At 73.2% G+C, this 108924-nt stretch carries 120 protein-coding genes, 1 tRNA gene and 1 riboswitch (2 of these 122 cut by a window edge); of the genes, 91 read left to right on the top strand and 30 right to left on the bottom strand.

All coding sequences use genetic code 11. The annotated features are described in order from the left end of the window. From AB0N29_RS12015 to AB0N29_RS12040, 6 genes are all read left to right on the top strand, one after another. A protein-coding gene (locus AB0N29_RS12015) for an ABC transporter substrate-binding protein (protein WP_364866986.1) crosses the window boundary here: on the top strand, positions 1 to 277 show its final stretch. Its footprint begins 1211 nt before the window's first position; 277 of the gene's 1488 nt are visible here — the last part of the coding sequence; the start codon falls outside the window, past its left edge; it ends in the stop codon at positions 275 to 277. Positions 278 to 480: 203 nt separating this feature from the next. After that, entirely contained in the window at positions 481 to 2451 is a 1971-nt protein-coding gene (locus AB0N29_RS12020; protein WP_364866988.1) for an ABC transporter permease, read from the top strand. Beyond that, positions 2444 to 3364 (top strand): ABC transporter ATP-binding protein, encoded by a 921-nt coding sequence (locus AB0N29_RS12025; RefSeq protein ID WP_364866990.1) that lies wholly within the window; start codon positions 2444 to 2446, stop codon positions 3362 to 3364. Before AB0N29_RS12020 ends, AB0N29_RS12025 begins: the two co-directional genes overlap by 8 nt. Then, positions 3361 to 4068, top strand: a complete 708-nt coding sequence (locus tag AB0N29_RS12030; RefSeq protein ID WP_302268194.1) for an ABC transporter ATP-binding protein — start codon at positions 3361 to 3363, stop codon at positions 4066 to 4068. Before AB0N29_RS12025 ends, AB0N29_RS12030 begins: the two co-directional genes overlap by 4 nt. Next, entirely contained in the window at positions 4065 to 5870 is a 1806-nt protein-coding gene (locus tag AB0N29_RS12035; protein WP_364866993.1) for a choice-of-anchor P family protein, read from the top strand. Before AB0N29_RS12030 ends, AB0N29_RS12035 begins: the two co-directional genes overlap by 4 nt. Before the next feature lie 91 nt (positions 5871 to 5961). Further along, positions 5962 to 6555, top strand: a complete 594-nt coding sequence (locus tag AB0N29_RS12040; protein ID WP_364866995.1) for a hypothetical protein — start codon at positions 5962 to 5964, stop codon at positions 6553 to 6555. Positions 6556 to 6595: 40 nt separating this feature from the next. On the opposite strand, the gene AB0N29_RS12045 is transcribed toward AB0N29_RS12040, so the two are convergent. Together AB0N29_RS12045 and AB0N29_RS12050 are read right to left on the bottom strand one after the other, a co-directional pair. Then, positions 6596 to 7813, bottom strand: coding sequence for a DUF4032 domain-containing protein (locus tag AB0N29_RS12045; RefSeq protein ID WP_302268190.1), 1218 nt, complete (start codon positions 7811 to 7813; stop codon positions 6596 to 6598). Positions 7814 to 7823: 10 nt separating this feature from the next. Further along, on the bottom strand, positions 7824 to 9674 hold the full coding sequence (locus tag AB0N29_RS12050; RefSeq protein ID WP_364866997.1) for a glycoside hydrolase family 13 protein: 1851 nt from the start codon (positions 9672 to 9674) through the stop codon (positions 7824 to 7826). A gap of 89 nt (positions 9675 to 9763) precedes the next feature. On the opposite strand from AB0N29_RS12050, the gene AB0N29_RS12055 reads away from it, so the two are divergent. The 3 genes from AB0N29_RS12055 (at position 9764) to AB0N29_RS12065 (ending at position 10965) form a co-directional block, all read left to right on the top strand. Further along, a complete protein-coding gene (locus AB0N29_RS12055; protein ID WP_364866999.1) occupies positions 9764 to 10516 on the top strand; it encodes an SDR family oxidoreductase in 753 nt (250 codons plus the stop codon). 67 nt (positions 10517 to 10583) lie between these two features. Further along, positions 10584 to 10656 (top strand) — tRNA-Thr (locus AB0N29_RS12060). Positions 10657 to 10836: 180 nt separating this feature from the next. Further along, positions 10837 to 10965: a hypothetical protein gene (locus tag AB0N29_RS12065; RefSeq protein WP_302268187.1), complete on the top strand. Its 129-nt coding sequence runs from the start codon at positions 10837 to 10839 to the stop codon at positions 10963 to 10965. 33 nt (positions 10966 to 10998) lie between these two features. Here AB0N29_RS12065 and pdxY read toward each other — a convergent pair whose 3' ends face one another. After that, positions 10999 to 11850 carry a pyridoxal kinase PdxY gene (pdxY, locus tag AB0N29_RS12070; RefSeq protein WP_364867001.1) on the bottom strand — a complete coding sequence of 284 codons (852 nt, stop codon included), beginning with the start codon at positions 11848 to 11850 and terminating at the stop codon, positions 10999 to 11001. A gap of 142 nt (positions 11851 to 11992) precedes the next feature. Here pdxY and AB0N29_RS12075 point away from each other — a divergent pair, with 142 nt between their 5' ends. Both AB0N29_RS12075 and AB0N29_RS12080 read left to right on the top strand, forming a co-directional pair. Further along, the gene (locus tag AB0N29_RS12075; RefSeq protein WP_364867003.1) at positions 11993 to 13618 is read left to right on the top strand and encodes a GMC family oxidoreductase N-terminal domain-containing protein; all 1626 of its coding nucleotides are present in this window, start codon (positions 11993 to 11995) and stop codon (positions 13616 to 13618) included. A 3-nt stretch (positions 13619 to 13621) separates the two neighbouring features. Then, the gene (locus AB0N29_RS12080) at positions 13622 to 15226 is read left to right on the top strand and encodes a succinic semialdehyde dehydrogenase (RefSeq protein ID WP_364867005.1); all 1605 of its coding nucleotides are present in this window, start codon (positions 13622 to 13624) and stop codon (positions 15224 to 15226) included. A 123-nt stretch (positions 15227 to 15349) separates the two neighbouring features. Here AB0N29_RS12080 and AB0N29_RS12085 read toward each other — a convergent pair whose 3' ends face one another. Genes AB0N29_RS12085 through AB0N29_RS12095 form a run of 3 tightly spaced genes read right to left on the bottom strand, consistent with a single transcriptional unit; the run spans position 15350 to position 17370 of the window. Next, positions 15350 to 16141 (bottom strand): class III extradiol ring-cleavage dioxygenase, encoded by a 792-nt coding sequence (locus AB0N29_RS12085; RefSeq protein ID WP_302268182.1) that lies wholly within the window; start codon positions 16139 to 16141, stop codon positions 15350 to 15352. A gap of 28 nt (positions 16142 to 16169) precedes the next feature. After that, positions 16170 to 16862, bottom strand: a complete 693-nt coding sequence (locus AB0N29_RS12090; RefSeq protein WP_364867008.1) for a uracil-DNA glycosylase — start codon at positions 16860 to 16862, stop codon at positions 16170 to 16172. Positions 16863 to 16881: 19 nt separating this feature from the next. Then, a complete protein-coding gene (locus tag AB0N29_RS12095; protein ID WP_364867010.1) occupies positions 16882 to 17370 on the bottom strand; it encodes a PaaI family thioesterase in 489 nt (162 codons plus the stop codon). 65 nt (positions 17371 to 17435) lie between these two features. On the opposite strand from AB0N29_RS12095, the gene AB0N29_RS12100 reads away from it, so the two are divergent. Next, complete coding sequence (locus tag AB0N29_RS12100; RefSeq protein WP_364867012.1) at positions 17436 to 17921, top strand: helix-turn-helix domain-containing protein; 486 nt, start codon at positions 17436 to 17438, stop codon at positions 17919 to 17921. A gap of 8 nt (positions 17922 to 17929) precedes the next feature. Here AB0N29_RS12100 and AB0N29_RS12105 read toward each other — a convergent pair whose 3' ends face one another. The 3 genes from AB0N29_RS12105 to AB0N29_RS12115 are packed head-to-tail and all read right to left on the bottom strand — an operon-like array spanning position 17930 to position 22015. Then, positions 17930 to 19387, bottom strand: coding sequence for an aminotransferase class V-fold PLP-dependent enzyme (locus AB0N29_RS12105; protein ID WP_364867014.1), 1458 nt, complete (start codon positions 19385 to 19387; stop codon positions 17930 to 17932). Continuing rightward, positions 19384 to 20742 (bottom strand): MFS transporter, encoded by a 1359-nt coding sequence (locus AB0N29_RS12110; RefSeq protein WP_364867016.1) that lies wholly within the window; start codon positions 20740 to 20742, stop codon positions 19384 to 19386. The genes AB0N29_RS12105 and AB0N29_RS12110 overlap by 4 nt, the downstream gene beginning before the upstream one ends. Position 20743: 1 nt before the next feature. Beyond that, entirely contained in the window at positions 20744 to 22015 is a 1272-nt protein-coding gene (locus AB0N29_RS12115; RefSeq protein WP_364867018.1) for an alpha/beta fold hydrolase, read from the bottom strand. A gap of 40 nt (positions 22016 to 22055) precedes the next feature. Between AB0N29_RS12115 and AB0N29_RS12120 the strand changes: the two genes are divergently transcribed. Then, positions 22056 to 23612: an FMN-binding glutamate synthase family protein gene (locus AB0N29_RS12120; RefSeq protein ID WP_364867020.1), complete on the top strand. Its 1557-nt coding sequence runs from the start codon at positions 22056 to 22058 to the stop codon at positions 23610 to 23612. An 18-nt stretch (positions 23613 to 23630) separates the two neighbouring features. Next, positions 23631 to 24431 (top strand): LLM class flavin-dependent oxidoreductase, encoded by an 801-nt coding sequence (locus AB0N29_RS12125; protein WP_364867022.1) that lies wholly within the window; start codon positions 23631 to 23633, stop codon positions 24429 to 24431. A gap of 165 nt (positions 24432 to 24596) precedes the next feature. On the opposite strand, the gene AB0N29_RS12130 is transcribed toward AB0N29_RS12125, so the two are convergent. Then, positions 24597 to 26033, bottom strand: a complete 1437-nt coding sequence (locus tag AB0N29_RS12130) for a trehalose-6-phosphate synthase (RefSeq protein ID WP_302268172.1) — start codon at positions 26031 to 26033, stop codon at positions 24597 to 24599. 138 nt (positions 26034 to 26171) lie between these two features. On the opposite strand from AB0N29_RS12130, the gene AB0N29_RS12135 reads away from it, so the two are divergent. Together AB0N29_RS12135 and AB0N29_RS12140 are read left to right on the top strand one after the other, a co-directional pair. Next, complete coding sequence (locus tag AB0N29_RS12135; RefSeq protein ID WP_364867025.1) at positions 26172 to 27461, top strand: sensor domain-containing protein; 1290 nt, start codon at positions 26172 to 26174, stop codon at positions 27459 to 27461. A 34-nt stretch (positions 27462 to 27495) separates the two neighbouring features. Next, positions 27496 to 28143, top strand: a complete 648-nt coding sequence (locus tag AB0N29_RS12140; RefSeq protein ID WP_302268170.1) for a response regulator transcription factor — start codon at positions 27496 to 27498, stop codon at positions 28141 to 28143. 12 nt (positions 28144 to 28155) lie between these two features. Here the strand turns inward: AB0N29_RS12140 and AB0N29_RS12145 are convergent, their stop codons facing one another. Next, positions 28156 to 29163, bottom strand: coding sequence for a Gfo/Idh/MocA family oxidoreductase (locus AB0N29_RS12145; protein ID WP_302268169.1), 1008 nt, complete (start codon positions 29161 to 29163; stop codon positions 28156 to 28158). A gap of 166 nt (positions 29164 to 29329) precedes the next feature. Between AB0N29_RS12145 and AB0N29_RS12150 the strand changes: the two genes are divergently transcribed. From AB0N29_RS12150 to AB0N29_RS12200, 11 genes are all read left to right on the top strand, one after another. Next, positions 29330 to 29626, top strand: coding sequence for a DUF3263 domain-containing protein (locus AB0N29_RS12150; RefSeq protein WP_166192651.1), 297 nt, complete (start codon positions 29330 to 29332; stop codon positions 29624 to 29626). Between the two features lie 5 nt (positions 29627 to 29631). Then, a complete protein-coding gene (locus AB0N29_RS12155) occupies positions 29632 to 30135 on the top strand; it encodes a LytR C-terminal domain-containing protein (RefSeq protein ID WP_302268168.1) in 504 nt (167 codons plus the stop codon). A gap of 84 nt (positions 30136 to 30219) precedes the next feature. Further along, positions 30220 to 31068, top strand: a complete 849-nt coding sequence (gene otsB / locus AB0N29_RS12160) for a trehalose-phosphatase (protein WP_364867029.1) — start codon at positions 30220 to 30222, stop codon at positions 31066 to 31068. A 113-nt stretch (positions 31069 to 31181) separates the two neighbouring features. Then, a riboswitch (SAM riboswitch) is annotated at positions 31182 to 31326 on the top strand. A 9-nt stretch (positions 31327 to 31335) separates the two neighbouring features. Continuing rightward, entirely contained in the window at positions 31336 to 32616 is a 1281-nt protein-coding gene (gene thrC / locus AB0N29_RS12165; RefSeq protein ID WP_364867031.1) for a threonine synthase, read from the top strand. A gap of 32 nt (positions 32617 to 32648) precedes the next feature. Further along, on the top strand, positions 32649 to 32927 hold the full coding sequence (locus AB0N29_RS12170; protein ID WP_302268165.1) for a MoaD/ThiS family protein: 279 nt from the start codon (positions 32649 to 32651) through the stop codon (positions 32925 to 32927). Positions 32928 to 33186: 259 nt separating this feature from the next. Continuing rightward, positions 33187 to 34584 (top strand): nucleobase:cation symporter-2 family protein, encoded by a 1398-nt coding sequence (locus AB0N29_RS12175; RefSeq protein WP_364867033.1) that lies wholly within the window; start codon positions 33187 to 33189, stop codon positions 34582 to 34584. A gap of 202 nt (positions 34585 to 34786) precedes the next feature. Then, the gene (locus tag AB0N29_RS12180; RefSeq protein ID WP_364867035.1) at positions 34787 to 35644 is read left to right on the top strand and encodes a hypothetical protein; all 858 of its coding nucleotides are present in this window, start codon (positions 34787 to 34789) and stop codon (positions 35642 to 35644) included. Positions 35645 to 35872: 228 nt separating this feature from the next. Beyond that, positions 35873 to 37504: a chaperonin GroEL gene (groL, locus tag AB0N29_RS12185; RefSeq protein WP_364867037.1), complete on the top strand. Its 1632-nt coding sequence runs from the start codon at positions 35873 to 35875 to the stop codon at positions 37502 to 37504. Positions 37505 to 37685: 181 nt separating this feature from the next. Beyond that, positions 37686 to 38222, top strand: coding sequence for a sigma-70 family RNA polymerase sigma factor (locus tag AB0N29_RS12190; protein WP_364867039.1), 537 nt, complete (start codon positions 37686 to 37688; stop codon positions 38220 to 38222). Continuing rightward, positions 38219 to 38920 carry a hypothetical protein gene (locus AB0N29_RS12195; RefSeq protein WP_364867041.1) on the top strand — a complete coding sequence of 234 codons (702 nt, stop codon included), beginning with the start codon at positions 38219 to 38221 and terminating at the stop codon, positions 38918 to 38920. Before AB0N29_RS12190 ends, AB0N29_RS12195 begins: the two co-directional genes overlap by 4 nt. Before the next feature lie 7 nt (positions 38921 to 38927). After that, complete coding sequence (locus AB0N29_RS12200) at positions 38928 to 39461, top strand: NTP transferase domain-containing protein (protein WP_364867043.1); 534 nt, start codon at positions 38928 to 38930, stop codon at positions 39459 to 39461. Here the strand turns inward: AB0N29_RS12200 and AB0N29_RS12205 are convergent. Continuing rightward, positions 39440 to 39766 carry a DUF3253 domain-containing protein gene (locus AB0N29_RS12205; protein ID WP_364867045.1) on the bottom strand — a complete coding sequence of 109 codons (327 nt, stop codon included), beginning with the start codon at positions 39764 to 39766 and terminating at the stop codon, positions 39440 to 39442. The genes AB0N29_RS12200 and AB0N29_RS12205 overlap by 22 nt on opposite strands. A 50-nt stretch (positions 39767 to 39816) precedes the next feature. Here AB0N29_RS12205 and AB0N29_RS12210 point away from each other — a divergent pair, with 50 nt between their 5' ends. From AB0N29_RS12210 to AB0N29_RS12235, 6 genes are read left to right on the top strand one after another with little or no spacing between them, the layout of a single operon-like run. Further along, complete coding sequence (locus AB0N29_RS12210; RefSeq protein ID WP_364867047.1) at positions 39817 to 40722, top strand: MoxR family ATPase; 906 nt, start codon at positions 39817 to 39819, stop codon at positions 40720 to 40722. After that, positions 40719 to 41846 carry a VWA domain-containing protein gene (locus AB0N29_RS12215; protein ID WP_364867050.1) on the top strand — a complete coding sequence of 376 codons (1128 nt, stop codon included), beginning with the start codon at positions 40719 to 40721 and terminating at the stop codon, positions 41844 to 41846. The genes AB0N29_RS12210 and AB0N29_RS12215 overlap by 4 nt, the downstream gene beginning before the upstream one ends. Continuing rightward, the gene (locus AB0N29_RS12220) at positions 41839 to 42957 is read left to right on the top strand and encodes an XdhC/CoxI family protein (RefSeq protein WP_364867052.1); all 1119 of its coding nucleotides are present in this window, start codon (positions 41839 to 41841) and stop codon (positions 42955 to 42957) included. The genes AB0N29_RS12215 and AB0N29_RS12220 overlap by 8 nt, the downstream gene beginning before the upstream one ends. Next, the gene (locus tag AB0N29_RS12225) at positions 42954 to 44057 is read left to right on the top strand and encodes an alpha/beta fold hydrolase (protein WP_364867054.1); all 1104 of its coding nucleotides are present in this window, start codon (positions 42954 to 42956) and stop codon (positions 44055 to 44057) included. Before AB0N29_RS12220 ends, AB0N29_RS12225 begins: the two co-directional genes overlap by 4 nt. A 33-nt stretch (positions 44058 to 44090) precedes the next feature. After that, on the top strand, positions 44091 to 45311 hold the full coding sequence (locus AB0N29_RS12230; RefSeq protein WP_364867057.1) for a transcriptional regulator: 1221 nt from the start codon (positions 44091 to 44093) through the stop codon (positions 45309 to 45311). Between the two features lie 44 nt (positions 45312 to 45355). Next, positions 45356 to 46360 (top strand): alpha/beta hydrolase, encoded by a 1005-nt coding sequence (locus AB0N29_RS12235; protein ID WP_364867059.1) that lies wholly within the window; start codon positions 45356 to 45358, stop codon positions 46358 to 46360. On the opposite strand, the gene AB0N29_RS12240 is transcribed toward AB0N29_RS12235, so the two are convergent. Together AB0N29_RS12240 and AB0N29_RS12245 are read right to left on the bottom strand one after the other, a co-directional pair. Further along, positions 46357 to 46875 carry a nuclear transport factor 2 family protein gene (locus AB0N29_RS12240; RefSeq protein ID WP_364867061.1) on the bottom strand — a complete coding sequence of 173 codons (519 nt, stop codon included), beginning with the start codon at positions 46873 to 46875 and terminating at the stop codon, positions 46357 to 46359. The two genes, AB0N29_RS12235 and AB0N29_RS12240, sit on opposite strands and share 4 nt — an antisense overlap. A 426-nt stretch (positions 46876 to 47301) precedes the next feature. Then, positions 47302 to 48564 (bottom strand): DUF222 domain-containing protein, encoded by a 1263-nt coding sequence (locus AB0N29_RS12245; RefSeq protein ID WP_364867063.1) that lies wholly within the window; start codon positions 48562 to 48564, stop codon positions 47302 to 47304. 439 nt (positions 48565 to 49003) lie between these two features. Here AB0N29_RS12245 and AB0N29_RS12250 point away from each other — a divergent pair, with 439 nt between their 5' ends. From AB0N29_RS12250 to AB0N29_RS12265, 4 genes are read left to right on the top strand one after another with little or no spacing between them, the layout of a single operon-like run. Further along, entirely contained in the window at positions 49004 to 49474 is a 471-nt protein-coding gene (locus AB0N29_RS12250) for a (2Fe-2S)-binding protein (RefSeq protein WP_302268145.1), read from the top strand. Next, positions 49471 to 51972 (top strand): xanthine dehydrogenase family protein molybdopterin-binding subunit, encoded by a 2502-nt coding sequence (locus AB0N29_RS12255; RefSeq protein WP_364867066.1) that lies wholly within the window; start codon positions 49471 to 49473, stop codon positions 51970 to 51972. Before AB0N29_RS12250 ends, AB0N29_RS12255 begins: the two co-directional genes overlap by 4 nt. Then, positions 51969 to 52841: a xanthine dehydrogenase family protein subunit M gene (locus tag AB0N29_RS12260; protein ID WP_364867069.1), complete on the top strand. Its 873-nt coding sequence runs from the start codon at positions 51969 to 51971 to the stop codon at positions 52839 to 52841. The genes AB0N29_RS12255 and AB0N29_RS12260 overlap by 4 nt, the downstream gene beginning before the upstream one ends. Beyond that, positions 52841 to 53608 carry an SRPBCC family protein gene (locus AB0N29_RS12265; RefSeq protein WP_364867071.1) on the top strand — a complete coding sequence of 256 codons (768 nt, stop codon included), beginning with the start codon at positions 52841 to 52843 and terminating at the stop codon, positions 53606 to 53608. The genes AB0N29_RS12260 and AB0N29_RS12265 overlap by 1 nt, the downstream gene beginning before the upstream one ends. Here the strand turns inward: AB0N29_RS12265 and AB0N29_RS12270 are convergent. Together AB0N29_RS12270 and AB0N29_RS12275 are read right to left on the bottom strand one after the other, a co-directional pair. Next, positions 53586 to 54917: an MFS transporter gene (locus AB0N29_RS12270; protein ID WP_364867073.1), complete on the bottom strand. Its 1332-nt coding sequence runs from the start codon at positions 54915 to 54917 to the stop codon at positions 53586 to 53588. The genes AB0N29_RS12265 and AB0N29_RS12270 overlap by 23 nt on opposite strands. A 51-nt stretch (positions 54918 to 54968) precedes the next feature. Continuing rightward, positions 54969 to 55514 carry an alpha-ketoglutarate-dependent dioxygenase AlkB gene (locus tag AB0N29_RS12275; protein WP_364867481.1) on the bottom strand — a complete coding sequence of 182 codons (546 nt, stop codon included), beginning with the start codon at positions 55512 to 55514 and terminating at the stop codon, positions 54969 to 54971. Positions 55515 to 55727: 213 nt separating this feature from the next. Here AB0N29_RS12275 and AB0N29_RS12280 point away from each other — a divergent pair, with 213 nt between their 5' ends. From AB0N29_RS12280 to AB0N29_RS12295, 4 genes are all read left to right on the top strand, one after another. Continuing rightward, a complete protein-coding gene (locus tag AB0N29_RS12280; RefSeq protein ID WP_302268138.1) occupies positions 55728 to 56477 on the top strand; it encodes an ABC transporter ATP-binding protein in 750 nt (249 codons plus the stop codon). Next, positions 56474 to 59014, top strand: a complete 2541-nt coding sequence (locus tag AB0N29_RS12285) for an FtsX-like permease family protein (RefSeq protein ID WP_364867076.1) — start codon at positions 56474 to 56476, stop codon at positions 59012 to 59014. Before AB0N29_RS12280 ends, AB0N29_RS12285 begins: the two co-directional genes overlap by 4 nt. Positions 59015 to 59092: 78 nt before the next feature. Beyond that, entirely contained in the window at positions 59093 to 59797 is a 705-nt protein-coding gene (locus AB0N29_RS12290; RefSeq protein WP_302268136.1) for a GntR family transcriptional regulator, read from the top strand. Between the two features lie 171 nt (positions 59798 to 59968). Then, complete coding sequence (locus AB0N29_RS12295; protein WP_364867078.1) at positions 59969 to 60259, top strand: DUF4287 domain-containing protein; 291 nt, start codon at positions 59969 to 59971, stop codon at positions 60257 to 60259. A 124-nt stretch (positions 60260 to 60383) separates the two neighbouring features. Here the strand turns inward: AB0N29_RS12295 and AB0N29_RS12300 are convergent, their stop codons facing one another. After that, positions 60384 to 60728 carry a hypothetical protein gene (locus tag AB0N29_RS12300; RefSeq protein ID WP_302268134.1) on the bottom strand — a complete coding sequence of 115 codons (345 nt, stop codon included), beginning with the start codon at positions 60726 to 60728 and terminating at the stop codon, positions 60384 to 60386. A gap of 94 nt (positions 60729 to 60822) precedes the next feature. On the opposite strand from AB0N29_RS12300, the gene AB0N29_RS12305 reads away from it, so the two are divergent. Genes AB0N29_RS12305 through AB0N29_RS12325 form a run of 5 tightly spaced genes read left to right on the top strand, consistent with a single transcriptional unit; the run spans position 60823 to position 63119 of the window. Then, positions 60823 to 61170: a hypothetical protein gene (locus AB0N29_RS12305; RefSeq protein ID WP_364867081.1), complete on the top strand. Its 348-nt coding sequence runs from the start codon at positions 60823 to 60825 to the stop codon at positions 61168 to 61170. Then, positions 61170 to 61901: a hypothetical protein gene (locus tag AB0N29_RS12310; protein ID WP_302268132.1), complete on the top strand. Its 732-nt coding sequence runs from the start codon at positions 61170 to 61172 to the stop codon at positions 61899 to 61901. The genes AB0N29_RS12305 and AB0N29_RS12310 overlap by 1 nt, the downstream gene beginning before the upstream one ends. Continuing rightward, the gene (locus AB0N29_RS12315; RefSeq protein WP_364867083.1) at positions 61898 to 62116 is read left to right on the top strand and encodes a hypothetical protein; all 219 of its coding nucleotides are present in this window, start codon (positions 61898 to 61900) and stop codon (positions 62114 to 62116) included. Before AB0N29_RS12310 ends, AB0N29_RS12315 begins: the two co-directional genes overlap by 4 nt. Before the next feature lie 9 nt (positions 62117 to 62125). Beyond that, positions 62126 to 62821 (top strand): copper homeostasis protein CutC, encoded by a 696-nt coding sequence (locus AB0N29_RS12320; protein ID WP_364867085.1) that lies wholly within the window; start codon positions 62126 to 62128, stop codon positions 62819 to 62821. A gap of 7 nt (positions 62822 to 62828) precedes the next feature. Further along, a complete protein-coding gene (locus AB0N29_RS12325) occupies positions 62829 to 63119 on the top strand; it encodes a DUF4031 domain-containing protein (RefSeq protein ID WP_302268129.1) in 291 nt (96 codons plus the stop codon). On the opposite strand, the gene AB0N29_RS12330 is transcribed toward AB0N29_RS12325, so the two are convergent. After that, positions 63108 to 63773: a hypothetical protein gene (locus AB0N29_RS12330; RefSeq protein ID WP_364867088.1), complete on the bottom strand. Its 666-nt coding sequence runs from the start codon at positions 63771 to 63773 to the stop codon at positions 63108 to 63110. The two genes, AB0N29_RS12325 and AB0N29_RS12330, sit on opposite strands and share 12 nt — an antisense overlap. A gap of 34 nt (positions 63774 to 63807) precedes the next feature. Here AB0N29_RS12330 and AB0N29_RS12335 point away from each other — a divergent pair, with 34 nt between their 5' ends. Next, a complete protein-coding gene (locus AB0N29_RS12335) occupies positions 63808 to 64182 on the top strand; it encodes a nuclear transport factor 2 family protein (RefSeq protein ID WP_302268127.1) in 375 nt (124 codons plus the stop codon). A 12-nt stretch (positions 64183 to 64194) separates the two neighbouring features. Here the strand turns inward: AB0N29_RS12335 and AB0N29_RS12340 are convergent, their stop codons facing one another. Together AB0N29_RS12340 and AB0N29_RS12345 are read right to left on the bottom strand one after the other, a co-directional pair. Then, positions 64195 to 65445: a carboxypeptidase-like regulatory domain-containing protein gene (locus tag AB0N29_RS12340; RefSeq protein ID WP_364867090.1), complete on the bottom strand. Its 1251-nt coding sequence runs from the start codon at positions 65443 to 65445 to the stop codon at positions 64195 to 64197. 57 nt (positions 65446 to 65502) lie between these two features. After that, complete coding sequence (locus tag AB0N29_RS12345) at positions 65503 to 66381, bottom strand: oxygenase MpaB family protein (protein ID WP_302268125.1); 879 nt, start codon at positions 66379 to 66381, stop codon at positions 65503 to 65505. Positions 66382 to 66472: 91 nt separating this feature from the next. On the opposite strand from AB0N29_RS12345, the gene AB0N29_RS12350 reads away from it, so the two are divergent. Together AB0N29_RS12350 and AB0N29_RS12355 are read left to right on the top strand one after the other, a co-directional pair. After that, a complete protein-coding gene (locus tag AB0N29_RS12350) occupies positions 66473 to 66949 on the top strand; it encodes a sigma-70 family RNA polymerase sigma factor (RefSeq protein WP_364867094.1) in 477 nt (158 codons plus the stop codon). Further along, positions 66949 to 67704: a hypothetical protein gene (locus tag AB0N29_RS12355; protein WP_364867096.1), complete on the top strand. Its 756-nt coding sequence runs from the start codon at positions 66949 to 66951 to the stop codon at positions 67702 to 67704. Before AB0N29_RS12350 ends, AB0N29_RS12355 begins: the two co-directional genes overlap by 1 nt. A 57-nt stretch (positions 67705 to 67761) precedes the next feature. On the opposite strand, the gene AB0N29_RS12360 is transcribed toward AB0N29_RS12355, so the two are convergent. Further along, positions 67762 to 68931, bottom strand: coding sequence for an RtcB family protein (locus AB0N29_RS12360; RefSeq protein WP_364867098.1), 1170 nt, complete (start codon positions 68929 to 68931; stop codon positions 67762 to 67764). A gap of 74 nt (positions 68932 to 69005) precedes the next feature. Here AB0N29_RS12360 and AB0N29_RS12365 point away from each other — a divergent pair, with 74 nt between their 5' ends. The 3 genes from AB0N29_RS12365 to AB0N29_RS12375 are packed head-to-tail and all read left to right on the top strand — an operon-like array spanning position 69006 to position 70870. Beyond that, positions 69006 to 69890 carry an aldo/keto reductase gene (locus tag AB0N29_RS12365; protein ID WP_302268121.1) on the top strand — a complete coding sequence of 295 codons (885 nt, stop codon included), beginning with the start codon at positions 69006 to 69008 and terminating at the stop codon, positions 69888 to 69890. A 15-nt stretch (positions 69891 to 69905) separates the two neighbouring features. Then, positions 69906 to 70340: a rhodanese-like domain-containing protein gene (locus tag AB0N29_RS12370; protein ID WP_364867101.1), complete on the top strand. Its 435-nt coding sequence runs from the start codon at positions 69906 to 69908 to the stop codon at positions 70338 to 70340. After that, on the top strand, positions 70337 to 70870 hold the full coding sequence (locus tag AB0N29_RS12375; protein ID WP_364867103.1) for a hypothetical protein: 534 nt from the start codon (positions 70337 to 70339) through the stop codon (positions 70868 to 70870). The genes AB0N29_RS12370 and AB0N29_RS12375 overlap by 4 nt, the downstream gene beginning before the upstream one ends. Before the next feature lie 31 nt (positions 70871 to 70901). On the opposite strand, the gene serA is transcribed toward AB0N29_RS12375, so the two are convergent. From serA to AB0N29_RS12400, 5 genes are all read right to left on the bottom strand, one after another. Beyond that, positions 70902 to 72101 (bottom strand): phosphoglycerate dehydrogenase, encoded by a 1200-nt coding sequence (gene serA, locus AB0N29_RS12380; protein ID WP_364867106.1) that lies wholly within the window; start codon positions 72099 to 72101, stop codon positions 70902 to 70904. A gap of 264 nt (positions 72102 to 72365) precedes the next feature. Then, the gene (locus tag AB0N29_RS12385; RefSeq protein ID WP_302268117.1) at positions 72366 to 72635 is read right to left on the bottom strand and encodes a hypothetical protein; all 270 of its coding nucleotides are present in this window, start codon (positions 72633 to 72635) and stop codon (positions 72366 to 72368) included. A 112-nt stretch (positions 72636 to 72747) separates the two neighbouring features. Continuing rightward, positions 72748 to 74388 (bottom strand): DNA repair helicase XPB, encoded by a 1641-nt coding sequence (locus AB0N29_RS12390; RefSeq protein WP_364867108.1) that lies wholly within the window; start codon positions 74386 to 74388, stop codon positions 72748 to 72750. Positions 74389 to 74395: 7 nt separating this feature from the next. After that, complete coding sequence (locus AB0N29_RS12395; RefSeq protein ID WP_302268115.1) at positions 74396 to 74920, bottom strand: CGNR zinc finger domain-containing protein; 525 nt, start codon at positions 74918 to 74920, stop codon at positions 74396 to 74398. Positions 74921 to 74929: 9 nt separating this feature from the next. Continuing rightward, complete coding sequence (locus AB0N29_RS12400) at positions 74930 to 77194, bottom strand: helicase C-terminal domain-containing protein (RefSeq protein ID WP_364867111.1); 2265 nt, start codon at positions 77192 to 77194, stop codon at positions 74930 to 74932. 24 nt (positions 77195 to 77218) lie between these two features. Between AB0N29_RS12400 and AB0N29_RS12405 the strand changes: the two genes are divergently transcribed. Genes AB0N29_RS12405 through AB0N29_RS12425 form a run of 5 tightly spaced genes read left to right on the top strand, consistent with a single transcriptional unit; the run spans position 77219 to position 81687 of the window. Next, positions 77219 to 78040, top strand: a complete 822-nt coding sequence (locus AB0N29_RS12405; protein ID WP_302268113.1) for a protein phosphatase 2C domain-containing protein — start codon at positions 77219 to 77221, stop codon at positions 78038 to 78040. Continuing rightward, a complete protein-coding gene (locus AB0N29_RS12410) occupies positions 78037 to 79350 on the top strand; it encodes an FHA domain-containing protein (RefSeq protein ID WP_364867113.1) in 1314 nt (437 codons plus the stop codon). Before AB0N29_RS12405 ends, AB0N29_RS12410 begins: the two co-directional genes overlap by 4 nt. Continuing rightward, the gene (locus tag AB0N29_RS12415) at positions 79350 to 80648 is read left to right on the top strand and encodes an RDD family protein (RefSeq protein ID WP_364867115.1); all 1299 of its coding nucleotides are present in this window, start codon (positions 79350 to 79352) and stop codon (positions 80646 to 80648) included. Before AB0N29_RS12410 ends, AB0N29_RS12415 begins: the two co-directional genes overlap by 1 nt. Positions 80649 to 80651: 3 nt before the next feature. Beyond that, positions 80652 to 81257, top strand: a complete 606-nt coding sequence (locus tag AB0N29_RS12420; protein ID WP_302268109.1) for a histone deacetylase — start codon at positions 80652 to 80654, stop codon at positions 81255 to 81257. Between the two features lie 10 nt (positions 81258 to 81267). Next, entirely contained in the window at positions 81268 to 81687 is a 420-nt protein-coding gene (locus tag AB0N29_RS12425) for an SRPBCC family protein (protein WP_364867117.1), read from the top strand. On the opposite strand, the gene AB0N29_RS12430 is transcribed toward AB0N29_RS12425, so the two are convergent. Further along, entirely contained in the window at positions 81671 to 83818 is a 2148-nt protein-coding gene (locus AB0N29_RS12430) for a S8 family serine peptidase (protein ID WP_364867119.1), read from the bottom strand. The two genes, AB0N29_RS12425 and AB0N29_RS12430, sit on opposite strands and share 17 nt — an antisense overlap. Positions 83819 to 83916: 98 nt before the next feature. Between AB0N29_RS12430 and AB0N29_RS12435 the strand changes: the two genes are divergently transcribed. Both AB0N29_RS12435 and AB0N29_RS12440 read left to right on the top strand, forming a co-directional pair. Beyond that, positions 83917 to 84552 (top strand): HAD family hydrolase, encoded by a 636-nt coding sequence (locus tag AB0N29_RS12435; protein WP_302268105.1) that lies wholly within the window; start codon positions 83917 to 83919, stop codon positions 84550 to 84552. Positions 84553 to 84664: 112 nt separating this feature from the next. Next, positions 84665 to 85060 (top strand): cold-shock protein, encoded by a 396-nt coding sequence (locus AB0N29_RS12440; protein WP_302268104.1) that lies wholly within the window; start codon positions 84665 to 84667, stop codon positions 85058 to 85060. A gap of 13 nt (positions 85061 to 85073) precedes the next feature. Here the strand turns inward: AB0N29_RS12440 and AB0N29_RS12445 are convergent, their stop codons facing one another. Further along, positions 85074 to 86663, bottom strand: coding sequence for an MFS transporter (locus tag AB0N29_RS12445; protein ID WP_364867122.1), 1590 nt, complete (start codon positions 86661 to 86663; stop codon positions 85074 to 85076). 91 nt (positions 86664 to 86754) lie between these two features. Here AB0N29_RS12445 and AB0N29_RS12450 point away from each other — a divergent pair, with 91 nt between their 5' ends. Beyond that, complete coding sequence (locus AB0N29_RS12450) at positions 86755 to 87531, top strand: DUF3027 domain-containing protein (RefSeq protein WP_302268102.1); 777 nt, start codon at positions 86755 to 86757, stop codon at positions 87529 to 87531. A gap of 10 nt (positions 87532 to 87541) precedes the next feature. Here the strand turns inward: AB0N29_RS12450 and AB0N29_RS12455 are convergent, their stop codons facing one another. Together AB0N29_RS12455 and AB0N29_RS12460 are read right to left on the bottom strand one after the other, a co-directional pair. Further along, positions 87542 to 88174, bottom strand: coding sequence for a class I SAM-dependent methyltransferase (locus AB0N29_RS12455; RefSeq protein WP_302268101.1), 633 nt, complete (start codon positions 88172 to 88174; stop codon positions 87542 to 87544). Beyond that, on the bottom strand, positions 88167 to 88460 hold the full coding sequence (locus AB0N29_RS12460) for a DUF2530 domain-containing protein (RefSeq protein WP_302268100.1): 294 nt from the start codon (positions 88458 to 88460) through the stop codon (positions 88167 to 88169). Before AB0N29_RS12460 ends, AB0N29_RS12455 begins: the two co-directional genes overlap by 8 nt. A gap of 49 nt (positions 88461 to 88509) precedes the next feature. On the opposite strand from AB0N29_RS12460, the gene AB0N29_RS12465 reads away from it, so the two are divergent. From AB0N29_RS12465 to AB0N29_RS12615, 31 genes are all read left to right on the top strand, one after another. Then, positions 88510 to 89943, top strand: a complete 1434-nt coding sequence (locus AB0N29_RS12465) for an NCS2 family permease (RefSeq protein WP_302268098.1) — start codon at positions 88510 to 88512, stop codon at positions 89941 to 89943. Positions 89944 to 90053: 110 nt separating this feature from the next. Then, entirely contained in the window at positions 90054 to 90500 is a 447-nt protein-coding gene (locus tag AB0N29_RS12470; RefSeq protein ID WP_302268097.1) for a MarR family transcriptional regulator, read from the top strand. Then, the gene (locus AB0N29_RS12475; RefSeq protein WP_302268095.1) at positions 90497 to 91801 is read left to right on the top strand and encodes an MFS transporter; all 1305 of its coding nucleotides are present in this window, start codon (positions 90497 to 90499) and stop codon (positions 91799 to 91801) included. Before AB0N29_RS12470 ends, AB0N29_RS12475 begins: the two co-directional genes overlap by 4 nt. 193 nt (positions 91802 to 91994) lie before the next feature. Beyond that, positions 91995 to 92369 carry a 30S ribosomal protein S12 gene (gene rpsL / locus AB0N29_RS12480; RefSeq protein ID WP_011757353.1) on the top strand — a complete coding sequence of 125 codons (375 nt, stop codon included), beginning with the start codon at positions 91995 to 91997 and terminating at the stop codon, positions 92367 to 92369. A 1-nt stretch (position 92370) separates the two neighbouring features. Continuing rightward, positions 92371 to 92841 (top strand): 30S ribosomal protein S7, encoded by a 471-nt coding sequence (gene rpsG / locus AB0N29_RS12485; protein ID WP_300952935.1) that lies wholly within the window; start codon positions 92371 to 92373, stop codon positions 92839 to 92841. 75 nt (positions 92842 to 92916) lie between these two features. After that, the gene (gene fusA, locus AB0N29_RS12490; RefSeq protein ID WP_302268094.1) at positions 92917 to 95028 is read left to right on the top strand and encodes an elongation factor G; all 2112 of its coding nucleotides are present in this window, start codon (positions 92917 to 92919) and stop codon (positions 95026 to 95028) included. A 100-nt stretch (positions 95029 to 95128) separates the two neighbouring features. Further along, on the top strand, positions 95129 to 96322 hold the full coding sequence (tuf, locus tag AB0N29_RS12495; protein ID WP_300952933.1) for an elongation factor Tu: 1194 nt from the start codon (positions 95129 to 95131) through the stop codon (positions 96320 to 96322). 90 nt (positions 96323 to 96412) lie between these two features. Then, complete coding sequence (gene trmB / locus AB0N29_RS12500) at positions 96413 to 97135, top strand: tRNA (guanosine(46)-N7)-methyltransferase TrmB (protein ID WP_302268090.1); 723 nt, start codon at positions 96413 to 96415, stop codon at positions 97133 to 97135. Between the two features lie 410 nt (positions 97136 to 97545). Beyond that, the gene (gene rpsJ, locus AB0N29_RS12505; RefSeq protein ID WP_154615492.1) at positions 97546 to 97854 is read left to right on the top strand and encodes a 30S ribosomal protein S10; all 309 of its coding nucleotides are present in this window, start codon (positions 97546 to 97548) and stop codon (positions 97852 to 97854) included. A gap of 11 nt (positions 97855 to 97865) precedes the next feature. Then, positions 97866 to 98534: a 50S ribosomal protein L3 gene (gene rplC / locus AB0N29_RS12510; protein ID WP_302268089.1), complete on the top strand. Its 669-nt coding sequence runs from the start codon at positions 97866 to 97868 to the stop codon at positions 98532 to 98534. A gap of 2 nt (positions 98535 to 98536) precedes the next feature. Continuing rightward, on the top strand, positions 98537 to 99208 hold the full coding sequence (gene rplD / locus AB0N29_RS12515; protein ID WP_302268088.1) for a 50S ribosomal protein L4: 672 nt from the start codon (positions 98537 to 98539) through the stop codon (positions 99206 to 99208). Continuing rightward, the gene (gene rplW / locus AB0N29_RS12520) at positions 99205 to 99510 is read left to right on the top strand and encodes a 50S ribosomal protein L23 (protein ID WP_302268087.1); all 306 of its coding nucleotides are present in this window, start codon (positions 99205 to 99207) and stop codon (positions 99508 to 99510) included. Before rplD ends, rplW begins: the two co-directional genes overlap by 4 nt. A 31-nt stretch (positions 99511 to 99541) precedes the next feature. Then, positions 99542 to 100378 (top strand): 50S ribosomal protein L2, encoded by an 837-nt coding sequence (rplB, locus tag AB0N29_RS12525; RefSeq protein ID WP_302268086.1) that lies wholly within the window; start codon positions 99542 to 99544, stop codon positions 100376 to 100378. Positions 100379 to 100383: 5 nt separating this feature from the next. Further along, positions 100384 to 100665 carry a 30S ribosomal protein S19 gene (rpsS, locus tag AB0N29_RS12530; protein WP_110182960.1) on the top strand — a complete coding sequence of 94 codons (282 nt, stop codon included), beginning with the start codon at positions 100384 to 100386 and terminating at the stop codon, positions 100663 to 100665. Next, positions 100662 to 101102 (top strand): 50S ribosomal protein L22, encoded by a 441-nt coding sequence (rplV, locus tag AB0N29_RS12535; protein WP_302268084.1) that lies wholly within the window; start codon positions 100662 to 100664, stop codon positions 101100 to 101102. The genes rpsS and rplV overlap by 4 nt, the downstream gene beginning before the upstream one ends. Further along, positions 101102 to 101941: a 30S ribosomal protein S3 gene (gene rpsC / locus AB0N29_RS12540; protein WP_166195678.1), complete on the top strand. Its 840-nt coding sequence runs from the start codon at positions 101102 to 101104 to the stop codon at positions 101939 to 101941. Before rplV ends, rpsC begins: the two co-directional genes overlap by 1 nt. Positions 101942 to 101945: 4 nt before the next feature. Then, positions 101946 to 102365, top strand: a complete 420-nt coding sequence (gene rplP, locus AB0N29_RS12545; RefSeq protein ID WP_302268083.1) for a 50S ribosomal protein L16 — start codon at positions 101946 to 101948, stop codon at positions 102363 to 102365. Beyond that, positions 102365 to 102610: a 50S ribosomal protein L29 gene (gene rpmC / locus AB0N29_RS12550; RefSeq protein WP_302268082.1), complete on the top strand. Its 246-nt coding sequence runs from the start codon at positions 102365 to 102367 to the stop codon at positions 102608 to 102610. Before rplP ends, rpmC begins: the two co-directional genes overlap by 1 nt. Then, a complete protein-coding gene (gene rpsQ, locus AB0N29_RS12555) occupies positions 102607 to 102882 on the top strand; it encodes a 30S ribosomal protein S17 (RefSeq protein WP_166195674.1) in 276 nt (91 codons plus the stop codon). Before rpmC ends, rpsQ begins: the two co-directional genes overlap by 4 nt. A gap of 97 nt (positions 102883 to 102979) precedes the next feature. After that, positions 102980 to 103348: a 50S ribosomal protein L14 gene (rplN, locus tag AB0N29_RS12560; protein ID WP_116570784.1), complete on the top strand. Its 369-nt coding sequence runs from the start codon at positions 102980 to 102982 to the stop codon at positions 103346 to 103348. Positions 103349 to 103351: 3 nt separating this feature from the next. Further along, positions 103352 to 103711, top strand: coding sequence for a 50S ribosomal protein L24 (rplX, locus tag AB0N29_RS12565; protein ID WP_302268080.1), 360 nt, complete (start codon positions 103352 to 103354; stop codon positions 103709 to 103711). Continuing rightward, complete coding sequence (gene rplE, locus AB0N29_RS12570; protein ID WP_302268079.1) at positions 103711 to 104283, top strand: 50S ribosomal protein L5; 573 nt, start codon at positions 103711 to 103713, stop codon at positions 104281 to 104283. The genes rplX and rplE overlap by 1 nt, the downstream gene beginning before the upstream one ends. Before the next feature lies 1 nt (position 104284). After that, positions 104285 to 104470 carry a type Z 30S ribosomal protein S14 gene (locus AB0N29_RS12575; protein WP_011757321.1) on the top strand — a complete coding sequence of 62 codons (186 nt, stop codon included), beginning with the start codon at positions 104285 to 104287 and terminating at the stop codon, positions 104468 to 104470. A gap of 79 nt (positions 104471 to 104549) precedes the next feature. Further along, complete coding sequence (gene rpsH / locus AB0N29_RS12580; RefSeq protein ID WP_166195670.1) at positions 104550 to 104957, top strand: 30S ribosomal protein S8; 408 nt, start codon at positions 104550 to 104552, stop codon at positions 104955 to 104957. 30 nt (positions 104958 to 104987) lie between these two features. Further along, the gene (gene rplF, locus AB0N29_RS12585; RefSeq protein WP_302268077.1) at positions 104988 to 105527 is read left to right on the top strand and encodes a 50S ribosomal protein L6; all 540 of its coding nucleotides are present in this window, start codon (positions 104988 to 104990) and stop codon (positions 105525 to 105527) included. A 2-nt stretch (positions 105528 to 105529) separates the two neighbouring features. Continuing rightward, complete coding sequence (gene rplR / locus AB0N29_RS12590; protein WP_364867483.1) at positions 105530 to 105913, top strand: 50S ribosomal protein L18; 384 nt, start codon at positions 105530 to 105532, stop codon at positions 105911 to 105913. 37 nt (positions 105914 to 105950) lie between these two features. After that, entirely contained in the window at positions 105951 to 106571 is a 621-nt protein-coding gene (rpsE, locus tag AB0N29_RS12595; RefSeq protein WP_302268076.1) for a 30S ribosomal protein S5, read from the top strand. After that, a complete protein-coding gene (gene rpmD / locus AB0N29_RS12600) occupies positions 106571 to 106753 on the top strand; it encodes a 50S ribosomal protein L30 (protein WP_165228353.1) in 183 nt (60 codons plus the stop codon). Before rpsE ends, rpmD begins: the two co-directional genes overlap by 1 nt. A 1-nt stretch (position 106754) precedes the next feature. After that, positions 106755 to 107195: a 50S ribosomal protein L15 gene (rplO, locus tag AB0N29_RS12605; protein WP_302268075.1), complete on the top strand. Its 441-nt coding sequence runs from the start codon at positions 106755 to 106757 to the stop codon at positions 107193 to 107195. A 205-nt stretch (positions 107196 to 107400) separates the two neighbouring features. After that, entirely contained in the window at positions 107401 to 108696 is a 1296-nt protein-coding gene (gene secY / locus AB0N29_RS12610) for a preprotein translocase subunit SecY (protein ID WP_302268074.1), read from the top strand. Next, on the top strand, positions 108693 to 108924 hold the beginning of the coding sequence (locus AB0N29_RS12615; protein ID WP_302268073.1) for an adenylate kinase. It continues 344 nt past the right edge of the window; the window shows 232 of its 576 coding nt (coding positions 1-232); it begins with the start codon at positions 108693 to 108695; its stop codon lies off the right edge, out of view. The genes secY and AB0N29_RS12615 overlap by 4 nt, the downstream gene beginning before the upstream one ends.

The raw sequence follows: 108924 nt of genomic DNA on the forward strand, positions 1-108924 counted from the left end.
GCCCGGTGCGGAGCCGACGTTCTTCGGGGTCTTCTCCTGGTCCGCCGCGCGGCTCTTCGTCGAGCGGGCGGTCGCCCTCGGCGGCAAGCTCAGCCGCGAGGCCCTCGTCAGGGACCTGGCGGGCGTCAAGGACTGGACCGCCAACGGCATGCACGCCCCGCAGCAGACCGGCCCCCGGCAGACCGGTGAATGCTGGCGCTTCATCGAGCTCAACGGCTCGAAGTGGGCCCCCGTCGGCGGGACCAAGTACACCTGCGCCGGCCTCACCACCCTCTGAGGACGCCCTCGGGAGCCGGTCCACACCGGTCCCCAGAATCTGTGACCCCCATCACCCAGCCGCTCCTCCCTCGTTGACCGGTACGCGACCCACTCCTCCGGAGGAACCATGTCGACCCAGCTGACCCACCGGACGTGGACGAAGGTCTCGCCCGGCGAGCACCTCTGCGGCTCGCTGACCGACACCGGCCTCGGAGGCTGACCATGAGCTCACTGATCTCCTTCACGATCCTCGGCCTGTTCACCGGTGCGGCGTACGCGATCGCGGCGTCCGGGCTGGTGCTGACCTACACCACGACCCGCGTCTTCAACCTCGCGCACGGCGCGTTCGGCATGGTGCTGGCGTTCGTCTTCTGGGACTTCTCCCAGCGGCAGGGGCTCAACCTGTTCCTGTCGCTGTTCCTCGTGCTCGGCGTGATCGCGCCGGCGATCGGCTGGGGCATCCAGCGCTTCGTCACCCGCGGCCTCGGCGAGGGGCCCGTGTCGGTCGCGCTCGTCGTCACGGTGGGGCTCTTCGTCGGCCTGATCGGACTGGCCCAGCAGGTCTGGCCGCCCGAGCCCCGGACGGTCCCGCCGTTCATGGCCTCCTCGGGCGTCCAGCTAGGCGAGACCTACGTGACCGCGCACCAGATCATCACGATCGTCATCTCGATCGGCGTCGCGCTGGCCCTCTACGCGCTGCTCAACCGGACCCGCATCGGCACCGCGATGCGCGCGTCGGTCGACAACCCCGAGCTGCTCAGGCTCTTCGGCGGCAAGCCCGACACCGTCGCGGCCCTGTCCTGGGCGATCGGCACCAGCCTCGCCGCGCTCGGCGGCATCCTGCTCTCGAGCGTGATCGGCCTGTCCTACTACGACCTGACGCTGCTGGTGATCAACGCCTACGCCGCGGCGATGCTCGGTCGGCTGAAGTCGCTGCCGCTGACCTTCGTCGGCGCGATGGGCCTGGGCATCCTGCAGTCGTTCGCGGTCGCCTACCTGCCCAGCGACGGCTTCCTCGCCGGGACGCGGGCAGTCGTGCCGGCGCTGTTCCTCTTCGTCGTGATCGTCGCGATGCCGCAGGCGCAGCTGCGCATCGGCCAGGTCAAGGGCATCGTGTCCGCGCCGCTGCCCTCGCTCACCGCCTCGTTCGGCTGGGGCGGGGGCCTGGTCGTGCTGGTGGCGCTGCTCGTGGGCGGCGGGATGTCGACGGCCAACCTGCTGCTGGTCGGCACGGCCGCGACGTACGCCATGGTCATGCTCAGCCTGGTGCTGCTCACGGGGTACGGCGGGCACGTCTCGCTGGCGCAGCTCACCTTCGCCGGCGTCGGTGCCCTCGCCTACGCCAAGCTCGAGCAGCCCAACCTCGCGGGGCTGTTCCTGGCCGCCGCGATCGCCGCGGGCGTGGGCGCGCTGGTGGCCCTGCCCGTGCTCCGGCTGACCGGGCTCTACCTCGCGCTCTCCACGCTGGCCTTCGGCGTGCTGATGGACAAGATGATCTTCCAGGCGGAGTTCGCCTTCGGCTTCAACGGCACCCTCGAGGCGGGCCGGCTCTCCATCCTGGGCACGGCGATCGAGTCCACCGGCGGCTACGTCGTGGTGATGACGCTCTTCCTCGTCCTGATGGGGATCGCCCTGCTGCTCCTGCGCCGTGGGCCGCTGGGGCGGGTGCTGATCGCGATGCGCGACAGCCCGGCCGCGTGCGGGACGCTCGGCCTGGACATGCGGTGGTTCCGCGTCGGCCTGTTCGGCCTCTCCGCCGGAATGGCCGGGCTGGCCGGTGCGCTCTTCGCGGGGTTGCGGGGCACCATCGGCGCGGCCGACTTCCAGTTCTTCAACAGCCTCCCGCTGCTGCTGCTGGCCGTCGTCTTCGGCGTCACCTCGGTGACCGGCGCGACGCTCGGCGGGATCGGCCTGATGCTGCTGCCGGTCATGCAGTCCAACAACCCCGGCATCGCCGGGCTGATCTTCGCGATCCTCGGCTTCGGGGCCGTGGCCCTCGGCCGCGACCCCAACGGCCTGGCCAACCTGCTCTTCCGCCTCGGTCGCCGGCTGCAGGGCCAGCTCGGTCCCCAGCTCCGCGACCGGCTGCCCGCCCTGCCCGGGCGGCGCGACGCCGAGGCGGAGGACGTCGAGCTCGTCGACCTCCTGCCCGAGACGCCCGACTCCACCGGGAAGGTGCCCGCCCATGCCTGAGCCGCGCAACCACCACGACGCCCCGCTCCTCGAGGTCGACCACGTGGTCGTCCAGTTCGGCGGCGTCACCGCCGTCAACGAGGCGGCGTTCGTGACCGACGCCGGGCAGGTGACCGGGCTGATCGGTCCCAACGGCGCCGGCAAGACCACGTGCTTCAACGTCATCTCCGGGCTGCAGAGGCCGACCCGCGGGAAGGTGCGCTTCCAGGGCCGCAACGTCACCGGGGCGCCGGTGCACCGACGGTCCAAGCGGGGGATGGGTCGCACCTTCCAGCGGCTCGAGGCGTTCGGGTCGCTGTCGGTGCGCGACAACGTGCGGGTGGCCTACGACATCCACCGCGGCCTGGCCGGCCTGGTCCGACCGGGCGCCAAGGACATCGACGCCCTGCTCGAGCGGGTCGGCATCTCGGCGTACGCCGACGAGCGGGCCGACTCCATCCCCACCGGCACCGCCCGGCTGCTCGAGCTGGCCCGGTGCCTGGCCGGCGACCCGAAGCTGCTGCTGCTCGACGAGCCGTCCTCGGGGCTGGACGAGTCCGAGACCGACGACTTCGGCGACCTGCTGCGCAACCTGGCCGCGGAGGGTCGCGGGATCCTCATGGTCGAGCACGACATGGACCTGGTGATGGGCGTCTGCGACACCATCCACGTGCTCGACTTCGGCTCGGTGATCGCCTCCGGCACGCCCGCCGAGGTCCGTCGCGACCCCGCGGTCCAGCGGGCCTACCTGGGCTACTCCGACGACGCCGCCGACGACGGACCGGGTGACGCGCAGGCCGTCCCGGCCGTCGAGCAGACCCGCACCGACCTCGTCCCGGTCGGCGCGGCCACCGACGCCACCACCGTCCTGCCCGCCGTCACCGCGCCGACCACTGCCCCGACCACTGCCCCGACCACTGAAGGTGTCCGATGAGCATCCCCATCCTCGAGGTCGTCGGCCTCCACGCGGCCTACGGCCGGATCGAGGTGCTGCGCGGCGTCGACCTCGCCGTTCCCAAGGGGGCGGTGATGGCACTGCTCGGGCCGAACGGCGCGGGGAAGTCGACGCTGGTCAAGGTCATCTCCGGGCAGAAGAAGCCGACGTCGGGCGACGTCCACCTCGGCGGCGTCAACGTCAGGGGCGCCGGCTCGGAGGAGCTGGCCCGGCTGGGCCTGTGCACGGTGCCCGAGGGGCGCTCGGTCTTCCCCAACCTCACCGTCGAGGAGAACCTCCGCCTGATGTCGTACGCCGGCGTGCCGGCCGGCGCGGTGCTCGACACGGCGTACTCCTACTTCCCGCGGCTGGCCGAGCGGCGCCACCAGCTCGCCGGGACGATGTCCGGCGGGGAGCAGCAGATGCTGGCCATGTCGCGGGCGCTCGCGAGCGACCCGGCGCTGCTGCTGCTCGACGAGCTGTCGATGGGGCTCGCGCCGCTGATCGTCGACGAGCTCTACGACACCGTCGCGCAGATCGCCGCCTCCGGCGTCTCCATCCTGTGCATCGAGCAGTTCGCCCGCACCGCCCTGCGGGTCTCCGACTACGCCGCCGTCATGTCCGGCGGCCGCATCGTGGCCTCCGGCGAACCCGCCGAGGTCCTCGACACCATGTCCGACGTCATCCTCGGAGGTGCCGCGTGAAGCGGACCGTCATGCCCCTGCTCGCCGCCGGTCTCACCGCCGCCGTGCTCCCGCTCGGCACCCCCACGGCCAGCGCCGGCGCGCCGGCGGAGGGGGAGGCCCTCGACTACGGCTACAGCGCCGAGGGCTCGGCGACGCCGCTGAAGCTCGAGATCTTCGAGCCGGTCATCCCGGTCCCGGCGACCCCCCAGCTCGAGCTGGACCTCGGCTACAGCCGCGTGCTGGCCGACTCCAGCGGCGGCAAGGGCCGAGCCAGCTACCTGTGGCCCGGCGACTCGATCGGCGAGGGCGCGAAGACCGTCATCGAGAACCTCGGCCTGCCCCCGGAGATCTCCGGGCCGCTCGCGGCCCAGGGCTACCCCGTCCAGGTGAACTCCGACCACCCGGCCGGCCCTGCGAGCGCGGTCCAGGAGCCGTTCCCCGGTGCGGTCTCGCGCACGACCGCGAAGCAGGGCGACGTCAGCGCCGCCTCCGGCTTCGCCAGCGACTGCGACGTCTTCGAGGCCGAGGACGGCGGCAGCGGCGCCGGCGAGGGCCCGCTCCCGGGCCTGCCCGGCCTGCCCGGCCTGCCGACCGGCGGCCTCGGCGGCCTCGGCGGCCTGCTGGGTGGGCTCACCGGAGGCCTGACCGGGGGACTGACCGGAGGGTCGAGCGGTGCCGGCGGAGCGGCCAGGTCCTCCGGCGACTCCGGCCTGCTGAGCGACTTCGGCGCCGCGATCACCGGTCGGTCGGCCGCCCCGCGGGCCGAGGGCGACGAGCCGGCCGAGTCCGCGGAGGCCGCCGAGGCCGCGGAGGAGCCGGCCACCTGCCAGATCCCCTCACCGCTCAGCGCGCTCGTCGACATCGGCGGGATGGTCTCGGCCAGCCGGTCGAAGGTCGAGCGGGGCTCGGTCACCACCACCACCCGCTCGGCGCTCGGCGAGGTGCGGCTGCTGGGCGGCATCGTCACGCTGTCCGGCTTCACCGCGAAGGCGGAGACCAGCACCGACGGCGCGAAGGAGAAGGCGTCCGGCAAGGCGCGGTACGGGACGATCTCGATCGCCGGGCAGGAGTTCTCCGTCGGCCCCGAGGGCTACGAGGCGGTCGGTCAGGCCGGGGCCATCCCGGGCCTCTCGGACAACCCGGCCAAGGCCCTCGAGCAGCTCGGCGTCTCCTTCTCCCTGCCCGAGCCGGAGCTCACGACGAAGGGCAAGGAGGCGAGCGCGTCGGTCGAGGCGCTGCGCGTCCAGGTCGACCTGGGGATCCTCAAGCCGGTGCTCTCCCAGATCCCGCTCGGCGACCTGCTCGCCCCGATCCCGTTCCCCGAGGAGGCGGCGATCCTCAAGAGCCTCCTCGGTGCCCTCACCCAGCTCTCGCCGCGCATCGTGCTGCACCTCGGCGTGGCCGAGAGCGAGACGGCCCGGGCCCCGAAGCTCGACGTCCCCGACGCCGAGCCGCCCGCCACCGACGACGGAGCCGAGGACGGTGCCGAGGACAGCAGCGGCGGCGGCTCCGGCGGCGCCGGGGGCACGGCCGGAGGCAGCACCGGCTCCGGCGCGACGGCCCCCTCGACCCCGAGCGACGTCGGCACGGCGTCCGGCGGCGACTCCGCGCCGGCCGACGGCGACCTCGTCGACGCCGCGCCCGTGGGCTCCGGCCTGCCCCCGCTGAACTCGATCCCCGGGGCCCTGCTCTTCGGTGGCATCGCGCTGGCGGCCGCCGCCGGCAGCTACCTGCGCAAGATCGGTGCCCTCGCCCTCGGAGCCGGCGGCGCCTGCCCGCACGGGCTCGACAGCGGCCTGCCCGACCTCCGCAAGGCCTGACCGGGCTGCCATCCCCGCACCAGCCGACCCGCCCGACCCCGTCCGACCCCGCCCGACCCCGCCCGCCCCGCCTGACCTGAGAGGCACGCAGATGACCACCGTGCAGAACACCGGCTCGATCCCCGCCTCGGGCGCCCGCATGGGCGCCGGCACCGGGGCGCTTCCCCGCGCCGGCCGGGGCGGCAGCGCCACGGGCGCCGCCCCGATGAAGAACAACAACTACCAGCTGCTCCAGGTGGTGCTCTTCTGGGCCGGCGCGATCCTGCTGCCGCTCGGCCTGGTGGTCATCGTGCTCGGTTGGTACGGCGCGGCGAACACGCCCTACCAGTACGACCAGCTGTCCTACCTCGTCTCCGGTGGCCTGCTCGGCCTCGGCCTGACGTTCGTCGGCGGGTTCCTCTACTTCGGGGCGTGGCTGGCGCGGATCGCCGACGACGGGCGCGAGTCCTCCAAGCGGCTCGCCGACACCCTGCTGGTGCTGGCCGACGTGACCTCGCGCTCGGCCGCCGTCAACGACCACGGCGTCGACACCTCCGCGCTGCCCGTGACCGCCGGCGAGGGGACCACCATCCACCGGCGCGACTGCGCGCTGGTCGCCCACCGCACCGACCTGCACCCGATCGGGGAGGCCGAGGCGCAGGGCCGCGTCGCCCAGCTCACCACCTGCCGGGTCTGCAAGCCCTGACGGCCTCGCCCGGGAGGCCCCGGGCGGGCCCGGCCCGGGCTCAGAGGTCGCCGGGGAGCGGCAGGACGGCCTCCTCCGGCTTCTCGACCAGGACGTGGTCGATGTAGTCGCGCGCGGTCTCGAACAGGTCGACCTCGTGGCCGGCCCGCTCGGAGAGGTACCACCGGTGCACCAGCACCTCGTGGAAGAACTCGGCCGGCTCCAGCTTCCCGCGGTGGGCCGGCGGGATCATCGCGACCAGCGGCTCCCAGACCCGGGTCAGCCACCGGTTGGCCACCAGGCTCCGGTCCTCGCGGCCCAGGTCGTGGTGGGCGGTGAACGAGGCGATGTCGTTGAGCAGCCGCCTGGCCTGGGCGTCCTCGACGTTCAGGCCGGTCAGCGCCTGGAGCTCGCGGCAGTGGTGGCCCAGCTCGACCACCTTGGGCTGGATCCGCACCTGGTCGCCGTCGAAGTCGGTGATGATGTCGAGCTCGTCGACGTCGAAGCCGAGGTCGTTGAGCCGCTCGATGCGCTGCTCGATGCGCCACATCTCAGCGCCGGAGAACTCCTCGACGTCGGTCAGCTCGGTCCACAGCGCGTCGTACCGCTCGCGGATGGAGTGCGCGATGTCGGCGGCCTCCGCGGACGCCTCGAGCGAGCCGCTGGCCTGCAGGTCGAGCAGCTCGGCGAAGACGTTCTCGGTGGCGATGGTCAGGTCGTACTCCCGCATCCGGTCCGAGAGCGTGGACCGCAGCTCGCCGGTCTCGGCGTCGACGAGGTACGCCGCGAAGCCGCCGGCGTTGCGCCGGAACAGCACGTTGGAGAGCGACACGTCGCCCCAGTAGAAGTCGGCCAGGTGCAGCCGCACGAGCAGCACCACCAGCGCGTCGACGAGCGAGGGCACGTTGTCGGCGTTGGCCCCGTGGGCGAAGAGGCTGCGGTAGGGGAGCGAGAAGCGCAGGTGCTCGGTCAGCAGCGCGGCCGGCAGCTCCTCGCCGTCGGCGCCGACCCGGCCGGTGACCACGCCCTGGGGCACCACCGCGGGCAGGCCCAGCCGCTGGAGGTCGCGCAGCAGGCGGTACTCGCGGAAGGCGATCTCCGCGACCGTCTCCTTGACGGCGTACGTGCACGACCCCTGCCGCACGATCCGCACGACGTGGCGCGAGAGACCGCGGGGGAGGGGGACGACGTAGCGCTCGTCCCACTCCTCCAGCGGCAGCGACCACGGCAGCTCGAGGAGCGCCGGGTCGGGGCGGTGGGCGACGACGTGGAGGGCCACGACGACGAGCCTAGACCCGCCAGACCCAGAGCCCCGGCGCGTCGGCGGCCGGCACGGTGACCGTGCCGTCGACGGCGGTGAGCGGTGCCGCCTCGCCCTCGGTCGCGAGCACCGGCGTGCCGTCGCCGAAGCCCATCAGCCCCGCGTCGAGCCCGACCGCGGGGCCGGCGGCGCGGCGGGCGCAGACCAGGACCGACCCGGTCGGGTGCTCGCGCAGGAAGACGAACGCGTCGTCGTCGACGTGGGCCCACCGCAGGCCGCCGCGGCGCAGGGCGTCGTGGTCGCGGCGGGCGGCCGACAGGGCGGCGTACGTCGCGAGCGTGGCGTGGTCCCAGTCCTCGCGGCGGTGCCACGGCATCGGGCGGCGCGAGTCCTCGCCGAGCACGCCCTCCAGCCCGATCTCGTCGCCGGCGAAGAGCATCGGCACGCCGGGGAGGGTGAACTGCAGGCCGGCCGCCACGCGGTGGACGGCGGCGGAGCCGGCGACGGTGCGGATCCGAGCGCTGTCGTGGGAGCCGAGGATGTTCCACGACTGGCTCGCCGCGCGCCAGCCGAAGCGGGCCAGCCACTCCCGGAAGGACCGCAGCACCAGCGGGCCGGGGCGCCGCGGCACCGGCAGCGGGCGCCCGAACGCCCGGGCCGGCGAGGCGGGGTCCCGCACCCAGGACCAGACCGGCCAGGAGAAGCCCGAGTAGTTCATCGTGCCGTGCCAGCCGTCGCCGTCCACGTCGCCGGAGGCGTCGTGGTTGTGCTCGCCGATCACCAGCGGGTCCGGCCGCTCGGCCTCCGCGGTGCGGCGCACGGCGCGGGCCACGTCGTGGTTGACGTCGACCGCGCCGAGCCGCCCGGTCATGTTCGCGACGTCGATGCGCCAGCCGTCGACGTCGAACGGCGGGCGCAGCCAGCGCGCGACCACGGAGTCGGGGCCCTCCACCATCGCCGCGCGCAGGTCGGGGTCGGCGAGGTTGAGCTTGGGCAGCGTGCCGTGGCCCATCCAGCACTCGTAGGAGCCGTCGTGGTTGAAGTAGTACCAGCCGCGGGTCGGCGACGCCGGGTCGCGCGAGGCGTCCCGGAACCACTCGTGGGTGTCGCCGGTGTGGTTGGTCGTCAGGTCACCGAGCAGCCGCCAGCCGCGCTCGTGCACGGCGGTGGACAGGCGCGCGTACGCCTCGTCGCCGCCGAGGAGCGGGTCCACGCCGTCGAAGGTGGAGGCGTTGTAGCGGTGGTTGCTCTCGCCCGGGAAGACCGGGGTCGTGTAGACCACCGAGACGCCGACCTGCTCGAGGTGGTCGAGGTGCTCGACGACCCCGTCCAGGTCCCCGCCGAAGAACTGGGTCGGCGTGCGCGGGTCGGAGCCTTCGAAGACCACCTCGTCGTCCCACTCCGCTGGGACGGCCCAGGCGGGCACCGGCCGCTCGTCGGCCGCCGCGGAGCGGGCGAAGCGGTCGGGGAAGACCTGGTAGACCACGCCGTCGCGACCCCAGTCCGGTGCGGAGGGGTAGGTCGAGACCCGGAAGTCGAAGGCGTCCGGCACGTCGTGGCGGTGCACCCCGGCCGCGGTCAGCCAGCGCTGGTCCTCCTCGGGCGTGCCGGCGCCGGTGCTCACCAGGAACCGGTAGTGCGCCACCGGGTTGTGGACCGGCAGCTCGCCCTCCCACCACACGGTGTGCTCGTCGCGCTCGACCGGCCCGCACGCGTGGTAGACCGGCTCCGCGTCGTACGTCGTGCGCAGCCAGACCTGGTCGACCGGGTCGCCGGTCCAGGTGCGCACCCGCACCTTGACCGTCCAGCCCAGCGTCGGCGCCTCGTGCTCGAGGTAGAGCGGGGACCCGTCGTGGTGCGGTTCGTGCAGCAGGCTCACGCGCACCAGGGTCGCCCGCCAGGCCGGGCCGGACCAAGTCGCGCCCGAGGTGCTGGTCGAACTAGAACGTGTTCCAGTACGGTCCGCGCATGACCTCCGCTCCCGCCTCCTCCGCCGCCCCGACCTCGGGCGGGCCCCGCGTCGTCGTCGTCACCGGGGCCGCCTCCGGCATCGGCCGCGCCACCGCCGAGCTCTTCCGCGACCAGGGGGCGACCGTCTTTGGCCTCGACGTCCAGGCCGGCGCGCCCGACGGCGTGACGTACGTCGAGTGCAACGTCGCCTCCCGCGAGTCCGTCGACGCGGCGATCGCGCAGTGCGCCAGCAACGGGCGGATCGACGTGCTGGCCAACGTGGCGGGGGTCGTGCAGTTCGGCCACTTCGACCAGATCACCGACGCGGAGTGGGACCGCGTCCACGCGATCGACCTCAAGGGTCCCTTCATGACCATCCAGGCCGCGCTGCCGCACCTGCGCGCCTGCGGCGGCAACATCGTGAACGTCAGCTCGGTGGCCGGCCGCATCCCGCAGCCCTACGCCGTGGCTTACGCCGCCGCGAAGGGCGGGCTGACCCAGCTGACCCGGTCGCTGGCGCTCGAGCTCTCCCCGGAGGGCATCCGGGTCAACGCCGTGTGCCCGGGCACGGTCGACACCCCGATCGTGTCGCACGTCGCCGGGATCATGCCCTCGGACATGGACCCCCGCGTCGCCGACCGCCTGATGATGATGCTGCCCGGCCCCGCGATCTCCCCGGCCGAGATCGGGGAGTCGATCGTCTACCTCGCCTCGCCCGCCGCCCGGATGATCACCGGCGCCGTCCTCGCCTTCGACGGCGGCATGGGCTGATCCCGGCTCGCGGCCGGGCGGCAACTAGCATGTGCCCGGCTGCTACGACCGGGCGTCGGGCGGCCGCGCCGGTGTAGCTCAGTTGGTAGAGCGCCTCTCTTGTAAAGAGGATGTCGCGGGTTCGACTCCTGTCACCGGCTCCCTGTGACGCCGCCTCGTGATGCCCGGCGCGCGCCGGGGCGCGCGCTCGGCATCACGAGGCGGTGGGTGTGGCGCTCTCACTCCAACGGGTGTGATCCACGCCGATCCGGGACGGACCGGCATGGGTCGTGGGAGCGCCGGGTATCGGCTCCTCAATCGATCCGGGGAGTGATTCCTTCATGGCAGCGAACACGTCTGCACCGAGCACCGCCGCGGCCGCCGAGAGCCGCGACACGATGGTCGCTCTGGCGATGCTGTGGCTCATCCCGGCGCTGGCCTTCCTGGCCGCGCTGATGATGGTCGGCTGACGCCAGGACCGCCCGCACCAGACTCAGGCCGGGTCAGCGGACCCGGCGGACCTCGAACGACGCCGGCGGCGACGCGATCGCGTCCTGCGCGGCGACCAGCTGGATCTCGCGGGTGCCCGCGGCGATCGTCGCCTCGAGCACCGCGAACACCGACGAGGTGGTCCGCGACAGCGCCTCGGCCGGCGAGCCGGTCGCGCGCAGGTGGGCGAGGTAGAGCGCCGCGGTGACGTCGCCGCACCCGTTGGGTGCGATCGGCAGCAGCGGCGTGGTGACCACCCAGGCGCCCGCGTCGGAGACCGCGACCACGTCCAGCGACCCCTCGGGCACGTCGCCGTGGAGGACGCTGGTCACCAGCACGTCCCGCGGCCCACGCTCGCGCACGGTGTCGACCGCCTCGAGCACCTCGTCGAGCGTGGTGGTGGTGCGGCCGGCGAGGAAGTCGAGCTCGAAGTGGTTCGGCGTCACGATGTCGGCCTGCGGCACCACCGTGTCGCGCATGTACTCCGGGATGCCGGGCCGCACGAACATCCCGCGACCCACGTCGCCCATCACCGGGTCGCAGCAGTAGACCGCGTCGGGGTTGGCCGCCTTGACCTTGGCGACGGTGTCGAGGACGACCGCGCCGACCGCCGGGTCGCCCTGGTAGCCCGAGAGCACCGCGTCGGCCTCGCCGAGCACCCCGCGGTCCTCGATGCCCGCGATCACGTCGGCCACGTCGGCGGGCGCGAGCAGCGGTCCGCGCCACGCGCCGTACCCGGTGTGGTTGGAGAAGTGGACGGTCAGCACCGGCCACACCTCGTGACCCAGCCGCTGGAGGGGGAAGACGGCGGCGGAGTTGCCCACGTGGCCGTAGGCGACCGAGGACTGGATCGAGAGGATCTTCACGGTGCTGATCCTCCCCGTCCGATCCGTGGTCCAGCAAACTAGAACAAGTTACAGTCGTGCCCTACTGTGGTCGGCGACACATTCCGAGAGTATGCGAACTCGGGCCGCACGCCGCACGAGCGACGAACCACCAGGGGACGACATGGCCAAGACAGCCCTGAAGAACGAAGCCGACTACGTCGTGGTGGGTTCCGGCAGTGCCGGCGCTGCCATCGCGGGGCGGCTCGCCGAGTCCGGCGCGAGCGTGATCGTGCTCGAGGCAGGCAAGAGCGACAACCAGTTCCTGACCAAGAAGCCCGGGATGATCGGCCCGATGCACGCGGAGCCGAAGATCAAGCGGCTCAACGACTGGGGCTACTACTCGGTCCCGCAGAAGCACATCCTCGACCGCAAGATGCCGGTGCCGCGGGGCAAGGTGCTCGGCGGGTCGAGCTCGGTCAACGGCATGGTCTACGTGCGCGGCAACCGTGCCAACTACGACTCCTGGGCGGCCGAGGGCTGCACCGGCTGGGACGCCGACTCGGTCAACGCGGCGTACAAGCGCATGGAGGACTACGAGGGCGGCGAGAACGCCTTCCGCGGTGCGGGCGGCCCGATCCGCGTGACGCGCAACAAGACCCCGCAGGAGGGCTCGCTGCAGTTCCTCCAGGCGACCGCCGACGCGGTGGGGTGCGACATCCTCGAGGACTACAACGGGGAGTCGCAGGAGGGCGTCAGCCGGATGCAGCAGAACGCCGCCGACGGCCTGCGCTACAGCGCCTCGCGCGGCTACATCCACCACCTCGCGCCGCCGACGCTCGACGTCCAGACCCAGGTCCTGGTCACCAAGGTCGTCGTCGAGGGCGGTCGCGCCACCGGCGTGCAGGTCCGCGACAAGGACGGCAGCCAGCGCACGGTCCGGGCGGGCAAGGAGGTCATCCTGGCCGCCGGGTTCGTGGGCTCCCCGCAGATCCTGATGCTGTCGGGCATCGGCCACGCCCAGCACCTCAAGGACCACGGGATCGACGTGGTCGCGGACCTGCCGGTCGGCGACAACCTGCACGACCACATGTTCCACGCGATGACCTTCCACGCGACCTCCTCGAGGATGCGCGGCAACGCCTTCTTCTTCGCCAAGGGCGTGGCCAAGGAGGTCGTGCGGCCCGGCTCGACGTTCCTCGCCAACTCGGTCTTCGAGGTCCTGGCCTTCCTCAAGACCTCCCAGGCCACCGACGTGCCGGACCTGCAGCTGCACCTGCTGCCGTGGTCCTACGTGACGCCCAACCAGGACGAGCCGATCCGCCACGAGGTCTCGCCGCTGCCCGCGCTCACGGTGCTCACCACCCTGATCTACCCGCGCAGCCGCGGCACGCTTCGGCTGGCCTCGGCCGACCCGACGGCGGCGCCGCTCATCGACCCGCAGTACCTCGCCGAGTCCGCCGACCTCGACCTGCTCACCGAGGGCTCCGAGCTGGTCCGGGAGATCATGGGCGGCGCGGCGTTCGGCGGCGCCGTCAAGGACGAGATCCACCCCGGCCGCGGCGTGCGGGGCTCCGAGCTGCGCCAGGCGATCCTCAACCGGGCGACGTCGGTCTACCACGGCGTCGGCACCTGCCGGATGGGCGTGGACGAGCTGGCCGTCGTGACCCCGGACCTCAAGGTCCGCGGCGTCGAGGGGCTGCGGGTCGCCGACGCCTCGATCATGCCGTCGATCACCGGCGGCAACACCAACGCGCCGGCGATCATGATCGGCGAGCGCGGCGCGGACCTCGTCCTGGGAAGGGCCTGAGCCATGACCACCACCGCCGACCGGCCCACCACCGCTGCCGCCCCCGGCTCGCGGCTGCGCCGCCCCGCGACGCTGACCGACGCGTTCCTGGCGGACCTCGTCGCCCGGGTCCCCGGCTCGGGGGGAGCCACGTGGCCCCTCGCCGAGGTCTACACCGGCGAGACGCTCGTCGAGCTCCCGCAGTCCACGCCGGCCGACATCGAGGCGGCCTTCGCCGCCGCCCGCTCGGCCCAGCAGGAGTGGGCGTCCTGGCCGCTGCGCAAGCGGCTGAAGGTGTTCAAGAAGGCGCACTCGCTGCTCGTCGCGAACGCCCTCACCACCGCCGACCTGATCCAGGCCGAGAGCGGCAAGAACCGCAGGATGGCGGTCGAGGAGACCTGCGACCCGGTGATGGTGATCAGCCACTACCTCAAGCGCGCGCCGAGGCTGCTGGCCCCGGTCAAGCGCGGCGGCCCCGTCCCGCTGGTCTCCAGCTCCACCGAGATCCGCCAGCCCAAGGGCGTCGTCGGCATCATCGCGCCCTGGAACTTCCCCTTCGCCACCGGTCTCTCCGACGCCATCCCGGCGCTGATGGCCGGCAACGCGATCGTGCTGAAGCCGGACAACAAGACCGCGCTCTCCCCGCTGTACGGCATCTCGCTGCTCGAGCAGGCCGGCCTGCCGCGGGGCCTGTTCCAGGTCGTCTGCGGCGAGGGCCCCGACATCGGCCCGACGCTCATCGACAACGCCAACTACGTGATGTTCACCGGCTCCACGGCCACCGGCCGGGTCATCGGCGAGCGGGCCGGCCGCAACCTGATCGGCTGCTGCCTCGAGCTCGGCGGCAAGAACCCGATGATCGTCCTCGACGACGTCGACCCCGAGGAGTGGGTCGCCGGCGCGCTGTTCGGCGTCTTCGGCAACACCGGCCAGATCTGCATGCACATCGAGCGGATCTACCTGCCCGAGAGCCGGTACGAGGAGCTGAAGGCGCGCTTCGTCGCTGCGGCCGAGAGCCTGCGCATCGGCGCGGCGTACGACTTCGGGCCCGAGCTGGGCTCCCTGATCTCGGTCGACCACATGCGGCGGGTGCACAGCCACGTGCAGGACGCGGTCGCCAAGGGCGCCACGGTCGTGACCGGCGGCCACCCGCGTCCCGACATCGGCCCGGCGTTCTTCGAGCCGACCGTGCTCGAGGGCGTCACCGGGGACATGCTGACCGGCTGCACCGAGACCTTCGGCCCGGTCGTCGCCCTGCACCCCTACCGCAGCATCGACCAGGCCGTCGCGCTCGCCAACGACACCGACTACGGCCTCAACGCCTCGGTGTGGGGCGCCGACCTGGACCGCGCGGTCGGTGTCGCCCGCCGCATCCACGCCGGCAACGTCAACGTCAACGACTCCCTGGCCACGGCGTACGCCTCCAAGGGCACGCCCTCCGGCGGCGTCAAGCAGTCCGGCGTCGGTGCCCGGCACGGCGACAACGGGCTGCTGAAGTACACCGACGTCCAGAACCTCGCCGTGCTCAAGAAGCAGGTCATGGGCGCCCGTCCCGGCCAGGACTACGACGAGTACGTCAAGGGCATGCTCACCGGCCTGAGGATGATGCGCCGCACCCGGATCCGCTGAGCGGGTCGGGTGGATCGGGCCGCTGAGAATCCCAAGTCAACTTGGGATTCTCACGCTTCGCGGCCATTGCGATGGCCGCGAAGCGTCAACATCCCAAGTTAACTTGGGATGTTGAACGTTGCCCTAGGCCACCTGCAGCGACCGCTTCGACAGGCCCATCCAGAACCCGTCGATGACCTGGGTGCCGGGCTCGTCGGGGGTGGTCGCGGCGCCGAGGGTGACGAAGAGCGGGGTGTAGTGCTCCACGGTGGGGTGCGCGTACGGCATGCCGGGGGCCTGGTGGCGGTAGTCGGCGAGGGCGTCGACGTCGCCGCGGGCGAGCGCCTCGCCGGCCCACGCGTCGAACTCCGCCGACCAGCCGGGTGCGTCGGCGTCGATGCGCCACGACGTCAGGAACGGCAGCCCGTGGGTGAGGAAGCCGGAGCCGATGATCAGCACGCCCTCGTCGCGCAGCGGACGGAGGCGCTCGCCGAGCGCCATCAGCCGGACCGGGTCGTGGGTGGGCAGCGACATCTGCAGGACGGGGACGTCGGCCTCGGGGTACATGATCCGCAGCGGCACCCAGGCGCCGTGGTCCAGCCCGCGCGAGGTGTGCTGGTGGACCGGCTCGCCGGCCGGCATCATCGCCGCGACCCGCTGGGCGAGCGCGGTGGCGTCGGGCGTCTCGTAGGTCATCCGGTAGTACTTCGCGTCGAAGCCGCCGAAGTCGTAGACCAGCGGCGCACGGCTCGCGCTGAGCGAGACCGGCGCCGACTCCCAGTGCGCGCTGACGATGAGCACGGCGGTCGGGCGCGGGAGCTCGGCGGCCCAGGCGGCGAGCTGGCCCGACCAGGTCGGGTCGTCGAGCAGCGGGGGCGCGCCGTGGCCGAGGTAGAGCGCCGGCATCCGGCCTGTCGTCACGGGGTCCACTGCCATGTCCACTCCAATGGTTGAGAGTTCAACCTTATTCCACCGGCAGGCGCCAGTCCACCCCGTCCGCACCCTGGCGGGCGAGCAGGTCGTTGACCCGGCTGAACGGCCGGGAGCCGAAGAAGCCGCGGTGGGCCGAGAGGGGCGAGGGGTGCACGGACTCGACGTACGGCGTGGCGCCCAGCATCGGCTTGAGCCCCTGGGCGTCGCGACCCCACAGGACCGCCGCGAGCGGCCCGCCGCGCGCGACGAGCGCCTCGATCGCGCAGGCCGTGACCTCCTCCCAGCCGCGCCCGCGGTGGGAGGCCGACGCGCCGGGCCGGACCGTGAGCACCCGGTTGAGCAGCATGACGCCGGCGTCCGCCCAGGCGGTGAGGTCGCCGTGCTCGGGGGTGTCGATGCCCAGGTCGCTGCGCAGCTCGGTGTAGATGTTGGCCAGCGAGCGCGGCACCGGCCGCACGTGGGCGTCGACGGCGAAGCTCAGGCCGATCGGGTGGCCCGGCGTGGGGTAGGGGTCCTGGCCCACGACGAGCACCCGCACGTCGGCCATCGGGCGGGCGAACGCCCGGAAGACCCGCTCGCCGGCCGGCAGGTAGGTGTGGCCGGCCGCCAGCTCCGCGCGCAGGAACCGGCCCAGCTCCGCGATCCGGTCGTCGACCGGCGCCAGGGCGGCCGCCCAGTCCGGAGCGACGAGACCCTGGTCGACCAGTCCGGCGAGAGCGCTCACGCCGCGACGCTACCGAGCCTCAGGCGAAGATCATGCAGCTGGAGGTGGCGTGGGCGACCAGCTTGCCGCGGGCGTCGAAGAGCTGTGCCTCGGCGAGGGCCGTGCGCCGCCCGCGGTGGACGACGGTGCCGACCGCTCGCAGTCGCCCGGAGTCGACGGTGACGGGGCGGAGGAACTTCACGGTCAGGTCGAGGGAGGTGTAGCCCTCGCCCGCCGCGAGCGTGGAGTGGACCGAGCAGGCCGCGGCGGTGTCGAGCATCGTGGAGATGACCCCGCCGTGGACCGTCCCGAGCGGGTTGTAGTGCCGGTGCTCGGGGTCCAGCTCCACCGAGATCGAGCCGTGCTCGCCGTCGAAGCCGACCATGCCGAGCGTCTCGGCGATCGGTGCCGGCGGGACGAGGCCGTCGCGCATCGCCATCAGGAGCTCGAGGCCGGTCATCGACGCCAGGTCGAGCCCGTCGCCCTGGTGGGTGGCGGCCTGCGGGCTGGACTCCTGGGTCTCGGTCATGGACGCAGCCTGGCGGACCGACGCTCGGTCTGTCAACGAGACCCAGCCTCGCCTAGGATGTGCTCGTGACCACACCGCCGTCGGCCCTCGACTGGTCGACCGAGAACTGCACGGTCGGCCGCTCGATGGCCGTGCTGGGGGAGCGGTGGACGTTCGTGGTGCTGCGCGAGGTGTTCAACGGCGTGCGTCGCTTCGAAGACATCCGCCGGCACAGCGGCATCCCGCGTCAGGTGCTCAGCAACCGGCTCGCGCTGCTGGTCGACCAGGACGTCCTGCGCAAGGTGCCCTACCGCCCCGAGGGCGAGCGGGAGCGGCACGAGTACCGCCTGACACCGAAGGGCTTCGACCTCTACCCGGTGCTGGTCGCGATCGCCGACTGGGGCGACCGCTACCTCGCCGACCCCGAGGGCCCACCGGTCGAGGTCGCCCACCGCGACTGCGGCGGCCGGCTGCACGCCGAGCTGGTCTGCGAGCACGGGCACCGCGTCGCGGACCTGCGCGACGCCGTGCCCCGGCCCGGCCCGGGCGCGAGGCGGACCGGCGTCGCCTGAGGCGCCGCTCAGCCGGTCGTGGGGCGGCTCAGCCGGTCCAGGAAGGTCACCAGCAGCGCCTCGCGCATCGCCGGGGAGGCCAGGTCGAGCATCGCGTTGACCTCCGCCATCCGCGCGGGCAGGGCCAGCGCGCCGTCGGCCCCCTCCCCGACCAGCCCGGAGGCCGCCAGCAGCCCGTCGAACTCCTCGTCGGTCAGCGCGGCCGGGTCGAGGGAGCGGATGTAGTCCGCCACACCCGCGTCCACCGCCACCGGTCCGGCGGCCACCGCGGCCGCGACGGACTCGCGGAGCGCCACGAGGAGGTCGTCGATGCCGGCCAGGGTCGCCGCGCTCACCGACAGGTGGATCGTCGGCGGCTGCGCGGCGTACGACATCTGCGGCTGGACGTACCAGCCGCGCGCCACCATCTCGTCGGAGACCGTGAAGGCGTCGCAGGTGCCGTCGGTGGCGAGCGCGACCAGCGTCGAGTCCGGCTCCACGACCAGGCGCAGCCCGTCGATGTCGGCGACCCCTGCCACGATCCGGTCCACGGCCTCCAGGACGTCGGCGGTCAGCCGCTCGTAGCCCGCGTCGCCCAGGGTCCGCACCACCGCCCAGGCGCCCGCGGTCGGGCCGCCGGAGCGGGTGGACTGCATCGTCGGGTTGAGCATCGTGTAGCCCGGCCACGCGGCGGAGGCGAACAGCTGGGGGCGGCGCAGGGCAGGGGTCCGGTGCAGCAGGAGGGAGGTGCCCTTGGGGGCGTAGGCGTACTTGTGCAGGTCGACGCTGATCGACGTGACGCCCTCGACGGCGAAGGTCCACGCCGGCACGTCGCGGCCCAGCCGCGCGGCGTACGGCAGCACCCAGCCGCCGATGCACGCGTCGACGTGGCAGCGGATCCCGCGCGCGGCCGCGAGGGCGGCCAGCCCGGTGACGGGGTCGACGACGCCGTGGGCGTACGACGGCGCGCTGGCGACCACGAGCACCGTGCTCTCGTCGATCGCGGCCTCGGTGGCGGCGACGTCCGCGCGGTGGTCGGGCCCGACGGGGACCAGCCGCGCCTCGACGCCGAAGTAGTGGGCGGCCTTGTGGAAGGCGGCGTGCGCGGTGGCGGGCAGGACCATGCTGGGGCGCGCGACGTCCGGCCGCGCGTCCCGTGCGGCCTGGACCGCGAGCAGCACCGACTCGGTCCCGCCGGAGGTCACGCTGCCGACCACCGTGGCCGGTGCGTCGAGCAGGCGGGCGGCGAAGGCGACCAGGTCGTTCTCCATCCGCAGCAGGCTGGGGAACGCCGTCGGGTCGAGCCCGTTGGACCCGGCGTAGGCGGCGACCGCCTCCCGCCCGACCCGGTCCACCTCGGCGAGCCCGGAGTCGTAGACGTAGGCGAGCGTGCGACCGCCCTGCACGGGCAGGTCCGCGCGCTGCAGCGAGCGGAGCTCGGCCAGGACGTCGGGGGCGCCCGGTGCGTCCGGGGTGGGGCTGGTCATGCGTCGACCTCCGTCGCGTCGAGGGTGTAGCGGGAGAGCCACCACAGGCTGACCAGCACGAGGAGCGCGGGCAGCAGCGAGAACCCGAGCACGATCGCGGTCACCGCGGAGTCGGGCTGGGACGCGGCGGCGTCGGTCGAGGAGCGGTAGCCGCCCACGGCCAGGACGAGGGCGAAGACGGCCGGGCCGAGCGCCAGGCCGAGGGTCTCGCCGGCGGTCCACACGCCTGTGTAGACGCCGGCGCGGCCGCTCCCGGTCCGGCGGGCGTCCACGGCGGCCGCGTCGGGCAGCATCGCCATCGGGAAGACCTGGCAGCCGGCGTACCCGATCCCGGCGAGCCCGACCGCCGCGAAGACCAGGCCCGCGGGGGCGGTGTCCGCGACGGCCGCGAGGGCGGCGCCGGCGGCGAGGAACAGCGAGGAGGCGACGTACCCGCGCTTCTTGCCGACCCGCTGCCCGACCGCCGACCACACCGGGGTCAGCAGGAGCGCCGGCCCGACGAAGCAGAGGAAGAGGACGGTCGCGGCGCCGGTGCTGTCCAGGACGTCCTCGGCGAGGTAGTCCACGCCGGCGAGCATGGACCCGGTGGCCAGCGCCTGGACGACGAAGGTGGTGAGCAGCAGGCGGAAGTCGCGCGCGGTCGCCACGATCCGCAGCTGGTCGCGCAGGGAGCCCGCGCCCGGCTCGACGGTGCCGACCGGGGCGCGCCGCGTGCCGACGTAGGAGGAGACGACGCCGACGAGGATGACCAGCGCCATCACCACGCCCATGACCCGGTAGCCGTCCCGGCCGCCGACCGCGTCGCGGATGAGCGGCGCGGTCCCGCCGGCCACCAGGATCGTGAGCGCCAGGATCGCGACCCGCCAGGTCATCAGCCGGGTGCGCTCGTCGTAGGAGCCAGTCATCTCCGCCGGCATGGCGACGTAGGGCACCTGGAAGAAGGCGTACGCCGAGGCACAGCCGAGGAAGCAGACCAGCACCCACGCCGCCTCGAGCCCGGTCGCCATCGACGGCGCGGCGAAGATCAGCGCGAAGCCGAGGGCCAGCACCAGCCCGGCGCGGAGCAGGAACGGGCGCCGGGGGCCGCGCGGGTCGGTGCTGCGGTCGCTGACCCGCCCGGCGATCGGGTTGAGGACGACGTCCCACGCCTTGGGGAGGAACACGATGACGCCGGCCAGCACCGCGGCGATGCCGAGGGAGTCGGTGAGGAACGGCAGGAGCATGAGCCCCGGCACGGTCCCGAACGCGCCCGTGGCGACCGAGCCCGACCCGTAGCCGATGCGTACGCCGCGGGGCAGCGCGCCGCCGCTCGCGTCGCCGGGACCCGCGCCCCGGGTCGACTCCTGCGTGGCCACCTCAGCGGGCCAGCGACCGCGAGCCGCCGGAGCCGTGGCGCCGGTCCGGGTTGGTGCCGATCGCCTCCGGGCCCGGGGTCCCCTCGGCCGGGGCCTTCTTCGCCGGGGCCTTCTTCGCCGGGGTCTTCTTGGCGGTCTTCTTCGCCGGGACCTTCCCGGCGGTCTTCTTGGCGCCCTTCGGGGGAGCCTCGGGGGCCGGGCGGTCCGACCACTGCTCGAGCCACTCGTCGAGCACCTCCCAGGTGGTGCCCCGCGCCCGCCGGCCGGTGAGCATGCCGAGGTGGCCGCCCGGCACGATCTCGAAGCGCACCTCCTCGGCCGACGTCAGGTGGGGGAGCAGCGCGCGGACCGCCCCGACCGGCGCGATGCCGTCGGTGGCGCCGGCGAAGACCAGCACCGGCTGGGTGATCTCCTCCAGCCGGATGGTCCGCTCGCCCAGCACGACCTCGCCGGTCTTGAGCACGTTGCCCTTGACGAAGCGGTGGTAGAGCTGGCCGAAGCTGCGGCCGGGGTAGGCGTACATGTTGGCGGTGAACCGGTCGACCGCCTCGAGCTGGGCGAGGAAGTCGGCGTCGTCGAGGTGGGTCGCGACCGCCAGCGGCCGGGTCACCAGCTTCTGGAACGAGCTGAGCTGGAACGCCCAGCGGACCAGCGGCTTCGGCGCGCCGCCCATCGCCTGGTAGGCCCGGGTGATCGCCCCGCGGCCGTCGGTCGGGTTCAGGTTGAGCAGGGGCCGCAGCGGCGCGACCAGCGGCACCTGGGAGACGTCGAACGGCGAGCCGACCGAGGTCAGCGACGCGATCGGCAGGTCGGGCGAGGTCGCGGCGGTCAGCAGCGTGAAGATGCCGCCGAGGGACCACCCGACGACGTGCACCGGCCGGCCGCCGGCGTGCGCCGAGACCTCGCGGATCGCCGCGGGCACGACCTCCTCGACCCAGTGCTCCATGCCCAGCGAGCGGTCGCGGAAGGACACCTCGCCGTACTCCACGAGGTACGTCGGGCGCCCGGTCGAGAGCAGGTGCTCCACCAGGGAGCAGCCGCGCCGCAGGTCGAAGCAGATCGCGGGCGCGGCCAGCGGCGTCACCAGCAGCACCGGGTCGCCCTGCTCGCGGACGGTCGCGCGCGGCCGGTAGTGGTAGACCTCGCGCAGCGTTCCCTCGTCGATGAGCGTGCGCGGCATGGGACGCAGGTCCGCCAGCCCGCCGTACAGCACCTTGTGCGCGACGTTGCCGGCCGCCGCGACGACCTGGTCGGGCTGGGGGACGAGGGGCATGCGCCGCAACGTACCCGCCGATGCGGGTACCGCACAGGACATGAGCTGGACCAAGATCGCCGCCGCCGGTGCCGCCGCCCTCGGGGCGGTCGCCGCCCACGACCTCACGCAGCGCAAGCACGCCATCCTGCGCAACTTCCCGGTGGTGGGGCACCTGCGCTTCACGCTGGAGAAGTTCGGGCCCGAGCTGCGGCAGTACATCGTCACCTCCAACGACGAGGAGCGGCCCTTCTCCCGCGACCAGCGGCGCTGGGTCTACGCCTCCTCGAAGGGGGAGAACACCTACTTCGGCTTCGGCACCGACAACGACGTCGAGCGCAGCATCGGCTACCCCGTCATCAAGCACCGGACCTTCGCCGGCCCGGGCGCGGCCACCGCGCCGCACGCCGAGGAGGCGGTGCGGCTGCCGATGGGCAAGGTGCTCGGCGGGCCGCGCGGGCGGGCCAAGGCGTTCCGCCCCGGGTCGATCGTCAACATCTCCGGGATGAGCTTCGGCTCGCTCTCGGGCAACGCGATCGAGGCGCTCAACCGCGGCGCCGAGCTCGCCGACTGCCTGCAGAACACCGGTGAGGGCGGGCTGTCGCCGTACCACCGCAACGGCGGGGAACTGGTCTTCCAGATCGGCACGGCGTACTTCGGCTGCCGCGACGCCGAGGGCCGCTTCGACCTGGGGCGGCTCAAGGAGCTGGTCGCCTCCGCGCCGGTGCGCGCCCTGGAGATCAAGCTGTCGCAGGGCGCCAAGCCCGGGCTCGGCGGGATGCTGCCCGGCGCCAAGGTCACCCCGGAGATCGCCGAGATCCGCGGCATCCCGGTGGGGCAGGACTGCGCCTCGCCGAGCCGGCACACGGCGTTCTCCGACACCGACTCGATGCTCGACTTCGTCGAGCTGCTCGCGGCCGAGACCGGGCTGCCGGTCGGCATCAAGTCGGCCGTGGGCGACCTCGCCTTCTGGGACGAGCTGGTCGCGCAGATGTCCACCCGCGAGCGGGGCGTGGACTTCGTCAACATCGACGGCGGCGAGGGCGGCACGGGCGCGGCGCCGCTGGTGTTCTCCGACTCGGTGGCCTACCCCTTCCGCATCGCCTTCTCGCAGGTCTACCAGCGCTTCGCGCGCGCCGGCCTGCAGGACTCGGTGGCCTTCCTCGGCGGCGGGAAGCTCGGGCTGACCGAGAACGCCGTGGTCGCGCTGGCGCTCGGCCTCGACGGCATCCACGTGGGTCGGGAGGCGATGCTCGCCGTCGGCTGCATCCAGGCGCAGAAGTGCCACGCCGACACCTGCCCCACGGGCGTGGCCACCCAGGACCGGCGGCTCGAGCGCGGCCTCGACCCGGCCCTGAAGTCGGTCCGCGCGGCGACGTACATCCGCTCGCTGCGGCGCGACCTGCAGAAGGTCGCCGAGGCCGTCGGCGTCGTGCACCCCGCGCTCATCGGCCCCGACGACGTCGACCTGCTCGACGGCACGCGCACCGCGACGTCGCTGCGGGAGACCTACGGCTACGAGCCGGGCTGGGGCCTGCCGGGACCGGTGCTCGCCGGCACCGTGGAGGACCTCATGCTCGGCCGGATCCCCGACGACCCGCACCCCGCGCACGCCTGAGGTGGCACGCTGACGGCCATGAGCACCGGTGTCGTCTTCCGTCCGCAGCAGCCGCCCCAGGAGCTCCGGGAGGTGGTGCGCGCGGCCGACGAGGCAGGCGTGCCCGAGCTGTGGCTGTGGGAGGACTGCTTCCTCGAGGGCGGGCTGACCGCCGCGACCGCGGCGCTGGCGTGGTCCGAGCGGCTCCGCGTCGGCATCGGCCTGCTGCCGGTGCCGCTGCGCAACCCGGCGGTCGTGGCGATGGAGGTCGCGACCCTCGCGCACCTCTTCCCCGGCCGGTCCGTGGCGACGATGGGCCACGGTGTCCTGGACTGGATGGCGCAGGTCGGCGCCGGCGTCGACTCGCCGATGACGCTGCTGCGCGAGCACACCGAGGCGGTCCGCGACCTGCTCGACGGCCGGAGCCTGACGACCTCCGGTCGGTACGTCGCCCTCGACGGCGTCGCGCTCGACCGGCCCCCTGCCGAGCGCCCTCCGCTGCTCGTCGGGGCGCGCGGGCCGCGCACGCTCCGCCTCGCCGGCGAGGTCGCCGACGGCGCGCTGGTCGACCACACCGGCAGCGACCCCGCCACCGTGCGCCGAGCCCGCGGGCTGGTCGACGAGGGTCGTTCCGCGTCGGGCCGCCCCGGCCGGGCGGTCCTCACCGTCTACACCGAGCTCGACCCGGCCGCACCGGACCTCGTCGCCCGGGTGACCGAGCGGGTCGACGAGATCCGCGACGCCGGCGCCGACACCGTCGTCCTGCAGGGCACCGACGAGCGGCCCGACCCCCGGCCGCTCGTCGAGGCGCTGGCCGGCGCCGGGCTGCTGCCGGGCTGAACCGCCGGCCGCGGCTGCTGGCCCGGCTGCTGGCCCGGCTGCTGGCCCGGCTGGTGAGGAGCCGCCGTACTCCTCAGGGGATCCCGGCGCTTCTTAGGGGTTGCATCGGCCGAGAAGTGCCGGAATCCCCGGGGCCCCGGGGATTCCGACGCCCGCGACCAGCCCCTACGACCGCTTCGCCGGCCGCACGGCCTTGCCGTGCGAGCCGGGGACGGCACCGAGCTCGGTCATGAAGGAGTCCGCCCAGGCGGCGACGTCGTGCTGGGTGACGGTCTTGCGCATGGCCTTCATCCGCCGCCGGGTCTCGCGGTCGTCGGCGCGGTAGGCCTCGAGCAGGGCCGACTTCATGCCGTTGATGTCGTAGGGGTTGACCAGCCAGGCCTGCCGCAGCTCGTCGGCGGCGCCGGCGAACTCCGAGAGCACCAGCGCGCCGGTGTCCTCGAAACGGCACGCGACGTACTCCTTGGCGACCAGGTTCATGCCGTCGCGGTAGGGCGTGACGACCATGACGTCGGCCGCGCGGTAGAGCGCCGCCATCTCCTCGCGGGGGTAGGAGGAGTGCAGGTAGCTGATCGCGGGGCGGCCGATGCGGCCGAGGTCGCCGTTGATCCGGCCGACGAGGCGGTCGATCTCGTCGCGCAGGATGCGGTACTGCTCGACCTGCTCGCGGGAGGGGACCGCCACCTGCACGAAGACGGCGTCCTCGACGTCGAGGTGGCCGTCGGCGATGAGCTCGCTGAAGGCGCGCAGCCGGGCGTAGATCCCCTTGGTGTAGTCGAGGCGGTCGATGCCGAGGAACACCTTGCGCGGGTTGCCGAGGGCGGTGCGGATCTCCTCGGCGCGCTGCGCGACCGGCTCGGAGCGCGCCATCTCCTCGAAGCCCGCGGCGTCGATGGAGATCGGGAACGCCGCGGCGCGGACGGTGCGGCCGTCTGGCAGGTAGACCAGGTCGCGGTGCGTCTTGTGGCCGACCCGCTGGCGCACGAGGCGGACGAAGTTCTGGGCGCCGCCGGGCAGCTGGAACCCGATCAGGTCCGCGCCGAGCAGGCCCTCGAGCAGCTGGCGTCGCCACGGCAGCTGCTGGAACAGCTCGGCCGGCGGGAACGGGATGTGCAGGTAGAAGCCGATCCGCAGGTCCGGTCGCAGCTCGCGCAGCATCTGGGGCACCAGCTGCAGCTGGTAGTCGTGGACCCACACGGTCGCACCCTCGGAGGCCAGCTCCGCGGCCTTCTCGGCGAAGCGCCGGTTGACCGCGACGTAGGAGTCCCACCACTCGCGGTGGAACTCCGGCTTGGCGACCAGGTCGTGGTACAGCGGCCACAGGGTGGCGTTGGAGAAGCCCTCGTAGTGGCCCTCGACCTCGGCCTGGGTCATCGACATCGGGACCAGCTTCATCCCGTCGGCCTCGAACGGCTCCAGGTCGGAGTCGGTGCCGCCCGGCCAGCCGATCCAGGTGCCGTCGTTCGCGCGCATGACCGGCTCGATCGCCGTGACCAGGCCGCCCGGCGACGTGCGCCAGCCCATCGAGCCGTCGGCCTGCTCCACCCTGTCGACCGGCAGTCGGTTGGCCACGATGACGAGGTCGGCAGACACGGTGCTCACCCTAGGGGAGTGCCCAACCGGCGACGGCCGCACACGGATCGGACGCCCCGGCGGGCGCGGGCGGTGTCGGGCTGGCCCCACCCCGGTCGTCGTGCTGGCAGGATCGTGCGCGCCCGCTCGCCCGACCAGGGTGGAGACATGACGACGACCGCAGTGATGACCTCGAGACCGATGCCCGCCGGCGCCGTGCGCCGCACCCTGCTCGACAGCGGCTACGCGCTGTCCGCCTTCCTCGTCGCGCTCCCGGCGTTCGTGCTGGCGGTCGTCCTGCTCAGCCTCGGGACCGGCCTGCTGGTCCTGGTGTACGGCGTCCTCGTGCTCGCCCTGGCGGCGATCGTCGCGCGCGGGTTCGCCCGGTTCGAACGTGCCCGGATGCGCACGATGCTGCGCCGCGCCGCGCCGAGCCCCTCCTACCTGCGCGCGCGCCCCGGCGACGGTCTCCTCCGCCGCACCGTCACGCCGCTGCGCGACCCGCAGTCCTGGCTCGACCTGACCTGGTCGGTCGTCGGCCTGGTGACCGGCACGCTCGCCTTCGCGGTCACCGCCGCCTGGTGGGGCGCGGTGCTCACCGGCGCGACGTACTGGCTCTGGCAGATGTGGCTCCCGGACGGGGAGGACGACGGCGGGCTCGCCGAGCTCCTCGGCCTGGGGGAGGGCGCGGTCGCGGAGTCCCTCCTGAACGCCGCCCTGGGGCTCGTCGCCCTGCTGACCCTGCCGTTCGTCGTCCGGTTCGTCGCCTGGCTGCACAGCAGCCTGGCCTGGGGGCTGCTGTGCAGCCGCGCCGAGCTCCAGCAGGAGGTACGTCGCGTGGAGACCGGCCGCAGCGCCGCCCGCCGCGCGGAGGCGGAGTCCCTGCGCCGGCTCGAGCGCGACATCCACGACGGACCGCAGCAGCGGATGGTCCGGCTGGGCATGGACCTCGGCCGCGCCCGCCGCCAGCTCGACTCGGACCCGGCCCGGGCCGCCGCGACCATCGAGGAGGCGCTGGCCCAGGTGGGGGAGACCGTCGAGGAGCTGCGGTCGCTCTCGCGGGGCATCGCGCCGCCGCTGCTGGTCGACCGCGGCCTGCAGGTCGCGCTCGAGGACCTCGCCGCCCGCAGCGCGGTGCCGGTCGAGGCCGACATCGACGTGCCCGCCGGCCTCCCGCCGCACGTCGAGACCACGACGTACTTCGTGGTCAGCGAGGCGCTCACCAACGTCGCGAAGCACAGTGGTGCCGCCTCGGCCCGCGTGCAGGTGCGCGACGTCGGCGACGCGGTGCTGGTGCGGGTCGAGGACGACGGCGTCGGCGGTGCGCACGAGGCGAAGGGCCACGGCCTCGCCGGGCTCGGCCAGCGGCTGCTCGCGGTCGACGGCACCCTCGGTCTCGAGTCGCCTGCCGGTGGCCCGACGGTCGTCTCGGCGCTGGTGCCGACGGGTGCGCGGTGAGGCGCCCGGTGAGGTGCCCGGTGGGGTGGGGCCGATGAGGATCGTCGTCGCCGACGACTCGTTCCTGCTGCGCGAGGGCCTGCAGCTGCTGCTGGCCGAGGCCGGCCACGAGGTCGTCGCGTCGGTCGCGGACGGGCCGTCGTTCGTGGCGGCGGTGCTCGAGCACCGCCCCGACGTCGGCATCGTCGACGTGCGGATGCCGCCGACCCACACCGACGAGGGGCTGCGCGCCGCCGTCGAGGTGCGGCGGTCCTGGCCGGAGGCCCGGCTGCTCGTGCTCTCGCAGTACGTCGAGGTCGCCTACGCCGAGGACCTGCTCGCGGCCGGCGAGGGCGGGGTCGGCTACCTGCTCAAGGACCGCGTCGCCGACCTCGACGACTTCACCACCGCCCTCGACACCGTGGCCCGCGGCGGCACGGCGCTCGACCCGCAGGTGGTGCGCCGGCTGATGGGCGCCCGTCGCGACCCGCTCGCCGCGCTGACCCCGCGCGAGCACGAGGTCCTCGCGCTGATGGCGGAGGGCCGCTCCAACAGCGCGATCGCCGAGGCCATGGTGGTCACCTCGGGGGCGGTGGAGAAGCACACCCAGCGGATCTTCGCCAAGCTCGGCCTCGCGCCCGACGACGGCGCCGCCCACCGCCGGGTGGCCGCCGTCGTCAGCTACCTGCGCTCGGCCGGATGACCCGGGGCTCGGTCAGCCGAAGGACACCCCGACCTGCTCGCGCAGGGCGTCCATCTGGCGCATGAGCACCAAGGTCTGGTCGTGGGGCACCCACGGGCTCTCGCGGAGGCCGGCCCGCAGGCAGCGCCCGACCTCGGCGATCTCGTTGCCGTAGCCGCGGCCGACGACCGGGTCGTCGGCGACGATCTCGACCGGCTCGCGGAGCACGTCGCCGTCGTTGGTGCTCCCCTCGCCGTACGGCGTGAACGTCGCGCGGGTGGGGTGGTGGAAGTCGGGGACGTCGATCCGCCCGAGGTCGGTGGCGATCGCGGCGGCGCGGGAGGACCACGACGTCATCGACGCCGTCATCGTGGCCAGCGTCCCGCCGGGGTAGCGGCCGGTGACCGCGACGTCGAGGTCGATCCCGCGCTCGGACAGCGCGGCGGTGCCGGTCAGCGACTCGGCCTCGCCGAGGACCAGGTGGGCGAAGGTGAGCGGGTAGATCCCCATGTCGAGCAGTGCGCTGGCGCCCAGTGCCGGGTCGAACATCCGGTCCTCGGGGCCCGCGTCGACCCGGAAGCCCAGCTCGGCGTGCAGGTGCCGCGGCGTCCCGAACCGGCCGGAGCGGACCTGCTCGACGACCGCGCGGACCAGCGGGTGGCACGCCGTCCACATCGCCTCCATGAGGAAGCGGTCGTGCTCGGCGGCGAGGCGGACCATCTCCTCGGCGTCCACGGTGGAGAGGGTCAGCGGCTTCTCGCACAGGACGTGCTTGCCGGCCTCGAAGGCGAGCCGGGCGTGCTCGAGGTGCAGCGCGTGCGGGCTCGCGACGTACACCACCTCCACCTCGGGGTCGGCGACGAGCTCCTCGTAGGAGCCGTGCGGCCGCCCGCCGTGCTCGGCAGCGAACTCCGCGGCGGCCTCGGGCCGTCGGGAGCCCACGGCGACCAGCTCGGCGTCCTCGACGAGCGCGAGGTCGGCGGCGAACGTGCGGGCGATCTTGCCGGTGGCGAGGATGCCCCAGCGGGTGCGTTCGGTCACGGGGAGGAGAGTCCCACACAGCCCGCCGGAGGGTCTCCGGAGGCGCTCCGGACCGCGGGGCCAGACCACCGGGACACGTCTGGCGAGCCGAATGACACCGCTGTGGTTTGTCGCCTACAGTTGCGTCCGGACACCTATCGCCACACCAGCTCCCGGGAGACTGCGCATGGACGCCGCGAACGCCCTCGACGGCCACGAGGCCGGGGCCACGCCGACCCTGAGCGACCGCGACCGAGAGATCCTCGAGTTCGAGCGCCAGTGGTGGAAGTACGCCGGCGCCAAGGAGACCGCGGTCCGCGAGAAGTTCGACATGAGCTCGACGCGCTACTACCAGGTCCTCAACGCGCTCATCGACCGCCCTGAGGCGCTCGAGGCCGACCCGCTGCTGGTCCGCCGCCTGCGCCGCCTGCGCTCCCAGCGCCAGCGCCAGCGCTCGGCCCGCCGCCTGGGCTTCGAGGTCTGAGCGCCGTGACCGCCCGCCACCGCGACCAGCGCGGCTTCGTCTTCCCCTCGCCCGTGGTGATGCTGAGCATCATCGCGGTGGCCATGGCCGGCATCGCCTTCGTCGCCACCCGGGGCGGGGAGCCGACCGAGCGGGAGATCACCACGATCTCCCAGCGCGAGACGCCCGTCGCCACGCCGTCGGCGTCCGCGGCCGAGCCCAGCAAGGAGCCGAAGCCGGCCAAGCCGCCGGTCAAGCGCTCCGAGGTCTACGTCGAGGTCTACAACAACTCCGGCATCACCGGGCTCGCCGGCTCCGTCGCCGACCAGGCCGGCCAGGCCGGCTGGCAGGTCGTCGGCTCCGACAACTGGGTCGGCACCATCCCGGCGACCACCGTCTACTTCCCCCCGCGCCTCGAGCGCGCCGCGAAGCTCCTGGCCCTCGACCTCGGCGTCGAGCGGGTCGTCCCCGCCGTCGACCCGATGCGGCTCGACCGGCTCACGATCATCCTCACCGCGCCCCTCGACTGACCCACTGCTCGACCGACGCTCCCGGTGTGGCCCGCGTGAGCGGGCCCACGTGTGGCGCTCCCGCCGGTCTGGAAGGCTGGGGGCATGGAGTTCACCTCCGCCGAGGGCGAGCGGAAGTACGACGCACTGGTGCGCGCCGCGGGACGGGCCGTGGTCGGCCTGGACTTCGACGGCACGCTCTCACCGATCGTCGACGACCCGACGAAGGCGCACATCCACCCCGACGCCGGTGAGGTCCTGGTGGACCTGGCCGGGGTGGTCGCCGCCGTCGCGGTGGTGACCGGCCGGCCCGCCCGTCAGGCCCTGGACCTCGGCGGGCTGGAAGAGGTCGGCAACGCCATGGCCGACGCCGGCAAGGAGCTGTTCCTCTTCGGCCAGTACGGCAACGAGCGGTGGTCCTCCACCCGGCGCCGGATCGTCTCGCCGCGCCCGCCGCAGGGCCTCGCGACGTTCCTGCGCGACCTGCCGCGGGCGCTGCGGCGCGCCGACGCCGCCGACGCGTGGGTGGAGGACAAGGGCCTCGCGCACGCCGTCCACACCCGTCGCCTCCCGGACCCCGAGGGCGCCTTCGAGCGGCTGCTGCCGGTGCTGCGCGACCTCGCCGGTCGCAACGGGCTGGTCCTCGAGCCCGGCCGCAACGTCATCGAGGTCCGCGCCCCCGGCATGGACAAGGGCAAGGCCGTCGACGCGCTCGTCGCCGAGGTGGGCGCCGGCGCCTTCCTCTTCGCCGGGGACGACCTCGGCGACCTCGAGGCGTTCGACGCCGTCACCGCCCTGGGCAAGGACGGCCTGCCGACGCTGCTGGTCTGCTCGGCCTCCGAGGAGGACGCGGTCAGCGCCCTCGTCGAGCGCGCCGACGTCGTCGTGCCGGGTCCCGAGGGCGTGCTCGACCTGCTGCGCCGGCTCGCCGCCGACGCCCGCGCCGCCTCCTGAGCCGCCTCCTGACCTGTCCGCCCGCGGACCCGTGGGCGCCCCTGCGTGCTGTCCCGTCCACATGGCGGGACCCGGTTTCACGGGCTGGGACGGTGCGACGTAGTGTTCTCGGCAGCTCATCCAGAGGGACAGAGGGAACGGCCCTGTGAAGTCCCGGCAACCGCCAACGCGCCTCCGCCCCCGGTAGACCCGGGTCGGTCGTCGGTAACGGTGCCAATTCCGCCCGGCACGACCGTCGTGACCCGGGGAAGATGAGAAGGAGGAATCATGAGCGCTGCCCCTGTCATCGAGCCGAGTGCCGAGAAGACCCAGATCCGTGAGGGTGCCTTCGGCAACGCCCGGGCCCTCACCTGCCGCGAGTGCGGCCACGAGGTCGAGCTGGGCCCGCACTACGCGTGCAGCGAGTGCTTCGGCCCGCTGGAGATCGCCTACGACTTCCCGCAGCTCACCCGCGAGGAGATCGAGGCCGGCCCGCGCAACATCTGGCGCTACAAAGCGCTGTTGCCGGTGCCGACCGACATCGAGACCAGCCCCAACACCGAGCCCGGCTTCACCCGCCTGCTCGAGGCGAGGAACCTCGCCGCCGAGCTCGGCCTGGCCAGGCTGTGGGTCAAGGACGACTCGACCAATCCGACCAACTCCTTCAAGGACCGCGTCGTCGCCTGCGCGCTGAGCGCGGCCCGGGAGTTCGGCAGCAAGGTGTTCGCCTGTCCGAGCACCGGCAACCTCGCGAACGCCGTCGCCGCCGCGGGTGCCCGCGCCGGGATGAAGACGGTCGTGTTCATCCCCAGCAACCTCGAGCAGCCCAAGCAGGTCAACTCCGCGGTCTTCACCGACTCCCTGGTCGCCGTCGAGGGCAACTACGACGACGTCAACAAGCTCGCCTCGGAGATCGCGGGCGAGGAGGACGGCTGGGCGTTCGTGAACGTCAACGTCCGGCCCTACTACGCCGAGGGCTCCAAGACCCTCGGCTACGAGATCGCCGAGCAGCTCGGCTGGCGCCTGCCCGACCAGATCGTCATCCCGGTCGCCAGCGGCTCGCAGCTGACCAAGGTGCACAAGGCCTTCCAGGAGCTGGTGGAGCTGGGCCTGGTCGAGGACAAGCCCTACAAGGTCTTCGGCGCGCAGGCCGCCGGCTGCTCGCCGGTCTCGGTCGCCTACAAGGCCGGCGTCGACGCGATCCGGCCGGTCAAGCCCGACACCATCGCCAAGAGCCTCGCCATCGGCAACCCCGCCGACGGGATCTACGTCCTCGACGTGTGCCGCCAGACCGGCGGGGCGGTCGAGGACGTCACCGACGACGAGGTCCGCGAGGCGATCGTGCTGCTGGCCCGCACCGAGGGCATCTTCACCGAGACCGCCGGCGGGACCACCGTGGGCGTGCTGAAGAAGCTCGTCGAGTCCGGCCAGCTCGACCCCGAGCTCGAGACGGTCGTCATCAACACCGGCCACGGCCTGAAGACCCTCGACGCGGTGTCCGGCTCGGTCGGCCCCGTCGCGACCATCGCCCCGTCGTACGCCGCCTTCGCGGCCACCGGCCTGGCCTGAGCCCCGCCCGATCCCGATACGAGGACAAGCCGATGAGTGTCTCGGTCCGCATCCCGACCATCCTGCGCACCTACACCGACGGTGCCTCCGAGGTGACCGCCACGGGCGCGACCCTGGCGGAGGTCCTCGACGACCTCGACACCCACCACGCCGGCATCAAGGCGCGGATCCTCGACGACAACGGCGCGCTGCGCCGCTTCGTCAACGTCTACGTCGGCAATGACGACGTCCGGTTCCTCGACGACCTGGCCACGCCCACGCCGGACGGCGTGCAGGTCTCGGTCATCCCGGCCGTCGCCGGGGGCTGCTGACCCCCTCCGAGCCGGCCGGGCCCCGGACCCGGGTGACCGGGGCGCCGGCCGGGCAGGGCTCCTCCGCGCCCCCCGGCCGCCACCGCCGTCCCGGCCTGCTGCTCGGACCGTGGGCGTCACCGCCCGCACCCGGTCGGGCGTCGAGGCCGGCTGGCAGACCTTCACACCCGGCGGGCCGGACCGGTGTCACCTTGTCCAGTGGTCCGGATCACAGCGCGGTTGTGAGGATCTGCGGAACCCCCCCCGCGAGAGGAACCCCATGGCCTCCGACCGTTCCCGCCGGCCTGCGCCGTCGTCGCAGCTGCCCGCGCACGTCAAGTACGACATCAACGAGATGCCTCCCGTCGGCGAGGCCCTGCTGCTCGCGCTGCAGCACGTCATGGTGATGATGGCGAGCAACGTCACCATCCCGATCATCCTGGCCACCGCCATCGGGGCGACGACGGGGGAGACGGTCTTCCTGGTGCAGGTGGCGCTGTTCGCCGCCGGCCTGACCACGCTCATCCAGACGATCGGCATCGGGCCGGTCGGCGCGCGGCTGCCGGTCGTGCAGGGCACCAGCTTCGGGTTCCTGGTGGTGTCCATCCCGCTGGCCCAGGAGTACGGGCTCGCAGCCGTCCTCGGTGGTGCGCTCTTCGCGGGCGCCGTGAAGTTCGTGCTGGGCTTTAGCCTCAAGTGGCTGCGCGGCCTCTTCCCGCCGCTGGTGAGCGGGATCGTCGTCCTCGTCATCGGGATCGGGCTGCTCCCCACCGGCATGCACCTCTACGGCGGCGGCAACGGCGCCGAGGACTTCGGCTCGTGGGAGAACCTCGGTCTCGCGACCCTCGTCCTCGTCGTCCTCCTCCTCGCCTACCGCTTCGGCAAGGGCATCATCGCCTCGGCCTCGGTGCTGGTCAGCCTCGTGGTCGGGTACCTCGTCGCGATCGCCCTGGGGAAGGTGGACTTCAGTCCCGTGTCCGAGGCGTCCTGGTTCGCCTTCCCGACGCCGCTGGAGTTCGGTCTGGAGTTCCCGGCGGCGGCCTTCATCGCCATGGGCGCGATGGCGATCGCGGTCTCCATCGAGACGATCGGCGACCTGTCGGCCATCACGAAGGCCGGCGCCGGGCGCGAGGTGACCGACCGTGAGCTCGCCGGTGGCGTCATGGGCGACGGTGCGGCCACGAGCGTCGCCGCCGTCTTCTCCGCCCTGCCGAACACCACCTTCGGGCAGAACGTCGGGCTGGTCGCCCTCACGGGGGTGATGAGCCGCCACGTGGTGACGATCTGCGCCGGCTTCCTCATCGCGCTGGGCCTGGTGCCCAAGCTGGCCGCAGTCATCACCGCCATGCCGTCGGCCGTGCTGGGCGGCGCGGCGGTGGTCATGTTCGGCATGCTGCTCGGCGCCGGCATCCAGCTGCTCGCCGAGTGCCGCCTGGACCGTCACGACCTGATCGTGATCGCCGCCTCCATCGGTGTGGGCCAGGGCTTCGCCGCCGTGCCCGCCGCGGCGGAGGTCATGCCGGAGTCCCTGCGGGTGCTGATGACCTCCGGCATCCTGCCGGCGGCGCTCATCGCCGTCGTCCTCAACCTCCTGCGACCTCGCCCGGAGGAGGGGGCCGCGTTCGTCGACGTGGACACCCCCCTTCCGGACACCGTCCAGCGACCCGAGCAGCAGTAGGCGCCTCCGTCCTCGCGCAGGCCCGGACCAGATGGTCCGGGCCTGCGTCGTGGCTCGCGCGGGCGGTCGACACCTGGGTGCGCCGGCCCCCTAAGGTCGTCGCCGTGACGAACCGGACCCTGGAGGAAGTCGTGAGCGAGCACCAGGAGAGCCCGCGGGCGGTCGTCGCGCTGCCGGCGCGCGTCGAGGGGCTGACCGGCCGGTGACGCGCGTCCTCCTGGCGACGTTCTCCCTGCTGCCCGAGGGTGAGGAGGGCGGCGAGCTGCTCGTGACCGCCCTCGCCGAGCGGGGGGTCGAGGCGCGGTGGGCGGTCTGGGACGACCCGGACGTCGACTGGGCCGCCGCCGACCTGGTGGTGCTGCGCTCGACGTGGGACTACCAGCGCCGGTACGCCGAGTTCCTGGCCTGGCTGCGCGGAGTCGAGCGCAGCACGCGGGTGCTGCACGGCAGCGACCTGGTCGCCTGGAACGCCGACAAGGCCTACCTGCTCGAGCTGGGCCGCGAGGTCCCGGTCGTCCCCACCGCGCTGCTCGACGACCGCGGGCTGAGGGTGGGTCTGCAGGAGGCGCTCGACCGGTGGGGCGCGGTCGTGGTCAAGCCCCGGACCGGGGCGGGCGGGGTCGGCGTCGTGGTCGCCGAGCGCACCGACGACCCGCGCCTGGAGGGGCTCGTCGCCGGACCATGGGTCGTGCAGCCGCTGGTGGCCTCGGTCCGGACGGTGGGGGAGTCCTCGGTGTGGGTCCTCGACGGCCGGGTGGTCGGCCAGGTCGACAAGCGGCCGAGCGGGTCGGAGGTCCGCGTGCACGAGCTGTACGGCGGCAGCTCGGTCGCCGTGGAGGTCGACCCGGCCCGGGCCGACGTCGCCCGCGCCGCGGTCGCGGCCGCCGGCCGGCTGCTGGCCGGCCCGCCGGCGTACGCACGGGTGGACCTGGTTCAGCTCGACGGCGCCTGGGTGGTCAGCGAGCTGGAGCTGATCGAGCCCGGGCTCTACCTCGACGTGCTGCCAGGGCTGGCGGGGCCGTTCGCGGACCTCGTCGGGTCGGTCCTCGCGGCGCGGTGACAGCGCTCCGGCCGCGAGGTGACCAGGGCCGGACTGTTCTTGCACTCGCCTGGGGCGAGTGCTAAACATGGGGTTGGCACTCTCAGCACGAGAGTGACAAACCGGATCGGTGCCAGCTGAGGTCCGTTCGCGCCGGCGAGAAAGGGTTCGCCGGGTCCGCAGGACCGTCCGTCGCGGGCAGCCCACCGAGCCGGATCCGCAACTTCCAGCGTGAGGAACCGCAGGAACATGCCCAAGCTGATTGCATTCAACGAGGAGGCCCGGCGCGGCCTCGAGCGTGGCATGAACACGCTCGCCGACGCCGTCAAGGTCACGCTCGGCCCCAAGGGTCGCAACGTCGTCCTCGAGAAGAAGTGGGGCGCCCCCACGATCACCAACGACGGTGTGAGCATCGCCAAGGAGATCGAGCTCGAGGACCCCTACGAGAAGATCGGCGCCGAGCTGGTCAAGGAGGTCGCGAAGAAGACCGACGACGTCGCCGGTGACGGCACGACGACGGCGACCGTCCTCGCCCAGGCGATGGTCCGCGAGGGCCTGCGCAACGTCGCGGCCGGCGCGAACCCGATGGGTCTCAAGCGCGGCATCGAGGCGGCCGTCGAGGCCGTGTCCGAGCAGCTGCGCGGCATGGCCAAGGAGGTCGAGACCCGCGAGCAGATCGCGGCCACGGCCACCATCTCCGCCGGTGGCGACACCACCGTCGGCGACGCCATCGCCGAGGCGATGGACAAGGTCGGCAAGGAGGGCGTGATCACGGTCGAGGAGTCGAACACCTTCGGCATCGACCTCGAGCTCACCGAGGGCATGCGCTTCGACAAGGGCTACATCTCGGCGTACTTCGTCACCGACCCCGAGCGGATGGAGACGGTCCTCGAGGACCCCTACATCCTGATCGCGAACCAGAAGATCTCGAACGTCAAGGACCTGCTGCCGATCCTCGAGAAGGTCATGCAGTCGGGCAAGCCGCTCGTCATCCTCGCCGAGGACGTCGACGGCGAGGCGCTCTCGACGCTGGTCGTCAACAAGATCCGCGGCACCTTCAAGTCCGTCGCGGTCAAGGCCCCGGGCTTCGGCGACCGTCGCAAGGCCATGCTCCAGGACATCGCGATCCTGACCGGCGGCCAGGTCATCTCCGAGGAGGTCGGCCTCAAGCTCGAGACCACCGGCATCGAGCTCCTCGGCCAGGCCCGCAAGGTCGTCATCACCAAGGACGAGACCACCATCGTCGAGGGCTCGGGCGACGCCGACCAGATCGCCGGTCGCGTCAACCAGATCCGCGCCGAGATCGAGAAGTCCGACTCCGACTACGACCGCGAGAAGCTGCAGGAGCGCCTGGCCAAGCTGGCCGGCGGTGTCGCGGTCATCAAGGTCGGCGCGGCCACCGAGGTCGAGCTCAAGGAGCGCAAGCACCGCATCGAGGACGCCGTCCGCAACGCGAAGGCGGCCGTCGAGGAGGGCATCGTCGCCGGCGGCGGCGTGGCGCTCGTCCAGGCCTCGGCCACCGCGTTCGACAAGCTCGACCTGACCGGCGACGAGGCCACGGGCGTCAACATCGTCCGCGTCGCCACCTCGGCCCCGCTCAAGCAGATCGCGATCAACGCCGGCCTCGAGGGCGGCGTCGTGGCGGAGAAGGTCGCCAACCTCACCGCGGGTCAGGGCCTCAACGCCGCGAACGGCGAGTACGTCGACATGATCGCCGAGGGCATCATCGACCCGGCCAAGGTCACCCGGTCGGCGCTGCAGAACGCGGCGTCCATCGCGGCCCTGTTCCTCACCACCGAGGCCGTCGTCGCCGACAAGCCGGAGAAGGCCGCCCCCATGGGTGGCGACCCGACCGGCGGCATGGGCGGCATGGACTTCTGAGTCCAGCCCCCTCGTAGCACCAGCACCACTCGGCACCACCCGCACCACCAGCAGGGCCCCCGCTCCGGCGGGGGCCCTGCTGTCGTCTCCGGGGGCTGCCGGGGTCGTGTGCCCCACGACGCGGCCGGACGCGTCCTCGGGCACACGACCCCCTCGCGGAGCGCCGTGCGAGGGTGGTCCCGTGGATGCCGAGGGCCGCAGGGCGAGGTTCGAGGCGCTGGCGCCCGGGCTGGTCGAGCCGCTGCGCCGGTTCCTCGCGCGGCGCACCGACGCCGCGACCGCCGACGACGTCCTCTCCGAGACGCTGCTGGTCTGCTGGCGGCGCCTGGAGGACCTGCCGGAGGACCCGCTGCCGTGGGCGTACGCCGTGGCGCGCCACGCCCTGGCCAACGCCGAGCGCAGCGCCCGGCGCCAACGACGGGTCGCCGGCAAGGTGGCCGCGCTCGACCCGCCCGCGACGACCACGGGGCCGGTCGGCGGAGAGGCCGACCTGCCGCTCGAGGAGGCGCTCGCCGCGCTCCGCGCCGAGGACGCCGAGCTGCTCCGCCTGTGGGCCTGGGAGCAGCTGGGCCCCGGCGAGATCGCCACCGTGCTGGGGCTGACCCCGAACGCCGTCAGCATCCGGCTCCACCGCGCCCGCCAGAAGCTCAGGGACGAGCTGCGAAAGATCGACGCCGCTGCCGGACATGAGGGGACGAGAGGGAGGAGCAGGTCATGAGCGAACCGTTCGACGACGACCCGCAGCTGCGCGAGCGGCTGCGCGCCACCGACCCGGCCGCCTCCCTCGCCCCGGCCGACCCCGACCGGGTGGCCCGACTCCTGGAGGCGACGATGACCACCGAGCACCCCACGTCCGAGCACCCCACGTCCGAGCAGCCGACCACCGACCCCGGCGGTCGTCGTACCTCCCTGACCTGGCTCGCGGCCGCCGCCGCGGTGGTGGTCGTCGGCGGCGTGGCGTTCGCGGCCACGACCGGCGACGACGAGGACCAGACGCCGACGGCGGGCGACGGCAGCAGCGAGACCGCCGACCCGTCCCAGCCGTCCGAGCCGTCCGAGCCCGCCGAGCCGTCCCTCCTCACCCTGGCCGCCCCCGCCGCCACCACCGGACGCTGCATGGTGCCCACGGCCGAGGCGCTCGCCACCCAGGAGGTGGCGTTCCTCGGCACCGTCGAGCAGGTCGACGAGGAGACCGTCACGCTCGCGGTCGAGGAGCAGTACGCCGGCGCCGCGGCCGACGAGGTCCGGGTCGAGGCGCCGCCGGAGCAGATGCAGCTGCTCGTGGGCGCGGTCGAGTTCCGTGAGGGCGGGGAGTACCTCGTCTCGGCCACCGACGGCGCGGTCTCGGTGTGCGGCTTCAGCGGACCGGCCGCGCCGGACCTGCAGGCGCTCTACGAGCAGGCGTTCGGCGGCTGACGCGGGGATGGTGCTGCACGGGATCGTCCTCGCCGCCGGCGCGGGCAGCCGGATGGGCACGCCCAAGGCGCTGGTCGACGACTGGCTCGCCCGCGCGGTCCACCTGCTGGCCGAGGGCGGCTGCGACCGGGTCACGGCCGTCCTCGGGGCCCGCGCGGACGACGCGGTCGCGCTGCTGCCGCCGGGCACGGCGTACGTCGTGGCCGACGACTGGTCGGCGGGGATGTCGGCGTCGCTGCGGACCGGCCTGGCGGCGGCCGATCCCCGTGCCGACGCCGCCCTGGTCACGCTCGTCGACCTCCCCGACCTCACCCCCGAGGTCGTCGCCCGGGTCGCGGCCCGGGCGGGCGCCGACGTCCTGGCCCGGGCGGCGTACGACGGCCGTCCCGGCCACCCGGTGCTGCTCGGCCGCGAGCACTGGCCCGGCGTGCTGGCCGCGACCGGCGGCGACAGCGGGGCGAAGGGCTACCTCGCCGGACGCGACGTGGTGCTGGTCGAGTGCGGCGACCTGGCCACCGGTCAGGACGTCGACTCGCGCTGAGGAGTGCCGTCCCCGGGCCGGGCGCGCCGGATCCGGACCGGTCCCCGGGCCGTCGGCAGGTCGACGACCTCGCCGCGCTGGGTGACCTCGACCTCGCCGGCCTCGACCAAGCGCTGGGCCGCCTGGCGAGCCGGCTCCATCAGCCCCCGCCACCCCTCGGGGTCACCACCCTCCGGCCGCTCGGCGCCCCACACCGCGCGGGCGGCGTCGGAGGGGCAGATGGTCCTCCCCTCGTCGCGCTGGGCCAGCAGGTCGAGGATGGTCCGCTCCAGCCGGCGGTCCCGGTCGTCCGCTCCGGCGCTCATGAGGGGAGTCAACCAACCGGCCCCCAACAGGCCCGTCGTAGCCTCGGCACATGTCAGCCGTCACGTCGGAAGCGCTCGAGCTCGGTGACGTCGCGGAGCGGCTCGGTGCGACCGGCTACCTCTGCGACCCCGAGCTCGCGACCGTCACCTTCCTCGCCCTGAAGATGGGCCGGCCCCTGCTCCTCGAGGGCGAGCCCGGGACCGGCAAGACCGCGCTCGCCGAGGCGGTGGCCGAGGCGCTGGGGCTCCCCCTGGTGCGCCTGCAGTGCTACGAGGGCATCGACGCCACGCAGGCCCTCTACGACTGGGACTTCCCCCGCCAGGTGCTGCACCTCCGCGCGCTCGAGGCCGCCGGCGGGGCTGCCGCCGCCGGCGCGGGCGGGGCTGAGGAGGCGGAGAAGAGCCTGTACGACGAGCGGTTCCTGCTCGCCCGCCCGGTGCTGGCGGCGCTGCAGCAGAGCCCGGCGGTGCTGCTGGTCGACGAGGTCGACCGCGCCGACGACGAGTTCGAGGCGTTCCTGCTCGAGGTGCTCTCGACCTACCAGGTGACGATCCCCGAGCTGGGCACCGTGCGGGCCGCGGTGCCGCCCGTCGTGGTGCTCACCTCCAACCGCACCCGCGAGCTGCACGACGCGCTCAAGCGGCGCTGCCTCTACCACTGGATCGACCACCCGGCGCTGGAGCGCGAGGTGGCGATCGTGCGGTCGCGGGCGCCGGAGGTCGCGGAGACGCTGACCCGGCAGGTCGTCGAGGTCGTGCAGCGGCTGCGCGCCGACACCGGCCTGGTCAAGCCGCCGGGCGTCGCGGAGACCCTCGACTGGGCCCGCGCGCTGCACCACCTCGGCACCACCGAGCTGGACCTCGCGACGGCGGCCGCGAGCCTCGGCGCGCTGGTGAAGTACCGCGAGGACGCCGACCGCGTGCGCGCCGCCCTGGATCGGGTGCTCGCCCCGTGACGACCGCGACGGAGGTCGTGCACGACGCCGACGAGGTGCTGCTCGGGTTCACCCGCGCGCTGCGGGCGGCCGGCGTGGGCGTCACCCAGGACCGCGCGCAGCAGTTCCTCGACGCGGTCGCGCTGCTGGGGGCCTCCGAGGAGGGCACCCGCGCCGCCGGCCGGGCCACCCTGTGCGCCGGCCCGGAGGACCTGCTGCGCCACGACCAGGTCTTCGCGGCGTGGTTCGACCACCGCACCGGCCTGCCGCGCCCCCGGCCCGCCCCGCCGGCCACCACGACGTACTCCGAGCTCCCGCTGACCGACGGTCCCGACAGCCCCGGCGGTGCCGACGAGGCCGACACCGACGTGGTCCGGGCGATGGCCAGCGACGCCGAGGTGCTGCGCCACCGCGACGTCGCGGCGCTCTCCGCCGCCGAGCGGGCCCGGCTCAACGCGCTCTTCGCGACCCTGCGCCCGCGCGCGCCGCACCGGCGCAGCGCCCGGCAGCGGTCCTGGCACCGCGGCGACGTCGACGCCGCGCGCACGTTGCGGGCGAGCCTGCGCCGGATGGGGGAGCCGGCCGAGGTCGTGCACCGTCGCCGGGCGACCCGTCCCCGCCGGGTGGTGCTGCTGGTGGACGTGTCGGGCTCGATGAGCGGGTACGCCGACGCGCTGCTGCGCCTGGCGCACCGGTTCACCCAGGCCGCGCCCGGCACGGTCGAGACGTTCACGCTGGGCACCCGGCTCACCCACGTCACCCGTGCGCTGCGCCTGCGCGACACCGAGCGGGCGCTCGTCGCGGCCGCGGACACGGTCCCGGACTGGTCCGGCGGCACCCGGCTGGGGGAGAACCTGCAGACCTTCCTCACCCGCTGGGGCCGCCGCGGCATGGCCCGCGGCGCGGTCGTGGTGATCTTCAGCGACGGCTGGGAGCGCGGCGACACCACGCTGCTGGCCGAGCAGGTCGAGCGGCTCGGGCGGGTGGCCCACCGGCTGGTGTGGGTCAACCCGCACCGCGGGAAGGCCGGCTACGAGCCGGTGCAGCAGGGGGTCGTCGCGGTGCTGCCGTACCTCGACGACTTCGTCGCCGGGCACTCGCTCGCGACGTACGCCGAGGTTGTGGAGGTGGTCGCCGGTGCGTGAGGTCCTGCCGGAGCTGATGTCGTGGTGGGAGGCCGGCGAGGAGGTCGGCGTCGGCACCGTGGTGGCGACCTTCCGGTCCGCGCCGCGGCCCCCGGGCGCGTCGATGCTGGTCGGCCCGGACGGCACGGCCGTCGGGTCGGTCTCCGGCGGCTGCGTCGAGGGCGCGGTCTACGACCTGGCGCAGACGGTCGTGGAGTCAGGCGAGCCGGTGCTGGAGCGGTACGGCGTCTCCGACGACGACGCGTTCGCGGTCGGGCTGACCTGCGGCGGCATCCTCGACGTGTACGTCGAGAAGGTCTCGCGCGCGACGTTCCCCGAGCTCGCCGAGGTGGCCGAGGACCTCGAGGCCGGCCGGCCCGTCGCGGTCGCCACCGTCATCGAGCACCCCGACCCCGACCGGGTGGGCCGGCGCGCGCTGCTGCGGCCCGACGCCGCGGCGAGCGCCTCGCTCGGCTCGCCGCGCGCCGACGACGCGGTCCGCGACGACGCGCTCGGCCTGCTCGCCGCCGGCCACAGCGGCGTGCTGACCTACGGGCCCGACGGCGAGCGCCGCGGGGAGGGGATGCGGGTCTTCGTGTGGGCGTTCGCGCCGAAGCCGCGGATGCTGGTCTTCGGCGCGATCGACTTCGCGGCGGCGGTGGCCCGGGTCGGGGCGTTCCTCGGCTACCACGTCACCGTGTGCGACGCCCGCCCCGTCTTCGCGACCGCGACCCGGTTCCCCGACGCCGACGAGGTGGTCGTGGACTGGCCGCACCGCTACCTGCGCTCCGAGCAGCAGGCCGGCCGGGTCGACGGGCGCACCGTGGTGACGGTGCTGACCCACGACCCGAAGTTCGACGTGCCGCTGCTCGAGGTGGCGCTGCGCCTGCCCGAGGTCGCCTACATCGGGGCGATGGGCTCGCGGCGCACCCACGACGACCGGCTCGAGCGGCTCCGCGAGGCAGGAGTCACCGAGGAGGAGCTGGCGCGCCTGCACAGCCCGATCGGCCTCGACCTCGGCGCCCGGACGCCCGAGGAGACGGCCGTCAGCATCGCCGCGGAGATCATCGCCGGCCGCTGGGGCGGCTCGGGGGAGCCGCTCGCACGCACCGAGGGCCGGATCCACCGGTGAGCAGGCTCGTCGCGCTCGTGCTGGCCGCGGTCCTCGCGGTCCCGCTCGCCGCATGCAGCGACGAGCCGGCGCACGACCCCGGTGGCGGGCCGACCGAGACCACCCCGCCCGCGACGCCGGTGCCCTCCGGCACGCCCACCACCTCGGCCACGGCCACGCCGTCCGCGCCGGGATCGGCGTCGGCGTCTGGATCGGCGTCGTCGGGCGCCGGACCGGAGGCGCTGCCCCCGGTCCGCAGCCGGGTCTCGCTGCCGGCGCTGATGCGCGAGGAGGTCGAGGCCGGCCGCCTCCGCCGCGTCCAGCCGCTGGCGTCGACCGACCGCTGGCGCAGCTGGTCGGCGACGTACACCGTCGACGGCGCGGTGGTCTCCGGCGAGCTGCTCGTGCCCCGCGGGAAGGGGCCGTTCCCGGCGGTCGTGCTCAACCACGGCTACATCGACCCCGCGATCTACACCCTCGGCCGCGGGCTCTCCCGCGAGCAGGAGTGGCTGGCCTCGAACGGCTTCGTCGTCCTGCACACCGACTACCGCGGCCACGCCGGCTCCGACCCCGTCGACGACGTCGGCCGGGAGAGCCGGCTGGTCTACACCCGCGACGCGATCGGGGCGGTCAAGGCCCTGGAGCGGGAGGCGTACGTCGACACCGACCGCCTCGCCATGCTCGGCCGCTCGATGGGCGGCGGGGTCACGCTCAACGCGCTGGTCGCCGAGCCCGGCCTGGTCGACGCCGCGGTGGTCTTCGCGTCGGTCAGCTCGCGGTTCGTCGACAACATCCGCCAGTTCACCGAGCCGAACCGGCCCGAGGAGCTGGCGCGCTACTACGACCGCTTCGGCACCCCGCAGGAGAACCCGGCGTTCTACCGCGACCTCTCCTCCCGCACGTTCTTCGACCGGGTCACCGAGCCGGTGCTGATGCTGCACGGCACCGCCGACGACACCTGCCCGATCGCCTGGACGCGGACCTCGCACCGGCTGCTGCGCGAGGCCGGCGCGGACGCGCGGCTGCAGGTCTACGAGGGGGAGGGGCACGCGTTCGGGCCGCGCTTCGAGGACTCGATGCGGCGGACCGTGGAGTTCCTGAGAGTTCAGCTCGACGGGTGACCCAGGTCACGTGCCCGGTGCTACGGTCCGCCCATGACGGTCGGGGACCTCGAGGACCGGCGGCGGGACGCGGTGCGCGCGTGGACGTCGTTCGTCGAGCACGGCGATGCCGCGGGCGCCGTGCGCCCGGAGATCCTGAGAAGCTGGTCGCGCTCGACCGCGGTCGGCACCGACGTGACCGAGGCGCCGCTGGCCGACGAGGGGGAGACCGCCGGACGCTGGCGTGACTCACCGCTGCAGGTCGCCGTCGAGCGGGTCGAGGCAGAGCTGCGGCGCACCGCCGAGGACGGCGACCTGGTCGTGGCGGTCACCGACCCCGACACCCGCATCCTGTGGACGTACGGCGGGCGGGTGATGCGCCGCAAGGCCGAGACCGTGAACTTCGTGCCCGGCGGCCGCTGGGACGACCGCTCCGTGGGCACCAACGCCCTGGACCTGGCGAACCGGCTCGGCACGCCGTCGATGGTCTTCAGCGCCGAGCACTACGCCCCGATCGTGCACAACTGGGTCTGCTGGGCGGCGCCCGTGCACGACCCGGTGACCGGTGCCCAGCTCGGCGTCATCGACCTGTCGACCACCTGGGAGCGCACCCACCCGATCGGCCTGGCCACCGCGCGGGTGATGGCGCGGCTCATCGAGTCCGCGATGCCGCGGTCGCGGACCCACGGCGGCGTCGAGGAGACCCGCGACCCCGGCCTGGTGATGACCCTGCTCGGCACCGCCGAGACCCGCCTCGACGGCCAGCGGCTGCTGCTCAACCGACGGCAGACCGAGGTGCTCGCCCTGCTCGCCGTGCACCCCGAGGGGCTCTCGCTCGAGCAGCTGCACGCGCTGGTCTACGGCGACCAGGCGGTCACGTTCTCCACGCTCAAGGCCGAGGTCTCCCACCTGCGCGCGGCCCTCGGCGGGCAGCTGTCCTCGCGGCCCTACCGGCTGCTGATGCCGGTCGCCACCGACGTCGAGCACGTGCTGTCGCTGCTGCGGCGCGGCGAGGTGGCCGCCGCGGTCGACGCCTACGGCGGCGACCTCCTGCCCGGCACGAACAGCCCCGCACTCCACGAGCTCGCCGACTACGTAGCCGTCGCGCTGCGCGAGGCGCTGCTCGCCGACCCGCAGCCCGATGCGGTCGTGCGGTACAGCGAGCTCGCGCCGTACGACGCGGAGGTGCTGGAGACCTGCCTCGCCCACCTCGCCGGCACCCCGCACCCGGCCGTGCCGCTGCTCAAGGGCCGGCTCGCCGTCGCGCGCCGCTGAGGTCCCGCCCGCGGGTCGCGCCCCGCACCGCTAGCGTCGGTGGGGTGACCAGACCCCGCCTGCTCGCCCTCGCCCCGATCACGCTCGCCGCCACCGCGGTGGGCGCGCTGGCCGCGCGGGCCCGGGCCGTGCGGGAGGTGCCGCGGGCGATGCGCACGCCGCTGCTGTGGGCGCCGATCGCGATCAACAGTCCCGCGCTGGTGCAGGTCGCGCGCCGGGTCTACGGCCGCGCGACCGAGCCGGTCGCGGGGGTGGAGGTGGCCGTGCACGACGTGCCGGGCGGTGCGACGGTGCGGGTCCACAAGCCGGTCGCGGAGCGGACGACGCCGGGCGGGGCGCTGCTGTGGGTCCATGGCGGCGGGACCGTCATCGGTGCGGCCGCCCAGGACGACCGGCTGTGCAGCGAGCTGGCCCGCGCCCTGGGGCTGGTCGTCGCGAGCGTCGACTACCGGCTCGCGCCTGAGCACCCGTACCCGGCCGCGCTCGACGACTGCGCCGCCGCGCTCGCGTGGCTGCACGAGCAGGCCGGCGACCTCGGCGTCGACCCCGCCCGCGTCGCCGTCGGCGGCGCGAGCGCCGGCGGCCTGCTGGCCGCGTCGCTGGCCCAGCGGGCGACCGACCAGGGGCTGGCCGTGGCCTTTCAGCTGCTGGTCTACCCGATGCTCGACGACCGCACGGTGCTGCGGTCCGACCACGGCGGGCGCGGGCGGTTCATGTGGACGCCCGCCTCGAACACCTACGCCTGGACCGCCTACCTCGGGCACGCCCCGACCGAGGACGCCACCGACCTGGCGCCGTACGCCGTGCCCGCGCGCCGCGCCGACCTCTCCGGCCTGCCGCCGGCCTGGATCGGCGTCGGCGACCTGGACCTGTTCCACGATGAGGACCTGGAGTACGCCGCCCGCCTCCGTGCCGCCGGCGTCGACTGCGAGCTGCACGTCGAGCCCGGGATGTACCACGCCGCGGACGTCGACCACGGCGACACCACCCCGGGCACCGCCCGCTTCCGCGCCTCCGCCAGGGCCGCGCTCCGCGCCGCCGTCGGCTAGCCCCCGGCGCTCGAGTCGCGGAGCCGGTCGAGGAGGACGTGGACGGGGTCGCTGCGGTCGCGTGCGGCGGTGGGGCCGGGTGCGGACCTCGGCAGGAACCGGCCGGCGTCCGAGCGCGTCCACTCCCGCACCGCCCACCGCTCGCGGATCCGCCAGGCGCCCTCTCGGCGGACGAGGTGGTCGACGTAGCGGAAGCCGCTGATGAAGTTCACCGCCGAGCTCTCGGCCGGCCGCCCCCAGTGCACGGCCTGCCCGTACGTCTCGGCGACGGCCTCGTCGCCGAACACCTCCACCAGCTGGTTGCCGACGATGTGCATCGTCCCGTCGAGGGCCGGCAGCATCCGGCCCAGCCATGCGACGTACTCGTCGGCGGTGCCGCTGAACCCGGTGTGGTGGTCGACCCCGTCCTCGGCGTACACCGCTCGGACGCCGTCGAGGTCAAGGCGGTCGACCGCCCGGCAGTAGGAGCAGACCAGCTCATAGATCTCGGCCCGGTCGTCGTGGTTCGTCGGCACCGGCCCACCCTCGCAGCCGCCCTGCTCGGAAGGCGACGCATCGCCGCTGGTCGGGAGCGACCGTCGTCGAGACGTGACCCTGCTGGTCGAGCAGCGAGCGCTGGCGAGCGTCGTCGAGACCCGCACCTGTTGGTTGAGCAGCGAGCCCTGGCGAGCGTCGTCGAAACCTGGTGAGGTGCGCAGGGCCCCGGGGTGCGCCCGCTGGTCGAGCAGCGAGCGCTGGCGAGCGTCGTCGAGACCCGGTGAGGTGGGCAGGCCTGGGGGTGGTCGTCGGGCCGCCGGGTGGTGCCAGGGCAGGTCCCTTTTTCGAGTCGTGTGGTTGCGCGCCGCTGTGGTCGAGGTCCTGGGCGCGGCTGCTTGTCGGCCCACGGTCGGCGGGGGTCGACCGCTGTGGTCGCGGTGGCGGAGGGAGTCGCTCGGGTCGGCCTATGTCCTGCGGTGGAACGCGACCTTCCCTCCGGGCAGGTGCGTGGTCTCGTACGCCGGGTCATGGATCCGGGCGTGGTGCCTCGGGCAGAGGTTCCGGGCGTTCGTCAGGTCAGTCGCTCCGCCGGCGGACCAGGATTGGTCGTGGTGGGCGTGGCACAGGTGCGCGGGCCAGTCGCAGCCTTCCGCGGTGCAGGTCGGCTGGGTGAGGTTGAGCGCCCGGCGCTGGGCGCAGGTGAAGAGGCGGCTGGTGCGGCCGAGGTCGAGCAGCTCGGACCTGCTGCCGAGGACGGCGGGGATCAGGCCCGCTTCGCAGGCGAGCCTGCGTGCGGTGGCTGCGGAGATGGTGCTGCCGTCGTCGAGGACACCCGGTGCGAGGCCACCCATCAACGAGGCGATGTCCATCGTGACCACCACGGTGGCGTTGAGCCCGCCGAGCTTCGGCACGGAAGCGGTGGGGAGGCGTTCGAGGAGCTCGCAGAACGCGTCACCCATCCGCTCCGGTGACGGGCGGCGCTCGACCGGCTCGGCGGCAGAGGGGTCCTGGGTGGCGGCTTGGTGCTTCGGGGCGGCGAACGCGAGGAGCGTCTTCTTCAGCATGGCGCCCTGCAGTTCGGGGATCTTGAACTTCCCGACCACCGACCCGCGCCCGTCGGGGCTCATCGTCAGCCACGCAGTCTCGCGAGCGAGGCGCTCCTCGGCCTCGAGTGCCTTCGCGTCGCGTGCCTCGCCGATCTCGGGTGCTACGACGGTGAGGACGTGCTTGGCGAGGATGCGCAACGCTTTCGGGTCCCGGTGCCGCGCCTCGGCGAGCAGGTGCTGCTCCGCGCGGAGGGGGATGGTCTGGTCTTCGAGGTCGGCGGGGAGCTTGTCGAGGCACTCGGTGATCACCCGGGCGTGGTCGACCGACACATCACCGTCCGCCAGGACTGCCGCGGTGAGGTCGTGGCGGTCCAGCGACTCCGCAAGCCGCATGCGGCGCTTGGCGGCGGGCCGGGTCTGGTGGGTCTCGGTCGCCCACCAGGCGGTGGTGTCGGTGGCGCCAACCCGCTCGCCGGCGTGACGGCGGTCGGCCTCCGCGGCTAGCCGGAGCTCGAGCGCCTCGACGCGGGCGCGGAGGCGGGCGGCCTCGAGGAGCGTGTCGGTGACGTCGTCGTCGGACATCGACCACAGGTGCGACTCGTGCGCCCGGTCCAGCCTGGCGTGGGACTTCGCGACGGCGCGGCACACCACGTGTGCGCTGCGTCGGGAGTCCTTGGCCATGGGTCTACTCAAGCACCGACCACCGACAGTCCCGGTGCTGTTTCCCCAGGTCAGACCACATTGTGGACCACTAATTCGGCGACCTTCTCGCCGGTCGATGGGAGTGGTCGAGGCCCTGTGCACCTCACTGGGTCTCGACGACGCCTCGCCGGGGTTCGGCTGCTCGACCAGCGGGGGCCGACCTGATACCCGGGAGACCGCCGCGTCCACCCGCCGTACCTCTCCCGTAGCTGCCCCCACCGCAACCACCTATGGCCCGGCAGCCGGAGGCGAGCACCCGAGGCCCTGCGCACCTCACCGGGTCTCGACGACGCCTCGCCAGGGCTCGGCCGCCCGACAAGCAGCCACCTCGCCAGGGCTGCGGGCTCGACCAACGATCACCCAACCAGGCGCGCCTACCGTGAGCCGGGTCACACCCGGCGCACACCCGAGGAGAGTCATGGTCCGGATCAACGTCACCGTCGACGGCGCGAGGGTCGCCGACGACGTCGAGCCGCGCATGCTGCTCGTGCACTACCTCCGCGAGAAGCTCGGCAAGACCGGCACGGTCGTCGGGTGCGACACCAGCAACTGCGGCGCGTGCACGGTCCACCTCGACGGCACGAGCGTGAAGTCGTGCAACGTGCTGGCGGTGCAGGCCGACGGTGCCGAGGTCACGACCATCGAGGGGCTGTCCCAGGACGGGCAGCTGCACCCGGTGCAGGAGGCGTTCCGGGAGTGCCACGGCCTGCAGTGCGGCTACTGCACGCCGGGGATGATCATGCAGAGCGTCGACCTGCTCAAGGAGAACCCGAGCCCGTCGGAGGAGGAGATCCGCCTCGGTCTCGAGGGGAACCTCTGCCGCTGCACCGGCTACCACAACATCGTCAAGGCCGTGCAGCACGCGGCGGGCCAGGGAGCCCAGGCATGACCGCCACCGAGGCCCGTCCGGAGGCCACCGCGCCGGAGCGGGAGATCGGCAAGGACCGGCGCCGCAAGGAGGACCAGCGGCTGATCACCGGCCGCACGCGCTGGACCGACAACATCCAGCTGCCCGGCATGCTGCACCTGGCGATGGTGCGCAGCCCCTTCGCGCACGCCCGGATCACCAGCATCGACACCGCCGAGGCCAAGCAGAGCCCGAACGTCGTCGACGTGGTCACCGGCCACGACCTCGCCGACACCCAGGGCGTGCTGATCAACGCCTGGCCGATCACGCCGGACCAGAAGACGCCGACCCACCTCCCGGTCGCCATCGACCGGGTCGCCTTCGCCGGCGAGGTCGTCGCCGTGGTGGTTGCCCGCAGCGCCGCCGAGGCGCGCGACGCCGCCGAACTCGTCGACGTGGAGTACGACGACCTGCCGGCCGCCCTCGAGCTCAAGGAGGCCGCCGCCGACACGGTGCTGGCCCACCCCGACCTCGGCACGAACAAGTCGGCGTACTGGGTCTTCGACTCCGCCGAGGCCGGCACCGGAGGCGACGTCGAGCAGGCGATCGCGCAGGCCCGCGGCGACGGGATCGTGCTGGAGCGGGAGTACCGCCAGCAGCGCCTGATCCCCGCGTTCATGGAGCCGCGCTCGACCGTGGTCGACCCGACCGGCGAGCAGCTGACCGTCTGGTCCTCGACGCAGATCCCGCACATCCTCCGCTTCGCGCTCGCCGCGACCACCGGCATCCCCGAGTCCAAGCTCCGCGTCATCGCGCCCGACGTCGGCGGCGGCTTCGGCGGCAAGCTCCAGACGACGCCGGAGGAGTGGATCACCGTCGCGCTGGCGCGCCGGACCGGCAAGCCGGTGAAGTACACCGAGACCCGCAGCGAGTCGCTGATGGCGGGCCACCACGGCCGCGACCAGTGGCAGAAGCTCACCCTCTCGGCGACCAAGGACGGTGCGGTCACCGGCCTCAAGGTCGAGCTGCTCGCCGACCTCGGGGCGTACGTCTCGCTCGTCGGCGGCGGCGTGCCGGTGCTGGGCGCGTTCATGTTCAACGCGATCTACAAGTTCCCGGCCTACCACTTCGCGGTGCAGACGGTCCTGACCAACAAGACCTGGACCGACGCCTACCGCGGCGCCGGCCGGCCCGAGGCGACGTTCGCGATCGAGCGGCTGATGGACGAGCTGGCCGCCGAGGTCGGCGTGGACCCGCTGGAGATCCGCGAGAAGAACTGGATCACCCACGAGGAGTTCCCGTTCACCAGCGTCGCCGGGCTGGAGTACGACTCCGGCAACTACGAGCTGGCGACCGCGCGCGCCAAGGAGCTCTTCGGGTACGACGAGCTGCGGGCCGAGCAGCGCCGCCGCCGCGAGTCCGGCGACCCCGTCCAGCTCGGCATCGGCGTCTCGACCTTCACCGAGATGTGCGGGCTGGCCCCGAGCCGTGTGCTCGGCCAGCTCGACTACGGTGCGGGCGGCTGGGAGCACGCGAGCGTGCGGATGCTCGCCACCGGCAAGGTCGAGGTCGTCACCGGCGTCAGCGCCCACGGCCAGGGCCACGAGACGGCGTTCAGCCAGATCGTCGCCGACCGGCTCGGCGTGCCGTTCGAGGACGTCGAGGTGCTCCACGGCGACACCCAGGTCTCGGCCAAGGGGCTCGACACCTACGGCTCGCGCTCGCTGGTCGTCGGCGGTGAGGCGCTGGTCAAGGCCACCGACAAGGTCGTCGAGAAGGCCAAGACCGTCGCGGCGCACCTCCTCGAGGCGTCGGCCGACGACCTGGAGTTCAGCGGCGGCCGGTTCAGCGTCCGCGGCACCGACCAGGGGCTGGCCATCCAGGAGATCGCCGGTGCGGTGTTCGCCGCGCACGACCTGCCCGACGGCATGGAGCCCTCGCTGGACTCCGACGCGACGTACGACCCGGTGAACTTCAACTACCCCCACGGCACCCACCTGTGCGCGATGGAGGTCGACACCGAGACCGGCGAGCTGACGATGCGCAAGTACGTCTGCGTCGACGACATCGGCAACGTCATCAACCCCCTCATCGTCTCCGGGCAGGTGCACGGGGGGCTGGTCCAGGGCATCGCCCAGGCGCTCTGGGAGGAGGCGGTGTACGACGACTCCGGGACGCTGGTGTCCGGCTCGTTCGTCGACTACCTGCTGCCGACCGCCGCGGACACGATCAGCTTCGAGGTCGACCACACGACGACCCCGTCGCTGACCAACACCCTCGGCACCAAGGGCGTCGGGGAGGCCGGCACGATCGCCTCGACCCCGGCCGTCGTCAATGCCGTCGTCGACGCGGTGCGCCACCTCGGGATCCACGACATCCGGATGCCGTGCACGCCCGAGCGGGTCTGGCGGGCCATCCAGGACGCCGGCTCCGGCACGGAGCCGACCACCGGTGCGGCGGCCCCGCACTTCGACGCAGCGACCGGCATGGAGGGCACCGTGGACCGCACGGCCGGCGCCCAGGACGGAGCCCAGCAGTGATCCCCTCGCAGTTCGACTACCTGGCCCCCACGACCGTCGAGGAGGCGCTCGCGGCGCTCGCGCAGCACGGCGACGAGGCCAAGATCCTCGCCGGCGGGCAGAGCCTGCTGCCGGTGCTCCGGATGCGGCTCAACGCCCCGGAGATGGTCATCGACCTCGGGCGGATCCCGTCCCTGCGCGGTGTGCGCGACGACGGCGACGCGGTCGTCGTCGGCGCGATGACCCCCCACTCGGTGGTCGGGTCCGACCCGCTCGTGGCCGAGCACGCCGCCCTGGTCAGCAAGGCCGTCGAGCACCTCGCCGACGCCCAGATCCGGCACCGCGGGACCTTCGGCGGCGCGCTGGCCCACGCCGACCCGGCCGGCGACCTCGGGGCGCCGACGCTGGCGCTCGGGGCGCAGTTCGTCGTGCAGGGGCCCGGCGGGACCCGGACCGTGCCGGCCGAGGAGTTCTTCGTCGACCTCTTCGAGACCGCGATCGGCGAGGACGAGATCCTCACCGAGGTCCGGCTGCCCAAGCACACCGGCTGGGGCGCGCACTACGAGAAGTTCGTGCGGGTCGCCCACCAGTGGCCGATCGTCGCGGTCGCCGCGGCGGTCCGCGTCGAGGGACCGGGGGACAGCGGCGTGATCGCGGAGGCGCGCGTCGGGCTCACCAACATGGGCAGCACGCCGCTGCGGGCGCACGCGGTGGAGCAGGCACTGGTCGGCCGGCCCGCCACCGTCGACGGCGTGCGGGAGGCGGCGGCGCTGGCCGCCGAGGGAACCAACCCGCCCTCGGACCTCAACGGCGACGCCGACTACCGTCGCCACCTCGCGACGGTCCTCACCCGGCGGGCCGTCCTCACGGCAGCAGGAGCAGGCGGCTGATGGACCTCCGGCACGAGTTCACCGTCCCGACCGGCGTCGAGGAGACCTGGGCGCACTTCAACGACATCGCCTCGGTCGCCGAGTGCTTCCCCGGCGCGGTCGTCACCTCGGTCGAGGAGACGACGTTCACCGGCACGGTCAAGGTCAAGCTCGGTCCGATCGCGCTGGTGTACGGCGGGTCCGGGACGTTCCTCGAGAAGGACGAGGACGCCCACCGGTTCGTCGTCGAGGCCAAGGGCAAGGACAAGCGCGGCAACGGCACGGCCGGCGCGACCGTCACCCTCACCATGGCGCCGTCGGGGGAGAGCGGCTCGACCGACGTCGTGGTCGTCACCGACCTCTCCATCACCGGCAAGCCCGCGCAGTTCGGCCGGGGCGTCATGCAGGACGTCTCCGACAAGCTGCTCGGCCAGTTCGTCGCGTGCCTCGAGCAGCGGCTGAGCGCCGACCCGGCACCTGCCGGGGACGCCGCCGAGACGCCGCCGACCCCCGCCGAGGTGTCCGCCGCCCAGGCCGTGGCGGCGCCGGGGGCCACGGACGGGGTCGCGGCCGACGAGGTGGCCCCGGTGGTCTCGGACGCCGGACCCGCTCCCGCGGCGCCTCGCCCGGCGCCCGCCGTGGGCCCGTCGGCCGGCGGCGGGACCGACGCGCTGGACATGGGCGCGGCGGTGCTCCCGGTGCTGCTGAGGTCCTACGGCAAGCAGGCCGGGGCCGGCCTGCTCGTCCTGGGGCTGCTGGTGCTGCTCAACCGTCGACGGCGCCGCTGACCCGCGCGGTGGGTGTCGGCTCCTCGACGGGGGCCGGCACCCGCACGCCGTTCACCCCCGGCGGCAGCTGCCGCTCGACGCGGGTGACGGCGAGCAGCGCGACGGCGACGCAGCCGACGACGAGCAGGCCGACGTACGCGTCGCCGAGCGAGTGCCCGATCAGGAAGCCCGACACCGGCGGTGCGATGACCTGCGCCCCCTGGAAGGCACCCGAGCTCAGGGCGTTGTAGCGGCCCCGCAGGTGGTCGGGCGCCAGGTCGTTGACCAGCGCCGGGATCGTCGGCTGCAGCAGCGTCTCGCCGAGCGCGAACACCGAGGCGCACGCCGCGACCAGGACCGTCGCGCCGACCGTGCCCGGCACCAGCCCGGAGCCGCCGAGCAGCAGCCAGGCGAACGCCCACAGGGCAGCCATCACCGCGATGACCCGGGTCCGCCGGCGGCCCTCGATCCGCTGCAGCACCACCAGCTGCAGCACCACGATGACCAGGGTGTTGGCGGCGAAGGCGATGCCCAGGCCCTGGGTGGAGACCTCGCCGACCGCCCGGGCGTACGCCGGCATGCCTGCGTTGAGCTGGGCGTAGCCGACGAACGAGGCGGAGAACCCGAGGACCATCAGCGACGCGACGGCCGGTCGGCGCAGCACCGCGAGGTACGACGCCGGCTCCTGGGCCACGGCCTCGTCGTGCTCGGGGCGGCCGGCGACGTGCCGCAGCGGCACGGCCAGCAGGAACAGCGCCGGCAGGTAGCTGGCGGCGTCGGCGAGGTAGATGCCCTCGAACGTCGCGGCGCGGTCGACGTCGACCACGACGCCACCGACGATGCCGCCGATCCCGATGCCCAGGTTGAGCAGGGTGAAGTTGACCCCGAAGTACCGCTGGCGCAGGTCGCGCGGGACGACCGCCGCGATCAGGCTCTGCGAGGCCGGCCACGAGACGCCGAAGGCGATGCCGGTCAGCGACAGCGCCACCGCCGCCGTGCCGATGCTGGTCGCGGTCGCCAGCAGCACGTTGCCGGCGACCAGCAGGACGAGCGTGCCCATGAGGATGCGGCGGGCGCCGAACCGGTCGATCGCGGACCCGGTGGGCCCGACCACCAGGAGCCCCACCAGCGGCGGCACCGCCAGCAGCAGGCCGACGTCGCTGAGCGCGATCCCGCGGACCTCGTTGAGGTAGACGACGTGGAACGGCAGCACGAGGCCGGTGCCGAGGAACTCCAGCACGACCACGGAGAGCAGCAGCTTCCCCTCGCGGGGCAGGTCGTGCCAGAAGGAGGACAGGGTGAGGCGGGGGGAGCGGTTCGAGCTGTTCATGAGGAGGCCGAGTCTTCCAGCGGGCCCCGCCGCCGGGCACGCCGGTTTGGGTCAGAAGACGTTGAGGGGCCGGAACTGCACGGAGATGCGCGGCCCGGCCGACGCCACCTTCGGCACCGCGTGCTCCCAGGTGCGCTGGCAGGACCCGCCCATCACCACCAGGTCGCCGTGGCCCATCTCGATCGACATCGAGTCCCCGCCACCGCGCGGCCGCAGCTGGAGCCGTCGCGGGTCGCCGACCGAGACGATCGCGACCATGGTGTCGCGCGTCGATCCGCGGCCGATCGTGTCGCCGTGCCAGGCCACGCTGTCCCGGCCGTCGCGGTAGTAGCAGCACCCGGCGGTGCGGAACGGCTCGCCCAGCTCGGGCAGGTAGTGCTCGCTGAGCGCCTCCCGGGCCTCGGCGAGGACGCGGTGGGGCAGCTCGTCGCCGACCAGGTAGGTGTGGAGCAGCCGCGGCACGTCGACCACGCGGTCGTACATCTGGCGCTTGTCGGCCCGCCAGGGCACGTCGGTGACGAGCGTGCCGAACACCTCGTCGGGCTCCGGCAGCCAGGCGCGGCAGACGTCGACCCAGGCGCCGCGCGTCAGCGGCATCCGCTCCGCCCGCGCCAACGACGCCAGCAGCGACCCCTGGTCAGGGGCCTCCGCGGCGAAGAGGGAGGTCTGGAAGTCCACGTCCCCAGGCTATCGAACGCGTGTTCGACGGGCAAGGGTCCAGACGCCCCGGGCCGGAGTGCCGGGAGCCCCGGGGGAGGCCCGGGTCCATCCCGGTGGCGCGGTGTCGGTGCGGTCGGCGATCGTGGGTGCATGACCTCGCCGGCAGCCAGCGTCCGCCACCTGACCAAGACCTACGGGACCGGCCCGGCACAGGTGCGCGCGCTGGACGACGTCTCGCTCGACCTGGCGGCCGGGGAGTTCACCGCGGTGATGGGACCCAGCGGGTCGGGGAAGTCCACGCTCATGCACTGCTGCGCCGGCCTCGACACCGCCGACGCCGGCCAGGTGCTCATCGGTGACCACGACCTGACGACGATGGGGGACAAGGCGCTGACCCGGCTGCGCCGCGACGAGATCGGCTTCGTCTTCCAGTCCTTCAACCTGGTGCCGACGCTCACCGCGGGGGAGAACATCGTGCTCCCGCTGTCGATCGCCGGCCGCCGCCCGGACCGCGAGTGGCACGACACGGTGGTGGCGACCGTCGGGCTCGGCGACCGGCTGCACCACAAGCCCAGCGAGCTCTCGGGCGGTCAGCAGCAGCGGGTGGCCGTGGCCCGGGCGCTGGTGAACCGGCCCCGGATCGTCTTCGCCGACGAGCCGACCGGCAACCTCGACTCGCGCTCGGGCGCCGAGGTGCTCGAGCTGCTGCGGCGCAGCGTCACCGGGGCCGGTGGCTTCGCCGGTGGGCAGACGGTCGTCATGGTGACCCACGACCCGGTCGCCGCGGCGTACACCGACCGGGTGGTCTTCCTCGCCGACGGCCGCGTGGTCGACGAGCTGCGGCACCCCGACCGCGAGCAGGTGCTCGAGGTCATGGCGCGGATGAGTGCGCCGGCATGATCCGCGCCGCGCTGAAGAGCCTGCTCGGGCGCAAGCTGCGCCTGCTGATGAGCACCTTCGCCATCGTCCTCGGCGTCGCCTTCGTGGCCGGCTCACTGGTCTTCTCCGACACCCTGGGGCGCAGCTTCACCGCGCTCTTCGCCTCCACCGTCGGGGACGTCGTGGTCCAGCCCGAGGGCGGTACGACGAGCCAGGGGGCGCCGTCCACGCAGACGCTGCCGGCCGCGCTCGTCGACGAGCTCGCCGAGGTCGAGGGAGCGGCCCGTGCCGACGGCAACGTCGAGGCGGTCGGCGTCTTCGTCGTCGACACCGACGGCAAGGTCGTCGGCGGTCTCGGCCCGCCCGCCCTCGGCGGCAACTGGAACGACGCGCCCGCCGGCCACGGCCTCACCGGGCTGACGATCCAGGAGGGTCGCGCGCCCGAGCGGTCCGGCGAGGTGGTCCTCGACGCACGGACCGCCGAGAGGGCCGGCTACGGCATCGGCGACGACGTGCCGTTCGTGACCTCGACCGACCGGCTCAACCTCGACGCGGAGCTGGTCGGCATCGCCGAGTTCGCCGAGGGTGGCTCGCTCAACGGCGCCACGCTCGCGCAGTTCGACACCGCGACCGCGCAGGAGCTCTTCCTCGAGGGTGCGGACGCCTACAACGACATCTGGGTGACCGCCGAGGACGGCGTCTCCCAGGAGGAGCTCGCCGAGCGCGTCCGCGAGGTGCTGCCCGCGGGCGTCGAGGCGGTCACCGGCGACGACGCCGCCGACGAGGCCGCCTCGGACCTGCTCGAGGCGGTCTCGTTCCTGACCACCTTCCTGCTGATCTTCGCCGGCATCGCGCTGGTCGTCGGCTCGTTCCTCATCGTCAACACCTTCTCGATCCTCGTCGCCCAGCGCAGCCGCGAGCTGGCGCTGCTGCGGGCGCTCGGTGCGTCCAAGCGGCAGGTCACCTGGTCGGTCCAGCTCGAGGCGCTCGTGCTCGGCCTGGTCGGCTCGACCGTCGGGCTGGGGCTAGGCGTGCTGCTCGCGATGGGCATCCGTGCGGTCACCGCCACCTTCGGCCTCGACCTGACCGGGCAGGGCCTGGTCTTCTCCCCGCGCACCGTCCTCGCGGCGTACGCCGTCGGGGTGCTCGTCACGATGGCCGCCGCCTGGCTGCCGGCCCGCCGCACCGCCCGGATCGCGCCGGTCCAGGCGCTGCGCGACGACGTCGCCCTGCCCGAGAGCTCGATGCGCCGCCGGCTCTGGGCCGGGCTGGTGCTCGTCGTCGGCGGCCTGGCGGCCCTGGCCGCCGGACTCTTCGCCGACGTGCCCCGCGCCGGCTGGTGGGTGGGGCTCGGCGTGCTGGCGGTGCTGCTCGGGGTGGCCGCGGCCAGCCCGGTGCTCAGCCGGCCGTTCCTGTCGGCCGCGCGGGCGGCGTACGCCCGGGTGTTCGGCGCCGTCGGCAACCTGGCCGGGCAGAACGGCCTGCGCAACCCGCGGCGCACGACCGCGACCGCCTCCGCGCTGATGATCGGGCTGACCCTCGCCTGCACGATGGCGATCGTCGGCGACTCGGCGAAGGCGACCGTCGACAAGTCGGTGGAGGAGAACTTCGTCGGGGACTACGTCGTCAGCAGCGCCTTCGGCGGGGAGTTCTCCCCGGCCATCGCCGATCGGATGGCCGGTGTCGACGGTGTGGCGTCGGTGCTGCGCGAGCGGTTCGCCTTCGCCGAGCGCGACGGCGAGGGACAGGGTGTCGCCGCCACCGATCCCGACACCGTCGACGACCTCGGCCTGACCCTCGTCGAGGGCAGCGCCGACCCGCTGCGCGACGACACGGTCGTGGTGCAGCAGTCCTGGGCCGAGGAGGAGGGCGTCGGGGTGGGGGACACCGTCACCCTCGACCTGCCGACCGGCGAGGCCGCCTGGGAGGTCGTCGGCGTCTTCGAGGACGACCCGATCGTCTTCCTCCCGCTGCTCACGACCGTCGACACGCTGCTCGCCGCGGGCTTCCCGGACCGGGACAACTACATCGTCGTGGACGCCGAGCCCGGCGCGGGGCCGGCGCTGCAGGACCGGCTCGAGGAGGTCGTCGCGGACAGCCCGGTGGTGACGGTCAAGGACGAGGCCGGCTTCGCCGCCGAGCAGCGGGAGCCGATCGACCAGCTGGTGCTGATGATCTTCGCGCTGCTCGGCCTGGCGCTCGTCATCGCCGTGCTGGGCATCGTCAACACGCTCGCGCTCTCGGTGATCGAGCGCACCCGCGAGGTCGGGCTGCTGCGTGCGATCGGCCTGAGCCGGGCGCAGCTGCGACTGATGATCACGCTTGAGTCGGTGGTCATCGCGGTGCTGGGTGCGGTGCTCGGGGTGCTGCTGGGCACGTTCTTCGGCGTCGCGCTGATGCGTGCACTGCGCGACGAGGGCCTCGACGTGGTCAGCGTGCCGGCCGGGCAGCTGGCGGCGTTCCTGCTCGTGGCGGTCGTGGTGGGCGTCCTCGCCGCCGTGCTGCCCGCCCGCCGGGCCGCCCGCCTCGACGTGCTGCGTGCGATCGCCACCGATTGATGCTCGGCGGTTCCTTGGCGAAACCGCGGACAACGGTGGTCTGGTCCGCCTAGTCTCACCCCTGTGGACGAAGTGCTGGTGACTGACGGGCGCGCGCTCAAGCACGTCCAGGTGCGCGAGTACGTGCGTTCCCTGGTCACCGGGTGCGCTCCTGGATCGCCCGCTCCCTCCGAGCGTGAGCTGGTCCACCGTTTCGGCGTCGCGCGGATGACCGTGCGCCAGGCCATGGACGCGCTGGTCGTGGAGGGGCTGCTCGAGCGCATCCCCGGTCGCGGCACGTTCGTCGCACGGCCGCGTCGTACCGCCAGCCGGATCACCGGCTACACCGAGGAGATGAACCGTCGCGGCCTGCTGGCCGAGTCGCAGACCCTCCTCGCGCGCCGCGAGCAGGCCGGACCCGGCGTGGCCCGCGCGCTCAGCCTCAGCGAGGGCGACGCGGTGATCCACTGGCGCCGCCTGCGCCGCGCGGACGCCAAGCCGATGTGCCTGGAGGACGCCTACCTCAACGAGGTGCTCCTGCCCGGCTTCCTGCAGAGCGGCATGCCCACCAGCCTGTACGACGCCCTCGAGTCGCGCGGCCTGCGCCCCACCTGGGCCGAGGACTCGATCACCGCGGACAAGGCCACCCCCGAGGAGGCCACCCTGCTCGAGGTCGAGGCCGGCGCCTCCGTCCTGCGCCACTCCCGCCGCGCCATCGCCGGCGAGAAGGTCGTCGAGGTCTCCCGCACCGTCTACCGCGCCGACCGGTTCACGCTCTGGGTGCAGCTCGGGCACGAGTCCTGAGGTCGGCCCCGCTGCAGGGGTCCCCGGTCCACCGGTGACTCCTGCGCTCACCGGGTAGATCTGCCCCGGTGAGCGAGGGACTGCCACGAGAAGCACCGGCTGCGCGCGATGAGTACGCCGCGCGGCAGTGGTCGGTGCAACGACCGACGTGCACAGACGACAGGAGCACCCATGTCCTTCCAGGCCTACCTCGACAAGGCCGAGGAGAAGACCGGGCTCACGCCCCGTCAGCTCGTCGACCAGGCGAACGCCCACGGCCTCGACGCCGGGTCCCGGACCAGCGAGGTGATCGCGTGGTTCAAGTCCGAGCACGGTCTCGGTCACGGGCACGCCGCCGCGCTGGCCCACGTGGTGGTCAAGGGGCCGACGATCAGCACCAAGCACGTCGGCACGACGGGGAGCCACCGCGACGACTCCGACACCCTGTGGCTGGACGGTCGGGCGACCCGTCCTGGGGCCTGAGTCGTGCCCCTGGGGGGTGCAGGAGTCCCCGGTGCACCGGTGACCCCCGCGCTTACCGGGGTAGATCTGCCCCGGTGAGCGGGGGACTACCCCGGGAAGCACCGGCGCCGAGCCGAGCGGTCGCTCACAGGCCGCCCAGCGGCGCGACGGCCTCGCCGGTCTCCTCGCACACCCACACCGGGTCCGGGCCGCCGAGGTCGGGCTGGATGTAGAGCGAGTGCTCGGGCGCCTCGGGCCCGCAGCCCAAGCACAGCGGCCACCGGCCGGCGGTCTCGAGGAGGGCGTCCTGGACGTCCTGGGCGACCAGCCCGGCGACGTACACCTCGCCCTGGGGCCACTGCTCGGCCCACCACTGCCGCGCGGAGCAGGCGTCCTCGAGGGCTGAGACGGCGGCGGCCGTGGCGTGCCGACGCGCCTCCAGGTCGGCCAGGACCCGGGCCCGGGCGTTCATCAGCAGCGCGTTGTCCACAGGCCCATGGTGGCTCGCGTTTCAAGGCCGGTCCGCTCCGGGCAATCCGGGGGCACCGGGTCGCACCGCGCGGCCCCCGCTCGGGAGGTGTGGGATGGACGTGCTGGTGACGGACTGGGAGGACCTGCGGCGGCTGCCGGGGGTCCTCGACGAGGCGGCCGGGCAGGCCGGCGACATCACCGCGCACGCGGTGCGGTGGGTGGCGCAGCGCGAGGGCTTCGAGCCCAGCCCGGTGTGCCTCCTGCGACCCCTCGCCGAGGCGATGGACGCGGTGCGGGCCGCGTTCGAGGCGGCCGGTCGTACGGCGGTCGCCGGGCTGGCGGACCTCCGTCAGGGCGTCGAGTCGGCCGCCCGCGACCTGGAGGCGTCCGACGCCGCCGCGACCGGCTGCTTCCCCGCGCCGCCCGCGGTGGACGCCCCGTACCGGCCCGGGGTGGCGTGATGGTCGCCCTGCACCTGGTCGGCCTCCACCTCGTCGACCCCGAGCCCGGCGCGGCCCAGCTGCGCCACGACACGACCTTCCAGCTGTGGGACGCCTCGATCTCCGCCCTCCGCGACGTGGTCAACACCGGCATCCGCGTGCTCAACCAGGTGGGGGCCGGGCTGCCGCTGCTGCCGGAGGGATCGCTCGAGGAGCTGCTGGTGCAGCCGCTCACCGGCGACTACGGGGCGATCCGGCAGAACGCCGCCGCCTGCCACCAGGTGGCCGACGCGCTGGGGACGTGGACGGCCAACCTCGTGCGCGTCGGCGCGACCGTCGACCCGCGCTGGGACGGGCTCGCCGGCACGGCGTTCACGGCGCGGCTCGGGGTCCAGGCGGTGACCGCCCGCGGCCTCGCGGAGGTGGTGCGACGAGGGTCGGCGCTGCTGGAGGAGATCGCCGACGTCTCCGAGCGGCTCGGCGTCCGGGTCGAGGAGCTCCTCGTCGACCTCGGCAAGGCGATCGCCCGTCTCGCCCGGCGGCTGCTGACGCGGGTCGGTGGACCGGCCGGGTGGGCGACCTTCGCCGGCGAGCTCGCGCTGAAGGGGCTGGACGCCGTGACCGACATCGTCGACGACGTACGCCGCGTGCTCGGCCTGGTCGACACCGTGGTCGCCCTGCACCGCACCGTGGCCGACTGGGCCGACGTGCAGCGCGACCGGCTGGCGGTCTTCGGGGAGCTGGCCGCATGAGCCCCGCGGAGCCACTCGACGCGGGGCTGCGGGAGTCGCTGGCGGCCGCCTGCGCGGGGGACGCGCCGGTCGAGCTGCAGGCGCTGGCGGCCGAGGTGCGCGAGGGCCGGACCAGCTGGGAGCAGGTGTGGGAGCGGCCCGGCCCGGTGCTGCTCGGCCGCGTCCTGGGCGACGTGGCGCGCCGCTGGGCCACCGCACCGGGAGCGGCGCCCTAGCCTGGGCCCATGCCGGAGCCCCGCGACGCCCGAGACACCGTGCTCGAGGTCGCCGTCGCGCACGAGCGCGACGTCCCGGGCGCGGCCGAGGGCGGCGCCGACCGCGTCCGCCTGGCCACGCCGGCCGGCCTCTCGCCGGAGCCGGCGCTCGTCTCGGCGGTGTGCCGCGAGTCCGACCTCCCGGTCCACGTCGTGCTGCGGCTCGACGACTCCTGGACCACCACCGGCGGTGAGCTCGCGCGACTGGTCGGCCTCGCGGCCGACTACGCCGCCTGCGGCGCGGCGGGCTTCTCCTTCGGCTTCCTCGACGCCGACCTCGAGGTCGACACGGCCGTCTGCACCCACCTCGCCGAGCGCCTGCCCGACGGGCTGCCCTGGACGTTCTCCCGGGCCTTCGACGCGACCCTGGACCCCCGCCGCTCCTGGCGGCGCGTGCTCGGGCTTCCCGGCCTCGCCGGGGTGCACTCCGCAGGCTCGCCGCAGGGCATGACGGTCGGGTACGACGACCTGCTGGCCGCCGCCGAGGACCCGGCCGTCGCCCGGCTCCTCGTCGCCGGTGGCGGGCTGCTCGCCGAGCACGTCCCGTGGCTGCTCCGGGCCGGCGTGCGGCAGCTGGCCCTCGACACCCAGGTCCGGCCCGGGGCGTCGTACCGCTCCTACGTCGACGCGGGGCACGTGCGCTCCTGGCGCCGGCTGCTGGGGTGAGGCACCGGTGATCCTCGTCGACCCGCCCAACGCGGCCGGCCACGGCCGGCTGTGGTCGCACCTGGCCAGCGACAGCTCCTACGAGGAGCTGCACGTCTTCGCCCGGGGGCTCGGCATCCCCGAGCGCGGCTTCGACCGCGACCACTACGACGTGCCCGCGGAGTGGTACGACCGGGTGGTGGCCGCCGGCGCCACCCCGATCAGCTCGCGTGAGCTCGTGGCCCGGCTGGTCGCGACCGGCCTGCGGCGCCGCAAGCGCGACGTCCGCGGTCCCGGGCAGGGGACCTCAGGCCGGTAGCTCCTCGGCCGCCCGCCCGGCCACCCCCGCAGGCCGCGCGGGTCCGGTCAGCTCCGCCAGCTCGCGGTCGAGGTTGGCCCGGGCGGGCGTCTCCCAGTGCGCACGCGCCCAGGCGGTGTGGAACAGGTGCGGCTTCTCGGCCAGCGAGCGCAGGACCTGGACCCGCCCGGCGCGGAACGTCTCGTCGTCGAGGTGCGCGAACTCGCGGCGCACCGCCGTGACGTACTCCTCGTAGCGCTTGCGCGGCGCGGCCAGGATCGCCAGGTCGGCGTCGGAGAGCACGCAGCCGTTGGCGTCGTCGTCCGCGGGCAGGTGGGTCTCGGTCAGCCGCACCAGGCGGGCGACCTCCGCCACCGCGGCGTCGGGCACCAGCCCCGCCAGCGCCATCTCGGCCCAGACCGCCGAGCGCTCCTCGGCGTCCCGCTCGCCGTCGTACACCCCGTCGTGGAACCAGGCGGCCAGCAGCACCACGACGCGGTCGTGGGCGGCGCCGTGCCCGGCCAGCTCCTCGAGCCGGGCCACCACCTCCGCGAGGTGCCGGGTGTCGTGGTAGCCCCGGTCGGGCGAGGAGTACGCCGCGGCGAGCTCGTCGCGCAGGTCCTCGCTGCCGGGAAGTGGCCAGGAGGCGGTCAGCCGTTGATGGTCGTCGTCCACCCGCCCAGTCTGGCGGACCGCTACCGTGCGGGCCATGCCTGCGAGCAACGAAGCCGTCCGAGCCGTCGTCGAGCAGTACGTCGCGCTGGTGGGGTCGGGCACCGCGCAGGAGATCTCCGCCCTCTACGCCGACGGCGCCACCGTCGAGGACCCGGTCGGCAAGGAGCCGCTCAGGACGCGGGAGCAGATCGAGGCGTTCTACGCCACGCTGGAGGGCATGGAGCAGGAGACCAGCCTGCTCACCGCCCGGGTGGTGGCCGGCGAGGCGGTCTTCCACTTCGAGGTCCGCACGAAGGTCGGCGACCAGACCTACGTGCTGAGCCCGATCGACGTGATGACCTTCGACGACGACGCGCGGATCACCAGCATGCGGGCGTACTGGAGCGACACGGACATGACCGTGGCCTGAGCGCCTCGGCGCTCAGACGACGCACTGGGACGGGACGTCCTTGCCGGTCGCGTGCGGCAGCACGATCGCGTCGACCGGTGTCTCCTCGCCGGTCCGCACCGACCACGGGCCAGAGGTCGTGCCCTTGAACTGGCACCACGCGGCGCCCTGCATGTAGCCGCCGCGGTCCGGCTCGGGGTTGACGACGATCTTCAGTCCGCTCTGGGTCGCGATCTGCCCGTCGAGGGTGAACCAGCCGCCGGCGTTCGTGAGCGTCTCGTCGAGCTTGTGGCCGGCCTTGTCGAAGACCATGACCTGGGCCCGCGCCATCGGCGTCTCCCCGTCCATCTCGTCGACGACGTAGCCGGTGATCCAGGCGCCCCGCTTGGTCCAGCGGAAGGAAGCGGCCAGGTCCGCTCGGCCCGCCTTGACGCTCGCGCCCTGGATGCCCGCGGTGCGGGCGAACCAGTTGCCCACGCCCGGGGCGACCATGGTGTACCCGCCGGGGTAGAGGTTCGGGAAGGCCACCTCGCCCCGGCGGGCACGGGCGGTCCAGAACTGCCCGGTCGCCTTGCTGACCGCGGTGACGTAGAAGGACCCGGTCATCTTGGTGCCGTCGCCGCGCCGAAGCTGGACGAGGAGGCTGCCACCGCGCTTGGTCAGCGCGAGGCCGACGTTCTTGGCCTGGCCGCGCTTGAGCCCCGGCACGTAGCGGGACTTGCCCACCCAGGTGTCCTTGCGGTCGTAGGTGAAGACCGAGTAGCTGCCGGCCGGCAGCCCGCCGACGGCGAACTGGCCCTTGCCGTTCGCCTTGACCTCGTAGGACTGCTCGTTGGCGTTGGCGGCGACCACGCGCGCCCCGGCCGCCGGACGACCACCGGCCTTCACGGTCCCGGTGATCGCCGCGCCCCGCCGCATCCTCACGTCGCGCTGGACGATCCCGCCGCCCTTCACCGTGACGGTGACGTCGCTGGGTGCGTACTTGGTGACGTCGTAGGAGGGCCGCTGGTCGACGAACTGCAGGCGGTAGGTCCCCGGCTGCAGGGAGAGGGAGTAGATGTCGCCCTCCACCTTGCGTCGGCCCAGGTAGTTCCAGCCCTTGTCGAACCAGAGCATCTCGACCCTGAGCTTGCCGCCCTGGCTGCCGATCACCTGGCCGACGACCTTGCCGCTGGCCGCCTGCGCGGGCGCGGCGGTGCCGAGGGCCAGCAGCAGCGAGGCGAGCAGGCCGAGGGCGAGCACGAGTGCCGTGGCGCGACGGCGCCGGTTGGTGGAGGTCCCCATGCGGTCAGGGTAGGGAGGGCCACCCCCAGCCGACCGCAACGTCACCTCAGGCTTCCCTCAAGAAGCGGGGCTCTCCTGCGGGGCGTCGCGGACGGGCCCCTGCGGGGTCAGCGCCCACCGGATCGTCCCCACGGCGACCGAGCCCAGCACCCGCACGACGGTCCGCTCGGAGACCGGGAGCCACGGCAGCAGCAGGTGGCGACGGGTCCAGGCCGGCATCAGGCCCACCGCGGCGGCGACGAGCACGCCGTACGGCGCGCGGGCCGGCAGGGGCAGCGGCGGCTTGAACAGCAGGTACCGGACGGCCTCGCGGGCCTCCGGCGTGCCGCGCAGCTCGGGGCGGTACGCCGCGAGCGCCTCGCGCAGCTCGGCCTCGGTGGTCGGGGGGTCGAGGACGCCGAGCCGGCGGCCCACCTCGGCGACCTGGGCGACGTACTCGTCGCGGCCGGCCTGGTCCAGCGGCTCCGCGCCGTACGTCGTGTGCGCCAGCAGGAAGCTGTCGACCTCCGCGACGTGCACCCAGCGGAGCAGGTGCGGGTCGCTGGCGGCGTACGGCGTCCCGTCGGGCATCGTGCCGGTGATCCGGTCGTGGATGCGGCGCACCACGTCCACCGCCTGCTGGGCGTCGTCGGCGTGGCCGAACGTGGTCACGGCGAGGAAGGTGCTGGTCCGGGCAAGCCGTCCCCACATGTCCCCGCGGAAGCCGGAGTGCTCCGAGACCGCCCGCATGGCGGCGGGGTGGAGCGTCTGGAGCAGCAGCGCGCGGATGCCGCCGACGAACATCGAGGCGTCGCCGTGCACCCGGGCGATCGCGCTGTCCGCCTCGAACCAGCGGGGGCCCGGCCGTCCGTGGATCCGCGCGGCCTGCTTGGCCCCGTCGGGGCCCGCCACGCGGAGGAAGAGCGCCTGGCCGAGCCGTTCGCGCACCGTGGTCACCTCTCCGAGCGTACGGTCCGGACCCTCACGTCGCCCGGGAGAAAGAGGCAGCCGCGTGCAAGGGATCCGGCCTCCCGCGCGTCACCCAGGTGTGAGCAGCGTCGAGTTCAGCGAGTTCTACCGGTCCAGCAAGGACCGCTGCCTGCGGGCCGTGGTCGGGACCGGGATGCGCCCCGAGGAGGCGGAGGAGGCGCTCGCCGAGGCGTTCGCCCGGGCCTGGTCGCGCTGGGCGAAGGTGCGGACCCTCGAGGCGCCCGAGGCCTGGGTCGTGCGGACCGCGGTGAACGCCAACATCTCCTGGTGGCGCAAGCGGCGCCGGGAGTCGCCGGCGGCCGTGCCGACCGACGCCACCTCGACCGGGGAGGACCACCGCGCCGACCTGGTCGCGGCCCTGCGGCTCCTGCCGCCCCGGCAGCGCGAGGTGGTGGTCCTGCGCTACCTGCTCGACCTCGACACCGCGCAGACCGCCGCCCGGCTCGGCATCGCGCCGGGGACGGTGGCCTCCCAGCTCCACCGGGCGCTGGCGACGCTCCGCTCACACCTCCACCAACCCGAGAGGAGCCACTGATGGACACGAGCAGGGACGTGCGGGGCGAGCTGCGGGCGCAGACGTCGCACCTGACCATGGAGACACCGGTCGAGAGCATCCTCGCCCGGGGCGACCGGCTCGGCCGGCGTCGCCGCCGGGCCGTCGCCGGCGGTGTGGTGGCCGCGGCCGCCGTCGGCGCGGTGGGCGTGCTGGGTACGTCGGTGATGGCGCCGCCGGGCAGCTCGCCGCTGGTGCCGGAGGCCCGGGCCGCGTGGGGACCGGCGATGGTGAACCTGCCGGCCCCGGAAGCCGGCGAGACCGGACGGGAGTGCGCCCGGCACGTGCGCGACCTCGGCGCCGACCTGGCGCCCGGCGCGGACCCGGTGGCGGCCGACACCCGCGGGGGGCAGACCGTCGCGGTGTACCGGGCCGGAGGGAGCTACGCCCTCTGCACGCTCCGGGAGGAGGCCCGGCGCGGGACCCGGCTGCGCAGCGCGGTCGTCGGCCGCTGGGACGGGCTGCGGCCCGGTGCGGACGTCGGGCTGATCGGCCTGACCGCCGCCTCCGACGACCCCGACGCGCCGACCCGCGACGTCGCCGGTGCGCTCCGCGTCGGGCCCGGCGTCGAGCAGGTCACGGTGGACGTGGACGGGCAGGTCCTGGACGCCGCGGTGGGCGGGGGAGTGGCCATGTTCTGGCTGCCCGACGGGCTCACGTCGCCGGAGCTGGCCGACGTGCGTGCGACGGCGTACGACGCCGACGGCACCGAGCTGTCGACGACCACGCCGTTCTGAGCCCGCCGTCCTGAGCTCGCCGTCCTGAGCCGGCCCCGGCCGCGGATCGCGGCCGGGTCAGTCGCCCTTGACGTTGACCACCTGCCGCAGCGTGTGGCGCACCTCCACCAGGTCGGCGGCGTCGGCCATGACGACGTCGATGTCCTTGTACGCCGCGGGGATCTCGTCGATGAACGCGTCGGTGTCGCGGTACTCGATGCCGGCCATCGCCGTGCGCAGGTCGTCGCGGGTGAAGGTCTTGCGGGCCCGGGTGCGGGAGTAGTTCCGACCGGCGCCGTGCGGGGCGGAGCGGAGCGAGTCGGGGTCGCCCCGGCCGACGACGACGTACGACGCTGTGCCCATCGAGCCGGGGATGAGGCCGGGGCGGCCGGCCTCGGCGTTGATCGCCCCCTTGCGGGAGAGCCACACGTCCTCGCCGAAGTGGTGCTCGGGCTCGGTGTAGTTGTGGTGGCAGTTGATCTCCTCGACCCGCTGCACCGGCACCCCGGTCCACCGCTCCACCTCGGTGACGAGGCGGTCCATCATCTCCTCGCGGTTGAGCAGCGCGTAGTGCTGGGCCCACTGCATCTCGCGGATGTAGGCGTCGAACGCCGGGGTCCCCTCGGCGAGCCAGGCGAGGTCCCGGTCGGGGAGCTCGACGCCCTCGCGCTCGCACCGCCGGCGGGCGACCGCGACGTGCTTCTGCGCGATCTTGTTGCCGACGCCGCGGGAGCCGGAGTGCAGGAAGAGCCAGACCCGGTCCTCCTCGTCGAGGCTGACCTCGATGAAGTGGTTGCCTGACCCCAGGGTGCCCAGCTGCAGCTCCCAGTGCTTCGCGTAGGACGCCGGGTCCAGGCCGATCCCCTCGGCCTCCCGCCGCAGCACCGCGAGCCGGTCGCGGGTGTGGTCCCGGGTGACCGCGTCGTTGCGGGCCCCGGCCGAGAGCGGGACCGCCCGCTCGACCGCCTCGCGCAACCGCCGCCGGTCGGCGGGCAGGTCGTCCGCGGAGTGCTGGGTGCGGACGGCGATCATCCCGCAGCCGATGTCGACGCCGACGGCGGCCGGGATGATCGCGCCCTTGGTCGGGATGACCGACCCGACGGTGGCGCCGAGCCCGAGGTGGGCGTCGGGCATCAGGGCGACGTGCGGATGGATGAACGGCATCGACGCGGTCGTGACGGCCTGGGCGCGCGTGCCCTCCTCGAGCACCGACGCCCAGCTGAGCAGGGTGGGGGAGATCCGTTCCACCCGGTGCCCGTACCCCGCGCGGTCCGCGTCGTGACCCCCGTTTCACCACCGTCCCCACGGGGCACTTGGGCGCGGTGAGGACACGAGCGATCGGCAACGACCACGTCGGCCAGGTGCAGGTCGGGGCCATCGGCCTCGGGCTGATGACCTTCGACCAGTCCGGGAGCCAGCCGCGCGAGCAGCTCGCCGACACCGTTCGGGCGGCGCTCGACGCGGGCGTCACGCTCTTCGACACCGCCGACGCCTACGGGCCGGGCGAGGAGAAGGGCGCGGACGCCCAGGGCGCCAACGAGCGGCTGGTCGCCGGCCTGCTCGACGAGCTCGGCGTGCGCAGCCAGGTCCTGCTCGCCACCAAGGGCGGGCACGTCCGCACCGAGGGCGGCGGCTGGGACACCGACAGCTCCCCCGAGCACCTCCGGCAGGCGGTCGACGCCAGCCTCCAGCGGCTCGGGGTCGAGCAGATCGCGCTGTGGCAGCACCACCGGCCCGACCCGGCGGTGCCGTACGACGAGGTCATCGGGACGCTCAAGGAGATCGCCGACAGCGGCAAGGTGCGCATGGTCGGCCTCTCGAACGCCGACCCCGACCAGATCCGCGCCGCGCACCAGGTGCTCGGCGGTGCGCTGGTGAGCGTGCAGAACCAGTTCTCCCCGGCGTTCCGCTCCAGCCGCCCCGAGATCGACGTGTGCGAGGAGCTCGGCCTGGCGTTCCTCCCCTGGAGCCCGCTCGGCGGCCTGGGCGACGCCAAGTCGCTGGCCGAGAAGCACCCGGCGTTCAAGGAGGTCGCCGACGCCCGCGGTGTCAGCGCCCAGCAGGTGGCCCTGGCCTGGGAGCTCGCCCAGTCGCCGGTCGTCATCCCGATCCCCGGCGCGAAGCGGCCGCAGTCGATCACCGACAGCGCCGCGGCCGCCGAGCTCGAGCTCACCGACGACGAGCTCTCCCGGCTGAACGCCGACTAAGACGTCCCTGTGGTGGTGGACGGGTACGACGAGGGTCCGCCGGCGGCGATCGACCGGCTGCTGGAGGAGTGCCGACGCGGTCTCGACCGGGTCCGGCCGGAGGACCTCCCAGCGGCCGTGGCCGCCGGCGCCCTCGTCGTCGACACCCGTCCGGTCGAGCAGCGCGAGCGCGACGGCGAGCTGCCCGGCGCGGTCGTCGTCGACCGCAACGTCCTGGAGTCGCGGCTGGACCCCGGCTGTGCGCACCGCCTCCGCGGCATCGACCACGACCCGGAGCGCCGGGTGGTCGTGGTGTGCAACGAGGGCTACAGCTCCAGCCTCGCCGCGCACACCCTGCAGCGTCTCGGCCTGGCGAACGCCACCGACCTCGCCGGTAGGTTCCAGGCCTGGCTCCACGTGGACCCGCGCGAGGGTCTCCCCGCAGCCCGGTCGGGTACCGCGCCGGCATGATCCGACGCGTCGTGGGTGAGGGACTGCTGGCTGGGGCCGTCGGGGTCGCGGTGATGACCCTGGGCGAGAAGCTAGAGCAGCGGCTGACCGGCCGCCCGGACTCCTACGTGCCCGCACGCGTGCTCGAACGGCTCACCGGGCTGCCCGAGCAGGCCGGGGGCCGCGCGGTCGCCGCCAACTGGGCGATGCACCACGGCCAGGCCGCCCTCGTCGGCGTCGTCCGCTCGGTGATGGCCCACGCCGGCCTCCGCGGGCCCGTGGCCTCGGCGAAGTTCGCGGTCATCCGCCTGACCACCGACCAGGTGCTCGAGAACGCCACCGGCGTCGGGGCGCCGCCGCAGACCTGGCCCCGCGGCGAGCTGGCCGTGGACCTGCTGCACAAGGGTGTGTACGCCGCCGTGACCGGCCTGGTGGCCGACGCGCTCGCCGCCCGCAGCGGGCCCGGGCCCGGGCAGCGGCACGCAGCCGTGGCCCCCGGGCGGGTCGGCGACGTGGGGCCGCTCCCGCGCGAGGCGGTCGGGACGCCCTAGCCGGACCCCGGCCGCACCGAACGGGCCGCGGCTAGGCCTGCCAGGTGCGGACCCAGAGCCCGTTCTCGGAGGCCACGAGCTGCTCCAGCGAGCCGTCGGAGACCGGTGCGGCGGCGTCGGTGACGACGTACCCCAGCTCGCCGCGTGTGGCCAGCTGCTGGCCCAGCACGTTGTCGCCCTGCTCGGCGAGCATCTCGTTGAGCCGGGCCAGGACGCCGGGCACGTTGCGGTGCAGGAAGCCGAGGCGGTGGCCGGAGCCGAGCACCGGGACGTTGACGGCGGGGAGGTTCACCGACAGCGCGGTGCTGCCGTGCTGGGCGAACGACGCGAGCTTGCCCGAGACGAACCAGCCGATCTCCTCCTGCGCCTCCTGCGTCGAGCCGCCCACGTGCGGGGTGAGGATGACGTTGTCCAGGCCCCGCAGCGGCGACTCGAACGGGTCGCCCTGCGCCTTGGGCTCGACCGGGAACACGTCGAGCGCGGCACCGGCGATGTGGCCCGAGAGGATGTGCTCGCGCAGCGACTCGGTGTCGACGACCATCCCGCGCGCGGCGTTGACGAACATCGCCCGCGGCTTCATCTTCGAGAACTGCTCGTGCCCGAAGAGGCCGGCGTTGCCGGGGCGCCCGTCGATGTGCAGGCTCACCACGTCGGAGATCGCGAGCAGCTCGTCGAGGGTCGACATCCGCCGGGCATTGCCGTGCGCGGGCCGGTCGGCGGTGTCGAAGAAGACCACCCGCATGCCGAGGGCCTCGGCGACGGTCGACAGCTGCGTGCCGATGTTGCCGTACCCCACGATGCCCAGGGTCCGCCCCCGCACCTCGTGGCTGCCCTTGGCCGACTTGTCCCACACGCCGGCGTGCATCTTCTCGATCTTCTCCGGCAGCCGGCGGGCCAGCGCGATGATCTCGCCGATGACCAGCTCCACGACGCTGCGCGTGTTGGAGTACGGCGCGTTGAACACCGCCACCCCGCGCTCGGTCGCGGCCGGCAGGTCGACCTGGTTGGTGCCGATGCAGAAGCAGCCGATCGCCAGCAGCTCGGGCGCGTTGGCCAGCACCTTCGCCGTCACGTTCGTGTTGGAGCGGATGCCGAGCAGCGAGACGCCCGCGAGCGCCTCGACCAGCTCGTCCTCGGAGAGGGAGCGGCTCAGCAGCTCGACCTCGTACCCCTTGGCCTCGAGCGACTCGACGGCCACCTGGTGGATGTTCTCCAGCAGCAGTGCCTTCACGGTCACGACCCTAGGACCGTCCGACCCCGACCTCCGATTCGCCGCGGGGTGGTGAGACGGCGCGGGGACCGTGTGGGGGTGTGTGGTCGAGGAGGCAGGGAAGCATCAACATCCCAAGTGAACCTGGGATGTTGACGCTTCCCTGCTGTTGCAACGGCCGCGAAGCGTGAGAAAAGCGCGGCCAGTGGTCCCACCAGCCCCCAGACGCCCCACGCGCCCCAGGACCACAGGGGCCAGGCGTCCGGCGGGTGGCCGACGCGACGGTCAGGGCTTCAGCCAGTGCGGGTGCACCTTGTCGCCCTTGCAGACCCAGCGCCTGCCGGCGGCGTCCCAGCCGCTCTTGCCGTAGCTGGCCTGAGGGCAGAACTGGCCGCCCTTGATGCAGGTCCCGCTGGAGGTCTTGGTGCAGGGCTTCTTGGCGACGACGACGGAGACCGCGCCGTCGCCGACGGGGGCCGGCGCGGCGACGGAGGGGCCGCCCACGAGGGTGACGGCGGCGACGACGGAGGTCGCGAGCAGGGTGCGGATCTTCATGACGCCGAAGGTAAAAGGTTGCCGGCGTCAATGAGTGCGCATCGGGACACAACCGTGCTCCTGGCGCACTTGACCACCCGATCGGACCACGCCACCCCAGGGTGCGGCGGCGTCAGGCCGGCAGGTCCTCGGCGTCGACGATCCGGTAGGCGTACCCCTGCTCGGCGAGGAACCGCTGCCGGTTGGCGGCGAAGTCGGCGTCGACGGTGTCGCGGGAGACGATCGTGTAGAAGTGCGCGGTCTTGCCCTCGGACTTCGGCCGCAGCAGCCGGCCGAGGCGCTGGGCCTCCTCCTGGCGGGAGCCGTAGGAGCCGGAGACCTGGATGGCGACCTCGGCCGAGGGCAGGTCGATGGAGAAGTTCGCGACCTTCGAGACCACCAGCAGCCCGACCTCCCCGGAGCGGAACGCCTCGAAGAGCCGCTGGCGCTCCTTGACCGGGGTGTCGCCCTTGATGACGGGGGCGTCGAGGGAGGCGGCGAGCTCGTCGAGCTGCTCGATGTACTGCCCGATCACCAGCGTCGGCTGCCCCGGGTGCGAGGCGACGATGTCCCGCACGACGCGGGTCTTCTCGGCGGTGCACGAGGCGAGCCGGTAGCGCTCCTCGGGCTCGGCGACGGCGTACACCAGCCGCTCGTCGGTCGGCAGCGTCACGCGGACCTCGACGCAGTCGGCCGGGGCGATCCAGCCCTGGGCCTCGATGTCCTTCCACGGCGCGTCGTACCGCTTGGGGCCGATGAGGGAGAACACGTCGCCCTCGCGGCCGTCCTCGCGCACCAGCGTGGCGGTCAGCCCGATCCGGCGGCGCGCCTGCAGGTTCGCGGTCATCCGGAAGATCGGCGCCGGCAGCAGGTGCACCTCGTCGTAGACGACGAGGCCCCAGTCGCGGGCGTCGAGCAGCTCGAGGTGGGGGTAGACGCCCTTCCGCTTGGTGGTCAGGACCTGGTACGTCGCGATGGTGACCGGACGGACCTCCTTGACCGACCCGGAGTACTCGCCGATCTCGTCCTCGGTCAGGGAGGTACGGCGCACCAGCTCGTCCTTCCACTGACGCGCCGAGACCGTGTTGGTGACCAGGATCAGCGTGGTCGCCTTCGCGTGGGCCATCGCGGAGGCGCCGACCAGCGTCTTGCCCGCCCCGCAGGGCAGCACGACGACGCCGGACCCGCCGTGCCAGAAGGACTCGGCCGCGTCGCGCTGGTAGTCGCGCAGCTGCCACCCGGTCTCGTCGAGCTCGATCGGGTGGGCCTCGCCGTCGACGTACCCCGCGAAGTCCTCGGCGGGCCAGCCGATCTTCAGCAGCGCCTGCTTGAGGTTGCCCCGCTCGGAGGCGTGCACGACCACGGAGTCGTCGTCGATGCGGGCGCCGATCATGCCCTGCACCTTCTTGGCCCGCAGCACCTCCTCGAGCACCGGCCGGTCGGTCGAGGAGAGCACCAGCCCGTGGGTGGGGTGCTTCTCCAGCCGCAGCCGGCCGTAGCGGGCCATCGTCTCGGCCACGTCGACGAGCAGCGCGTGCGGGACGGCGTAGCGGCTGTACTCCAGCAGCGTGTCGACGACCTGCTCGGCGTCGTGGCCGGCGGCGCGGGCGTTCCACAGCCCCAGCGGCGTGAGCCGGTAGGTGTGCACGTGCTCGGGGGAGCGCTCGAGCTCGGCGAACGGCGCGATCGCCTTGCGGCAGTCGGCCGCGCGCTCGTGGTCGATCTCGAGGAGCAGGGTCTTGTCGGACTGGACGATGAGGGGGCCGTCGTTCATCGGGTGCTCACGCGGGGAGGACCGCCTTCTGCCGGGCGCGGTACGCCGCCACGTTGGCCCGCGAGGAGCAGCGGTCCGAGCAGTAGCGGCGCGACTGGTTGGGGGAGGTGTCGACGTACACCTGGTGGCACCGGTCGGCCGCGCAGACGCCGAGCCGGGTCGGACCCAGGTCGCACACGAGCGTCATCAGCCCGAGGAGCGACTCGCCGACGAGCAGCTCGGCCACCGAGGCGGTGCGGCTGGCGACGTGGACGTGCAGGCGGCCGTCGTGCCCGGAGATGCGCGGGCTGACCGGGTGCCGGGCCATCAGCTCGTTGAGGCCGTCGACGACCGCGGCGACGTCGCGGGCCGCGGACGCCTCGAAGACCGGGCGCAGGTCGCGCTGGTGCCGCCGCAGCAGCATGCAGTCGCGGTCGGTCGCGCGCTCCTGCAGCCAGGGCCGGTCCGCGAGGTGCGCGACGAGCGCGTCGACGTCGACGAGGTCCGCGTTGAGCAGCGCTGCCGACTGCTCGGCGTACCGGATGAAGTCCACCCGCGGAGTCTACGGAGACGGCTCAACGGGCCGGACGCTCGTGATCCGGTGCACCGCGAAGGTGCGCAGGTCGTCGCTGCGGTGGTCGTGCGCGGTCAGCTGGCCGCCCTCGACCGAGACCGGGTCGACGATCCGCTCGGTCGAGGTGCCCTGGTTGTCGACGTAGGCGATCAGCACCGGGGTGCGGGACTCCACGGCCCCGCGCAGCGCGGCCAGCGAGCCGCTCGGGGACAGCTGGGCGGCCTGCGCGGTGGCCGGCCGGGCGGACGCGGCGCGGTCGCCGGAGCGGATCGCGGTGACGACCGCGGAGGCGGTCGCGGCCTGCCGGGCGGCGGTGCGGGCCGGGACCCGCCGGTCCTTCGGGGTGCGGGCGCGCAGCACGTCCGGGCGGGCGACGTGCACGGTGCCGTCCGGGGCCTCCACGACGGGTGCTCCGCCGAGCTCGCGCAGCCGGGGGAGGAGCACGTCGAGCGGGGTCGTCGAGACCAGCACCGTCGGCGCGATCCGGCGCAGCCCGAGCCCGGCGGCCCGCGGGTGGTGCTCGAGCTCGGTCAGCGCCGAGGTGTCGTCGGAGCGGAGGAAGGCCTCCACCGCGCCCACCCGGACCGCCCCGTAGGTGCGCGCGGTGTCGTCGACGAGGTACGTCAGCGGCTGGGGGACCGGGGTGCGGGAGACCGACGAGACGAAGTCGTGCAGCTCCACCGCCGTCCACCCCGAGTCGAGCGCCCGGCGCACCGAGCCGGGCGTGAAGCGGTAGACCGTCGCCCCGCCGCGCGACTCCACGTCCGCCACGACCTGCAGGCGCCGCGCGAGCGCGGACTCCAGCGGGCCGGGCGCGACCGCGGTGAGGTCGGCTTGCAGCAGCACGTGGTCGACCGGCTCGGGCAGCAGACCGGTCAGCGCCTCGGTGGGGTCCTCGCCCGCGAGCAGGGGCCGGGAGTACGTCGCCAGGCCGCCCAGCCCCGCCACGCCGAGCGCCGCGGCCTCGACCAGCGCGGCCGCGACCTGGTCGGCGCGCGTGCGAGGCCGGCGCGGGCGCAGCCATCCGACGCGCGCGACCACCGAGGGCGGACCGGTCCCGCTGGCGACGACCTGCCCCGCGGGCAGGCCGGCCAGCACCTCGAGCGTCATGCGGCGCGCCTCCGCGGCCGTCGCGGAGGACAGCTCGGGCTGCAGCGCGTTCCAGGCCTTGCCCTGGGGGTCGCGCTGGCCGACGAGGCTCGGCAGGCGGGGCGTGTCCAGCCAGGCCCGGGCCAAGGCGGCCCACCGCGGGGCGGGGTCCTGGGCCGACCAGGTGTCGAAGAGGTCGGTCGGCACCCACGCCGGGTTGCCGTCGCGGTCGGCGGTGGTCGCGACCAGCCCGGCGGCGTGCGCCACCTCGACGACGAGGGCCGCGGTCGGCTCGTCGAGGTGCAGCAGCGCCGCGGTCGCCTTGAGGTCGCGCACCCCCAGGCCCCCGCTGCGCAGCGCCGTCGGCGGGCTGGTTCCCCAGTGGTCGAGGAGCAGCTCCACGCGGCGTACCAGCTCGAACGCCGCGCCGGCCGCCGCCCGGTCCACGAGCGTGCCCGAGCGGTCGGAGGTGACGACCTCGGGGACCTCGTCGACCGGCTCGCGGGTGGTGGTCCCGCCGCGGAGGGCGAGCCCCACCTCGCCGGGCAGCACGACCGTCCCGCCGCCGCGGGGGACGAGCAGCCGGCGGGCGAGCAGCTCCTCGGCGGGCGTCGCGGCGTCGGCGACGGACACGTGGTGCCTCGAGGTGCCGGTCGTGGCCTCGCCGCCCTGCTCGGCGACGACGTCGAGCAGCGTGCGGGCGGCCGGCGAGAGCTCGCCGATCCGCCGCTCGACCTCGGCGGGCGCGGGGGCGTCGGGGGAGCGGGGGTGCAGCCCGCTGGTGCCGCCGCCGCGGACCCCCGCCATCGCCTCCGGCACGCCCGTCAGCGCGCGCAGCCCCGCCGTGGACTCCCAGGCCAGGGCCAGGTCGAGCAGGCGGTCGAGCGCCGCGGTCGTGGCCTCCGGGCTGGCCCGGACCAGGGTGAGGAGTTCCTCGGGTGTGGTTTGACCTGCGACGACGAGGGCATCAAGGACGCAGAGCTCGAGCCGCGTGAGGTCGTCGAGCGCACGGACGAGGGACGAACGAGTGGCCGCGCGGGACGCCAGCTGGCCGGAGTCATGAGGGGCGGGAGTGGCGAGATCGGGACGCTCGTGCAGGAGCCGGGACAAGCGGTCGTCCGACCAGCTGCGCAGCTGGTCGGCGAGCGAGCGGTGTCCGGACATCCCCTCAACGCTACCGAGCGGCGCGTGAAGGCCGTCGAGCTCCACCACGGGGCGGCCACCGACGTCGGCCTGGTGCGGGAGGTCAACGAGGACGCCTTCCTCGCCGCGCCCCCGGTCTTCGTGGTCGCCGACGGGATGGGCGGGCACGAAGGGGGCGACGTCGCCAGCGCCATCGTCGTCGAGGAGTTCGGGCGGCTGGCCGACGCCGGCTACGACCCCGCCCGCGGCGCCGAGGTGATCGCGGCGACCCTGCGCGACTGCCAGCGCCGGATCTCCGAGTACGGCGCCGCCCAGCGTGCCCGGGGCGCCAGCCGGTTCCACGCGGGGACCACCGCGGTGGTCGCGCTGCTCGTCGAGGACGACGGGGAGCCCAAGTGGCTGCTGGCCAACCTCGGGGACTCGCGGATCTACCGGTACGTCGACGCGCGGCTCGAGCAGGTCAGCGTCGACCACAGCGTGGTGCAGGAGCTGGTCGAGGCCGGCGCGATCACCGAGGACGACGCCGCGGTGCACCCCGAGCGGCACGTCATCACCCGGGCGCTCGGCGGACCCGAGGGTGCCGAGGCCGACTACTTCCTCCTGCCGCTGCCCTCGGTCGAGCGGCTCGTGCTGTGCTCCGACGGCGTCACCGGCATGATCGGCGACGACCACATGGCCGAGATCCTCGGCCGTGTCGAGGACCCGCGCGACGCGGCCGACCACCTCGTCGGTGCCGCGCTGGCGGCCGGCGGCAAGGACAACGCGACGGTCGTGGTCGTCGATGTGGTGGGATTGGTCAGCGAGTTCTCCTACGACTCCGACGCCCAACGGGTGAGTCTCGAGCAGAAACTGGGAGCCCTTCCGTGAGCGAGCAGACGACGACCCGGTCCTACCGGCCGGGACAGTGGTTCGGGGTGCTCGGCAGCCGGACCACCGTGCTGCTGCCCCCGACCGAGCGCGCCAGCGCGGCGGCGCTGTGGCCGCTGGTCGACGACGGGGCCGACGCCGACGTCCTGCTGGACGCGCTGCTGTCCGACGGGTTGCGGGCGGTGCCGGCGTTCGTGCTGGCCACCACCGCCGAGGACGGCTCGACGCGCCTGCTCGTCCGCGGGCGGGTCCGGGTCACGGTCGCCGCCGACGGCGAGACCGTCGAGGTCGACGGCGCCTCGGCGACCACCTGGGTAGAGCGCTCGTGGGTGTCCGTCTCGGCGCTCTCGGTCGTCCTCGACGAGCGTCCCGGCGGCCCCGACCTCACCGTCGCCGACGGGCTCGTCCGCCTCTCACGGCTGCAGGAGCCGGCCGAGGCTCCCGGCGCCGGCCCGGTCGCCCGGCCGGTCGCCGACGAGCCGGAGTTCGGCCCGGAGCCGGAGACCGAGCTGGGCGAGGTCGCCGACGAGGAGACCGACCACGGGTCCGACCACGGGTCCGGACCGGACCGGACCGACGACGAGCCGCCGACGACGTCCCTCCCGCCCGTCCCGGCTCCGCCCTCGTCCCCGCCGCCCGCGCCGCCCGCGCCGCCCGCGCCGCCGACCCTTCCCCCGCCGCCCCCCGCGCCGCCCGCGCCGCCCGCGCCGCCGACCCTTCCCCCGCCGCCCCCCGCGCCGCCGACGCCGCCTCCGCCGGTGCTGCCGCCCGACATCCCGCCCCCGCCGCCCGGCCCGCCGCCGGCACCGCCGGCTCCCCCGGCCGCGCCCGACACGGCCGCCACCGACGTGGTGGACCACGACGGCGAGACCCGGGCCGGCGCGGCCGACCCGGCGGCGTACGAGCGTCCCCACTCGGGCATCCCCGGCCAGCCCCAGGCGCCGGCGGTCACCTCGCGCCCGGTCGCCCGGCTGGTGGTGTCCAACGGCGAGACGATCGACGTCGACCGCGCCGTGCTCGTCGGGCGGGCGCCCGAGGCGCGCCGGTTCACCTCGACCGAGCAGCCGCGCCTGGTCACCGTGCCGAGCCCGCAGCAGGAAATCTCCTCGACCCATCTCGAGGTGCGTCCCGGCTCCGGCGCGGACCACGGCCTGGCCGTGGTGACCGACCTCGGCTCGACCAACGGCACCGTCCTGGTGCAGCCCGGCCTCGGGCCCGAGGAGCTGCAGCCCGGCATCGCCGTCCAGCTGATCCCCGGTGCCGTCATCGACCTGGGCGACGGCGTCACCATCCAGGTCACCAAGCCCTGATGGCCGGCGACGCACCCGCCGCCGCGACCACCTTCCCCGCGGCGGAGCTCGACCGGCGGTTCTACGCCTTCGCCGTCGACCGGCTCATCGCGTGGGGCGCGTACGCCGTCGCGGGCCTCCTCGCCTGGCGGTTCCTCTTCGAGGAGGGCCGGACCTGGACCGGGGTCGGCGTGCTGGTCGGTGTCGTCGTCGTGGTGTCCCTCCTCTTCTCCCTGCTCCTGGGCCTGCGCGGCACATCGCCGGGACGCGCGCTGCTCGGCCTGCGCGTGGTCCACGAGTCGACGGGCGCGCCGATCGGCGTCCCCGCCGCGATGCTGCGCTCGCTCGTGCTGGGGCTGGCGGCCGTGCCGACCTTCGGGTTCGGCCTCGCGACGCTGGCCTGGACCGCCGTGATGGACCGCAGCGGCCAGCGCCGCGGCGCGCACGACCGGCTCACCCGTGCCGTCGTCGTCGACGTGCGGCCGGTGCCGGTCGTCGTCGAGGAGGTCGCGGCGGCCCCGCGCCACGTCGTCAACCTGACGGCGATGCGTCTCGTCCCGGCACCGCCCGCGGTCACGACCCCGTCCGCCCCGCCGCGCGCCCCCCGCCCCGCGACGCCGCCCCCCTCGGCGGTGCCCGCACCCGTCCTGCCCCCGCCCGCGGCCCCCCGGGCGGACCCGCCGCCAGCCCCGCCCCTGCCGCCGCCGCCCGCGCCCCCGGCCGCCACCACGACGCCGGTGCCGACGCCCGCGGCCGCACCCGCAGCGCTCACGCCGACCACGCCGACCACGCCGACCACGCCGCCCCCGCCGCCGCGCGCCAAGCGCCGCAAGCTCGGCCCGCCGCTGGTCGACGAACCCGCCCCGACCACGCCGGAGTCGGCCGGCACGATCGGCCAGGGGACGCCCGCCCCGGCCCACGCGGCCGCTCCGCGCAGCCACACGACGGCCGAGCGGACCGTCATCCGCGCGAGCGGCACCGGTCCGGCCCGCTGGCGGGTGGGCTTCGACAGCGGCGAGTCGTTCGTGGTCGAGGGGCTCGTGCTGGTCGGCCGCCGACCCGAGCCGCGGCAGGGGGAGCCGGTGCGCCACCTGGTGCCGCTCCGCTCCGGCGACATGTCGCTGTCCAAGACCCACGCCCAGGTGCAGGTCGCGCCGGACGGCGTCCTGGTCGTGATGGACCGCGGCTCGACCAACGGCTCGGTCCTCGTGCGCCAGGGGGTCTCCCGGCCGCTGGCGGCCGGCAAGGCGACCACGTTGCTCGAGGGCGACCTCGTCCGGTTCGGCGACCGGCACATGACGGTCGCCCGGGAGGGCTGAGCCGTGGCCGGGGGCCTGGTCTGGTACGTCTCCTACGGGTCGAACATGGCCGCGGACCGCCTGGCCTGCTACCTGCAGGGCGGCTGTCCTCCCGGCGGCAACCGGCACAACCCGGGCGCCCGGGACACCTCGCCGCCGCTGCGCAGCATGCCGGTCGACCTGCCCGGCACGACGTACTTCGCCGGCCGGTCGCCGCAGTGGGGCGGCGGCGTGGCGTTCTACGACCACGCCCGCCCCGGGGCGACCGCGGCCCGGGCCTACCTGGTCACCGCCGGGCAGCTCGCCGACATCGCGGCCCAGGAGATGTACCGCCTCCCGGCCGACGGGGACCCCATCGAGGAGCTGGTGCTCGACCCGCTCGACGGCGGCCGGCACGAGGCCGGGCCGGGCCACTACGAGACCCTGGTCGAGGTGGGAGGGGTCGACGGCCACCCGCTGCTGACCTTCACCGCCCCGCACGGTGCCGACCACGTGCCGCACACCCGCCCCGCCGACGCCTACCTCGCCGTCATGGCCGCGGGGCTGCGCGAGTCCCGCGGCTGGTCGGAGGCGGAGGCGGCGGCGTACCTCGCGTCGCTCCAACGACCCGCGGGCGGGGACCTGCCCTAGGTTGCCTGGCATGACGTTCGAGCACGAGGAGTCCACGACCACCACCGCCGGCCCTGGCGCCGTCTGGACGCTGTGGGCCGATGTCGGCAGCTGGCACGCCTGGGACCCGGCGGTCGAGGCCGTCGCCCTGGAGGGCACGTTCGGCGAGGGTGCGGCCGGGACGATGACGCTCGTGGGCGGCGTCGAGGCGCCCTTCACCCTCGAGGTCGTCGAGCCGGGCAGGCGCTACCTGGACCGGCTGACGATGGGCGAGCTGGTTATCGAGATCGACCACGTCGTGCGGGCGGAGGGCGACGGGGCGGTCGTCACGGTCGCCACCACGGTCACCGGGCCCGGCGCCGACGACGTCGGCCCCATGGTCACGCGGGACGCCCCGGTCGCCCTGGCGCGGCTCACCGCCCTGGCCGAGGGCCTCAGCGACGGCCGGTGACGGCCACGGGCACCCGCGTGGTCGTGCCCGACCCGCCGCGCCACACGACGTACCCGTCGTCGGGCCCGGCCGACACCGACACGGTGTAGGTCGCGCTCTCCCCGGGGCCGAGCCGGACGGCGGCCGGGCGCACCCGCACGCGGCCGGCGAAGCCCGTCGCCCAGGAGGAGAAGTAGCGCGCCCGGCCGGTGACGTTGGTGACGGTCCGGGTCGCGGTGCTCCTGCCGGTCAGCAGGATGGAGGGCGTGTTGAGGTCCCCGTCGAGCTCGCTGTCCAGCCAGGCGCGGTAGTCGCCCGGCGCGACGAGGTGGACCAGCCCCGGACGACCGGCGCGCTCGGGACGCAGCCGGCCCGCGCCGGTGCGCAGGACCCCGCCGGCGACGGGGGAGGCGGTCGTCGCCAGCGCCGAGCGCACGGCGGTCGCCGACCAGGTGGGGTGCCGCTGGCGCAGCAGCGCCGCGGCGCCGGAGGTGTACGCCGTCGCGGCGGACGTGCCCGCCGCGAGGTCCCACGGTGCCGCGCGGCCGGCGGCCGGGACCGCGGAGAGCACGCCGCTGCCGGGCGCGACGACGTCGGGCTTGACCAGGTCACCGGACGGGTCGCCGCCGCTCGACCAGGCCAGGACGCGGTCGGGGGCGGGCGCGGTGCCGACCGCCCGCAGCGTGGCCCGCCCGGCGGGGTGCCCGGCGAGCCAGCGGTCCAGGACCCGTCCGTTGCGCCGGTCCAGGTGGACGGTCGGGACGTGGTGGAAGTCGGCGTCGGTGGAGCCGGGGCGGACGTTGGTCAGCACCATGCCACGACCGTCGGCGTGCTCGACGGCCCGCGACTTCTCCACGCGCGCCACCGAGCCGCCGCGGTTGCAGACCACGACCCGGCCGGCGACCTCGGCGGCGTCGAGGCTGCCCGGTGCGCACACGCGGGCGCGCTCGCGGCCGGCGCCCGGCACGGCGACGTCGGCGCCGCGGACCAGCCGGGCCGGGCCGACCGCACCGGCCGAGGAGGTGGCCCCGGTCAGGGTGGGCCCGCCGGCCAGCGCGACCCGGCCCAGGCGCTGGGGCCCGGCGGCGGCACCGACCGTGGTGACCCACGGCCCCGGGTGCCCGGCGTAGGCCTTCCGGGCGTCGTTGCCGGCCGCGGCCACGACCGCGACGTCGGCCTCGGCCGCCCCGAGCAGCGCGCGCTCGAGCGCGTCGTACCCCTCGCCGCCGCCGACGGCGACGTTGAGCACGTCCACGCCGTCGGAGACGGCCTGGTCGACCGCGGTGACGAGGTCGGAGCTCGCGCAGCCGTCGTCGCGCGGGTCGGGTGCGGTCCAGCAGGCCTTGTAGACCGCCAGCCGTGCCTGGGGAGCGACGCCGCCGAACCGGCCGATGCGCCGGTCGCCGACCCGCACGGTGACGCCGCTGTTGCCGGCCGCGATGGAGGCGAGCTGCGTGCCGTGGCCGTCGTCGTCGACCGGGCTCAGCGAGGCGCCTGCGGCCAGGCGGTCCGCGCCGAAGCCACGGACGAACCAGCGGGCGCCCACGACCTTGCGGTTGCACCGCTCGCTCGGCCAGTCCGCGGCGGCCTCGCACTCACCGGCGAACCGCTCGGGTGCCCGGCCGAGGCGGGGCACGTCGGCGAACAGCGGGCTCCCCGGTGCCAGCCCGGAGTCGACCATGCCGATGACCACCCCGGCACCTCCACGCGTGCGGGCGACGCCGCCGGCCGGGGCGGTCGCGCGCGCGGCCCGGCCCGCCAGCGGGCGCACCTCGTCGCGCTCGACGAGGGCGACGGCGGGGTCGGCCCGCAGCGCAGCGACCTGGGCCCGTCCCAGCCGGACCGCGAAGCCGTTGAGCGCCGTGGTCCAGCGGTACGCCGGCGCCGGCGCGTCCACCGCCGCCAGGAGGGCGTCCTGCTGGCGCAGCAGCGCCTCGCGCGCCCAGGGGGCGGGCAGCCCGCCGCGGTGACCGGCGAGACCCGGCCCGGCCAGGGTCACCAGGTGCATCCGCTGCCCGGCGGGCTCGAACGCGACGTCCTCGGCCGCGGCCGTCGCCGGGGCGGCCGGTCCGGCGAGGCCGGCCAGCACCAGGGTGGGCGCCGTCAGGGCGGCGGCGAGCATGCGTCGTACGCGCACGGTCGTCTGCCTCACTGCTGCCCCTTCCGTCCCAGGAGTCCTCCATTGTGGCCCACGCCCGCGCCTCGTGGGCGGGATCGTGCGCCTCGCGGGCTCCCGACTACCCTCGCCGGGTGTCTGCTGCTGCCTCGACCGACGACCGGCTGGTGGTCGGGTTCGACCTCGACATGACGCTGATCGACACCGCACCGGGGTTCGGCTCGGTGCTCCGGGCACTGGGTGCCGAGCTCGGCGTGGACTTCCCGGTCGAGGAGATGACGGCCCGCCTCGGGCCACCGCTCGACCTGCTGTTCGAGCCCTACCTGGCCGCCGAGGCCATCCCCGCGGCCGGCGACCGGTTCCGCGCGCTCTACCCCGACCACGCCATCACCTCGGTGCCGCTGCTACCCGGGGCGCAGGAGGCGCTGCACGCCGTCCGCCGCCGGGGTGGTCGCACGATCGTCGTCACCGGCAAGTTCCCGGAGAACGCGCGCCTGCACCTGGACCACCTCGGCCTCGAGGTCGACCACCTCGAGGGCTGGGTCTGGGGCGTGGGCAAGGCCGCGGTCATGCGCCGCGAGGGCGCCTCGATCTACGTGGGCGACCACGTCCACGACGTCGAGGGGGCGCTCGCCGCCGACGCGCTCAGCGTCTCGGTGCTGACCGGCGGCTGCACCCGTGAGGAGCTGCTCGAGGCCGGCACGCACGTCGTCCTCGACAGCCTCGGCGAGTTCCCGGCCTGGCTCGACGGGCACCTCGGCGCGGCCTGACGCCCCCTCCCGACCGCACCCGGAAGGCGGTGGCCGGGGGCTTGGCCGTCCTCGTAGGCTGTGCCGTCGCCCGGCAGGTCGCCGGCGCGCAGCGAGCAGAAGAGGTCAGACCGTGCCCACTGGCAAGGTGAAGTGGTTCGACGCCGGCAAGGGCTTCGGCTTCCTGTCCCAGGAGGACGGGCCGGACGTCTACGTCCACGCCGACGCCCTGCCCGAGGGCATCACCACGGTCAAGCCGGGCACCCGCGTCGAGTTCGGCATCGCCCAGGGCCGCCGGGGCGACCAGGCCCTCAAGGTCCGCATCCTCGACCGGCCGGCCTCGGTCTCGCGCCAGCAGCAGGCCGCCCGCCGGCGGCGGCCCGAGGAGATGGCCCCGATCGTCGAGGACCTGATCCGCCTCCTCGACGGCGTGGGGGAGGCCTACCGCCACGGCCGTCACCCCGACAGCCGCACCGCCGCCCCGACCGCCAAGCTGCTCCGCGCGCTCGCCGACGAGCTGGAGCTCTGAGCGGCCGGACCCGCTAGGCCGGCCCGTCCCGGCGCAGCCGCGGCATCGGCTGGGTGTCGGGCAGGTCGTCGTACGCCACGGGGGACCGCGTTGGCTGCTCCGGCTGAGCGTGCTCGGCACCGCCGGGTGCCGGCTGGTCCGCCGGCTGGTCGTCGTACGGGCGCGCGGCGCGGGCCGCGGCCGAGCGCCGGCCGAGCAGGACGTACGCCGTCCACGCGCCGAGCACCGCGACCGCGACGCCGAGCCCGAGCCGGGCGGGCTCCAGCGGCAGCGCGATGCCGATGAACCCGCCGACCACCCAGGCCACCTGCAGCGTGGTGTCGCTGCGGGCGAACGCGCTGGCCTGCACCCGCGAGGGGATGTCGCGCTGGATCGTGGAGTCGAGGCAGAACTTCGCGAGCGACTGCGCGAGCCCGGCGGTCAGGCCCAGCACGGCCAGCCACAGGACGCCGTAGAACAGCGTGGCGAGCAGCACCGCGACCAGGTCGGCAACCAGCGCGAGCACCACGGTGAGCGCGGGGTTGATCCGCCGCAGCATGGAGGCGGCCGCGACGCCGGCGGTGTTGCCGAGCCCGGCGGCGCCGACGACCAGGCCGATCATCACCTCGGCGGACAGCGACGTCTCGGGTGGGTTCTCGCGCAGCAGGAACGCCATGAACATCAGCAGGAAGCCGGAGAGGAACCGCGGCCCGCAGTTGGCCCGCAGCGCGAACGCCACCGCCGCGGGGATCCGGGTGCGCGTCCGGCGCCCCGGCTCGGCGCCGGTCGACCCGCGCAGCACCATGTCCTCCTCGCCGACGCTGGAGTCGACGGCCGCCGGCAGGCGGATCGCGCAGACGGTGGCGAGGACGAAGAGCAGGAACGCGTAGCGCAGGCTCCACTCGGGGCCCGCGAGGGAGGCCAGCCCCGCGAGCGGGGCCGAAACGGCAGCCCCGACGATCCCCGAGAGGCTCACCCGCCCGTTGGCCTTGACGAGGGTGAAGCCCGCCGGGAGCAGACGCGGTACCGCGGCGGCCCGCGTCACGCCGTACGCCTTGGAGGAGACGAGGACGCCGAGCGCGGCGGCGAAGAGCCAGGGGGAGTCGCCGGTCACCGACGTCGCCAGCGCCCAGCAGAGGAACGCGCGCAGCGCCATCGTCGCGCCGATCGCCCACCGGCGGCCGTGGGCGAACCGGTCGAGGAACGGCCCGATCAGCGGCGCGACCACCGCGAACGGCAGCATCGTCAGCCCGAGGAACAGCGCGACCTGGCCGCGCGCCTCGCCGGAGGGCACCTGGAAGAACAGGGAGCCGGCCAGGGAGATCGCGACGGCCGCGTCGCCCGCGGTGTTGAAGAAGTGCATCTGGATGAGCCGGGCGAGCCCGGACTCGCCGGCGCCCTCGGCGTTCGCCGCGCGGGTCGCCTGCCGGCCCAGGTAGCGGCTGGCCCGCCCGGTCGCCCGTCCGGCCGCGGCGACGCCACGGGCGGTGGCGCGCGCGCCGGTGCCCAACCCGGTGCCCAGCCCGCTGCCCGCCCCGGCGCCCCGCCCGCTGCTGCTGGCTCCAGCCGCGCCGTCGGCCGCCCCGTCGGCGGCCGGGCCGGGCTCGGGACGGTCGGACGTCATGGGCCCATCCTGCCGTGCCCCCGGAGGCCGCCCGGTGCCGACACCCGCCCCGAGATGGCAGAGCGTGGGGCGATCAGTCACACTCTGGTCCGTGACGACTCTCGTGCGCGCCAAGCCCGACTCCGCCGCCGTGGCGGCGGTCGACGTCGCCCGCGCCGCCCTCGTGGACGAGGTCGGCCCCGCCGACGTCGGCGAGCACCTCGGCCACGTCGTCGAGGGCGAGCGGCTGGTCACCCACCTGTTCGCCTGCGAGCGCGCGGGCTACCGCGGCTGGCACTGGTCGGTGACCGTGGCCCGGGCGCCCCGCCAGAAGAACGTGACGGTCGACGAGGTCGTGCTGATGCCCGGCGACGACGCGATCGTCGCCCCGCCGTGGGTGCCCTACCGCGAGCGGATCAAGCCCGGCGACCTCGGCCCCGGCGACCTGCTGCCCGTCGAGGACGACGACCCGCGCCTCGTGCCGACGTACTCCTACGGCGACGACCCGCTCGACGCCGACGACCGCGCCCAGGTGCGCCAGGTCGCCCAGGACCTCGGCCTCGGCCGGGTCCGGACGCTCTCGCCGGAGGGTCGCGAGGCCGCCGCGCAGCGGTGGTACGACGGCGACCAGGGCCCGTCCTCGCCGCTGGCCCAGGCCGCGCCCGAGCCGTGCACCACCTGCGGCTTCCTGCTGCGCATCAACGGCCCGCTCTCGGAGCTGTTCGGCGTCTGCGCCAACGGCGACGCCAACGACGACGGCCGGGTCGTGTCCTTCGACCACGGCTGCGGTGCCCACTCCGAGGTCCGGCTGGCCAAGAAGCACGAGCCGCAGCCGCTCCCCGAGCCCGTGATCGACACGATCACCCTCGACGACCTCGAGCGCTTCTGACCCTCGGGGGTCAGTCGGCGGCTGAGAGCAGCCAGACGGCGTAGGAGTCGTCCGGCGGGTGCAGCTCGTAGCTGCCGGCGCGCAGGTCGACGCGGAGCCCCTCCGCCGCGGCGTCCGCGGTGAAGTCCGCGGCGGACCAGCGGCGTGCGGCCGCCGGGGCGCCGCTCAGGTGGAACCCGGCGAGCACGCGGCCACCCGGGGCCAGCAGCGAGCGCAGGTGCGCGAGGACGCGCCGCTCGGTGCCCTCGGCGAGGAAGACCAGCACGTTGCCGACGCACACGACCAGGTCGAACGTGCCGACGTCGGCGGGGGAGAGGGCCAGGACGTCGGCCTCGACGACTTCCAGCGCGGGATAGGTGCGCCGCGACTGGGCCACCAGGTCCTGGTCGGGCTCCACCGCGAGCACGTCGTGCCCGCGGTCGGCGAGGGCCGCGGCCACCCGGCCCATCCCGGAGCCGACGTCGAGCACGCGGGCGCCGCGGGGGAGCAGGGCGTCGGCCAGCCGCGCCTCGCCGTCCACGTCTGCGCCGGCCTCCACCAGGCGCGCGAAGTTCTCGGCGTACCCGCCCCGGGCGGAGCCCGCCAGAGCCCACCTGGTCGGCGGCGGGTCCCCGTCGGCGACCCGCCGGACGGGCTCAGCCATCCCGCTGCTCGTCGCGGGCGACGCGGGCCCTGCGGCGGCGACGGCAGTACTCCAGCCCGAACAGGCCGAGCCCGAAGCCGGCCAGGCAGGTCCACAGCCACCAGGTGCGGCCGTCGTCGGCGAGGCGGCCGTAGAAGGGCAGCAGCGCGAGGAACCCGACGAGCCAGAGCGCGACGCCGACCTCGACCGTGCGGACGCCGTCGACGTCCAGCGGCTCGACGTCGGCGACGTGGAAGGTCCGGCTGCCGAACTCGTGCTGCGTCGGCTGGTCGTCGCGGAGCTCCACGCGAGACAAGGTACTCCGGGGGCCGCCGGGTCTGACATGCTGACCGCCCGTGAGCATCGACTCCTACTTCCGCGTCAGCGAGCGTGGTTCGACGATCGGCCAGGAGGTCCGCGGCGGCGTCGTGACCTTCCTGACGATGGCCTACATCATCGTCCTGAACCCCCTCATCCTCGGTTACGTCCAGGACTCCGAGGGCAACTTCCTCGCCGGCGGCGCCGACGGTCCCAACCTCCCCGCCATCGCCGCCGGCACCGCACTGGTCGCCGGCGTGCTGACGATCCTGATGGGCGCGGTGGCCAACTTCCCGTTGGCGCTCGCCGCGGGCCTGGGCCTGAACGCCTTCGTCGCGGTCTCCATCGCGGCCCAGTCGACCTGGGCCGACGCCATGGGCCTGGTCGTCCTCGAGGGCATCGTGATCCTCGTGCTGGTGCTGACCGGCTTCCGCACCGCGGTCTTCCACGCCGTCCCGACCCAGCTGAAGGTCGCCATCTCGGTCGGCATCGGCCTGTTCATCGCACTCATCGGCTTCGTCGACTCGGGCTTCGTCAGCCGGATCCCGGACGTCGCACAGTCGACGGTCCCGGTCCAGCTCGGCACCAGCGGGCGGCTCGAGGGCTGGCCGGTGCTGGTCTTCGCGGCCGGCCTGCTGCTGCTGATCGCCCTGTGGGTACGTCGCGTGAAGGGCGCCATCCTGATCACGATCGTCGTGGCGACGGTCGTGGCGGTCGTGCTCGACGCCGTCCTCGACCTCGGCGGGCGCAGCGCCGACAACCCGGGTGGGTGGTCGCTGACCGTGCCGTCCTTCGACGGGTTCGTCGACGTCCCCGACTTCGGCACCCTGGGGGAGTTCTCGCTCTTCGGCGCCTTCGACTCCATCGGGATCGTCGCGGCGCTGCTGCTGGTCTTCTCGCTCATGCTCGCCGACTTCTTCGACACCATGGGCACGATGACCGCGATCGGCGCGGAGGCCGGGCTCAACGACGCCGAGGGCGTCCCGCCGCACGCCGAGCGGATCCTCGTCGTCGACTCGGTCGCGGCGATCGCGGGCGGCGCCGGCGGCGTCTCGTCGAACACCTCCTACATCGAGTCGGCCTCCGGCGTCGGCGAGGGCGCGCGCACCGGGCTGTCCTCGATCGTGACCGGAGTGCTGTTCCTGCTCGCGACGTTCTTCACGCCGATCGTCGAGGCGATCCCGTCCGAGGCGGCGGTCCCCGCGCTGGTCCTCGTCGGCTTCCTGATGATGCAGCAGGTCACCGAGATCAGCTGGCACGACTTGGAGATCGCCATCCCGGCGTTCCTGACCATCGTGCTGATGCCGTTCACCTACTCGATCACCGCCGGCATCGGCGGTGGCTTCCTCGCCTACCTGCTGATCAAGCTGGTCGTCGGCAAGGCGCGGGAGATCCACCCGCTGATGGCGCTGGTCGGGGTGCTCTTCGTCGTGTACTTCGCGATCGACCCGCTCACCGACTGGCTCACCTGACCGCCGCCGGTCGCCGGACCGGACCCCGTCGCAGAGGCCCTTCCCCGTCACCGGGGGAGGGCCTCTCCTCGTCGGAATAGTTAGCAAGGGTAATGAGTTACGCTAACGACATGCCCACCGTGGAGAAGATCGCCCGCACCGACGCCGGACTGGCGTCGGAGCTCCGGTTGTCCGTCATGCGGCTGCGCCGGCGGCTCGCGAGCGAGCGCCACCCCGACAACGAGCTGTCCATCGCCCACATGGGCGTCCTCGGCTGCCTCTTCCGCCACGGCGGGCTCACCGTCGGCGAGCTCGCCGCCGCGGAGCGGGTCCAGCCGCCGAGCATGACCCGGACGGTCAACGGCCTCGAGCAGGGTGGGTACGTCACCCGCCGCCCGCACGAGTCCGACGGCCGCCAGGTCGTCGTGGAGCTGTCCGACACCGGTCGCGCCACCGTGCTCGCCGACCGCCGCCGCCGCGACGAGTGGCTGACCCGGCGGCTGCGCGAGCTGACCCCCGACGAACGAGCGGTCCTGCGCCGGGCCGCCCCGATCCTGGAAAGACTGGCCAACGCTTGAGCCCCACCTTCCGCTCCCTCGCCAACCCCAACTACCGCCGGTACGCCGCCGGTGCCGTCGTCTCCAACACCGGCACCTGGATGCAGCGCGTGGCCCAGGACTGGCTGGTGCTGCACCTCGCCGTGAACGGCGGCACCGCCGTCGGCATCACGACAGGTCTGCAGTTCCTGCCCGCCCTGCTCCTCTCGCCCTTCGCCGGCGTCGTCGCCGACCGCTTCCCCAAGCGCCAGCTGCTGCAGGTCACCCAGGTGATGATGGCGGTGCCGGCGTTCCTCCTCGGCCTCCTCGCCGCGACCGGCGTCGCCGAGGTCTGGCACGTCTACGTCCTCGCCCTGGTCTTCGGCATCGGCACCGCGATGGACGCCCCGGCGCGCCAGTCGTTCGTCAGCGAGATCGTCACCGCCGACGACCTGACCAACGCCGTGGGCCTCAACTCCGCCTCGTTCAACGCCGCCCGCATCGTCGGCCCGGCGATCGCCGGCGTGCTGATCGGCGCGCTGGGCGGCGGCACCGAGGCGACCGGCTGGGTGATCATGGTCAACGCGGTCACCTACCTCGCGCCGATCCTGGCGCTGCGCGGCATGGACGCCAGCCGCCTCACGCCCGCTCCCACCCAGCGCCGGCACCCCGGGATGATCCGCGAGGGGGTGCGGTACGTCGCCGGGCGGCCCGACCTGGTCCTGGTGCTGGTCGTGGTCTTCGTCGTGGGCACCTTCGGCCTGAACTTCCAGATGACCTCGGCCCTGATGGCCACCGACGTCTTCGGCAAGGGCGCGACGGAGTACGGGCTGCTCGGCACCTTCATGGCCGTCGGCTCGCTGACCGGCGCGCTGCTCGCGGCCCGCCGCCCGGTGGTGCGGCTGCGGCTGGTGGTCGGTGCGGCGGTGGTCTTCGGCGTCGCCGAGGTCGTCGCCGGGCTGCTGCCGACGTACGTCGCGTTCGCGGTGTGGATGCCCGCCCTGGGCCTGTCCGCGCTCACCATGATCACCGCCGCCAACACCCTCATGCAGGTCTCCACCGCGCCCGCGCTGCGGGGCCGCGTGATGGCCCTCTACCTGATGATCTTCATGGGCGGGACCCCGCTCGGCGCGCCCGTCGTGGGCTGGGTGGGGGAGACCTTCGGTGCCCGCTGGACCCTCGTGGGCGGAGGGGCGATCACCCTGGTCGGCGTGGCCCTGGCGGTGGCGTGGTACCTGGCCCGCTCGGGCGGCCTCTCGCGCGTTTTGACCCCCGTAGGGGCGCCGGGTAACCTCGGTCCTCGTGTCTGGGACAACCAGGCCGTTGCGCGTGCGCAGAAGTAGTCGGCGGGAACGGACCGTCGCACTTGGAGCACGCAAGCCTCGCCACCGCCCCGGTGGTGGCGCCGTGTCGGGCGACACGCCCGACCTCGGGGGCGAGCAGCGCCGGTTGGGAGCACCACCCGGCACACCAGCAGGACATCGTGCGCAGCACCGTGCCGCGTACTGAGAGCCGACAAAGAAGGGGAACCACCCGGTGCCCACCATTCAGCAGCTGGTCCGCAAGGGCCGCCAGGACAAGGTGTCGAAGAACAAGACGCCTGCCCTGAAGGGCTCGCCGCAGCGCCGAGGCGTCTGCACGCGCGTCTACACCACCACCCCGAAGAAGCCGAACTCCGCCCTCCGCAAGGTCGCCCGCGTGCGCCTGTCCAGCGGCGTCGAGGTCACGGCGTACATCCCGGGTGTGGGCCACAACCTCCAGGAGCACTCGATCGTGCTCGTGCGCGGCGGCCGGGTGAAGGACCTCCCCGGTGTCCGCTACAAGATCATCCGCGGCACGCTCGACACCCAGGGCGTGAAGAACCGCAAGCAGGCTCGCAGCCGTTACGGCGCGAAGAAGGAGAAGAGCTGACATGCCGCGCAAGGGTCCGGCCCCGAAGCGGCCGATCGACGTCGACCCGGTCTACGGTTCGCAGCTGGTCTCCCAGCTCGTCTCCAAGGTGCTGCAGGACGGCAAGAAGCAGGTCGCCCAGCGCATCGTCTACTCCGCGCTCGAGGGCTGCCGCGAGAAGACCGGCACCGACCCCGTCGTGACGCTCAAGCGTGCGATGGACAACGTCAAGCCGGCCATCGAGGTCAAGTCCCGCCGCGTCGGCGGTGCGACCTACCAGGTCCCGATCGAGGTCAAGGGCACGCGCGGCACCACGCTCGCGCTGCGCTGGCTCGTCGGCTACGCGCAGGACCGTCGCGAGAAGACGATGTCCGAGCGCCTGATGAACGAGATCCTCGACGCGTCCAACGGCCTCGGTGCCGCGGTGAAGAAGCGTGAGGACACCCACAAGATGGCCGAGTCGAACAAGGCCTTCGCGCACTACCGCTGGTGACCTCGGGCGGGGGCGGCGCAGGTCGCCCCCGCTCCACCCGCAACCACCCACTTCTTTCAAGGGACGCTGACTAACGTGGCAGTCGACATCACCACGGACCTCAACACGGTCCGCAACATCGGCATCATGGCGCACATCGACGCCGGCAAGACCACCACCACCGAGCGCATCCTGTTCTACACCGGCATCACCTACAAGATCGGTGAGGTCCACGAGGGCGCGGCCACGATGGACTGGATGGAGCAGGAGCAGGAGCGCGGCATCACCATCACGTCCGCCGCGACGACCTGCTGGTGGAAGAACCACCAGATCAACATCATCGACACCCCCGGCCACGTGGACTTCACGGCCGAGGTCGAGCGATCGCTGCGCGTCCTCGACGGCGCCGTCGCGGTGTTCGACGGTGTCGCCGGTGTCGAGCCGCAGACGATGACGGTGTGGCGCCAGGCCAACAAGTACTCCGTCCCCCGCATGTGCTTCGTCAACAAGCTCGACCGCACCGGTGCGGACTTCTTCCGCTGCGTCGACATGATGGTCGAGCGCCTCAACTCCACCCCGCTGGTCCTGCAGCTCCCCATCGGTGCCGAGAGCGACTTCCTCGGCGTCGTCGACCTGGTCGGCATGCGTGCCCTGACCTGGCGCGGCGAGACCAAGATGGGTGAGGACTACTCGGTCGAGGAGATCCCCGCGGACATGGCCGAGCAGGCCGCCGAGTACCGCGAGAAGTTCCTCGAGACCCTCTCCGAGGCCGATGACGCCATCATGGAGAAGTACCTCGAGGGCGAGGACCTCTCCGTCGAGGAGCTCGAGGCCGCGATCCGCCGCGCGACCCTGGCCGACAAGGTCAACCCGGTCCTGTGCGGCACCGCGTTCAAGAACAAGGGCGTGCAGCCCCTGCTCGACGCGGTCGTCAAGTACCTGCCCTCGCCGCTCGACATCGAGGCCATCATCGGCCACTCGCCGAAGGACGAGGCCGTCGAGATCGCGCGGAAGCCCTCCGACGACGAGCCGTTCTCCGGCCTCGCCTACAAGATCGCCTCCGACCCGCACCTGGGCAAGCTGATCTACGTCCGCGTCTACTCGGGCAAGCTCGAGGCCGGCTCGACCGTGGTCAACTCGGTCAACGGCAAGAAGGAGCGGATCGGCAAGGTCTACCAGATGCACGCGAACAAGCGTGAGGAGATCGCGTCGGTCGGCGCCGGCCAGATCGTCGCCGTCATGGGCCTGAAGGACACCAAGACCGGTCACACCCTCTGCGACCCGCAGAACCAGGTCGTGCTCGAGTCGATGACCTTCCCGGCCCCGGTGATCGAGGTCGCGATCGAGCCCAAGACCAAGTCCGACCAGGAGAAGCTGGGTCTCGCGATCCAGCGCCTCTCCGACGAGGACCCGACCTTCACGGTCAAGACCGACGAGGAGACCGGCCAGACGATCATCGCCGGCATGGGCGAGCTCCACCTGGAGATCCTCGTCGACCGGATGAAGCGCGAGTTCCGCGTCGAGGCGACCGTCGGCAAGCCGCAGGTGGCCTACCGCGAGACCCTCCGCAAGGAGGTCACGAACCACAGCTACACCCACAAGAAGCAGACCGGTGGTTCGGGTCAGTTCGCGAAGGTCGTCGTCTCCCTCGGCCCGAACATCGACCCCGAGACCGGTACCGGTGCGGGCTACGAGTTCGTGAACAACGTGTCCGGTGGACGCGTGCCGAAGGAGTACATCCCCTCGGTCGACCAGGGTGGCCAGGAGGCCATGGAGTTCGGCATCCTCGCCGGCTTCCCCATGGTCGACGTGAAGTTCTCGCTCGAGGACGGCGCCTACCACGACGTCGACTCCTCCGAGCTCGCGTTCAAGATCGCCGGCAACCAGGCCTTCAAGGAGGCCGCCCGCATGGCGAAGCCGGTCCTGCTCGAGCCGATGTTCGCCGTGGAGGTGACCACGCCGGAGAGCTTCCTCGGCACGGTCATCGGCGACATCAACAGCCGACGGGGCCAGATCCGAGCGCAGGAGGAGCGTCACGGCGACATCGTCGTCAACGCCCTCGTGCCGCTCTCCGAGATGTTCGGGTACGTTGGCGACCTGAGGTCCAAGACCTCCGGGCAGGCGTCGTACTCGATGGAGTTCGACTCGTACGCCGAGGTTCCCACGAACATCGCCGACGAGATCATCAAGAAGGTCCGCGGCGAGTGATCCTCGCCGGTCCGCTGAACATCCTTGTTCGGGGGACCGGACCCTCGGCACCACCCAGCTAGTACGAGTCAGGTAACAACCACACCAGGAGGAGCCCACCGTGGCTAAGGCGAAGTTCGAGCGGACCAAGCCGCACGTCAACATCGGCACGATCGGTCACATCGACCACGGCAAGACCACGCTGACCGCGGCGATCACCAAGGTCCTGCACGACAAGCACCCGGACCTGAACGCCGCCTCGGCGTTCGAGGACATCGACAAGGCTCCCGAGGAGCGTCAGCGCGGCATCACGATCTCGATCGCGCACGTCGAGTACCAGACCGAGTCGCGTCACTACGCGCACGTCGACTGCCCGGGTCACGCTGACTACATCAAGAACATGATCACCGGCGCGGCCCAGATGGACGGCGCGATCCTCGTGGTCGCCGCCACCGACGGCCCGATGCCGCAGACCCGCGAGCACGTGCTGCTCGCGCGCCAGGTCGGCGTCCCCGCCCTGGTGGTCGCGCTCAACAAGTGCGACATGGTCGACGACGAGGAGCTCATCGAGCTCGTCGAGATGGAGGTGCGCGAGCTCCTCAGCGAGTACGAGTTCCCGGGCGACGACATCCCGGTCGTTCGCGTCGCGGCGTTCCCGGCCCTGCAGGGCGACGCCAAGTGGGGCGACTCGATCGCCGAGCTCATGCAGGCGGTCGACGACTACATCCCGACCCCCGAGCGTGAGACCGACAAGCCGTTCCTCATGCCCGTCGAGGACGTCTTCACGATCACCGGTCGTGGCACCGTCATCACCGGTCGCATCGAGCGCGGCATCGTCAAGGTGAACGAGGAGGTCGAGATCGTCGGCATCCGCGAGGGCTCGATGAAGTCCACGGTCACCGGCGTCGAGATGTTCCGCAAGCTGCTCGACGAGGGCCAGGCCGGTGAGAACGTCGGTCTGCTCCTCCGTGGCACCAAGCGCGAGGACGTCGAGCGCGGCATGGTCGTCATCAAGCCGGGCACCACGACCCCGCACACCAACTTCGAGGCCTCGGTCTACATCCTCTCGAAGGAGGAGGGCGGCCGCCACACGCCGTTCTTCAACAACTACCGCCCGCAGTTCTACTTCCGCACGACGGACGTGACCGGCGTGGTGACCCTCCCCGAGGGCACCGAGATGGTCATGCCGGGTGACAACACCGAGATGTCGGTCGAGCTCATCCAGCCCATCGCGATGGACGAGGGTCTGCGGTTCGCGATCCGTGAGGGTGGCCGCACCGTCGGCGCCGGCCGGGTCACCAAGATCACCAAGTGATCCCCGCGGTCGCTGACCGCACCTGACACACCAGATCGGCCCCGGACCCCTGTGGTCCGGGGCCGATCTGCATTCCCGAGGAAAGGTCCCATGGAGCGCCCCGTCACCCCCGCCCGCCCGCACCACAAGCTGACCGAGGACGGTCGGCGGATGCGTGAGGTGCTCAGCTACTCGCGCCGGGGCAGCCGGTTCACCCCGCGGCAGGCCGAGGCGTGGGCCGCGCACCAGGAGGCGTGGGTCATCCCGGACGAGGCCGTCGACCGGCCCGGGTTCTCCCTCGAGCAGTGGTTCGGGCGGCGCGCGCCACTGGTGGTCGAGATCGGCTCGGGGGTCGGCGAGGCGACGGCCGCGCTGGCGGCGACGCGACCGACGTACGACGTGCTGGCCTTCGAGGTCTGGCGCCCCGGCGTCGCCGACACGCTGTGGAAGCTCGCCGAGGCCGGCGCGGAGAACGTGCGCCTCTGCGGCGTCGACGCGGTCTGGTCGATGGAGCACCTGCTGGGGGAGGGGGAGGTCGAGGAGCTGTGGACGTTCTTCCCCGACCCGTGGCGCAAGACCCGCCACCACAAGCGGCGCCTGGTCTCCCCGGACTTCGCGCGGCTCGCGGCGAGCCGGCTGCGGCCGGGCGCGGTGTGGCGGCTCGCGACCGACTGGGCGGACTACGCCGAGCAGATGCAGGAGGTGCTCGACGCGGAGCCGGCGCTCGAGGGCGGCGTCGTCGAGCGCTGGGCCGAGCGGCCGGTCACCCGGTTCGAGCGCAAGGGGACCGAGGCCGGGCGCACGATCACCGACTTCTGCTACCGCCGCACCTGAGCGGCGTGTCGTACGTCGCGCGGCCGGCGGGCCGGGGTAGTGCCGACGGATTTGGTCCCGGTCCTGATCTCTGCCAAGATGGTCCGGTTGCTCCGGCGGGTCGCCGGGGCGCGCCGCACATCTTGACTTCTGAATCGCGTCTCCCGCCCCCGGTCCGCCGGGCCTGGAACGAGTTCGGTGGTCGGCTGTGCGCCGCGCTGGACCAGGAGACCCGATCAGCCCGACGAACCGTCGGGCGCCAGCGCAAGAACCCAGCAGGATCCCGGTCCTGTGTCACGTCCAGAGGTCGCGACACGCCCGACCGCGGGGGTCGGGGGTTCGGGTGGTGGGGCCAGGGCGGGACAGACCCAAACCGGGGGACGTCCCGGGACATGCACGCGGCAGATGAGAAGTAAGGACGAGAGAGACCTATGGCGGGACAGAAGATCCGCATCAGGCTCAAGGCCTATGACCACGAGGTGATCGACACCTCGGCGCGGAAGATCGTTGACACGGTGACCCGCACGGGCGCCCGCGTGGCCGGCCCGGTGCCGCTGCCGACGGAGAAGAACGTCTTCGTCGTCATCCGCTCGCCCCACAAGTACAAGGACTCCCGCGAGCACTTCGAGATGCGCACCCACAAGCGCCTCATCGACATCATCGACCCCACGCCGAAGACCGTCGACTCGCTCATGCGGCTCGACCTCCCGGCCGGCGTCGACATCGAGATCAAGCTCTGAGGTCTGACGAGATGACTATCGAACGCAACGTGAAGGGCCTGCTGGGCACCAAGCTCGGCATGACCCAGCTCTGGGACGAGAACAACCGCGTCGTCCCCGTGACCGTGGTCGCCGCGGCCACCAACGTGGTCACCCAGGTCCGCACGCCCGAGACCGACGGCTACAACGCCGTCCAGGTCGGGTTCGGCGAGATCGAGGGCCGCAAGGTCACCAAGCCGCAGGCCGGGCACTTCGCCAAGGCCGGCACCACCCCCCGCCGCCACCTGCTGGAGATCCGCACGGCCGACGCCACGGCGTACACCGTGGGCCAGGAGCTCTCCGTCGACACCTTCGCCGCCGGCGAGGAGATCGACGTGACGGGCACCAGCAAGGGCAAGGGCTTCGCCGGAACCATGAAGCGCCACGGCTTCTCCGGTGTCTCCGCCTCGCACGGTGCGCACCGCAACCACCGCAAGCCCGGCTCGATCGGCGCCTGCGCCACCCCGGGCCACGTGTTCAAGGGCACCCGGATGTCGGGCCGCATGGGTAACGACACCGTCACCACCCAGGGCGTGACCGTCCACGCCGTCGACGTGGAGAAGGGCCTGATCCTGCTCAAGGGCGCCGTCCCCGGCCCCAAGGGCGGCCTCGTGGTCCTCCGCACGTCCGCCAAGTCCGTTTCTACTGGCAAGGAGGCGTGAGCATGGCCGCCAAGACCGTCAAGGTCGACCTTCCTGCCGAGATCTTCGACGTTGCCGTCAACGTCCCGCTGATCCACCAGGTCGTCGTCGCCCAGCAGGCCGCTGCCCGTCAGGGCACGCACTCCACCAAGACCCGCGGCGAGGTCCGCGGTGGTGGACGCAAGCCCTACAAGCAGAAGGGCACCGGCCGCGCCCGTCAGGGCTCGACCCGCGCGCCGCAGTTCGCCGGCGGTGGCACCGTCCACGGCCCGCAGCCGCGCAGCTACGACCAGCGCACCCCCAAGAAGATGAAGGCCGCCGCCCTGCGCGGTGCCCTCTCCGACCGGGCGCGCAACGACCGGATCCACGTGGTCGAGGGTCTCGTCGAGGGCACCGCGCCCTCGACCAAGGCCGCCATCGCCGCGCTCGCCGGTCTGTCCGACCGCAACCGCTTCCTCGTGGTGCTCGAGCGCACCGACACCGTCACCTGGCTGTCGCTGCGCAACGCCCCCGAGGTGCACATCGTCGCTGTCGACCAGCTCAACACCTACGACGTGCTGGCGTCCGACGACGTGGTCTTCACCCAGGGCGCGTACGACGCGTTCGTCACCGGTGCCGCCCGCGCCTCCGAGCGCAAGGCCACCATCGTCGAGGCCCCGGCCGACGACGCGCAGACCGAGGAGGCCTCCCAGTGAGCACCCTGCACAAGGACCACCGCGACATCCTGCTCGCCCCGGTCGTCTCGGAGAAGAGCTATGGGCTCCTCGACGCGAACAAGTACACGTTCCTGGTGCGCCCCGACGCCAACAAGACCGAGATCAAGATCGCGGTCGAGAAGGTCTTCGGCGTCAAGGTCACCTCCGTGAACACGATCAACCGCCCCGGCAAGACGCGCCGTACCCGCACGGGCATCGGCAAGCGCAAGGACACCAAGCGCGCGATCGTCAGCCTCGCCGAGGGCCACCGCATCGACATCTTCGGAGGTCCGGTCTCCTGACCGGGCACCCAGGACTAGAGGACTGAGCTAAATGGCTATCCGCAAGTACAAGCCGACCACCCCGGGCCGTCGTGGCTCGTCGGTCGCCGACTTCGTCGAGATCACCCGGACGACGCCGGAGAAGTCGCTGACGCGTCCGCTGCCCAAGAAGGGCGGCCGCAACAACCAGGGCCGGATCACCACCCGGCACCAGGGCGGCGGTCACAAGCGTGCGTACCGCATCATCGACTTCCGTCGCTACGACAAGGACGGCGTCCCCGCCAAGGTCGCGCACATCGAGTACGACCCGAACCGCACGGCGCGCATCGCGCTGCTGCACTACGCCGACGGCGAGAAGCGCTACATCGTGGCGCCCAAGGGCCTGACGCAGGGCACCGCGGTCGAGTCCGGCCCGAACGCCGACATCAAGCCCGGCAACAACCTGCCGCTGCGCAACATCCCGGTCGGCTCGACGATCCACTGCGTCGAGCTCCGCCCGGGCGGCGGCGCGAAGATCGCCCGCTCCGCCGGCAACAGCGCCCAGCTGGTCGCCCGTGAGGGCAGCCGCGCCACGCTGCGCATGCCCTCGGGCGAGATGCGCTTCGTCGACGTCCGCTGCCGCGCGACGGTCGGCGAGGTCGGCAACGCCGAGCAGTCGAACATCAACTGGGGCAAGGCCGGCCGCATGCGCTGGAAGGGCAAGCGCCCGACCGTCCGCGGTGTCGTCATGAACCCGGTCGACCACCCGCACGGTGGTGGCGAGGGCAAGACCTCGGGTGGTCGTCACCCGGTGTCCCCGTGGGGCAAGCCGGAGGGTCGTACGCGCAAGCGCAAGGCCTCCGACTCCCAGATCATTCGTCGCCGCAAGTCCGGCAAGGGTAGGAAGTAACTGACATGCCTCGCAGCCTGAAGAAGGGCCCCTTCGTCGACGACCACCTGATGAAGAAGGTGGACGCCGAGAACGACAAGGGCAGCCACAACGTCATCAAGACCTGGTCGCGCCGCTCGATGATCGTCCCGGCGATGATCGGCCACACGATCGCCGTCCACGACGGCCGCAAGCACGTGCCGGTCTTCGTGACCGACTCGATGGTCGGCCACAAGCTCGGCGAGTTCGCCCCCACCCGCACCTACCGCGGGCACGTCAAGGAAGACCGGAAGGGACGCCGTCGATGAGTGTCACCGAACGTCAGCGCACGAGCGCGCGCCGCGAGTCGCTCCTCGGCGACCAGCCGGGCGCCTTCGCCAGCGCCCGCTTCACGCGGATCACGCCGATGAAGGCACGCCGCGTCGTGGACATGGTCCGCGGCATGGGTGTCGACGAGGCCCTGGCCCTGCTGCAGTTCGCTCCGCAGGCCGCCTCCGAGACCGTCTACAAGGTCCTCGAGAGCGCGATCGCCAACGCCGAGACCACCGAGGGCCTGGACCGTGCCGACCTGGTCGTCTCGGTCGCGCAGGTCGACGAGGGTCCGACGATGAAGCGGTGGCGCCCCCGCGCCCAGGGTCGTGCGACGCGCATCAACAAGCGCACGAGCCACATCACGCTCGTCGTCCAGCCGGCTGGCGTGGTCGCGGCGAAGAAGACCGCCCGGAAGAACGGAAAGAGTGCCTGATGGGCCAGAAGATCAACCCGAACGGCTTCCGCCTCGGCATCTCCACCGACCACAAGTCCCGGTGGTACGCCGACAAGCTGTACAAGTCCTACGTCGGCGAGGACGTCGCGATCCGCAAGCTGCTCTCCAAGGGCATGGAGCGGGCCGGCATCTCCAAGGTCGAGATCGAGCGCACGCGTGACCGCGTCCGGGTGGACATCCACACCGCGCGTCCGGGCATCGTCATCGGTCGCCGTGGCGCCGAGGCCGACCGCATCCGCGGCGAGCTCGAGAAGCTGACCGGCAAGCAGGTCCAGCTGAACATCCTCGAGGTCAAGAGCCCCGAGGTCGACGCGCAGCTGGTCGCCCAGGGCGTCGCCGAGCAGCTCTCGGGTCGTGTGCAGTTCCGCCGCGCCATGCGCAAGGCGATGCAGACGACGATGCGCTCGGGTGCCAAGGGCATCCGGATCCAGTGCTCCGGCCGCCTCAACGGCGCCGAGATGTCGCGCACCGAGTTCTACCGCGAGGGTCGCGTCCCGCTGCACACCCTGCGTGCGGACATCGACTACGGCTTCTACGAGGCCCGTACGACCTTCGGCCGCATCGGCGTGAAGGTCTGGATCTACAAGGGCGAGGTCGCCGGCACCCGTGCCGAGCGCCAGGCCCAGGCCGCTGCCCGCGCCGGTGTCCCCGGCCGCGGTGGCCGTCCGACCCGTGGTGGCGAGCGCCCGAGCCGTGGCTCGCGCGGTGACCGCCCCACCCGTTCCGACCGCGGCGGCGACGCCCCGGCCGTGACCGAGGCGCCGGCCGGCGGCGACACCGCCCAGGCCACCACCCCGGCAGAGACCCAGGAGGGCTGACCTCATGCTGATGCCCCGTCGTGTCAAGCACCGCAAGCAGCACCACCCCAAGCGGACCGGTATGGCCAAGGGTGGCACCACGCTCGCGTTCGGTGACTTCGGCATCCAGGCGGTCGAGGGTCACTACGTGACCAACCGCCAGATCGAGTCGGCGCGTATCGCGATGACGCGCCACATCAAGCGTGGCGGCAAGGTGTGGATCAACATCTACCCCGACCGCCCGCTGACCAAGAAGCCGGCCGAGACCCGCATGGGTTCCGGCAAGGGCTCTCCCGAGTGGTGGGTGGCGAACGTCAAGCCCGGCCGCGTCATGTTCGAACTCTCCGGTGTCACCGAGGACGTCGCCCGCGAGGCCATGCGCCGCGCGATGCACAAGCTCCCGATGAAGTGCCGGTTCATCTCGCGAGAGGCGGGTGAATTCTGATGGCCAACGGTACGAAGGCCCACGAGCTCGACGAGCTCAACGACGTCGACCTCGAGGCGAAGCTGCGCGAGGCCAAGGAGGAGCTCTTCAACCTCCGGTTCCAGGCGGCCACCGGCCAGCTGGAGAGCCACGGCCGGCTCCGCACGGTCAAGAAGGACATCGCCCGGATCTACACCGTGGTGCGCGAGCGCGAGCTCGGCATCCGCACCGCTCCGGGTACGGACAACGAGGATGGTGCCGCATGAGCGAGCAGACCCCGACCGCGGAGCGCAGCTCCCGCAAGGTCCGCGAGGGCCTGGTCGTCAGCGACAAGATGGACAAGACCGTGGTCGTGTCCGTCGAGGACCGCGTCAAGCACGCCCTGTACGGCAAGGTCATGCGCCGCACGAGCAAGCTGAAGGCGCACGACGAGGCCAACGAGTGCGGCATCGGCGACCGCGTGCTCCTCATGGAGACCCGCCCGCTGTCGGCGACCAAGCGCTGGCGCGTCGTCCAGATCCTCGAGAAGGCCAAGTAGCACCCTCCCCGCCCACCGGCGGGAGGTCCACGACAAGTTCGGCCAGGCTCGACGACCGTGAGTCGTCGAGAACCGGCACGACAACCAGGAGAAACTGATGATCCAGCAGGAGTCGCGACTCAAGGTCGCCGACAACACCGGTGCGAAGGAGATCCTCTGCATCCGTGTTCTCGGTGGCTCGGGTCGGCGCTACGCCGGTATCGGCGACGTCATCGTCGCCACCGTGAAGGACGCGATCCCCGGTGGCAACGTCAAGAAGGGTGACGTCGTCAAGGCCGTCGTCGTGCGCACCGTCAAGGAGCGCCGCCGTGCCGACGGTTCGTACATCCGCTTCGACGAGAACGCCGCCGTGATCCTCAAGAACGACGGCGAGCCGCGAGGCACCCGCATTTTCGGCCCCGTGGGCCGCGAGCTGCGCGAGAAGAAGTTCATGAAGATCATCTCGCTCGCGCCGGAGGTGCTCTGAGTCATGGCGAAGAGCGTGAACATCAAGAAGGGCGACACCGTCAAGGTGATCGCAGGCAAGGACAAGGGTGCCGAGGGCAAGGTCATCAAGGTCCTCCGTGAGGAGAACCGGGTGGTCGTCGAGGGCGTCAACCGGATGAAGCGGCACACCAAGGCCGTCAACCAGGGTGGCACCACGAGCACCGGCGGGATCATCACCGCCGAGGCCCCGATCCACGTCTCCAACGTGATGCTCGTCGAGGGTGACGGCGTGACGCGCGTCGGCTTCCGTCGCGACGAGGTCACCAAGCGCCGCCCGGACGGCTCGACGTACCAGGCTGAGCGCAGCGTCCGCATCTCGCGCAAGACCGGCAAGGAAATCTGATGACCGAGACCCAGACCTCCGCTGCGGCCACCCCGCGGCTGAAGACGCGGTACCGCGAGGAGATCCTCCCGGCGCTGCAGAGCGAGTTCGAGATCGGCAACGTCATGCAGGTCCCCGGTCTGGTGAAGATCGTGGTCAACATGGGCGTCGGCGAGGCGGCTCGTGACTCCAAGCTGATCGAGGGTGCGGTCAAGGACCTCACCGCGATCACCGGCCAGAAGCCGCTCGTCACCAAGGCCCGCAAGTCGATCGCGCAGTTCAAGCTGCGCGAGGGCATGCCGATCGGTGCGCACACCACGCTGCGCGGCGACCGCATGTGGGAGTTCCTCGACCGGCTGCTGTCGCTCGCGCTGCCCCGCATCCGCGACTTCCGCGGCCTCTCGCCCAAGCAGTTCGACGGCCGTGGCAACTACACGTTCGGTCTGACCGAGCAGGTCATGTTCCACGAGATCGACCAGGACCGGATCGACCGGTCGCGCGGCATGGACATCACGATCGTGACCACGGCCACCAACGACGACCAGGGTCGGGCGCTGCTCAAGCAGCTCGGCTTCCCGTTCAAGGAGAACTGACATGGCGAAGACCGCCCTCAAGGTCAAGGCCGCCCGCAAGCCGAAGTTCGCTGTGCGCGGCTACACCCGCTGCCAGCGCTGCGGCCGCCCGAAGGCCGTCTACCGCAAGTTCGGCCTGTGCCGGATCTGCCTGCGGGAGATGGCCCACCGTGGCGAGCTGCCCGGCGTGACCAAGTCCTCCTGGTAATCAACCCTCTACAACGATCGCTGCAGGTCGCACCTGAGATGCAGGTGCGAAACCACGGTGGAGAAAGGGCCTCACGGCCATGACGATGACTGACCCGATCGCAGACATGCTTACTCGTCTGCGCAACGCCAACCAGGCGTACCACGACGCGGTGTCCATGCCGTACAGCAAGCTCAAGCAGGGCGTCGCGGAGATCCTCCAGCAGGAGGGTTACATCACCTCCTTCGAGGTGAAGGAGCCGACCGAGGGCGAGGTCGGCAAGACGCTGACCATCACCCTCAAGTACGGCCGCAACCGCGAGCGCTCCATCGCGGGCGTCCGCCGCATCAGCAAGCCCGGTCTTCGGGTGTACGCCAAGCACACGGGTCTCCCGAAGGTGCTCGGCGGCCTGGGTGTCGCGATCATCTCGACCAGCCAGGGCCTGCTGACCGACCGCCAGGCCAACCAGAAGGGCGTGGGTGGGGAAGTCCTCGCCTACGTCTGGTGACGACGAGAACTGCGAAGGAGTACTAGAAGCATGTCGCGTATTGGCAAGCTCCCCGTCGCGGTCCCGTCCGGCGTCGACGTGGCGATCACCGGCCCGGTCGTGACGGTCAAGGGGCCCAAGGGCACCCTGTCCCACACCGTCGCCGAGCCGATCACCGTCGAGCAGGGCGAGGGCGTCCTGGACGTCAAGCGGCCCGACGACGAGCGCATCAGCAAGTCGCTGCACGGCCTGACCCGCACGCTGGTCAACAACATGGTCGTCGGCGTCACCGAGGGCTACGAGAAGAAGCTCGAGATCGTGGGCGTCGGTTACCGCGTCCTCTCCAAGGGTCCGACCCAGCTGGAGTTCCAGCTCGGCTACTCGCACCCGATCGTGTTCGACGCCCCCGAGGGCATCACGTTCACGGTGGAGGGCCCGACCCGCCTCGGCGTCCAGGGCATCGACAAGCAGCTCGTCGGCGAGACCGCCGCGAAGATCCGCAAGCTGCGCAAGCCCGAGCCCTACAAGGGCAAGGGCGTCCGTTACGCCGGCGAGCAGATCCGCCGCAAGGTCGGAAAGGCTGGTAAGTGACCATGGCCATCTCGCTCAAGAACAACAAGCACACGGCTGCCCGGGTCAAGTCGCGCCTGCGTCGTCAGGCCCGTGGCCGCAAGAAGGTCGCCGGCTCCGCCGAGCGCCCTCGCCTGGTCGTCACCCGTTCCGCGAAGCACATCACCGTGCAGGTCGTGGACGACAGCGTCGGCCAGACCCTCGCGTACGCCTCCACCATGGAGTCGGACCTGCGGGGCTTCGAGGGTGACAAGACCGCCAAGGCCAAGCGCGTCGGCGAGCTCGTCGCCGAGCGTGCCAAGGCTGCCGGTATCGACGGCGTGGTCTTCGACCGCGCCGGGAACAAGTACCACGGTCGCGTCGCGGCCCTGGCCGACGGCGCCCGCGAGGGCGGCCTGACCTTCTGATCGCAAGAGCTGCAAGAGAGAGAAGAGGAACAGTCTCATGAGCGGAGCCCAGCGCAGTCAGCGCGGTGGCGAGCGCCGAGGCAACCGCGACGACCGTCGCGGTGGCCAGGCTGCTGACAAGACCGCCTACATCGAGCGCGTCGTTGCGATCAACCGTGTCGCCAAGGTCGTGAAGGGTGGCCGTCGCTTCAGCTTCACCGCCCTGGTCATCGTCGGTGACGGCGAGGGTCTGGTCGGTGTCGGCTACGGCAAGGCCAAGGAGGTGCCCGCGGCGATCGCCAAGGGTGTCGAGGAGGCGAAGAAGGCTTTCTTCCGCGTCCCCCGCATCCAGGGCACGATCCCGCACCCGGTCCAGGGCGAGAAGGCGGCTGGCGTCGTCATGCTGCGTCCGGCCGCGCCCGGTACCGGCGTCATCGCCGGTGGCCCGGTCCGTGCGGTCCTCGAGTGCGCCGGCATCCACGACATCCTGAGCAAGTCGCTCGGGTCGTCGAACCAGATCAACATCGTCCACGCGACGGTCGAGGCCCTGCGGATGCTCGAGCAGCCGGAGGCCGTCGCGGCCCGTCGTGGGCTGCGGGTCGAGGACGTCGCCCCGGCGGCGCTCCTCCGGGCTCGCCTCGAGGTGCCGGCGGGTGTCTCCGAGGAGGTGTCCTCCTGATGGCGCAGCTGAAGGTCCAGCAGAAGAAGTCCACGATCGGCTGCAAGGCCAACCAGCGCGAGACCCTGCGCACGCTCGGTCTCAAGCGGATTGGCGACGTGGTCGTCAAGGAGGACCGCCCGGAGATCCGGGGCATGGTCCACACCGTCCGTCACCTGGTGACGGTCGAGGAGGTCGACTGACATGACGCTCAAGCTGCACCACCTGCGTCCCGCCCCGGGCGCCAAGACCGCGAAGACCCGTGTGGGTCGCGGTGAGGGCTCCAAGGGCAAGACCGCGGGCCGCGGTACCAAGGGCACCAAGGCTCGCTACCAGGTCCCCTCCGCCTTCGAGGGTGGCCAGATGCCGCTCCACATGCGGCTCCCGAAGCTCAAGGGCTTCAAGAACCCGTTCAAGGTGGAGTTCCAGGTCGTCAACCTCGACCGCCTGGGCGAGCTGTTCCCCGAGGGTGGCCAGGTCACCGTCGAGGACCTCATCGCCCGCGGTGCCGTCCGTGACGGTCACCCGGTCAAGGTCCTCGGCCAGGGCGACATCTCGGTGAAGGTCCAGGTGAGCGCGAACGCGTTCTCCGCCTCCGCCAAGCAGAAGATCGAGGCTGCAGGCGGCACGACCACCGTCCTGTGATCGTTGTCCCGGGAGGGGCGCGGCGCGGCTGCTGAACTCAGCAGGCTCGTGCCGCGCCCCTTCCGCGCATCACCATCCGGTACGTCACTCTCCACCAGCGTCCCGACCACCCCGGTCGGAGACGTGACAGCGACACCTGCCTGTTAGGCTTCCGGGGCTCGCCGGTCGCCGGGAGGCGGCCTCCAGCAGGGAAAAGAGGAACTTCGTGCTCAGCGCGTTCGTGAACGCATTCCGGACTCCGGACCTGCGGCGCAAGCTGCTCTTCGTCCTGATGATCGTGGCGATCTTCAGGCTCGGGTCCCAGATCCCCGCGCCCGGTGTGAACGTCGGCAACGTCCAGTCCTGCATCGACCAGGTCGAGGACAACAGCGTCTACAACCTGATCAACCTGTTCTCGGGCGGGGCGCTCCTCCAGCTGACGATCTTCGCGCTGGGGATCATGCCCTACATCACCGCCAGCATCATCCTGCAGCTGCTCGTCGTGGTCATCCCACGGCTCGAGGCGCTGAAGAAGGAGGGCCAGGCGGGCCAGACCAAGATCACCCAGTACACCCGGTACCTGACGCTGGGGCTCGCGCTCCTCCAGGCCACCGGCATCGTCGCCCTCGCGCGCTCGGGCAACCTGCTGCAGGGATGCACCGAGCCGCTGCTGCACAGCAACGGCACCGGGACGTTCCTCGTCATGGTCGTCACGATGACCGCCGGCACGGCCGTCATCATGTGGCTCGGCGAGCTCATCACCGAGCGCGGCGTCGGCAACGGCATGTCGATCCTGATCTTCACCCAGGTCGTCGCGACGTTCCCGGCCTCGATGTGGGACGTCCAGAAGCAGCAGGGCTGGTGGACCTTCGGCATCGTGCTGATCGTCGGCCTCGTGATCGTCGCCGCGGTCATCTTCATCGAGCAAGCCCAGCGGCGGATCCCGGTGCAGTACGCCCGGCGGATGGTCGGCCGCAAGATGTTCGGCGGCAGCTCGACCTACATCCCGCTCAAGGTGAACCAGGCCGGCATCATCCCGGTCATCTTCGCCTCGTCGCTGCTCTACCTGCCCGCCATGGCGGTGCAGTTCAACAGCAACGCCGACTCCGCGCCGCTGCGCTTCATCAACAAGTACTTCGTGACGGGGGACAACCCGCTCTACATGGCGGTCTTCTTCCTGCTCATCGTCTTCTTCACCTACTTCTACGTGTCGATCACCTTCAACCCGACCGAGGTGGCCGACAACATGAAGAAGTACGGCGGCTTCATCCCCGGGATCCGGGCGGGCAAGCCGACCGAGGACTACCTGTCCTACGTCCTGTCCCGCATCACGCTGCCGGGCGCGGTCTACCTCGGTCTGATCTCGTTGATCCCGCTGATCGCGCTCGTGCTGATCAACGCCAACCAGAACTTCCCGTTCGGCGGCACGTCGATCCTGATCATGGTCGGCGTCGCCCTCGACACGGTGAAGCAGATCGAGAGCCAGCTCCAGCAGCGCAACTACGAAGGGTTCCTCCGTTGAGGCTGATCCTGATGGGCCCCCCGGGAGCCGGCAAGGGCACCCAGGCGAAGTTCGTCGCCGAGCACTTCGGCATCCCCGCGATCTCGACCGGTGACATCTTCCGCGCCAACGTCTCCCAGGGGACCGAGCTGGGCATCGAGGCCAAGCGCTACATGGACGCGGGGGAGTACGTCCCCGACGAGGTCACCAACCGGATGGTGCGCAACCGCATCGACGAGGAGGACGCCA

Source organism: Nocardioides sp. NPDC092400 (assembly GCF_040684155.1).
Classification (GTDB): domain Bacteria; phylum Actinomycetota; class Actinomycetes; order Propionibacteriales; family Nocardioidaceae; genus Nocardioides.

What these genes read in the sequence shown, in the direction of transcription:
- AB0N29_RS12020 (WP_364866988.1), top strand. Translation starts at nt 481, where the DNA reads ATGAGCTCACTGATCTCCTTCACGATCCTCGGCCTGTTCACCGGTGCG.
- AB0N29_RS12025 (WP_364866990.1), top strand. Translation starts at nt 2,444, where the DNA reads ATGCCTGAGCCGCGCAACCACCACGACGCCCCGCTCCTCGAGGTCGAC.
- AB0N29_RS12030 (WP_302268194.1), top strand. Translation starts at nt 3,361, where the DNA reads ATGAGCATCCCCATCCTCGAGGTCGTCGGCCTCCACGCGGCCTACGGC.
- AB0N29_RS12040 (WP_364866995.1), top strand. Translation starts at nt 5,962, where the DNA reads ATGACCACCGTGCAGAACACCGGCTCGATCCCCGCCTCGGGCGCCCGC.
- AB0N29_RS12055 (WP_364866999.1), top strand. Translation starts at nt 9,764, where the DNA reads ATGACCTCCGCTCCCGCCTCCTCCGCCGCCCCGACCTCGGGCGGGCCC.
- AB0N29_RS12065 (WP_302268187.1), top strand. Translation starts at nt 10,837, where the DNA reads ATGGCAGCGAACACGTCTGCACCGAGCACCGCCGCGGCCGCCGAGAGC.
- AB0N29_RS12075 (WP_364867003.1), top strand. Translation starts at nt 11,993, where the DNA reads ATGGCCAAGACAGCCCTGAAGAACGAAGCCGACTACGTCGTGGTGGGT.
- AB0N29_RS12080 (WP_364867005.1), top strand. Translation starts at nt 13,622, where the DNA reads ATGACCACCACCGCCGACCGGCCCACCACCGCTGCCGCCCCCGGCTCG.
- AB0N29_RS12085 (WP_302268182.1), bottom strand. Translation starts at nt 16,141, where the DNA reads ATGGCAGTGGACCCCGTGACGACAGGCCGGATGCCGGCGCTCTACCTC.
- AB0N29_RS12095 (WP_364867010.1), bottom strand. Translation starts at nt 17,370, where the DNA reads ATGACCGAGACCCAGGAGTCCAGCCCGCAGGCCGCCACCCACCAGGGC.
- AB0N29_RS12105 (WP_364867014.1), bottom strand. Translation starts at nt 19,387, where the DNA reads ATGACCAGCCCCACCCCGGACGCACCGGGCGCCCCCGACGTCCTGGCC.
- AB0N29_RS12115 (WP_364867018.1), bottom strand. Translation starts at nt 22,015, where the DNA reads ATGCCCCTCGTCCCCCAGCCCGACCAGGTCGTCGCGGCGGCCGGCAAC.
- AB0N29_RS12120 (WP_364867020.1), top strand. Translation starts at nt 22,056, where the DNA reads ATGAGCTGGACCAAGATCGCCGCCGCCGGTGCCGCCGCCCTCGGGGCG.
- AB0N29_RS12125 (WP_364867022.1), top strand. Translation starts at nt 23,631, where the DNA reads ATGAGCACCGGTGTCGTCTTCCGTCCGCAGCAGCCGCCCCAGGAGCTC.
- AB0N29_RS12135 (WP_364867025.1), top strand. Translation starts at nt 26,172, where the DNA reads ATGACGACGACCGCAGTGATGACCTCGAGACCGATGCCCGCCGGCGCC.
- AB0N29_RS12140 (WP_302268170.1), top strand. Translation starts at nt 27,496, where the DNA reads ATGAGGATCGTCGTCGCCGACGACTCGTTCCTGCTGCGCGAGGGCCTG.
- AB0N29_RS12150 (WP_166192651.1), top strand. Translation starts at nt 29,330, where the DNA reads ATGGACGCCGCGAACGCCCTCGACGGCCACGAGGCCGGGGCCACGCCG.
- otsB (WP_364867029.1), top strand. Translation starts at nt 30,220, where the DNA reads ATGGAGTTCACCTCCGCCGAGGGCGAGCGGAAGTACGACGCACTGGTG.
- thrC (WP_364867031.1), top strand. Translation starts at nt 31,336, where the DNA reads ATGAGCGCTGCCCCTGTCATCGAGCCGAGTGCCGAGAAGACCCAGATC.
- AB0N29_RS12170 (WP_302268165.1), top strand. Translation starts at nt 32,649, where the DNA reads ATGAGTGTCTCGGTCCGCATCCCGACCATCCTGCGCACCTACACCGAC.
- AB0N29_RS12175 (WP_364867033.1), top strand. Translation starts at nt 33,187, where the DNA reads ATGGCCTCCGACCGTTCCCGCCGGCCTGCGCCGTCGTCGCAGCTGCCC.
- groL (WP_364867037.1), top strand. Translation starts at nt 35,873, where the DNA reads ATGCCCAAGCTGATTGCATTCAACGAGGAGGCCCGGCGCGGCCTCGAG.
- AB0N29_RS12195 (WP_364867041.1), top strand. Translation starts at nt 38,219, where the DNA reads ATGAGCGAACCGTTCGACGACGACCCGCAGCTGCGCGAGCGGCTGCGC.
- AB0N29_RS12200 (WP_364867043.1), top strand. Translation starts at nt 38,928, where the DNA reads ATGGTGCTGCACGGGATCGTCCTCGCCGCCGGCGCGGGCAGCCGGATG.
- AB0N29_RS12205 (WP_364867045.1), bottom strand. Translation starts at nt 39,766, where the DNA reads ATGAGCGCCGGAGCGGACGACCGGGACCGCCGGCTGGAGCGGACCATC.
- AB0N29_RS12210 (WP_364867047.1), top strand. Translation starts at nt 39,817, where the DNA reads ATGTCAGCCGTCACGTCGGAAGCGCTCGAGCTCGGTGACGTCGCGGAG.
- AB0N29_RS12230 (WP_364867057.1), top strand. Translation starts at nt 44,091, where the DNA reads ATGACGGTCGGGGACCTCGAGGACCGGCGGCGGGACGCGGTGCGCGCG.
- AB0N29_RS12245 (WP_364867063.1), bottom strand. Translation starts at nt 48,564, where the DNA reads ATGGCCAAGGACTCCCGACGCAGCGCACACGTGGTGTGCCGCGCCGTC.
- AB0N29_RS12250 (WP_302268145.1), top strand. Translation starts at nt 49,004, where the DNA reads ATGGTCCGGATCAACGTCACCGTCGACGGCGCGAGGGTCGCCGACGAC.
- AB0N29_RS12255 (WP_364867066.1), top strand. Translation starts at nt 49,471, where the DNA reads ATGACCGCCACCGAGGCCCGTCCGGAGGCCACCGCGCCGGAGCGGGAG.
- AB0N29_RS12265 (WP_364867071.1), top strand. Translation starts at nt 52,841, where the DNA reads ATGGACCTCCGGCACGAGTTCACCGTCCCGACCGGCGTCGAGGAGACC.
- AB0N29_RS12270 (WP_364867073.1), bottom strand. Translation starts at nt 54,917, where the DNA reads ATGAACAGCTCGAACCGCTCCCCCCGCCTCACCCTGTCCTCCTTCTGG.
- AB0N29_RS12275 (WP_364867481.1), bottom strand. Translation starts at nt 55,514, where the DNA reads ATGCCGCTGACGCGCGGCGCCTGGGTCGACGTCTGCCGCGCCTGGCTG.
- AB0N29_RS12280 (WP_302268138.1), top strand. Translation starts at nt 55,728, where the DNA reads ATGACCTCGCCGGCAGCCAGCGTCCGCCACCTGACCAAGACCTACGGG.
- AB0N29_RS12285 (WP_364867076.1), top strand. Translation starts at nt 56,474, where the DNA reads ATGATCCGCGCCGCGCTGAAGAGCCTGCTCGGGCGCAAGCTGCGCCTG.
- AB0N29_RS12295 (WP_364867078.1), top strand. Translation starts at nt 59,969, where the DNA reads ATGTCCTTCCAGGCCTACCTCGACAAGGCCGAGGAGAAGACCGGGCTC.
- AB0N29_RS12305 (WP_364867081.1), top strand. Translation starts at nt 60,823, where the DNA reads ATGGACGTGCTGGTGACGGACTGGGAGGACCTGCGGCGGCTGCCGGGG.
- AB0N29_RS12310 (WP_302268132.1), top strand. Translation starts at nt 61,170, where the DNA reads ATGGTCGCCCTGCACCTGGTCGGCCTCCACCTCGTCGACCCCGAGCCC.
- AB0N29_RS12315 (WP_364867083.1), top strand. Translation starts at nt 61,898, where the DNA reads ATGAGCCCCGCGGAGCCACTCGACGCGGGGCTGCGGGAGTCGCTGGCG.
- AB0N29_RS12320 (WP_364867085.1), top strand. Translation starts at nt 62,126, where the DNA reads ATGCCGGAGCCCCGCGACGCCCGAGACACCGTGCTCGAGGTCGCCGTC.
- AB0N29_RS12335 (WP_302268127.1), top strand. Translation starts at nt 63,808, where the DNA reads ATGCCTGCGAGCAACGAAGCCGTCCGAGCCGTCGTCGAGCAGTACGTC.
- AB0N29_RS12340 (WP_364867090.1), bottom strand. Translation starts at nt 65,445, where the DNA reads ATGGGGACCTCCACCAACCGGCGCCGTCGCGCCACGGCACTCGTGCTC.
- AB0N29_RS12355 (WP_364867096.1), top strand. Translation starts at nt 66,949, where the DNA reads ATGGACACGAGCAGGGACGTGCGGGGCGAGCTGCGGGCGCAGACGTCG.
- AB0N29_RS12375 (WP_364867103.1), top strand. Translation starts at nt 70,337, where the DNA reads ATGATCCGACGCGTCGTGGGTGAGGGACTGCTGGCTGGGGCCGTCGGG.
- AB0N29_RS12385 (WP_302268117.1), bottom strand. Translation starts at nt 72,635, where the DNA reads ATGAAGATCCGCACCCTGCTCGCGACCTCCGTCGTCGCCGCCGTCACC.
- AB0N29_RS12390 (WP_364867108.1), bottom strand. Translation starts at nt 74,388, where the DNA reads ATGAACGACGGCCCCCTCATCGTCCAGTCCGACAAGACCCTGCTCCTC.
- AB0N29_RS12400 (WP_364867111.1), bottom strand. Translation starts at nt 77,194, where the DNA reads ATGTCCGGACACCGCTCGCTCGCCGACCAGCTGCGCAGCTGGTCGGAC.
- AB0N29_RS12415 (WP_364867115.1), top strand. Translation starts at nt 79,350, where the DNA reads ATGGCCGGCGACGCACCCGCCGCCGCGACCACCTTCCCCGCGGCGGAG.
- AB0N29_RS12425 (WP_364867117.1), top strand. Translation starts at nt 81,268, where the DNA reads ATGACGTTCGAGCACGAGGAGTCCACGACCACCACCGCCGGCCCTGGC.
- AB0N29_RS12445 (WP_364867122.1), bottom strand. Translation starts at nt 86,663, where the DNA reads ATGACGTCCGACCGTCCCGAGCCCGGCCCGGCCGCCGACGGGGCGGCC.
- AB0N29_RS12455 (WP_302268101.1), bottom strand. Translation starts at nt 88,174, where the DNA reads ATGGCTGAGCCCGTCCGGCGGGTCGCCGACGGGGACCCGCCGCCGACC.
- AB0N29_RS12470 (WP_302268097.1), top strand. Translation starts at nt 90,054, where the DNA reads ATGCCCACCGTGGAGAAGATCGCCCGCACCGACGCCGGACTGGCGTCG.
- rpsG (WP_300952935.1), top strand. Translation starts at nt 92,371, where the DNA reads ATGCCGCGCAAGGGTCCGGCCCCGAAGCGGCCGATCGACGTCGACCCG.
- trmB (WP_302268090.1), top strand. Translation starts at nt 96,413, where the DNA reads ATGGAGCGCCCCGTCACCCCCGCCCGCCCGCACCACAAGCTGACCGAG.
- rpsJ (WP_154615492.1), top strand. Translation starts at nt 97,546, where the DNA reads ATGGCGGGACAGAAGATCCGCATCAGGCTCAAGGCCTATGACCACGAG.
- rplC (WP_302268089.1), top strand. Translation starts at nt 97,866, where the DNA reads ATGACTATCGAACGCAACGTGAAGGGCCTGCTGGGCACCAAGCTCGGC.
- rplD (WP_302268088.1), top strand. Translation starts at nt 98,537, where the DNA reads ATGGCCGCCAAGACCGTCAAGGTCGACCTTCCTGCCGAGATCTTCGAC.
- rplB (WP_302268086.1), top strand. Translation starts at nt 99,542, where the DNA reads ATGGCTATCCGCAAGTACAAGCCGACCACCCCGGGCCGTCGTGGCTCG.
- rpsS (WP_110182960.1), top strand. Translation starts at nt 100,384, where the DNA reads ATGCCTCGCAGCCTGAAGAAGGGCCCCTTCGTCGACGACCACCTGATG.
- rplV (WP_302268084.1), top strand. Translation starts at nt 100,662, where the DNA reads ATGAGTGTCACCGAACGTCAGCGCACGAGCGCGCGCCGCGAGTCGCTC.
- rpsC (WP_166195678.1), top strand. Translation starts at nt 101,102, where the DNA reads ATGGGCCAGAAGATCAACCCGAACGGCTTCCGCCTCGGCATCTCCACC.
- rplP (WP_302268083.1), top strand. Translation starts at nt 101,946, where the DNA reads ATGCTGATGCCCCGTCGTGTCAAGCACCGCAAGCAGCACCACCCCAAG.
- rpmC (WP_302268082.1), top strand. Translation starts at nt 102,365, where the DNA reads ATGGCCAACGGTACGAAGGCCCACGAGCTCGACGAGCTCAACGACGTC.
- rpsQ (WP_166195674.1), top strand. Translation starts at nt 102,607, where the DNA reads ATGAGCGAGCAGACCCCGACCGCGGAGCGCAGCTCCCGCAAGGTCCGC.
- rplN (WP_116570784.1), top strand. Translation starts at nt 102,980, where the DNA reads ATGATCCAGCAGGAGTCGCGACTCAAGGTCGCCGACAACACCGGTGCG.
- rplX (WP_302268080.1), top strand. Translation starts at nt 103,352, where the DNA reads ATGGCGAAGAGCGTGAACATCAAGAAGGGCGACACCGTCAAGGTGATC.
- rplE (WP_302268079.1), top strand. Translation starts at nt 103,711, where the DNA reads ATGACCGAGACCCAGACCTCCGCTGCGGCCACCCCGCGGCTGAAGACG.
- AB0N29_RS12575 (WP_011757321.1), top strand. Translation starts at nt 104,285, where the DNA reads ATGGCGAAGACCGCCCTCAAGGTCAAGGCCGCCCGCAAGCCGAAGTTC.
- rpsH (WP_166195670.1), top strand. Translation starts at nt 104,550, where the DNA reads ATGACGATGACTGACCCGATCGCAGACATGCTTACTCGTCTGCGCAAC.
- rplF (WP_302268077.1), top strand. Translation starts at nt 104,988, where the DNA reads ATGTCGCGTATTGGCAAGCTCCCCGTCGCGGTCCCGTCCGGCGTCGAC.
- rplR (WP_364867483.1), top strand. Translation starts at nt 105,530, where the DNA reads ATGGCCATCTCGCTCAAGAACAACAAGCACACGGCTGCCCGGGTCAAG.
- rpsE (WP_302268076.1), top strand. Translation starts at nt 105,951, where the DNA reads ATGAGCGGAGCCCAGCGCAGTCAGCGCGGTGGCGAGCGCCGAGGCAAC.
- rpmD (WP_165228353.1), top strand. Translation starts at nt 106,571, where the DNA reads ATGGCGCAGCTGAAGGTCCAGCAGAAGAAGTCCACGATCGGCTGCAAG.
- rplO (WP_302268075.1), top strand. Translation starts at nt 106,755, where the DNA reads ATGACGCTCAAGCTGCACCACCTGCGTCCCGCCCCGGGCGCCAAGACC.